Annotated in this window: 97 protein-coding genes and 2 pseudogenes (1 of these 99 running past the window's edge); 39 read left to right on the forward strand and 60 right to left on the reverse strand. The window is 71.7% G+C overall.

Annotation, left to right across the window (positions count from 1 at the left end; all coding sequences use genetic code 11):
* Window positions 1–357: 357 nt before the first annotated feature.
* From ACFYO5_RS09525 to ACFYO5_RS09540, 4 genes are all read right to left on the reverse strand, one after another.
* The gene (locus tag ACFYO5_RS09525; protein ID WP_388706171.1) at window positions 358–573 is read right to left on the reverse strand and encodes a hypothetical protein; all 216 of its coding nucleotides are present in this window, start codon (window positions 571–573) and stop codon (window positions 358–360) included.
* A 61-nt stretch (window positions 574–634) separates the two neighbouring features.
* Complete coding sequence (locus tag ACFYO5_RS09530; RefSeq protein WP_388707174.1) at window positions 635–1750, reverse strand: PP2C family protein-serine/threonine phosphatase; 1116 nt, start codon at window positions 1748–1750, stop codon at window positions 635–637.
* A 573-nt stretch (window positions 1751–2323) separates the two neighbouring features.
* Window positions 2324–2716 carry a gas vesicle structural protein GvpA gene (locus ACFYO5_RS09535; protein ID WP_356564890.1) on the reverse strand — a complete coding sequence of 131 codons (393 nt, stop codon included), beginning with the start codon at window positions 2714–2716 and terminating at the stop codon, window positions 2324–2326.
* 168 nt (window positions 2717–2884) lie between these two features.
* Window positions 2885–3256, reverse strand: a complete 372-nt coding sequence (locus ACFYO5_RS09540) for an STAS domain-containing protein (RefSeq protein WP_388706175.1) — start codon at window positions 3254–3256, stop codon at window positions 2885–2887.
* 169 nt (window positions 3257–3425) lie between these two features.
* Here ACFYO5_RS09540 and ACFYO5_RS09545 point away from each other — a divergent pair, with 169 nt between their 5' ends.
* Window positions 3426–3911: an ATP-binding protein gene (locus ACFYO5_RS09545; protein WP_388706177.1), complete on the forward strand. Its 486-nt coding sequence runs from the start codon at window positions 3426–3428 to the stop codon at window positions 3909–3911.
* Window positions 3912–4036: 125 nt separating this feature from the next.
* On the opposite strand, the gene ACFYO5_RS09550 is transcribed toward ACFYO5_RS09545, so the two are convergent.
* Window positions 4037–4207 (reverse strand): hydrophobic protein, encoded by a 171-nt coding sequence (locus ACFYO5_RS09550; protein WP_356564896.1) that lies wholly within the window; start codon window positions 4205–4207, stop codon window positions 4037–4039.
* Window positions 4208–4415: 208 nt separating this feature from the next.
* On the opposite strand from ACFYO5_RS09550, the gene ACFYO5_RS09555 reads away from it, so the two are divergent.
* Window positions 4416–5480: a DUF3533 domain-containing protein gene (locus ACFYO5_RS09555; protein WP_388706180.1), complete on the forward strand. Its 1065-nt coding sequence runs from the start codon at window positions 4416–4418 to the stop codon at window positions 5478–5480.
* Window positions 5481–5594: 114 nt separating this feature from the next.
* On the opposite strand, the gene ACFYO5_RS09560 is transcribed toward ACFYO5_RS09555, so the two are convergent.
* From ACFYO5_RS09560 to ACFYO5_RS09570, 3 genes are all read right to left on the reverse strand, one after another.
* Window positions 5595–6983 (reverse strand): glycoside hydrolase family 43 protein, encoded by a 1389-nt coding sequence (locus ACFYO5_RS09560; RefSeq protein ID WP_388706183.1) that lies wholly within the window; start codon window positions 6981–6983, stop codon window positions 5595–5597.
* A gap of 594 nt (window positions 6984–7577) precedes the next feature.
* Complete coding sequence (locus tag ACFYO5_RS09565; protein ID WP_388706186.1) at window positions 7578–8444, reverse strand: class I SAM-dependent methyltransferase; 867 nt, start codon at window positions 8442–8444, stop codon at window positions 7578–7580.
* Window positions 8445–8535: 91 nt separating this feature from the next.
* Window positions 8536–9129, reverse strand: a complete 594-nt coding sequence (locus tag ACFYO5_RS09570) for a helix-turn-helix domain-containing protein (RefSeq protein WP_388706188.1) — start codon at window positions 9127–9129, stop codon at window positions 8536–8538.
* 368 nt (window positions 9130–9497) lie between these two features.
* Here ACFYO5_RS09570 and ACFYO5_RS09575 point away from each other — a divergent pair, with 368 nt between their 5' ends.
* Window positions 9498–10211: a thioesterase II family protein gene (locus ACFYO5_RS09575; RefSeq protein ID WP_388706190.1), complete on the forward strand. Its 714-nt coding sequence runs from the start codon at window positions 9498–9500 to the stop codon at window positions 10209–10211.
* A 124-nt stretch (window positions 10212–10335) separates the two neighbouring features.
* Here the strand turns inward: ACFYO5_RS09575 and ACFYO5_RS09580 are convergent, their stop codons facing one another.
* On the reverse strand, window positions 10336–10782 hold the full coding sequence (locus ACFYO5_RS09580) for a hypothetical protein (protein ID WP_388706191.1): 447 nt from the start codon (window positions 10780–10782) through the stop codon (window positions 10336–10338).
* Between the two features lie 341 nt (window positions 10783–11123).
* On the reverse strand, window positions 11124–13118 hold the full coding sequence (locus ACFYO5_RS09585) for a hypothetical protein (RefSeq protein ID WP_388706192.1): 1995 nt from the start codon (window positions 13116–13118) through the stop codon (window positions 11124–11126).
* Between the two features lie 252 nt (window positions 13119–13370).
* Between ACFYO5_RS09585 and ACFYO5_RS09590 the strand changes: the two genes are divergently transcribed.
* On the forward strand, window positions 13371–13502 hold the full coding sequence (locus ACFYO5_RS09590) for a hypothetical protein (protein WP_388706193.1): 132 nt from the start codon (window positions 13371–13373) through the stop codon (window positions 13500–13502).
* A 189-nt stretch (window positions 13503–13691) separates the two neighbouring features.
* Complete coding sequence (locus tag ACFYO5_RS09595) at window positions 13692–14531, forward strand: RNA polymerase sigma factor SigF (protein WP_388706196.1); 840 nt, start codon at window positions 13692–13694, stop codon at window positions 14529–14531.
* Between the two features lie 551 nt (window positions 14532–15082).
* On the opposite strand, the gene ACFYO5_RS09600 is transcribed toward ACFYO5_RS09595, so the two are convergent.
* Complete coding sequence (locus ACFYO5_RS09600; RefSeq protein ID WP_388706199.1) at window positions 15083–16096, reverse strand: LacI family DNA-binding transcriptional regulator; 1014 nt, start codon at window positions 16094–16096, stop codon at window positions 15083–15085.
* Between the two features lie 330 nt (window positions 16097–16426).
* On the opposite strand from ACFYO5_RS09600, the gene ACFYO5_RS09605 reads away from it, so the two are divergent.
* The 3 genes and pseudogenes from ACFYO5_RS09605 to ACFYO5_RS09615 all read left to right on the forward strand — a co-directional run bounded on the left by ACFYO5_RS09605 (window position 16427) and on the right by ACFYO5_RS09615 (window position 18360).
* Window positions 16427–16600 carry a hypothetical protein gene (locus tag ACFYO5_RS09605; protein WP_388706202.1) on the forward strand — a complete coding sequence of 58 codons (174 nt, stop codon included), beginning with the start codon at window positions 16427–16429 and terminating at the stop codon, window positions 16598–16600.
* Window positions 16582–16700 (forward strand): annotated as a pseudogene (locus ACFYO5_RS09610) (carbohydrate ABC transporter permease); the annotation flags it as partial. The gene ACFYO5_RS09605 and the pseudogene ACFYO5_RS09610, both read left to right, overlap by 19 nt.
* 220 nt (window positions 16701–16920) lie before the next feature.
* On the forward strand, window positions 16921–18360 hold the full coding sequence (locus ACFYO5_RS09615) for a GH1 family beta-glucosidase (protein ID WP_388706205.1): 1440 nt from the start codon (window positions 16921–16923) through the stop codon (window positions 18358–18360).
* 107 nt (window positions 18361–18467) lie between these two features.
* Here ACFYO5_RS09615 and ACFYO5_RS09620 read toward each other — a convergent pair whose 3' ends face one another.
* The gene (locus tag ACFYO5_RS09620; protein WP_388706207.1) at window positions 18468–19457 is read right to left on the reverse strand and encodes a Gfo/Idh/MocA family protein; all 990 of its coding nucleotides are present in this window, start codon (window positions 19455–19457) and stop codon (window positions 18468–18470) included.
* 360 nt (window positions 19458–19817) lie between these two features.
* On the opposite strand from ACFYO5_RS09620, the gene ACFYO5_RS09625 reads away from it, so the two are divergent.
* Window positions 19818–21452 carry an alpha/beta hydrolase gene (locus ACFYO5_RS09625; RefSeq protein WP_388706210.1) on the forward strand — a complete coding sequence of 545 codons (1635 nt, stop codon included), beginning with the start codon at window positions 19818–19820 and terminating at the stop codon, window positions 21450–21452.
* Window positions 21453–21658: 206 nt separating this feature from the next.
* Window positions 21659–22495, forward strand: coding sequence for an endonuclease/exonuclease/phosphatase family protein (locus ACFYO5_RS09630; RefSeq protein ID WP_388706212.1), 837 nt, complete (start codon window positions 21659–21661; stop codon window positions 22493–22495).
* Between the two features lie 13 nt (window positions 22496–22508).
* On the opposite strand, the gene ACFYO5_RS09635 is transcribed toward ACFYO5_RS09630, so the two are convergent.
* From ACFYO5_RS09635 to ACFYO5_RS09645, 3 genes are all read right to left on the reverse strand, one after another.
* Window positions 22509–23156, reverse strand: coding sequence for a dihydrofolate reductase family protein (locus ACFYO5_RS09635; protein WP_388706215.1), 648 nt, complete (start codon window positions 23154–23156; stop codon window positions 22509–22511).
* 20 nt (window positions 23157–23176) lie between these two features.
* The gene (locus tag ACFYO5_RS09640) at window positions 23177–24289 is read right to left on the reverse strand and encodes a PP2C family protein-serine/threonine phosphatase (RefSeq protein ID WP_388707177.1); all 1113 of its coding nucleotides are present in this window, start codon (window positions 24287–24289) and stop codon (window positions 23177–23179) included.
* Window positions 24290–24879: 590 nt separating this feature from the next.
* Window positions 24880–25083, reverse strand: a complete 204-nt coding sequence (locus ACFYO5_RS09645; RefSeq protein ID WP_356568314.1) for a cold-shock protein — start codon at window positions 25081–25083, stop codon at window positions 24880–24882.
* A gap of 399 nt (window positions 25084–25482) precedes the next feature.
* Here ACFYO5_RS09645 and ACFYO5_RS09650 point away from each other — a divergent pair, with 399 nt between their 5' ends.
* A complete protein-coding gene (locus ACFYO5_RS09650; protein ID WP_388706219.1) occupies window positions 25483–25722 on the forward strand; it encodes a hypothetical protein in 240 nt (79 codons plus the stop codon).
* The gene (locus ACFYO5_RS09655; RefSeq protein WP_356568318.1) at window positions 25722–26099 is read left to right on the forward strand and encodes a fic family toxin-antitoxin system, toxin component; all 378 of its coding nucleotides are present in this window, start codon (window positions 25722–25724) and stop codon (window positions 26097–26099) included. Before ACFYO5_RS09650 ends, ACFYO5_RS09655 begins: the two co-directional genes overlap by 1 nt.
* Before the next feature lie 154 nt (window positions 26100–26253).
* On the opposite strand, the gene ACFYO5_RS09660 is transcribed toward ACFYO5_RS09655, so the two are convergent.
* Complete coding sequence (locus tag ACFYO5_RS09660; RefSeq protein WP_388706221.1) at window positions 26254–27108, reverse strand: family 16 glycosylhydrolase; 855 nt, start codon at window positions 27106–27108, stop codon at window positions 26254–26256.
* Between the two features lie 338 nt (window positions 27109–27446).
* On the opposite strand from ACFYO5_RS09660, the gene ACFYO5_RS09665 reads away from it, so the two are divergent.
* The 4 genes from ACFYO5_RS09665 to ACFYO5_RS09680 all read left to right on the forward strand — a co-directional run bounded on the left by ACFYO5_RS09665 (window position 27447) and on the right by ACFYO5_RS09680 (window position 34468).
* Window positions 27447–27944 carry a hypothetical protein gene (locus tag ACFYO5_RS09665; protein ID WP_388706223.1) on the forward strand — a complete coding sequence of 166 codons (498 nt, stop codon included), beginning with the start codon at window positions 27447–27449 and terminating at the stop codon, window positions 27942–27944.
* 77 nt (window positions 27945–28021) lie between these two features.
* Window positions 28022–28531, forward strand: coding sequence for a hypothetical protein (locus ACFYO5_RS09670; protein WP_388706225.1), 510 nt, complete (start codon window positions 28022–28024; stop codon window positions 28529–28531).
* Window positions 28532–28713: 182 nt separating this feature from the next.
* Window positions 28714–30231 carry an NlpC/P60 family protein gene (locus ACFYO5_RS09675; RefSeq protein ID WP_388706228.1) on the forward strand — a complete coding sequence of 506 codons (1518 nt, stop codon included), beginning with the start codon at window positions 28714–28716 and terminating at the stop codon, window positions 30229–30231.
* Between the two features lie 265 nt (window positions 30232–30496).
* Window positions 30497–34468, forward strand: a complete 3972-nt coding sequence (locus ACFYO5_RS09680; protein ID WP_388706231.1) for a helix-turn-helix domain-containing protein — start codon at window positions 30497–30499, stop codon at window positions 34466–34468.
* A gap of 108 nt (window positions 34469–34576) precedes the next feature.
* On the opposite strand, the gene ACFYO5_RS09685 is transcribed toward ACFYO5_RS09680, so the two are convergent.
* The 10 genes from ACFYO5_RS09685 to ACFYO5_RS09730 form a co-directional block, all read right to left on the reverse strand.
* On the reverse strand, window positions 34577–35191 hold the full coding sequence (locus tag ACFYO5_RS09685; RefSeq protein WP_388706233.1) for a dihydrofolate reductase family protein: 615 nt from the start codon (window positions 35189–35191) through the stop codon (window positions 34577–34579).
* 256 nt (window positions 35192–35447) lie between these two features.
* On the reverse strand, window positions 35448–36233 hold the full coding sequence (locus tag ACFYO5_RS09690) for a sulfite exporter TauE/SafE family protein (protein ID WP_388706236.1): 786 nt from the start codon (window positions 36231–36233) through the stop codon (window positions 35448–35450).
* 411 nt (window positions 36234–36644) lie between these two features.
* Window positions 36645–38633: a DUF2264 domain-containing protein gene (locus ACFYO5_RS09695; RefSeq protein WP_388706238.1), complete on the reverse strand. Its 1989-nt coding sequence runs from the start codon at window positions 38631–38633 to the stop codon at window positions 36645–36647.
* A complete protein-coding gene (locus ACFYO5_RS09700; RefSeq protein WP_388706241.1) occupies window positions 38630–39187 on the reverse strand; it encodes an NAD(P)-dependent oxidoreductase in 558 nt (185 codons plus the stop codon). Before ACFYO5_RS09700 ends, ACFYO5_RS09695 begins: the two co-directional genes overlap by 4 nt.
* A gap of 161 nt (window positions 39188–39348) precedes the next feature.
* Window positions 39349–40539 (reverse strand): substrate-binding domain-containing protein, encoded by a 1191-nt coding sequence (locus tag ACFYO5_RS09705; protein ID WP_388706243.1) that lies wholly within the window; start codon window positions 40537–40539, stop codon window positions 39349–39351.
* Between the two features lie 56 nt (window positions 40540–40595).
* The gene (locus ACFYO5_RS09710; protein ID WP_388706246.1) at window positions 40596–41321 is read right to left on the reverse strand and encodes a hypothetical protein; all 726 of its coding nucleotides are present in this window, start codon (window positions 41319–41321) and stop codon (window positions 40596–40598) included.
* A gap of 14 nt (window positions 41322–41335) precedes the next feature.
* On the reverse strand, window positions 41336–42247 hold the full coding sequence (locus ACFYO5_RS09715; RefSeq protein ID WP_388706249.1) for a carbohydrate ABC transporter permease: 912 nt from the start codon (window positions 42245–42247) through the stop codon (window positions 41336–41338).
* Window positions 42244–43173 (reverse strand): carbohydrate ABC transporter permease, encoded by a 930-nt coding sequence (locus ACFYO5_RS09720; RefSeq protein WP_388706252.1) that lies wholly within the window; start codon window positions 43171–43173, stop codon window positions 42244–42246. Before ACFYO5_RS09720 ends, ACFYO5_RS09715 begins: the two co-directional genes overlap by 4 nt.
* Complete coding sequence (locus ACFYO5_RS09725; protein ID WP_388706255.1) at window positions 43170–44432, reverse strand: ABC transporter substrate-binding protein; 1263 nt, start codon at window positions 44430–44432, stop codon at window positions 43170–43172. The genes ACFYO5_RS09720 and ACFYO5_RS09725 overlap by 4 nt, the downstream gene beginning before the upstream one ends.
* A 62-nt stretch (window positions 44433–44494) precedes the next feature.
* Window positions 44495–45514, reverse strand: coding sequence for a hydroxyacid dehydrogenase (locus tag ACFYO5_RS09730; protein WP_388706257.1), 1020 nt, complete (start codon window positions 45512–45514; stop codon window positions 44495–44497).
* A gap of 674 nt (window positions 45515–46188) precedes the next feature.
* Here ACFYO5_RS09730 and ACFYO5_RS09735 point away from each other — a divergent pair.
* Window positions 46189–46992, forward strand: coding sequence for a maleylpyruvate isomerase family mycothiol-dependent enzyme (locus tag ACFYO5_RS09735; RefSeq protein WP_388706260.1), 804 nt, complete (start codon window positions 46189–46191; stop codon window positions 46990–46992).
* 361 nt (window positions 46993–47353) lie between these two features.
* Here the strand turns inward: ACFYO5_RS09735 and ACFYO5_RS09740 are convergent, their stop codons facing one another.
* The 8 genes from ACFYO5_RS09740 to ACFYO5_RS09775 all read right to left on the reverse strand — a co-directional run bounded on the left by ACFYO5_RS09740 (window position 47354) and on the right by ACFYO5_RS09775 (window position 55677).
* On the reverse strand, window positions 47354–48274 hold the full coding sequence (locus ACFYO5_RS09740; protein ID WP_388706262.1) for an alpha/beta fold hydrolase: 921 nt from the start codon (window positions 48272–48274) through the stop codon (window positions 47354–47356).
* 207 nt (window positions 48275–48481) lie between these two features.
* On the reverse strand, window positions 48482–49132 hold the full coding sequence (gene leuE / locus ACFYO5_RS09745; RefSeq protein WP_388706265.1) for a leucine efflux protein LeuE: 651 nt from the start codon (window positions 49130–49132) through the stop codon (window positions 48482–48484).
* A 77-nt stretch (window positions 49133–49209) separates the two neighbouring features.
* Entirely contained in the window at window positions 49210–50109 is a 900-nt protein-coding gene (locus ACFYO5_RS09750) for an NAD-dependent protein deacetylase (RefSeq protein WP_388706268.1), read from the reverse strand.
* A 133-nt stretch (window positions 50110–50242) separates the two neighbouring features.
* Window positions 50243–51130 (reverse strand): TauD/TfdA dioxygenase family protein, encoded by an 888-nt coding sequence (locus tag ACFYO5_RS09755; RefSeq protein WP_388706270.1) that lies wholly within the window; start codon window positions 51128–51130, stop codon window positions 50243–50245.
* A gap of 57 nt (window positions 51131–51187) precedes the next feature.
* Entirely contained in the window at window positions 51188–52003 is an 816-nt protein-coding gene (locus ACFYO5_RS09760; RefSeq protein WP_388706273.1) for an ABC transporter ATP-binding protein, read from the reverse strand.
* Entirely contained in the window at window positions 51990–53042 is a 1053-nt protein-coding gene (locus ACFYO5_RS09765) for an ABC transporter substrate-binding protein (RefSeq protein WP_388706275.1), read from the reverse strand. The genes ACFYO5_RS09760 and ACFYO5_RS09765 overlap by 14 nt, the downstream gene beginning before the upstream one ends.
* A gap of 41 nt (window positions 53043–53083) precedes the next feature.
* Entirely contained in the window at window positions 53084–53860 is a 777-nt protein-coding gene (locus ACFYO5_RS09770) for an ABC transporter permease (RefSeq protein ID WP_388706278.1), read from the reverse strand.
* Window positions 53861–54486: 626 nt separating this feature from the next.
* Window positions 54487–55677 carry an amidohydrolase gene (locus ACFYO5_RS09775; protein WP_388706280.1) on the reverse strand — a complete coding sequence of 397 codons (1191 nt, stop codon included), beginning with the start codon at window positions 55675–55677 and terminating at the stop codon, window positions 54487–54489.
* A 480-nt stretch (window positions 55678–56157) separates the two neighbouring features.
* On the opposite strand from ACFYO5_RS09775, the gene ACFYO5_RS09780 reads away from it, so the two are divergent.
* From ACFYO5_RS09780 to ACFYO5_RS09800, 5 genes are all read left to right on the forward strand, one after another.
* Entirely contained in the window at window positions 56158–57108 is a 951-nt protein-coding gene (locus ACFYO5_RS09780; protein ID WP_388706283.1) for an NmrA family NAD(P)-binding protein, read from the forward strand.
* Between the two features lie 103 nt (window positions 57109–57211).
* Window positions 57212–57679 (forward strand): MarR family winged helix-turn-helix transcriptional regulator, encoded by a 468-nt coding sequence (locus ACFYO5_RS09785; protein WP_388706286.1) that lies wholly within the window; start codon window positions 57212–57214, stop codon window positions 57677–57679.
* 572 nt (window positions 57680–58251) lie between these two features.
* The gene (locus tag ACFYO5_RS09790) at window positions 58252–59241 is read left to right on the forward strand and encodes a pirin family protein (RefSeq protein WP_388706289.1); all 990 of its coding nucleotides are present in this window, start codon (window positions 58252–58254) and stop codon (window positions 59239–59241) included.
* Window positions 59242–59385: 144 nt separating this feature from the next.
* Window positions 59386–60492, forward strand: a complete 1107-nt coding sequence (locus ACFYO5_RS09795; protein ID WP_388706292.1) for an LLM class flavin-dependent oxidoreductase — start codon at window positions 59386–59388, stop codon at window positions 60490–60492.
* A gap of 56 nt (window positions 60493–60548) precedes the next feature.
* The gene (locus ACFYO5_RS09800; RefSeq protein WP_388706294.1) at window positions 60549–60983 is read left to right on the forward strand and encodes a tetratricopeptide repeat protein; all 435 of its coding nucleotides are present in this window, start codon (window positions 60549–60551) and stop codon (window positions 60981–60983) included.
* 118 nt (window positions 60984–61101) lie between these two features.
* Here ACFYO5_RS09800 and ACFYO5_RS09805 read toward each other — a convergent pair whose 3' ends face one another.
* The 3 genes from ACFYO5_RS09805 to ACFYO5_RS09815 all read right to left on the reverse strand — a co-directional run bounded on the left by ACFYO5_RS09805 (window position 61102) and on the right by ACFYO5_RS09815 (window position 64669).
* Window positions 61102–62760, reverse strand: a complete 1659-nt coding sequence (locus ACFYO5_RS09805; RefSeq protein ID WP_388706297.1) for an NAD-dependent malic enzyme — start codon at window positions 62758–62760, stop codon at window positions 61102–61104.
* A 363-nt stretch (window positions 62761–63123) separates the two neighbouring features.
* Complete coding sequence (locus tag ACFYO5_RS09810; RefSeq protein WP_356568369.1) at window positions 63124–63294, reverse strand: hydrophobic protein; 171 nt, start codon at window positions 63292–63294, stop codon at window positions 63124–63126.
* 151 nt (window positions 63295–63445) lie between these two features.
* Window positions 63446–64669, reverse strand: a complete 1224-nt coding sequence (locus tag ACFYO5_RS09815; RefSeq protein ID WP_388706299.1) for a phosphatidylserine/phosphatidylglycerophosphate/cardiolipin synthase family protein — start codon at window positions 64667–64669, stop codon at window positions 63446–63448.
* 364 nt (window positions 64670–65033) lie between these two features.
* Here ACFYO5_RS09815 and ACFYO5_RS09820 point away from each other — a divergent pair, with 364 nt between their 5' ends.
* From ACFYO5_RS09820 to ACFYO5_RS09850, 7 genes are all read left to right on the forward strand, one after another.
* Entirely contained in the window at window positions 65034–65891 is an 858-nt protein-coding gene (locus tag ACFYO5_RS09820; RefSeq protein ID WP_388707180.1) for an RNA polymerase sigma factor SigF, read from the forward strand.
* Between the two features lie 336 nt (window positions 65892–66227).
* On the forward strand, window positions 66228–66896 hold the full coding sequence (locus ACFYO5_RS09825) for a hypothetical protein (RefSeq protein WP_388706301.1): 669 nt from the start codon (window positions 66228–66230) through the stop codon (window positions 66894–66896).
* Window positions 66893–68155 carry a PP2C family protein-serine/threonine phosphatase gene (locus ACFYO5_RS09830; protein WP_388706303.1) on the forward strand — a complete coding sequence of 421 codons (1263 nt, stop codon included), beginning with the start codon at window positions 66893–66895 and terminating at the stop codon, window positions 68153–68155. Before ACFYO5_RS09825 ends, ACFYO5_RS09830 begins: the two co-directional genes overlap by 4 nt.
* 188 nt (window positions 68156–68343) lie before the next feature.
* Window positions 68344–69147: an alpha/beta fold hydrolase gene (locus tag ACFYO5_RS09835; protein ID WP_388706306.1), complete on the forward strand. Its 804-nt coding sequence runs from the start codon at window positions 68344–68346 to the stop codon at window positions 69145–69147.
* On the forward strand, window positions 69147–70430 hold the full coding sequence (locus ACFYO5_RS09840; RefSeq protein WP_388706308.1) for a PP2C family protein-serine/threonine phosphatase: 1284 nt from the start codon (window positions 69147–69149) through the stop codon (window positions 70428–70430). The genes ACFYO5_RS09835 and ACFYO5_RS09840 overlap by 1 nt, the downstream gene beginning before the upstream one ends.
* On the forward strand, window positions 70427–70765 hold the full coding sequence (locus tag ACFYO5_RS09845) for an STAS domain-containing protein (RefSeq protein WP_388706311.1): 339 nt from the start codon (window positions 70427–70429) through the stop codon (window positions 70763–70765). Before ACFYO5_RS09840 ends, ACFYO5_RS09845 begins: the two co-directional genes overlap by 4 nt.
* A 122-nt stretch (window positions 70766–70887) precedes the next feature.
* Window positions 70888–71373 (forward strand): ATP-binding protein, encoded by a 486-nt coding sequence (locus tag ACFYO5_RS09850; protein ID WP_388706313.1) that lies wholly within the window; start codon window positions 70888–70890, stop codon window positions 71371–71373.
* A gap of 112 nt (window positions 71374–71485) precedes the next feature.
* Here ACFYO5_RS09850 and ACFYO5_RS09855 read toward each other — a convergent pair whose 3' ends face one another.
* Window positions 71486–73180 (reverse strand): purine-cytosine permease family protein, encoded by a 1695-nt coding sequence (locus ACFYO5_RS09855; protein ID WP_388706317.1) that lies wholly within the window; start codon window positions 73178–73180, stop codon window positions 71486–71488.
* Window positions 73181–73882: 702 nt separating this feature from the next.
* On the opposite strand from ACFYO5_RS09855, the gene ACFYO5_RS09860 reads away from it, so the two are divergent.
* The gene (locus ACFYO5_RS09860) at window positions 73883–74644 is read left to right on the forward strand and encodes an alpha/beta fold hydrolase (RefSeq protein WP_388706320.1); all 762 of its coding nucleotides are present in this window, start codon (window positions 73883–73885) and stop codon (window positions 74642–74644) included.
* A gap of 411 nt (window positions 74645–75055) precedes the next feature.
* Here the strand turns inward: ACFYO5_RS09860 and ACFYO5_RS09865 are convergent, their stop codons facing one another.
* From ACFYO5_RS09865 to ACFYO5_RS09880, 4 genes are all read right to left on the reverse strand, one after another.
* Window positions 75056–77377: an FdhF/YdeP family oxidoreductase gene (locus tag ACFYO5_RS09865; protein WP_388706323.1), complete on the reverse strand. Its 2322-nt coding sequence runs from the start codon at window positions 77375–77377 to the stop codon at window positions 75056–75058.
* Between the two features lie 38 nt (window positions 77378–77415).
* Window positions 77416–77934: an SRPBCC family protein gene (locus ACFYO5_RS09870; RefSeq protein ID WP_388706326.1), complete on the reverse strand. Its 519-nt coding sequence runs from the start codon at window positions 77932–77934 to the stop codon at window positions 77416–77418.
* Between the two features lie 700 nt (window positions 77935–78634).
* Complete coding sequence (locus tag ACFYO5_RS09875; protein ID WP_388706329.1) at window positions 78635–80527, reverse strand: NAD-binding protein; 1893 nt, start codon at window positions 80525–80527, stop codon at window positions 78635–78637.
* Window positions 80528–81163: 636 nt separating this feature from the next.
* The gene (locus ACFYO5_RS09880; RefSeq protein ID WP_388706332.1) at window positions 81164–83068 is read right to left on the reverse strand and encodes a rhamnogalacturonan lyase; all 1905 of its coding nucleotides are present in this window, start codon (window positions 83066–83068) and stop codon (window positions 81164–81166) included.
* A gap of 764 nt (window positions 83069–83832) precedes the next feature.
* On the opposite strand from ACFYO5_RS09880, the gene ACFYO5_RS09885 reads away from it, so the two are divergent.
* The 4 genes from ACFYO5_RS09885 (at window position 83833) to ACFYO5_RS09900 (ending at window position 88432) form a co-directional block, all read left to right on the forward strand.
* Window positions 83833–85080: a cellulose binding domain-containing protein gene (locus ACFYO5_RS09885; protein ID WP_388706335.1), complete on the forward strand. Its 1248-nt coding sequence runs from the start codon at window positions 83833–83835 to the stop codon at window positions 85078–85080.
* 79 nt (window positions 85081–85159) lie between these two features.
* Complete coding sequence (locus ACFYO5_RS09890; protein ID WP_388706338.1) at window positions 85160–86215, forward strand: glycosyl hydrolase 53 family protein; 1056 nt, start codon at window positions 85160–85162, stop codon at window positions 86213–86215.
* A 143-nt stretch (window positions 86216–86358) separates the two neighbouring features.
* Window positions 86359–87438, forward strand: a complete 1080-nt coding sequence (locus ACFYO5_RS09895; RefSeq protein WP_388706341.1) for a rhamnogalacturonan acetylesterase — start codon at window positions 86359–86361, stop codon at window positions 87436–87438.
* A 37-nt stretch (window positions 87439–87475) separates the two neighbouring features.
* The gene (locus ACFYO5_RS09900; RefSeq protein WP_388706344.1) at window positions 87476–88432 is read left to right on the forward strand and encodes a GDSL-type esterase/lipase family protein; all 957 of its coding nucleotides are present in this window, start codon (window positions 87476–87478) and stop codon (window positions 88430–88432) included.
* A gap of 224 nt (window positions 88433–88656) precedes the next feature.
* On the opposite strand, the gene ACFYO5_RS09905 is transcribed toward ACFYO5_RS09900, so the two are convergent.
* The 5 genes from ACFYO5_RS09905 to ACFYO5_RS09925 form a co-directional block, all read right to left on the reverse strand.
* Complete coding sequence (locus ACFYO5_RS09905) at window positions 88657–91383, reverse strand: molybdopterin-dependent oxidoreductase (protein ID WP_388706347.1); 2727 nt, start codon at window positions 91381–91383, stop codon at window positions 88657–88659.
* Between the two features lie 2 nt (window positions 91384–91385).
* Window positions 91386–92210, reverse strand: coding sequence for an FAD binding domain-containing protein (locus ACFYO5_RS09910; RefSeq protein ID WP_388706350.1), 825 nt, complete (start codon window positions 92208–92210; stop codon window positions 91386–91388).
* A 33-nt stretch (window positions 92211–92243) separates the two neighbouring features.
* Complete coding sequence (locus ACFYO5_RS09915) at window positions 92244–93446, reverse strand: ABC transporter substrate-binding protein (RefSeq protein WP_388706352.1); 1203 nt, start codon at window positions 93444–93446, stop codon at window positions 92244–92246.
* A gap of 329 nt (window positions 93447–93775) precedes the next feature.
* Window positions 93776–94324: a GNAT family N-acetyltransferase gene (locus ACFYO5_RS09920; protein WP_388706355.1), complete on the reverse strand. Its 549-nt coding sequence runs from the start codon at window positions 94322–94324 to the stop codon at window positions 93776–93778.
* 48 nt (window positions 94325–94372) lie between these two features.
* Entirely contained in the window at window positions 94373–94969 is a 597-nt protein-coding gene (locus tag ACFYO5_RS09925; RefSeq protein WP_388706358.1) for an ALF repeat-containing protein, read from the reverse strand.
* A gap of 167 nt (window positions 94970–95136) precedes the next feature.
* Between ACFYO5_RS09925 and ACFYO5_RS09930 the strand changes: the two genes are divergently transcribed.
* Window positions 95137–95349 (forward strand): transposase, encoded by a 213-nt coding sequence (locus tag ACFYO5_RS09930; RefSeq protein WP_388706360.1) that lies wholly within the window; start codon window positions 95137–95139, stop codon window positions 95347–95349.
* A gap of 1143 nt (window positions 95350–96492) precedes the next feature.
* Here the strand turns inward: ACFYO5_RS09930 and ACFYO5_RS09935 are convergent.
* The gene (locus ACFYO5_RS09935; protein ID WP_388706362.1) at window positions 96493–97359 is read right to left on the reverse strand and encodes a GyrI-like domain-containing protein; all 867 of its coding nucleotides are present in this window, start codon (window positions 97357–97359) and stop codon (window positions 96493–96495) included.
* A 390-nt stretch (window positions 97360–97749) separates the two neighbouring features.
* Here ACFYO5_RS09935 and ACFYO5_RS09940 point away from each other — a divergent pair, with 390 nt between their 5' ends.
* Window positions 97750–98226: an ATP-binding protein gene (locus tag ACFYO5_RS09940; protein ID WP_388706365.1), complete on the forward strand. Its 477-nt coding sequence runs from the start codon at window positions 97750–97752 to the stop codon at window positions 98224–98226.
* A 124-nt stretch (window positions 98227–98350) separates the two neighbouring features.
* Here the strand turns inward: ACFYO5_RS09940 and ACFYO5_RS09945 are convergent, their stop codons facing one another.
* Window positions 98351–98698 carry a hypothetical protein gene (locus tag ACFYO5_RS09945; protein ID WP_388706368.1) on the reverse strand — a complete coding sequence of 116 codons (348 nt, stop codon included), beginning with the start codon at window positions 98696–98698 and terminating at the stop codon, window positions 98351–98353.
* Window positions 98699–98994: 296 nt separating this feature from the next.
* On the opposite strand from ACFYO5_RS09945, the gene ACFYO5_RS09950 reads away from it, so the two are divergent.
* On the forward strand, window positions 98995–99336 hold the full coding sequence (locus ACFYO5_RS09950) for a DUF5713 family protein (protein WP_388706371.1): 342 nt from the start codon (window positions 98995–98997) through the stop codon (window positions 99334–99336).
* 276 nt (window positions 99337–99612) lie between these two features.
* Here the strand turns inward: ACFYO5_RS09950 and ACFYO5_RS09955 are convergent, their stop codons facing one another.
* The 4 genes and pseudogenes from ACFYO5_RS09955 to ACFYO5_RS09970 all read right to left on the reverse strand — a co-directional run.
* Window positions 99613–99903, reverse strand: a complete 291-nt coding sequence (locus ACFYO5_RS09955) for a hypothetical protein (RefSeq protein ID WP_388706374.1) — start codon at window positions 99901–99903, stop codon at window positions 99613–99615.
* Between the two features lie 585 nt (window positions 99904–100488).
* Entirely contained in the window at window positions 100489–101052 is a 564-nt protein-coding gene (locus tag ACFYO5_RS09960; protein WP_388706377.1) for a cysteine hydrolase family protein, read from the reverse strand.
* Between the two features lie 349 nt (window positions 101053–101401).
* Window positions 101402–103420, reverse strand: coding sequence for a non-reducing end alpha-L-arabinofuranosidase family hydrolase (locus ACFYO5_RS09965; RefSeq protein ID WP_388706379.1), 2019 nt, complete (start codon window positions 103418–103420; stop codon window positions 101402–101404).
* 75 nt (window positions 103421–103495) lie between these two features.
* Window positions 103496–103865: pseudogene (locus ACFYO5_RS09970) on the reverse strand (xylosidase); the annotation flags it as partial.
* Between the two features lie 615 nt (window positions 103866–104480).
* Between ACFYO5_RS09970 and ACFYO5_RS09975 the strand changes: the two are divergent.
* The gene (locus ACFYO5_RS09975) at window positions 104481–106127 is read left to right on the forward strand and encodes a glycoside hydrolase family 27 protein (RefSeq protein ID WP_388706382.1); all 1647 of its coding nucleotides are present in this window, start codon (window positions 104481–104483) and stop codon (window positions 106125–106127) included.
* Window positions 106128–107223: 1096 nt separating this feature from the next.
* Window positions 107224–107943 (forward strand): phosphatase PAP2 family protein, encoded by a 720-nt coding sequence (locus tag ACFYO5_RS09980; RefSeq protein WP_388706385.1) that lies wholly within the window; start codon window positions 107224–107226, stop codon window positions 107941–107943.
* Window positions 107944–107950: 7 nt separating this feature from the next.
* Here ACFYO5_RS09980 and ACFYO5_RS09985 read toward each other — a convergent pair whose 3' ends face one another.
* The 7 genes in view from ACFYO5_RS09985 to ACFYO5_RS10015 are tightly spaced (at most 7 nt apart) and all read right to left on the reverse strand, a layout consistent with a single transcriptional unit that may run on beyond the window.
* On the reverse strand, window positions 107951–109291 hold the full coding sequence (locus ACFYO5_RS09985; RefSeq protein WP_388706388.1) for a glutamate-1-semialdehyde 2,1-aminomutase: 1341 nt from the start codon (window positions 109289–109291) through the stop codon (window positions 107951–107953).
* 7 nt (window positions 109292–109298) lie between these two features.
* The gene (gene rfbC, locus ACFYO5_RS09990) at window positions 109299–109850 is read right to left on the reverse strand and encodes a dTDP-4-dehydrorhamnose 3,5-epimerase (protein ID WP_356568432.1); all 552 of its coding nucleotides are present in this window, start codon (window positions 109848–109850) and stop codon (window positions 109299–109301) included.
* Complete coding sequence (locus tag ACFYO5_RS09995; protein WP_388706390.1) at window positions 109847–111085, reverse strand: polysaccharide pyruvyl transferase family protein; 1239 nt, start codon at window positions 111083–111085, stop codon at window positions 109847–109849. Before ACFYO5_RS09995 ends, rfbC begins: the two co-directional genes overlap by 4 nt.
* Window positions 111082–112029 (reverse strand): glycosyltransferase family 2 protein, encoded by a 948-nt coding sequence (locus ACFYO5_RS10000; RefSeq protein ID WP_388706394.1) that lies wholly within the window; start codon window positions 112027–112029, stop codon window positions 111082–111084. Before ACFYO5_RS10000 ends, ACFYO5_RS09995 begins: the two co-directional genes overlap by 4 nt.
* Window positions 112026–113324, reverse strand: a complete 1299-nt coding sequence (locus tag ACFYO5_RS10005) for a hypothetical protein (RefSeq protein ID WP_388706397.1) — start codon at window positions 113322–113324, stop codon at window positions 112026–112028. The genes ACFYO5_RS10000 and ACFYO5_RS10005 overlap by 4 nt, the downstream gene beginning before the upstream one ends.
* Complete coding sequence (locus ACFYO5_RS10010; protein ID WP_388706399.1) at window positions 113321–114604, reverse strand: DUF4910 domain-containing protein; 1284 nt, start codon at window positions 114602–114604, stop codon at window positions 113321–113323. Before ACFYO5_RS10010 ends, ACFYO5_RS10005 begins: the two co-directional genes overlap by 4 nt.
* Window positions 114592–115343, reverse strand: the 3' portion of a protein-coding gene (locus ACFYO5_RS10015) for an NAD-dependent epimerase/dehydratase family protein (protein WP_388706402.1). The gene runs 274 nt beyond the window's last position; the window shows 752 of its 1026 coding nt (coding positions 275–1026); its start codon lies off the right edge, out of view; it ends in the stop codon at window positions 114592–114594. The genes ACFYO5_RS10010 and ACFYO5_RS10015 overlap by 13 nt, the downstream gene beginning before the upstream one ends.

The following is a 115343-nucleotide window of genomic DNA, read 5'->3' on the forward strand; positions in this document are numbered from 1 at the left end:
GGCCGGGGGGGGGCCATTGCGGGGGGTGCCTCCCCTTCCCAGTACCGAAACCGGGGGGCGGGGCGCGCCGCGCGGGGGGGGGCCCCGGGGGGGGCCCCCCCCCCCCCCCCGGGGGCCCCGCCCGGAGCCGTTTCGTGAGGCCGGTCCGCGTGGCCGCGGCCGAAGGTCCCGGTGTGCCCCGCGGCACGGGCACCACGCAGAGCGAGGGCCTCCGGCCCCCCGGAGGAGCAGTCGTCGGCCATGGCCTCTCCCCACCCGTGACCGGGCGCCCTTCGGTCCGGCGTGCGGCGCGTCCACGCGGCCCGCCCGGACCGGAGCCGGCCGGAGCGAGGGTCGACTGCCGACTGCGCCGGTTCGTCAGTGCGTCCACGCCTCCGGGCCGCCTCCGCGCCACTCGACCAGCCCCGACTGCCGCACCCATACGTCGTCCACGTCATCCAGGCCGGCGAGACGCAGGAACTCGACGACGTCCAGCATTCCGTACGCCAGCCCGACGAACCGCTCGTTGACCCGGACACGTCTGCCGCCGTCTTCGGCGGGCGGGTAGATCACGATGGGCTGCTTGCCGTCCATACGGCCAGCCTGCCGTCGAAGCGTGTCGGGCGCACGGTGTGATGCGCCGGCCGCGTGCGCGTCAGGGAGCGCCGGTGTCGCCGTACCAGTCCAGGCAGATGACGCTGGCGTCGTCCTGGGGACGGCCGTGGCACGCCTCCTTCACCGCCTCGGTCAGCGTTTGGACCGTCTGTCTGGGATGGAGATGGCGGGTTCTGCGAAGCAGTGCCGGCAGGTCGACCGCGGCCGCCTCCCGGTCCTGCATGCCGTCGGTGATCAGAAGGAGTCGGTCGCCGGGGCGCAGGTCGAATTCCTGGACGCGGTAGGGGATGGGGGAGGGGACCCCGAAGGGCAGGTTGATGGAGAGGGGGACCTCCTCCACGTCGCCGTCGCGCAGGCGCAGGGGCCAGGGATGGCCGGCGTTGATCAGTTCGACGCGCGCCCGCGGGAGGTCGACGCAGAGCAGTAGTCCGGTCGCCATGGTGCCGCGGCCGTGCGACAGAAGCGCCTGGTGGGCCTGATGTGCTTGGGCGTCGACGTTGCACCCCGCGCGACGGGCGCCGCGCAGGGCGCCGAGCAGGAGAGTGGCCAACAGGGCGGAGTTGACGTCGTGCCCCATGGCGTCGGTCAGAGACAGGTGCAGGGTGTCGCGGTCCAGGCTGTAGTCGTAGGTGTCCCCGCCGATGTCGTCCGCGGGCACGAGCGCGCAGGCGATGGTGAACTGGGGCGCTTCGCAGCAGGAGGCGGAGGGGAGCAGCTGATGCTGGATCTCCGCGGCGAGGGTCAGGGGCGCGGTGCGCTGTCCCCACTGGTAGGCGTCCGTGAAGCGCCGGTCGGTGACGATGATGTACGCGAGGGCGTGGGCCGCCTCCGCGACGTGGCGGAGCACCTCGGCGTCGGTGTGGGGGAGCGTCATCTCCAGGACACCGATGCAGTCGCCACGGTTGGTGACCGGTGCGATGACCCGCTGCCGGCCCTCGGCGTCCCGCTCCTGGTGCAGCCGCTGGTCCTGGAGGACCGCCTGATAGACACTGCCTTGCAGGGGGATGCGCACCTGGCTGGTACCGCCGGCTTCGGCGTCGTCGGCGGCGGTGAGCCGCACGAGTTGCTGACCGACGAAATCCAGGAACAGGAAGGAGACGGAGACGGCTCCGAAACGCTTCTGCACGTTGCGTGCGACGACATCCACGGAGTCCATGGGCGCGGCGTCCTCAGCAGCCGCCAGGACCTCTCCCAACGCGAACTCATGGGCCACGACATCCTCCTGACTGTTCGCCCATACGTCTTTCCGCAACCGGTCGAAGCATCCCTGCCCGTTCTGTGGCATCGCCCGCACGAGTGATCCACAGGTGACGGGGCAGCTCTCGGGGCCCGCTGTCACCGACGTGGTGCGGGCCCGGGTCGGGTGCGGGTTCAGGTCGGGTGCGGGCTCTGGGGTGGCCGCGGCGCCCTTGCCGCCGTCACCGAGCCGGTCGGCCACCCGGTTGACCGGTTCCTGGCCGGCGTAGGAGGCGCTGAGGCCGGGCGTGGGCCGGCGTGGATGCCTTGGCCCCCGGCAGGAATCGACCTGAGTGCGGGTGCCGTCGGCGGCTCACCGACTCCTCTTGCCGGCCAGGAGGACCGGCACGGGTGCGGGTCGGCTCCAGGCCGGCCCTGTCGGGGCCGGGCTCAGCGCCAGGGCGGCGGCCGCGGACGGCGTGTCGGCCGTGCGGCGCTTCCCGTCACGGGCTGAGGGGGCGCAAGACGGCCTCCTCGGGCCGGTGCCGACGCCTCAGTCGCTGCTCCGCCGCACACCGGACCGTTGGTCCTGGCCCTGGCCACGGGCCTGCTGGAAGGCTTCGGCGACCGTCTCCGCGGCACCGGACAGAACCCCCTTGGTCTTGCCCCGGGCACCGGACTCCATCATCTTTCCGGGCAGCTCGGTGAGACCCGCCGGCTTGCGCGGACCGGACTCGAGATCGAGACGGTTGCAGGCCTCGGCGAAGCGCAGGTAGGTGTCGACGCTGGCGACCACGATCCGTATGTCGATCTTGAGTATCTCGATGCCCACCAGGGAGACCCGTATGAACGCGTCGATCACCAACCCGCGGTCGAGGATCAGCTCCAGGACGTCGTAGAGCCCACTGGAACCTCCGCCGCCGCCTTGCCGCTGCGCTACCGTCATCACCCATCCCCTTGCCGGACACGCGGGTACCGCCTCCTCTCCCGCTGTCCGCCGGAAGACGCGCACACGAAAGCGGCGAGGCGATTCGTACGTGTACGAGTTGCCCCGCCGATCGTGATCAAACGTCTGTGCGAGCGAGGGTCGGCCCCACGGTGCCGAGGAGAGGGGTCAGGGGCTGCTCAGGGCCTGCTCGAGGGTGGCGTGGCAGGAGATGACCTCGTCGATCCCGACGATGCGCAGAACATGCAGGACGGAATCCTGCGCGCCCGCGATGCGCAGCCACCCCTCGGTGTCACTGACGGCCCGGTGAGCGCCGACGAGGACGTTGATGCCACTGGAGTCCATGAAGGTGACGCCGCTGAGATCCACCACGATCCGGGACGGTGACACCGCACCGCTCGGCGGCAGGAGGGCCTCGGTGAGCACGTTCTTGACGTCATGGTCGATCTCGCCGACCACGGTCACGACACGAACGCCGTCGACCACACTCTGCTCGATGGACAGCTGGTCCGGCCGGTTCGGTTGGGGGTTGTCGCTCACTGTCTCCTCGACTGCGCTTAAGGTAGCCCCGGGTCAGGACCATGCGTGGGCGATTCTGCCTCACCGTTTGGGCCGCGTGCACCCGATCGGCCGTTCCGGACGGTACATCCGGGGCATACGTAGTCACCTGGTGGGATATCTGCGCTCACGGGAACGGGGAAATGAGGCGATGCTCGTGGGATCCGAGGTCGACGGTGGGGACTGTAGGACGCCCGGCGACCCCTCGTTGCACGCCGGCTTCGCGCTGGGCGGGGACGACGGCTGCATCGCCGAGGCCCGCCACCACGCCGTCGCGTTCCTCGAGCAGGCTCGCGGCGGCCATCACCTGGAGGTGTCCGCCCGCGCGATGGATCTGACGCAGTTGGTGGTCAGCGAGCTGGTCACCAACGCCCGCAAGTACGCCCCCGGCCCCGTGCTGATGGAACTGCGCGTCGTCGACGCCAGCGTGGAGGTGGTCGTGTGGGACAGCGATCCCACGGTTCCCGCCGCACGCGCCGCCGACCCCGGCAGGATCGGCCAGCACGGCCTGGAGATCGTCAAGGCCGTCGCCGAGGACCTCACCGTCCGGCAGGAGGGGGTCGGCAAGCGCATCACCGCCCGCATCGCTCTGTCGGACGCGCCCGGCGGAGATGGCGCCGCCCGCGGCCCGAAGTAGCGGCCGATCCCGTTCGGGAAGACCGGTGCCGTCCTCCGTCCGGAGGGAGCAGGTGCCTCAGGAGGAATGCCCGTGGGCCCCGGGAATTCCCGGGGCCCACGGGGCTACTGCCGTTCCTCAGCGGGTCACCATCGATACCAGCGGCCCTTGCGGCCGCCCGCGTCCACGGAGCGCACCACGAAGCCCAGCAGCCAGACGACCAGCACGATGACGGCGATCCACCACAGTGCCTTCAGCGCGAAACCCGCGCCGAAGAGGATCAGGGCCAGGAGCAGAACAAGAAGCAGGGGAACCATAGTTATCAACCTCCGTGGCTCCTCGTGCCCGTGGAACGGCGGAACATACGGCTGATTTCCCTGGTTTCTTCGTCACTCTTCCGGGCAGCCGTGCGCGTGATGATCAAGCCGGTCACGGGTCGGTGAGCGGCCGGGACGCGGCGGCGTCCACAGCCGTTCGGACGTGTCCCGCCTGCGGGAACGCCGGCCGCCACGGACCGTTGGACCCATGACACAGAGCACCCTGTCCGAGGTGAAGGACGCCGTGACCGCACGGGCCACGCTGCTGGTGATCGGCGTACTCGCCCTTCAGCTGCTGTTCATCGCCTCCTACGTGGGGGCGCTGCACGATCCCAGGCTCAAGGACGTGCCCTTCGGGGTCGTCGGCCCGCGGGCCGCGGCCGAGCAGGCGGTCGCCCGCCTCGACGGGCTGCCGGGCTCGCCGCTGGACCCGCGTCCGATGTCCGACGAGGCGACGGCCCGGAAGAAGATCATGAACCGGGACATCGACGGTGCTCTCGTGGTGGAGCCGGCCGGACACACGGACGTCCTGCTGGTCGCCTCCGGCGGGGGCAGGACCCTCGCCGCCGCGCTGGAGACGCTCGCCACCACCGTGGAGAAGTCGCAGGGACGGACCGTGCGCACGGTCGACGTCGTTCCGGTCTCCTCCCGCGACTTCAACGGACTGTCCTCGTTCTACCTGGTCATCGGCTGGTGCGTCGGCGGCTACCTGTGCGCCTCCATCCTGGCCATCAGCACCGGCGCCCGCCCGGCCGATCCGACCCGCGCCGCGATCAGACTGGGCACGATGGCACTGGTCTCGATCGTCGGCGGGCTCGGTGGCGCGGTCATCGTCGGGCCGGTCCTGGGCGCCCTGCCCGGCAGTGTGGTGGCGCTGTGGTGGCTCGGCGCGCTGATCACCTTCGCGGTGGGGGCGGCGACGCTCGCCCTCCAGGGACTCTTCGGCGTCATCGGGATCGGCCTGGCGATCCTGCTTGTCGTCATCCTGGGCAACCCGAGCGCGGGCGGCGCCTTCCCGCTGCCGATGCTGCCGCCGTTCTGGCAGGCGATCGGTCCGGCCCTGCCCCCGGGTGCGGGCACCTCGTCCGCACGGTCGATCGCCTACTTCGGCGGGAACGACATGACCGCCTCGCTGCTGGTGCTGTCGGGCTGGGCGCTCGCCGGCACGGTGATCACCCTGCTCGCGGCCGCCCTGCGACAGCGCCGCGCCGACCGGCCGGACCTCACCGGGACGGGAACGGAGGACGCTGCGGCCCGGACGAGCGGGGTGTAGGCCGCCCACGCCGCAGGTGGCGCCGTACCACCTGCGGCGAATCTCCCACCGCACCACCCACCTGGGCCCGCGGGTACCTGGGACGGGCGCCGCGGCTGCGAGCGTGCTCCGCGGTCAGTATCCGACTCGGAAGGTCGCGTCCTGTCGGTCCGTGGTCGTGGAGATCGGGTCGATGCGCAGCACGTAGTTCGAGTGGCGGATGTAGCGGGTCGGGTAGTTGTACGACCGGAACGACGCCCAACTCGCGTCCGCCAGGCCCGCCGTGCGGGAGAACGTCGCGTCCGCCGCGAACGTCGACGTGCCGTCGTCGGCGTCCAGTTGGAGCTGGTAGTTGTAGTGGCGCAGGTAGCGGGTCGGGTAGTTGACCGACTGGAAGGAGACTCCTGTGCCGTCGGCGAGACCCGGGACCAGTTTCCACTGGGAGTCGGTGGGCGGGTCGATCGGATACTCGTCGATGCGGCCCACGTAGTTGGCGTGCCGGACATAACGGGCCGGGTGGCTGTACGACTTGAGGCGGTTCCAGGTGGGGGCGCCCCACTTGGCGACGAGGTTGTCGTACTGGGCGCTCGTGATCGTGGTGATCCCGCAGTGCTTGGAGTTGAGCGGCTGGGTGTAGGTCCTCTGGTCGAGCGCCGTCCAGGTGCCCGCCGCGAGGTCGGTGGACTGCCAGGCGTAGAAGACGCCGTTGGGCGTGTAGGTGTCGCCCCAGAGGTACCAGTTCGCCGACGTCAGGGACTTGACGAGGGTCGGGGCCTCGGTGCCGCCGTGGGCGACGCCGGTGGTGAACTCCGTGAAGCTGCCCGGGGCGAGGGAGGTGGACCTGGCGCCGACGAGCGTCTGGTTCTTCTTGAAGTACAGGTAGTTGACGCCGTTCACGCCGACGGCCATGTCACCGTCGATCACGTCGTAGCCGGGGTCGAAGAAGACCTGGGGGGCGGAGGCGGTGACGAAGTCGGTCGTGTAGTTGACCATGATGACGTTGTGGCCGCTGGCGTTGACGGCGGAGTAGATGATCGCGTACTGGCCGCGGCCCGCGTCCCAGAACGCCTCGGGCGCCCAGCTGTGGGTGTTCATGTCGTGCAGCTTCAGCCGGTGGTAACCGGTGAAGGTGCGCAGGTCGGTGGAGTACCAGACGTGGATGTACTGGCTGACGTAGTTCCAGTTCGTGCCCTTGAGGTCGGTGGCGAGGACCACGAAGGTGCCGTCCTGCCTGCGCAGGACGAAGGGATCGCGCAGGCCGAGGGCGCCCTCGGTGGGGGCGACCACCGGGTTGTTCTGGTTGAGCGGCATCCAGTTCAGCGAGTCCGTGCTGACGGCGAGGTGGAGGCCGTAGTCGGTTCCCTCGCCGAGGCTGGTCGACTCGGTGAAATAGCACATCACGTACGCCGAGTCGGCGGCGTGCGCGGTGCCGGCGCCGAGCGTCAGGGCGCCGGTCATGGCCAGGGGTGTCGCGGCGGCCATGCCGAGAACGAGACGGCGGGAGGGGAGGGGACGGGGTGTCATGCGTTCTCCAAGGGGTGTGCGCGGCCCTCAGGACGACGTCAAGGGGGGAGGAGGGAACGGAAGACTGGTCGACATTTCGAACGCGGTTCGGGAAGTCGGTCAGAAGGTAGGACGTGGTCCCGTGCGCGTCAATCACCTCGGTCATCTTTGGTGATTTCTGTGCGCAGGAGCCACAGCCGTCAAGCTTCTCGGAGACGACCACACGGGTGAGGGGCCTTGGCGAACGAGGAGATGGACGACGCCACCGACCCCGACCCGACGGCCTCGCAGACGGCCGGTGGCAAGCCGGCGCTCTCGCGCGGACCGGGCGACCGGCGCAACCGGCGGCCGATGCCTTGGCGCATCGCAAGGCCGTGCGGAAGACGGTGAGCGGCGCGGTGACGACCAGCGACATCACCCGGTGCTCCTGCATCCGGGCGCCGCGCCCACTGCGCAGGTCGGCGGCCGGGGGCTCCGATGCGCCCGTCGCGGCTCCCGGACCGGGACGGGGCCACGACGCCGGGCGTCCTCACACGGAACGAGACCGCCCGCGCGGCGGTCATCACCCGCGCGAGGGATGACGCATCGTGCTCCGGGTGACCCGAACACCCCGGGTCAGGTGCGTCGCGCCGCCCACACGGTGCGCTCGGTGCGCACCGTCAGGTCGCCGCGGCGCAGGACGCTGTGCGGGCTGTCGTCGTCCAGCAGTCGGTCGAGGGCGGTCAGGTCCTCGGCCGCCAGGACGGAGGCGATGCCGTCGCGCATGCGCCGCAGACCGCTCAGCGCGTAGCGGCCTGCCACGTCGGAGCGGAGCGTGCCGGTGTCGACGGTGATGGTGCGTTCGCCCACGACGGTGAAGCCGGCGTCCGTCAGCTTGGGACCCCAGTCGGCCCCCCGGTGGGAGACGTGATCGGCATGGCGGCGGTCGAGCGCGGCGTGGCAGCGCTCCTCGAGACCGGGAGCACCTTCCGGGGCGTCCGCGGGCAGGAACCGGGGGAAGCCGGCCAACTCGACGACGGCGAGCAGCCCGCCCGGTGCCAGCAGGTCGTGGACCTGGCGCAGGGTCCGGTCGGGATCGGCCATGTGATGCAGGGAGGCGGACGCCCACACCAGCTCAGGCCTCCCGAGGTCCGGCCACGTCGCGGCGTCCAGGTCGGCCTGGACGACGCGTACGCGCTCGGCCGCTCCGGCGGCGGCCGCCTTCTCCCGCAGACGCCGCAGATGCGCGGTCGAGGAGTCGACGGCTGTCAGCTCGGCCCCCGGAAAGCGCTGGAGCAGAGCGAAAGTGCCGGCTCCGGTCCCGCAGCCCAGGTCGACGATGTGGCGGGGGCCGGTCTCGATCGGCAGCCAGTCGGTGAGGGACGCGGTGTGTTCGGCGAGTACTTCCGCGTCCAGGTCGAGGATCTCCGTCTGGTCGGCCGCGTCGTGCGGGTGGGTGTGGCGTGCGCCGAGGTGCGCGGTGTCCGGGGTGGGCTGGTTCATGCGGCCACGCTAGGCGGCCGGTCCACCGATGCCCCGGTGCGTTGCGGAGTACGCAAGGAGATGGCCCGCCGACGGGCGGGAGACGCAAACGTCATGGTGAGGAGCGGTTCCCTCGGTCGGCTTCCTCGGCGCGCTGATGGCCGCGGCGGGCGTCGCGGTCGAAGAGGCCGAGGACCTCGCAGGGTCCGCCCTCGGCGCCGATGGCGTGCGGGAGCATCGTGGGGAACTCCGCCGCCTGGTTGGTCTCGATCCGAAGGCGCCGGTTGCCCAGGAGCAGGATCGCGGTGCCGGACAGGACGACGAGCCATTCGCGGCCGGGGTGGGCCCGCATCCGCGCGGGATTGTCGGGCGGCGGGCCGGTCATCCGCTGGCGTACGACGGTCATGCCCGGCTCGGCCTTGAGGAGCCAGCGCATCGTCCCGTGAGCCGCGTCGATCATCGGGTGGGAGATGACGTCGTCGGCGGCGGTCTCCACCAGCTGGTCGAGCGAGGTGTCCAGGGCGCGGGCGAGGGTGACGAGCTGGTCCAGGGCCAGGCGGCGCCGGCCGTTCTCGATGCGGGACAGCGTGGACTGGCTGATGTTGGCGCGCGTGGCCAGTTCCTCCAGGGACCAGCCCTGAGCCACGCGCAGCGCACGGATCCGTCTGCGTACCAGGCTGTCCAGCTCACCGTTGTCATGCGTCATGAGCAACACCGTATGCCTGGTGAGCAAGGCGCGTGCGGCAGAACGGCGGCACCGTACAGCCGCCCGCCAGTACGCACCCGTCATCGACCGTGTCCGCCGGCGCACGAGGACGCGCCCCCACCCCTCCAGGGTAGACACCGGCGAGAAGGCACTGGCGCCCGCGCCGCTAGGCACCACGGCGCTATGACGTGGATCGCATGGACTGCGGCATTGTGATCCAGATCGGTGAGGGAGCTCCTCGCGCGGGGCGCGGCGGCAGTGACAGTGTGGGGGCGAGGGCGCCGAACGAACGAGGGGGAGATTGAATGACGGGTCGGGACCGTTGGATTCGTGTGTTGCGCCGGGTCGGACAGCCCACCGCCCACGTGGTGTTCTGTCCGCATGCCGGCGGTGCCGCCTCCTTCTTCGCGCCGTTCGTACGGCATTTCCCAGCCGGATTCGACCTCTCCGCAGTCCAGTACCCCGGACGGCAGGAGCGCCTGGACGAGCCCCTCGTGCCCACCGTCGAGAGCCTCGCCGACCACCTGCTGCCGATTCTGCGGCAGTTCGCGACCGCCCCGGTGCCTCTCGTGATCTTCGGCCACAGCATGGGAGCGAGCGTGGCCTTCGAGACGGCGCTGCGACTGGCCGCCGAGGAGCCCGTGGCACCCTGCCGGCTGGTCGTCTCCGGGCGGAGCGCCCCCTCGGTGCCCCGCGTCCACGCGTACGCCACCACGGACCGCGAGATCCTCGACGACCTCGCCCGACTCGGTGGCACCCAGGCGCAGTTCGTGAACGACCCGGAGATCATGGAGGTGTTCCTGCCGTCGCTCCGCAACGACTACGGCGCGGTCGCACGGTACCGCCCCAGCGGTGAAGCGGTCCTGGACGCACCCCTGTTGTGCCTCACCGGCGAGCAGGACCCGCGGGTGTCACCGGAAGAGGCCGCCGCCTGGAAAACCCACACCTCGGCGGAGTTCCGGCTGGAATCCTTCCCGGGCGGCCATTTCTTCCTGTCGGATCACCGGGAGGCTGTCGCACGAACGGTCGCGGACTGGGCCGGATCCTCGCACGGCGACCCGTCCACGGCCGCGGGCGCGTGACACCGGGCGGCGCGAACAGGGGTCGGACATCCCCACGGAACAGGGCACGGAGAAGAAGGGGCGTCCACGCCCGCTCATGGCCGACCCCGTCCGCCGAGGCCTGCCCGGAACACCGCGGGAGAAGTCAGCAGGCGTCGTACTTCCAACCGCCGTCCTCCAGCGTCCACGGCTGCGCCCGCTGGTCGAACTCGGGCAGTCCCCGCACCTTGTAACTGACGCGCCCGAGCTTGCCGGACACCTCGGCCCGCACGTCGGTCGCCGGGTGGTCCGGCCCGTAGTCGGTCTTCGCCTGCTCGACGACGGCGGCGTAGGCCTCCGCTCCCGTCTTCTCCCGGCAGCGTGCGGAGAGCATGCCGTACGCGGTGTCGGTGTCGGCCGCGAAGTAGGCCGAGGTGTAGACGGCCGCGGCTGCCTCCAGGTCGTCGCCCTCGTGCGCCTCCGGGACGGCGACGGTCTGCTCGGCGTCGGCCGGCCCTGAGTCGCTCGCCGCCGGGGCGCCGTCTTCGCCGGAGGAGCAGGCGGTGAGCGTGAGAAGCGTCGCGGCGATGATGATCGAGGCGCGAGTGCGCATATCGTCCCCCAAACGGTGTGGCTGAGGGGGAATCGTGCCACAGGGGCCCTGCGAGGGGATCCGTCGGTCCGGTGCGCAGGTCGCCGGTCTGGACGCTGTCGAGGACGTGGAGCCGCGCTGCCCGGTGCGCGCCGCGCGGCGGAGCACCGAGCGAGGGCCGCGCGGCGGAGGACCGAGCGAGGGCCGCGCGGCGGAGGACCGAGCGAGGACGGATGCTCCGGACAGCTCCGCCGCCCGGGCAGTTCCGCCGCCCCCTCACCGCCCGCGCCTGACGGTTCCGCCCCCTTGGCCGCAGTCGCTCCCGCCGCCACCGCAGTGGCCAGCGCCCCAGTGACCGGCGGCTACCCGCTCTCCAGCCCGAGTTCCTCGGCGACCCACCGCGCGGTACGGTCCCCGGCGTCGAGGTGGGGTCGCAGCGCGCCGTACGCCTCACCGGTGTGCCCCTGTCGTGCCAGTCGCGCCACCAACCACCACAGGTGGAACGGCAGATCGAGCCCCGGCCCGGCTCGCCGGTAGTAGGCCGCCGCCTCGGAAAGCCGTTCCTCATGGAGGAGTTGCCGGGCGCCCGCTTCCGCGTAACGCGGCCCGGAGGGGTGGCCCGAGGCGAGGGCGTCGTCGATCCACTCCAGCGCCTGGTCCAGCCGACCGCTGACACGTGCCGTGCCGAGTGTGTCGAGCAGGGCGTCCGGTTCGTGGTCCGCTTCGGCCAGTACCTCCGCCCAGCACAGCGCCTCCCAGAAGGAGGCGGCCTTCTTCAACTCCGTACAGATCATGATCGACCAGAGCCGCCCGTTCGTACGACCGAGCCGCGCGGTGAGCCAGGAGACCGCCTTGCCCGTCTGTCGGCCCTCACGGTGCAGACGGGCGAAGTACGCGGCCTGGCCGGGCGTCGAGCGGGACAGGACGGCCAACTCCGCGTCGGTGGCCCGGCCCAGCAGCGCTCGGGCGAAGGCGGCGGGGCCGTCCGCGAACGGCGCACGAAGATCGGCGGCCGTCTGCCACAGATAGTCCGCCAGCCGGTAGTGGGTCTCGGAGAGCGGGGTCTGACCCGGGCGGGGACGCACGGGCACGAGCGGCCCCGGAACACCGCGTGCCGGGCGGGTGAGGTGGGCGAGGAATCCGTCCGGCCAGCCGGCCGCTCCCTCCTGGTGCGCCTCGTCCCACTGCGCCGCGCTCAGGTAGGCGGGTGCGGTGGCCGTGAGCAACCGCTCGGGAAGATCGGGGCCCAGACCGAGCGTGCGCAGTTCGACGGCGGCCAGGACGAGGGCCCGCGCCGGAGCCGGCGCCGTACGGACCCGCTCCATCAACACCGGGACCCCGGCCAGGTACTGGGTGATCCGCCGCTCCGAGGCGTTGTGCAGGGCCTGGGCGAGACGGGAGTCCTCCCGAGCCGCCGCGGCGAGCGCGGGCATCTCCTCCTCGGTGAACGCGTCGGGCACCTCGATGCCGCGGCCGGTGAGCAACCGACGCGCCTCGGCGTGCGGATCGGGCCGTCCAGGCACCGCCGCAGCGCACAGTGACTGCCAGTGCTCGGGCCAGATCGTGCCCAGAACCAGGACAGGGGCCAGGGCGGGGTCGTGGAGCATTCCGCGCAGCGCCCCGGCGACGCGCTCACCGGCCTCCTCGGGAAGCAGGTACAGCTCGGTCTCGTCGAGCCACACCACCGTCCGCGGCCCGATCCGTCCGGCGTCCCGCAGGAAGGACGCGGGGCGCGGATGATCCGCGGGATGCCACGACCGCCAGTCGGCGGGCAACGCCCGCACGGCTTCCCAGCAGGCGCGCGTCTTGCCCGTCGAGGACCCGGCGACCAGCACCGCCAGCGTGCTGCGCCCGCCGACGGCGCGAGCGACGGCCTCGGCCAGCCGGGCGTCGTGCGCCCGTCCGACGTACGTCGGCAGCAGCGGCAGGTCCTCGGTCGGTGCGCCGGTGCCCGTGTCGGTCGGCGCTCCGACGTCCGCGTCGGTCGGTGCGCCGGTGCCCGTGTCGATCGAGGCGTGCACCTCGAAGGCGAAGGGGTCACTCAGGTCACCGACCGGGGTCCCCAGTGGTCGGGCCGTCCCGGCCCGTACCCACAGGGTGCGCGCCCGCGCCACCGTGTCCGCCGGGTCCCAGCGGGCCTCGCGCGCCAGCACGGTGGCGACGGCGACCACGTCCGCCTGTGACGGCGGTAACGCGGGCGCCGACAGGATCCGGTGCACCGAGTCCCGCGCGGGGGCTCCCGGAGCGTCGTCGTCGGCGGCGATGAGAGCGGTGACGACGTCCAGGCTCGGAGCGCCGGCCGCGAGATACACCTCGTACAGAAGGTCCTTCAGCTCGCGCAGTGGCCCCGGCGGCACCCTCGGGCGCCCGACAGGGCGCGGCCTGCGAACCGGCCCACCGGGTTGCCCGTCGCCACTCATCGCCCCCATCATTCCCCACCCCCGAAGAGGGCACCCCGTGAACCGCGACGCGCGGCGGACCGGGACGGCGGCTCATCGCCACTCGGCTGTGGCTACGGCCGTTGAGGAACGCTCGTCCCAACGGCGGGGCGCGCACCGACCGGTCTCCGCGACCGCCGCCCGTCCCATCCCGTGCCGAAAGGACAGCCGATGTCCCGTACCTCTCCGCGTCGCCTCACCCGTACCGAACACGTCCGCCTGGTCACCGCCGCGCTTGCCGGTGCCCTGTCGGGAGCAGCCCGAGCCGCCATGGCCTGGTTCCTCGATCACGCCCGGCCATGACCGTCCCCCACCGGGACGCGTCCGCCTGCCGTGGCGGGCGGACGAGACGAGCCCGCACCCCCGCCACGGCACGCGGTGAAAAAAAATCACTGAGGATTCGAGGAATGCTCGTCGGTTGCCGGGGTAGCCGCGAGCTTGCGGAACTAGGGACCGGCGAAGACAGCGCCGGCCGACTGGGAGGGGCAGATCATGGCGACGACCGTGCAGACCACCGGGCAGACGGTGGGCGTTCCGGCGATCGAGGACCCTTCCAAGGTCGCGCCGAGGGACGCGCGGGAGTTGTCGAAGCTGTTCTTCGACCAGTTGGCGCTGCTGGAGGAGGGCACCCCCGAGTACCAGTACGCGCGCAACACGCTGATCGAGATGAACATGTCCCTGGTCCGCTACGCGGCCGGCCGGTTCCGCAGCCGCGGGCCGGAGCAGATGGAGGACATCGTCCAGGTCGGCATGATCGGCCTCATCAAGGCGATCGACCGGTTCGAGCTGACCCGCGAAGTCGAGTTCACCTCCTTCGCCGTCCCCTACATCGTCGGTGAGATCAAGCGGTTCTTCCGCGACACCTCCTGGGCCGTGCACGTCCCGCGCCGACTTCAGGAAGCCCGTGTCCAGCTCGCCCGCGCCAACGAGGAGCTGCGCAGCCGACTGGGCCGTACGCCTACGACCAAGGAACTCGCCGAGCTGATGAGCCTGCCGGAGGACGAGGTCGTGGAGGCCCAGCTGGCCTCCAACGGCTACACCTCGGCCTCCCTGGACGCGGCGATCAACGGCAGCGAGGACGGCGAGGCCGCGCTCGCGGACTTCATCGGCGACGAGGACGCCTCCCTCGGCCTGATCGAGGACTTCCAGGCCCTGGCGCCGATGATCGCCGCGCTCGACGAGCGGGACCGCAAGATCATCCACTGGCGGTTCGTGGAGGAGCTGACCCAGGCGCAGATCGGCGAACGCCTCGGCGTCTCCCAGATGCACGTCTCGCGGCTGATCTCGCGTCTCCTGGCCCACCTGCGCGAAGGCATGCTCAGCACCACCTGACGGCCGTGAACCCGCACCGTGCCGCCGGCAGCGCTGCCGGCGGCACGGTGCGGGGCCGTCGGCAGGTCCGCGGCCGACGGCGCCTCCGGAGGGAGCACCGACGCCGTCGCTCCGGCCCGCCCGGCAGCCGGCTCCGGCCACCCGGCAGCGCGTCCGGAGGAGGCCCGAGTCCTTCGGGATGACCCCGTACCTGGCCGGGCTCGCCCTCGTGGCGAGCCCGGCCGAGTTCTTCGCTCGGCCCACCCGGCAGCCGGCGGCGCGTCCGGAGGGACCACCGAGTCCTCCGGCCCGGCCCCGCACCTGGTCGGCCTGTCATCGGAGCGCCATGGAAGGACGCCAGCCCGGTCCAACCGAAGGACGCCAGCCTGAGTCCAACGCAAGGACACCAGCCCGAGGAGCGCGTCGCGCAGCCGCCGCCCCTCCGTGAGCCGCCCGCGACCGGACATTCCCGTCCGTGGAGGGCCCGCCTGCCGCGGAGGAGGGCGTGTGGCTCCGTTGTCCTGGAAGAGGGGTGCCGACCAAGACGTCCTTGGGTCGCGGTACGACGGACGTCACGACGACTCGCGGACCACCAGTTCGGTCGGCAGCGTCAACTGCTGACGGCCCGCACCGCGTCGCGTGATGTCGGTCAGGATCCGGACCATCGTCCGGCCCAGTTCCTCGACGGGTTGACGCACCGTGGTCAGCGGGGGGTCGGTGTGGCGGGCGAGGACGGAGTCCTCGAACCCGACGACGGCGACATCGCCCGGTACCTGCCGCTGGTGGCGGCGCAGTTCTGCGAGGGCGCCGACGGCCATGAGGTCCGAGGCGGCGAACACGGCGTCCAGATCCGGCACTCGTTCAAGTAGCGAACGCATGGCTCGACGGCCGCCCTCCTCGGTGAAGTCCCCTCCCTCGACCAGGCGTTCGTCGGCCCGCACCCCCGCCTCGTGGTGGGCGTCGCGCCAGCCGGCGAGCCGGCTGCGGCCGACGTCCATGTCGAGCGCCCCGGTGATGGTGGCGACGCGACGGCGCCCTCTGTCCAGCAGATGCCCGACGGCCGCGGCGGCGCCCCCGGCGTTGTCGGAGTCGACGTAGCTGAGTCGCTCCCGTTCTTCCCGACGGCCGGCCAGCACGGTGGGCAGCCCCATCTCCTCCAGGATGTCGGGCAACCGGTCGTTCGCGTGGACCGAGACCAGCAGCACCCCGTCGACCCGCCGGGTCGCCACCGAGGCGGTCAGCTGGTCCCGTTCGAGCTGGTCGCGGACGAGTGTCAACTGCAACTGGGTGCCGGTTTCGGCGAGCGCCGCGCTCACCCCGCGGATCAGGGCGGCGAAGAACGGCTCCGAGCCGAGTCGGCTCTCGGACTCCGGGATGACCAGGGCCACCGAGTCGGTACGGCTGGTCACCAGGCCTCGGGCCACCGAGTTGGGGATGTAGTTCAGCTCCTTGATCGCCGCCAGCACCCGCTCGCGGGCCTCCGCGCTGACGAGGTCGGAGCCGTTGATGACGCGGGACACCGTGGTCCGCCCTACCCCGGCGCGGGCGGCGACCGTTTTGATCGTGGGCTGGCGGTTCCCTGGCATGTGCTCCTCCGAGCGGCTCCCGCGGCGCCGGCGCCGCGGACGTGACCAGCGGCAATTGTGGCAGACGCCGCCTCGGCGGCAGCACCCTCGAGAGGTCACGAAGCGAAGGACAGGCGCCCGGTTCGGCAACGAATCGTTTCGAGGTCATTGACATGAGCGTTCGCTGCTACGAGTCTTCCATCCGTCGGGTGGGCACGTTCCCATTCGCGAGTGGGCACGTTCCCACTCTCTGATGGGAACGTGCCCACCCATGGTCCCGCCGCACCCCGCGCCCCTCACCGCATCGCCACTCCGGTGTGTGTGTCAGCGCCGTCGCTTGAAGGAGGAAACATGAACACGGTCCCCAGGTCCGCGCGCACCAGAGCGGACGCGGTCGTCGCGGCCGCCGGTGCCCTCGCGCCCGTCGTAACCTGCGGAGGCAGCGACGACTCGGCGCCGGGCGGCGGGAAGACCGGGCGGCGGGAAGACGGACTGGACTGCAAGGCGTCCGGGACCAGTCCTTGATCATGGCGGGCGTCTCCTCGGTACGCTGCCGCCGCCGGCCAGGTTCGTCGCGTTCGGCCGCCAGACCGTCAGCGACATCACGGCGGATGCCGTCAGAGGCCGACCCGCCGCACCGGCCCGCGGGCTGACCCGCGACTCCGGCCCCGGGACGACCGCTGACCCGCGACTCCGGCCCCGAGACGACCGCTGACCCGCGACTCCCGCCCCCCGGACGACCACCGGCCTTTGTCCGCGACCGACCGCCGTCCTTCGGCTGCCGCACCCCGCCGCCGCACCCCGCCGCCGTCCACCCCCGAACACCCCACCTCGAAAGGACTCCCGTGGTCACCGCAGCACAGCAGACCGCCTCCGCCCCGGATGCCCCCCGCACCTTTCCGGAGGGCTTCCTCTGGGGCTCCGCGACCGCCTCCTACCAGATCGAGGGGGCCGCCGCGGAAGACGGTCGTGCGCCGTCCATCTGGGACACCTATGCCCGCACCCCCGGCCGGGTCCGCAACGGCGACACCGGTGACATCGCCACCGACCACTACCACCGCTGGCGCGAGGACGTCGCCCTCATGGCCGACCTCGGCATCGGCGCCTACCGCTTCTCCCTCGCCTGGCCGCGGATCCAGCCCACCGGCCGCGGCCCCGCGGTGCGGAAGGGGCTCGACTTCTACCGGCGTCTCGTGGACGAACTGCTGGAGAAGGGCATCCAGCCCGTCGCCACCCTCTACCACTGGGACCTCCCGCAGGAACTGGAGGACGCCGGCGGCTGGCCCGAGCGCGCCACCGCCGAACGGTTCGCCGAGTACACCGCCCTGGCCGCCGACGCCCTGGGCGACCGGGTCAAGACCTGGACCACGCTCAACGAGCCCTGGTGCAGCGCCTTCCTCGGCTACGGCTCCGGCGTGCACGCCCCCGGCCGCACCGACCCCGTCGCGGCCCTGCGCGCCGCCCACCACCTCAACCTCGCGCACGGCCTGGCCGTCCAGGTACTGCGCGACCGCGTCCCCGCGCTCACCCAGTGCTCGGTCACGCTCAACATCCACCATGTCCGACCGCTCACCGGCGCCGACGCCGACGCCGACGCGGTCCGCCGCATCGACGCGCTGGCCAACCGGGTCTTCACCGGACCGATGCTGCGGGGCGCGTATCCGGAGGACCTGTTGAAGGACACCGCGGCGCTGACCGACTGGTCCTTCGTCCGCGACGGCGACCTCCGCCAGATCCGTCAGCCGCTGGACTTCCTCGGCGTCAACTACTACACGCCCACCGTCGTCTCCCGTGCCGACGGCAGCGGCACCCACACCTCGGACGGGCACGGCGGGAGCGTCCACAGCCCGTGGCCGGCCGCCGACGAGGTCGCCTTCCACCAGCCCCCCGGCTCCACCACGGCGATGGGCTGGGCCGTGGACCCCAGCGGCCTGTACGACCTCCTGCGCCGCCTGGCGTCCGACTTCCCCGAACTGCCCCTGGTCATCACCGAGAACGGTGCCGCCTTCGACGACTACGCCGACCCCGCCGGCAACGTCAACGACCCCGCCCGCATCGCCTACCTGCGCGGCCACCTGGCCGCCGTCCACCAGGCCATCGCCGACGGCACGGACGTGCGCGGCTACTTCCTGTGGTCGCTGCTGGACAACTTCGAGTGGGCGCACGGCTACAGCAAGCGCTTCGGCGCCGTGTACGTCGACTATCCGACCGGAACCCGCATCCCCAAGGCCAGCGCCCGCTGGTACTCGGAGGTCGCCCGCACCGGCACCCTGCCCGGCGCCTGACCGAGACCCGGTACGGCACCTCATCGCCGCCCCGCACGGTGCCGTACCACCGGCCCGCCTCCGTCCCGGTCAGCCGGGCGCGGAGGCGGGCTCGTCGGTGTCGCGGCTCACTCGCCGGGGTAGCGCACGCCGATCCGCGCGCGGACCGCGTCCAGGGTGTCCATGATCGCCAGGGTGCCGGCCAGCGGCACCAGCGGCGACTCGGTCAGCCCCGAGCGCAGGCACCGCATCACCTCCCGGGCCTGGTGGCCGTAGCCGTTGCCCCGCTGCGGGGGCGCGGCGAACGTCTGCGGCTCGTGGCCGTCGCGGTGCAGCACGAAGGCGGACGGGTTGTAGAAGTCGGCCGGTATCTCGACGCGTCCCGCCGTGCCGTACACCGCCGCCCGCCGCTCGTCGCCGGCGAGCAGGGAGCACGACAGTACGGCCATCGCCCCGCCGGCGTGTCCGAGCACGATGCCGGTCTGCTCGTCGACGCCCTGCGGCGACAGCCGTGCGTGCGCCGTCACGGTCTCCGGGGCGCCGAGGAGCAGGTGCGCGAAGGAGACCGGATACGTGCCGAGATCCAGCAGGGCGCCGCCGCCGGCGGCGGGGTCCCAGAGCCGGTGCTCCGGCGGGGCCGTCACCCGCCCCCCGAAGTGGGCGTGCAGCGCGCGGATCTCGCCGATGGCGCCGTCGGCCACCAGTTCCGCGACGCGGCGTATCAGGGGATTGACGTACGTCCACATCGCTTCCATGAGGAACAGGTCCCGCTCTGCGGCGAGTTCGGCCATGACGCGGGCCTGGCGGCCGCTCAGCGCGAACGGCTTCTCGCACAGCACCGGCTTGCCCGCCTCCAGACAGGCGGTCGTGGCCGTCACGTGGTGGGCGTGCGGCGTGGCGACGTAGACGACGTCGACCTCCGGGTCCTCCGCCAGGTCCTGCCAGCTGCCGTGCGCGCGGGGTATGCCGAACCGCTGCGCGAACCGCCTCGCGCCGGCCTCCGACCGCGACCCGACGGCGGTCACCCGGGCCCCCGGCTCACTCAGCAGGTCCTCGGTGAAGGCGGCGGCCATGCCGCCGGTGGCCAGGATTCCCCAGCGGATGGTCTGCTCGCTCACGTACGACTCCTGTTCGGCACGACGAAGGGCTGCCCCGCACTCTATGGGTACGTTCCCATGTGCGGGGGAGGAGTCCGCCCAGCGGTCGGCGGGTCGACCCGGCGCCGTCTCCGGCGGCGGAGACGGCGCGGGGGAGTGGGCCGGCGGACGACTCCGGCGGCGCGACGGCGCGGGGAGTGGCCCGGCGGACGCGGTACGCGGGCCCGTCCGACAGTCGGGCCCGCCCCGGATCGAGATTCGGTCGATGGAAAGTCGGCGGCGGTGGCACCGCTCGCGCTCTTTTTCCCTCTGTTGGGTTAACCGAACTCACTTCGCACAGTGGGCGATCGGCCGAACATCGACCCAGGGGGAAGAGGGAGCATGACCACTCCACATCGCATACCGAGACGCTTCGGACGGTTCACGGCCGCCGGAGCCGCGCTGACGGCGCTTCTGGCCGGCGTGACGGGGACGGCGAGCCAGGCGGCGGCCTCGCCGAAGCCGTCCGGGAAGCCGCCCGTGCCGTCGCTCGCCTGGACCGACTGCCAGGGCGGCTTCGAGTGCGCGAACGCGGACGTCCCGCTCGACTACCGCAAGCCGCAGGGGAAGACCATCACTCTCGCCGTGGTCCGCAAGAAGGCCGCGGACCAGACGAAGCGCAAGGGCACGCTCTTCATGCAGCCGGGCGGGCCCGGCAACTCCGGTGTGGACTTCGTGCGGAACAACTACGCGGACCTGCCGGCCGCACTGCGCGACTCGTTCGACGTCTTCGGCTACGACGTCCGCGGCGTGGGCCGTAGTTCGCCGCTGACCTGCTTCGACGACGCCCGGTACACCCGGGCCGTCACGGAGGCGAAGGGCGTGCCCGGCCCGGACGCCTTCGAACCGGCGCTGCGGGAGGCCGCCGAGTTCGACCAGGCCTGCGTCGACAACGCGGGGGACCTGCTGCCCTACATCGGCACCGAATACGTCGCCCGGGACATCGACCTGCTGCGGGAGGCGCTCGGGGAAAGCCAACTCACGTACTACGGGCGGTCGTTCGGGTCGTACATCGGCACCGTGTACGCCGCCATGTTCCCCAAGCGGGTGCGGGCCCTGACCCTCGACGGCGCGTACGACCCGGTGCACTACGCCAACCGCCCCTACGCCTACGACCGGCCGCAGTACCTGGCGCTGGACGGCGCCATGAGCCGCTTCCTGGACTGGTGCGCCGCCGATCAGGCCACCTGCGGGTTCGGCGACGGCGACCCCCGCGCGGCGTTCGAGAAGCTGAAGGCCGACCTGGACGCCAACCCCGTCACGACGGCGAACGGCGGCCAGGCCAACGGCTACACGCTGGTCTACCGGCTGATGTTCAACATCAACGAGGGCAAGGTCATCTGGCCCTCCTTCGGTGCGGCGCTGCGCAAGGCCCAGCTGCGGGACAACACGTCCTTCCTGCTGCGGCCGCCGTCCCCGGCCAGCTTCGACTTCCTGGGGCCGAACGTGGCTGTCGAGTGCGTCGACCGGGACTACCCGCGCGACCTGCGCCTGCTGAAGCGGAACGTCACGGCCAACGCGCAGGCGGCGCCGCTGCTCGGTCCCGCGATGGCGTACGGCCCTCCGACGTACGACCACCAGCACGCCACCGCCTGCGTCCAGTGGCCCGGCGAGCGCGTCAGCCGCTACGACGGTTCCTACCGGGCGAAGGGCTCGGCCCCGATCCTCGTCCTCGGCACCACCGGCGACCCGGACACCCCGTACCAGGACGCCGTGGCGCTGTCCCGACGGCTGGACAACGCCTCGCTCCTCACCTTCCAGGCCGAGGGGCACACCGCGTTCGGCCGCAGCGCCTGCGCGACGGACGCGGTCATCGGCTACCTGGTGGACCTCGAGGTCCCGGCCTCGGGTACCACCTGCGCGGACGAGACGCAGCCGCCTTCCTCCACACCGAAGACGGCCCCGCCCGGCACGACGCTCAGCGAACTGCGTAACGGCGTCGACGAGCGCGTCGAGCGCGTGGGTGCCGTGAGCTGACGCTCCCGTACCCCTCGGGGCGTCGGCCTTCCACGGTCGGCGCCCCGGGTTTCGCGGAGGGCGCGGGCGGGGTTGGACCGGAGCCTCTCGGCCTCAGGGCGACGGACTCCCGTCGTCACGGACCTCCGCCCTCTCCCTGACGACCCGGTCACGTAACCTCGTGCGTGGAGACGTCGGTTGTCAGATGTCCGAGTGAGGAGGCGGCGGTGTTCGCAAGAGGCACGCCGTTGCTCGTGGGCGCCGTGGCCGTGGCCTGCGTGGTGCTCCTCGGCCCCAGCGTGCCGGGGGACGGCCCCTCGAGCAGGCCGCAGCCGGGCGAATCCGTCGGGCATGTCGTCCCGAACCGGGTCATGACGTGGAACATCTGCAACCCCTGCGAGCAGAGCGACGTCGACCGGGCGGCCGCGATCGCCGAGTACGCGCCCCAGGTCATCGGCCTGCAGGAAGCGTGCGTGCGTGACGTCGAGAGGATCCGGGATCGTCTGGAGAGCCGCTACGGGCTGGTGTACCACGTCGAGTACGGGACGGTTCTGCGGAACTGGGGCCGTTGCGGGGGAGCGCCGTGGAGTCCGGGGGCCTACGGCCAGGCACTGCTCTCGGCGGCACCGATGACCGACCGCGTCAGCGTGGAATATCCCGACGGCGGATCCGAGGACCGCGGCTACCTTGCGGTCACCACCATGGTGGGTGGCCGGTCCGTCCGGGTCTTCAACACCCATCTCGCCGAACGACGTCAGGAAGCGGTCCGAGCGGAGCAGACCCGGGTGCTCGCGGCCGAGGTGGCCCGGCACGACCGTGCGATCGTTCTCGGCGACTTCAACGCGGTGCCGGACGCTCCCGAACTGACCCGTATGTGGGCACTGGCCGCGGACGCGGACCCGCGGTGTCGGCCCGCGCCCGCACCGACCTGCGAGCCGACCACCGATTGGCACAGCAAGTTCGACTACGTGTTCTTGCGGGGCGTCACCGCGCGCGAGCACCACGTGCGGCCCACCCCGTACTCGGACCACCATCTGGTGCACACCGACCTGGACCCGGCGTGACGCGCGGGACGGCTCACCGTGCCGTACGGCTGAACGTCACATGGGTGACACCGCTGGGTGAGGATGCGGCTTCGATCTCGTAGTCCTTCTCCAGGTTCTCCAGCCCGTCCCAGAGGCGTACGCCTCGGCCGAGGAGGACGGGGACCACCACGACGTGCATGTGGTCGATGAGTCCGGCGGCCAGGAAGTCGCGGACAGTACTGGGTCCCCCGCCGATGCGCACGTCCAGGCCGCCGGCGGCCTCGCGGGCTGTCTCGAGCGCCTGCGCGGGTGAGGCGTCGAGGAAGTGGAACGTCGTGCCTCCCTCCATCCCGATCGAGGGACGCGGGTGATGGGTGAGCACGAACGCCGGTGTGTGGAAGGGCGGGTTGGGTCCCCACCATCCCTTCCACTCCGGGTCCTCGTGCCATCCGGGGTATCCGAACTTGCCTGCGCCCATGATCTCGGCGCCGATTCCGGGCGTGAACCGCCGTACGAGGGCGTCGTCGAGGCCGCTGGTCCCACCGGGCCGGGCGGAGGTCTCGTGCCACCACCGGGTGGCGAACATCCACTCGTGCAGCCGCTCCCCGGCGTGGCCGAACGGCGCGTCACGGCTCAGACCCTCACCGGTGGCGAAACCGTCGAGTGAGACGGAGAAGTTGTGCACGCGGGCGAGTGACATGGCGGGCGGTTCCCTTCCTTCTAGTGCTCCTGGACCGAGTCGTCCAGGCAGCGTACGGCGAGCGCCGCGACGTCGTCGTCCAGCCTTCCGCCGCTGTAGCGGAGCAGGTCCGTGTGGAGCTGGTCCAGCAGCTCACGGGGTGGGGCCGTGTCGTGACGACGGGTCCAGTCCGGCAGGGGGAAGAACGCGCCGGTACGGTCGCGGGTCTCCGAGACGCCGTCGGTGTAGAGCAGCATGCGGTCGCCGGGGGAGAAGTGGACGGTGTCGACGTGATAGTGGTCCCCGAGGAGTGCCGCGAGGTTGAGGGGGGTGGAGGCGTGGCTCGGTTCGAGCACGTCGATCCGCCCGCCCCGCACCAACACCGGTGGCGGATGGCCGCAGTTGAGGATCCTGACGAGTCCGCTGCCGCGCGGGATCTCGGCGATCAGCGCGGTGGCGAAGTGCTCCGGTTGATCGTCGGCGGGGATCGCGCCGCTGTAGCGGGTCATGGTGGTCTGCAGACGGCGGACCAGTCCCTTCAGGTCCGGCTGGTCGTATGCGTTCTCCCGGAAGCAGTTGGTCACCGCCGCGGCGGCCCCCACCGCCGACAGCCCCTTGCCGCGTACGTCGCCGATGAGGAGGCGGACTCCGTACGGCGTGTCGGCCGCCTCGTAGAAGTCGCCTCCGATGCGGGCCTGTTCCTGGGCCGCACGATAGAGCGACGCGACCTCGACGTCCTGGATACGGCGCGGCAGCGGGCGCAGCAGCACCTTCTGGGCCGCGTCGGCGACGAGCCGGACCTGGAAGAGGGTCTCCTCTCGCTGGAGCCGGAGATGGCTCGCATACGCGGCGGCGAGGGTGACCGCGGCGATCGCGGCAGCCGTGTACGGCGTGCCCAGGTCCGTGTGGACGAGGCTGATGCCGAGCATGACCAGAAGGCAGGTCACCCCCAGGAGGACCGTCGGAATGACGGGCCACATCGCTGCCGCGAGGGCCGGCGCCGCGGGGAGGAGACGGCTGAAGGCGATCTCCCTCGGAGTGGCGATCGCCAGACCGGCGACGAGGACGGTCACGAGCACCGGTGACAGCAGCATGGCCTGCCGCCGGCCGCCGCGGCGCCGGTGGTGGCGGCTCCGGTGCCCTCCTGACCTCATCACAAAAGGGATCTTATCGGGATGAAGTGTCTGACGAAGGGGTGCGCCACTCCCCGGCCGCGGTCGTCGGTGCCGGCGGGCATGGTCGCTGCGCGTCACCAGCGAGCCCGCCCGGCAGGGGCGCCCGGGGCGAAGGCGGCCGCCGATCGCGATCGGCGGCCCGGACGGGACGGTGGCGTCCCGGCGGGCGTCGCGGGCGTCACGACCAGGGCTGCGGCGGCTTCGCGGGACGCCAGGTCCTCGTCGCACGACGGTGCATGACCACACATCGGTGATCACAGGCCGCCGTGCACCGGTCCACCAGCACCGGGTGCTCGCGGGGACGGGTTCGGGCGTCTCGGGCGATGCGACCTCGTGCCGACCGCCGACCGCCGACCGCCGACCACCGGCCGCCGACCACCGACCACCGGCCGCCGACCACCGGCCGTCGACCGCCGACCACCGGCCGTCGACCGCCGACCACCGGCCGTCGACCGCTGACCACCGGCCGTCGACCGCGCGGTTCTGCCGCGGGAGTTGGTCGACCCGCACGCCGAATGCCCGTCTCCCCGCGCCGTAGCGGGGGAGACGGGCATTCGGTGTTTCGAGCGTCAGGCCGGGGTGATGTTCTCGGCCTGGGGGCCCTTCTGGCCCTGGGTGACGTTGAACGTCACCTTCTGGCCCTCCTGAAGCTCACGGAATCCGTGGCCCTCGATGTTGGAGTAGTGGGCGAAGACGTCCGGGCCTCCACCGTCCTGCTCGATGAAGCCGAAGCCCTTTTCGGCGTTGAACCACTTCACGGTTCCACTGGCCATGTTGTCCTCCACGGGGACTCGAAGGGGGCTCCCGCGCGACGCGGGAGCCGGAGGTGATCGACGGGTCCTCAGCGGCGCTACACAGCAAAACCCGCCCGTGCGATCGCTCACGAGCGGAAGGTACTTCGGAACCACGACAGCTGACGCCGACGCTACACGCCCGGCGCGCCAACCACCAGGAGAACTACTCCGTGCGGCCGATCCGAAGGCCGCTCGGTCTCCGGCAAGCCCCGCGGGCAGCCCGGGTCTTGCGGCTCCGGCGCCCGTCGGCCCCCACCGGGACCGGGTCGTCCTGCCGGCCGTCGAGCCGTGCTCGCCGAGTTCCGCACCGAGGCCGGAGCCCGCCACTCCTGCCGCTGCCGCCTCCCCCTGCCTGGTAACGGGTGTTACCATCCTGGTATGCCGAAGACACAGCTGGGCGCGCGGGTGGACGAGGACGTCGCGGAACTCGCGAAGAAGCGCGCCGCCGACCTGGGGCTGAGCGTCGGGGACTACCTCGCCAGGCTCGTGCAGGAGGACGCCAGCGGCCTGCGGGCCCGCGCGGTGGACGCGGCCGCCCGCTTCCTGGCCGAACACCAGACGGTCTTCGACGAGGCCGAGGACGGTCGGCGGACATCTCGGGGAGCGCGCGCGGCCTGATGGAACCGCACATCGACGTCCCCTGGATCCTCCAGGTCGCCGAGGCCGCCGGGGCGAACGATCCGGCCCCCGACGACTACGGCGTTCCCGTCTCGGCGGTCGCCCGCCACCGCGCCGAACTGTTCGAGCGCCCCGTCTACGACGGCCCCCACGCCAAGGCCGCCGCCCTGGTGCACACGCTGGGCCGGTGCCGCTGGCTGGAGCGCTCCAACATGGCCGTCGCCGCCGCCACCGGCGTCATGTACCTGGAAGCCGCGGGGATTCCCGTGAAGCCCGCCCGCGAGGACGCCGTCGCCCTCAGGGACCTGCTCCTCGACCCCGCCTGCACGGTCGCGGAGATCGCCGCTCTCCTGCGTACCTGGCCCACCGCGACCTGACGCGGCAGGGAGCCGTCGCAGGCGGTCCGCCCACGTCGGACTCGGGGACGCGAGCTGCCCGCGGGCCGCCACGACGGCGACGGTCCTCGTGGCACAGCCCGCCCGTACGCCCGGAGCGGCGCGCTCGTCGCCCCCTACTCGGACGGGAACGGGTTCACCGCCGGCCCTCGCCGTAGAACCGCACGTAGTCGACGGTCATCGTCGCGGGGGACGGCGTCGAGGCGTCCGGAGGACCGGGCCAGTCGCCTCCGACGGCGACGTTGAGCAGCAGGTGCATGTCCTGTTCGAAGACCCAGTCGCGTGCGGCGGGCAGTTTCGACGGGGTCAGGGTGAAGTACGGCTCTCCGTCGACGGACCAAGTGATGCGTCGCGGCTGCTTGTCGACGGCGTACGTGTGGAACGCCCGCGAGGCGTCGGCCCCGAGGGTGGTGGAGCCGCCGAGCCCCTTCTCGTTGAAGTAGGTCGGCCCGTGCGCGGTGCCGTACACCGTTCGCGGTTCGCCGCCGACCACCTCGCAGATGTCGATCTCCCCCTGTCCGGGCCACTCGACGCCGTTGTCGCCCAGCATCCAGATCGCCGGCAGCAGTCCCGTGCCGGTGGGGAGCTTCGCGCGGATCTCCGCGCGCCCGTAGGTGAGCGCGACCTTGCCCTCGGTGGTCAGACGGGCCGAGGTCCAGGGGCAGAACTCCTGTGTGTGGCACGGCAACGCGGAGCCGGCGGGAGCCGGTCGCGCGGAGATCAGGAGGTGACCCGCGCCGTCGAGGCGGGAGTTGGCCGCGTCGTCCGTGTAGTACTGCAACTCGTTGTTGCCCCACCCCTCGGCGTCCCGGTTCCCGGTCTCGGTGTTCCAGGACCTCTCGGACGGTCGGGACGACGCGACCCCCTCGAACTCCGCCTGCCAGAAAGGTTCCTCCCGGGGCGGCGAGGAGCGGGTGTCCGGAGCGGAGCCGCATCCGCACAGCAGCCCGCTCAACGCCAGCACGAGGGTCAAGCGGGTACGTCGGTTCATCACGCTGCTCCTGGAAGGCCCTGCGGTCACGGTGAGCGCGGGTCGTCCCCCCCGTGCGCCCGCGTGCAGTGAACCAAGCCCGGAGTGCCGACCGCGAACCGGTCCGGCCGGTGCGGCGGCGGAGGACGGGGTCGCCCGACCGTGCGGCCCAGGGACGGCGGTCGGCCGACGGCGGAGTCGCCACCGCTGTTTCCCACCTGTGCGGGCAACGGGAAAACCCAGGGAAACGCCTGGTCGTCCCAGGCCGCCGACGACAACGTGGGGACCGTCGATCCCGATGGATCGCCGTCGCACCGTGCGTCGGTCCCCGGGCAGAACTCACGTGAGGATCTGAGCCAGTGATCAGTTGGAAACGTGCCTCGTCCGTCGCCCGGCGCTCCGTCCGGGGCAGGACCGCGTCCGCGGTGACGGCCGCGGTGCTGCTCGCCGGCGGCATGACGCTCCTCGGCCCCACCGGCACCGCGCAGGCCGCCGCATCGGACTGCGAGGGCGGCCGCAACGGGTTCATCGACATCTCCGACGACGCCTACGACACCGCGGCCCGCCAGGTGACGCTGTGGAGCGAGGGCATCAACATCAGCGTCCAGTACGGCAACATCCGCGGTGTACAGCGCGGCTGGGCCCTCATCGCCGGTGACGTGCAGCCGGGCAACCAGGTGTGGCTGGACTGGACCCGGGACGGGGGCCGGACCTGGATCCAGTGCGGGCCGTTCACCTCCCAGGGCGGCGAGAACAAGACGAGCGCGGCCCAGCGCACCAGTTCGGACGCCAACTGGAAGTTCCGCGCCTGCGGTTCGACCCGGTCCGGCATCCACTGCACGGACCCCTGGTGGTAGGCCGAGCACGGACCCGCCCGCCGTCCGGCTCCGCGCCACTCCCGACCGACATCCGTGACACACCCTTGGAGATCCGAGTGAACACACCGCGCACCGCCCTCGCGCTCGCCTCGGCCGCCTGCCTGCTGGCCGTGGGCAGTCCCGCGCTCGCCGCGTCGGGCACCGCCGGCGGCACGTCCGCCGAGCCCACCCACTGCGTCCTCGTCCTCGACGAGGTGAAGGCCGGCGAAACCGCCTCCGACGTCGACGCGTACACCTGCTTCAGCGGTCCCGACGCCTCCACCCGGGCCGCGGCGGCCGTACCGGCGGCGGCGCAGACGGAGCTGATGACCTGGGCCGAGCACGCGAGCTACGGCGGCACGTACACCAAGGTCTACGGCAGCGCCGGGCCGTGCGACGCGGCGGGCTACAGCTTCAGCCCGAACAACTACTGGTCCGCGAACCTGTCGTCGTTCCTCATCGACGGCGGATGCAACAAGTCCTTCCTCCGCGGCCCGCGGGGCAACGCCTCCTTCACCGGTGACGTGCCCTACGTCGGCGACACGCTCAACGACGCGGTGACGTACGTCAAGATCTGGCGCGGCTGAACCACTCCTGGCAGGGGTTTCCCGCCCCTCGTGCCAAGAGGCAACGGGAAACCCCTGGTTCTCGCCGTCCGCTGCGGCCACGGTGAGGCCTGTTCCGCCACTGAGCCACACGGGGGCGTTGTCGAACGCGGTCGGACTGTCGGCGCCACGCACACGTGGCACGGCCGCGAGAGGAGAACCGGATGAGAATACTGCGCCGAGGAGCCGGGCTGGTCGCCATGATGGTGACGGCCCTCCTCCTGGCCCTGCTCCCGACGACGACCGCCCAGGCGGCCGGCACGGGCGAGCAGAACTGGTGCGGCGTGCAGGGCATCGCCTCGCCCGAGGCGCGCCGTGCCGTGGACGCGGCCTGCGCGGAATGGCGTGCGCGCACGGTGTACACGTGGGGCGGCGGTCACGGACCGGCTCCGGGCCAGAGCTACGGCTCCGTGGACTGGTCGAGCCTGGAAGGCATCAGGGAGACCCGGCTCGACCCCCAGACCCGTGGGTTCGACTGCTCGGGCTTCGCGCGGTGGGCCTGGTACAAGGCGGTCGGGTACGACATCCTCGGCGGCAGCACGGCCGAGGACATGTACCGTGCCGCGGGACGAACGTACAAGCAGGTCAACGGAGTCGGCGGCGGCAAGCCGGCCGTGTCCGACATGGAGCCCGGCGACCTGGTGTTCACCGGCGTCGGCGGCACGGTGGACAGCATCACCCATGTGATGCTCTACCTGGGGGACGGCTATGTCGTCGAGGCCCACCAGTCGCAGTTGCCGATCCGCGTGATCGACATCGCCCAGCGCATCAGCAACAACCGTCTCGTCGGGGTGACACGGATGCCGCAGGGCAGCCCGTTCACGGAACCCACGGGCTACGACGGCACGCTCCAGGTGACCTGGGGCACGGACGTCGCCGTACGCCAGCACCCCAACCGTTCGGCCGCCCTGGTGACCCGGCTGTCCGGACCGGACATCGTGTACGCCAAGTGCCAGCAGCGCGGGGAGCGCATCAGCGCGGAGGGCTACACCAACGACGCCTGGACGTACCTGTCCAACCGTGGCGGCTGGATCAGCAACATCTTCCTGAGGGGCCCGGCCTGGCTGCCGGAGGTGCCGACCTGCTCCGGCGCCGACTACGACGCGCAGATCGGTTCCGGCGGCGGCGGCAACGCCACCCAGGGCGGCGCCTACAGCACCTGGGGCACGGACGTGGCGATCCGCTCCCAGCCCTCCACCACCAGCGGGACCACGGTCGCGCGGCTGGCCGGTGCGACCTCGGTCGCGGTGAGCTGCCAGATGCACGCCCAGACGGTGACGTCCGAGGGATACACCAACGACGCCTGGTCCTACCTCCCGCAGTACGGCGGCTGGATCACCAACATCTACCTCCAGGGCGACGCCTGGCTCGCCGGTGTCCCCGCCTGCGACGGCAGGGGCACCGCCACCCCGGTCGGCGCGCACGCCCACAGCACCTGGGGCACCGGCGTGACGATCCGGAGTTCCCCCTCCACCGGCTCGGGCGTCGTGACCCGGCTGTCCGGCCCGACCGGTGTGGCGGTCTCCTGCCAGAAGCACGCGGAGACGGTCACGGCCGAGGGATACACCAACGACGCCTGGTCGTACCTGCCCGAGTACCAGGGCTGGGTCAGCAACATCTACATGCAGGGGGACGCCTGGCTGATCGGCGTCCCGAACTGCGTGAACCCGCGCGTGGTCTGACCGGTTCCGCCGGTCGACCCCTCGCGTCCACCGCTCCGGCACCGCGGGCTCAAGAGCCCGCGGTGCCGGAGCGGCGTCACGAACGGCTCTCGCGCCTCGCGCACCGGATGTTCGACCGGCCATGTGACCCTCGTCACTTCCCGCTCTCCCGGCATGCCCCGTTCCGGCCCCGTGCTTACCATCCCTCAGACGCACGGTCGCCGATCTGACCCATCGGCGTCAGAAGACGGCGCTTCGCGCGCCGTGCCTCGGGGGCACACCACTCATGGACCAGAGGGACGACGGGTCGGCGCGCCCGCCGGGCGACGCCCGACGACGGCCGCAGCACCCGTCCTTCGGCCCGGCGCTGCGCGAACTCCGCCTGGCGCGGGGGCTGTCGCTGGCCGACATGGCACGGATCACCCATTACAGCAAAGGCTATCTGAGCAAGATCGAGACGGGTAGGAAGCCGGTCAACGGTGATGTCGCGCGTCTGTGCGACGACGCTCTGGAGGCCGACGGAGCCCTGCTCGCCCTGCTCCCGCCGACCGCGGGGGAGGGGCCGTCGGCGCGGGGCGACGACGCGGACTGCCCCTATCCCGGTCTGTCCGCTTTCGGTCCTCATGACGCCGGGCGGTTCTTCGGCCGGGAGCGGGCGGTCGTCACACTCGTCAAGCGGCTCGCCCAGCGGACGGGCAAGGGGCCGGTGGCCGTCGTAGCCCTCTCCGGGGCGGGTAAGTCCTCGCTGCTGGGCGCAGGCCTCGTGCCCGCTCTGTCCGACGGCGTCCTCGCCGCCGACGCGGACGGCACGCACCCCGCCCGCCCCGACAGCGCGCTCACCGCCGGCCCCGCCGTCACCATCGCCACGTGCACCCCCACGGCCAGGCCGCTGTCCGCCCTGCGGCAGGCGCTGCGCACCGCACTGCCCGCAGGCCTGCTGGACCACCTGCACGACGACGGCCCGCCGGACGAACGCGCGCGACAACTGGTGGCGGTCCTGCGCTCCTGGGCCGCCACCGGCGATGCCGCGCTCCGCGGCGCCGCCGTCCCCACGGATCCCTCCGCGCCGCCGAGCCCCGGCCGCGTCCTCATCGTCGACCAGTTCGAGGAGGTCTTCACCCTCTGCGACGACGAGGCGGAACGCCGGTCCTACATCGAGGCGCTCACCACCCTGGCCGGCGGCGACGGCGGCGACGGCGGTGGCGGCGACGACGGACCGGAGCCGGCGCGGCAAGCCTTCGCCGTGGTGCTGGGAGTGCGCGCCGACGTCACAGGACGCTGCCTGGAGTACCCGCCCCTGGTGCCGGTCGTCAGCGACGGGCTGTTCGCCCTGGGCGCGATGACCACGGACGAGCTGCGGGAGTGCATAGTCCGTCCGGCCATGGAGACGGGGACCGCCCTGGAGCCGGGGCTGGTCGAGTTGCTGCTGCGCGACCTGGGAGCGGCCGACACCCCCGCCTCCGCCGGGAGCGGCCCCGACACAGCCGTCCCGGGCGGCCGGCCCGGGGTGCTTCCGCTCCTCGGACACGCCCTGCGGGAGACCTGGCAGCGGCGCGCCGACTCCACCATGACCGTGGCGGGTTACCTGGCGACGGGCGGGATCCACGGCTCCGTCGCCACCGCGGCCGAGAACCTGTTCGCCGTGCTGTCGCCCACCCGGCAGGACACCGCCCGCAGACTGCTGCTGCGACTGGTGCGCGTCGGCGAGGACAACGAGGCCTCCCGGCGTCCGCGCACCACCTCCGAACTGCTCGACGGACTGCCGGATCAGGCGGCCGCCCGCGCCACCCTCGACGCACTGGTGACCGCCCGTCTGCTGACGGTGGATTCCGACCGCGTCGAGATCGTCCACGAGGCGCTGCTGCGGGCATGGCCCCGACTGCGCACCTGGATCCGGACGACCCGCGCCGATCTGCTCCTGCACCAGCAACTGGGCGCCGCCGCCCGGGAGTGGGACCGCGAGAACCGCGACCCGAGCCTGCTCTACCGAGGGGCCAGGCTGACGGCGGTCCGGGAATGGGTGGCCGGTCCCAGCGGCCGGGACAGCGCGCCCGCGCCCGTGGAGGCCGACTTCCTGCGCGCCTCCGAGCGCGAGGAGGACCTGCGCCGGCGCCTCGCCCGACGTCGGGTGCGCCAGCAGCGGACGGGAGTCGTGGTCCTCACCGTGCTGCTCGCCCTGGCGCTCCTCGCCGGCGGGACCATCCTCCACCAGCGCAACTCCGCCGACGAACAGCGCAGGACGGCGCTGTCACAGGCCATGGCGGCCCGCTCCGCCCACCTCGCGTTCGGCCGACCGGAGGCCTCGATGCTGCTGGCGGAGTCCGCCTACCGCACCGCGCCCACCATCGAGGCGCGCGGCGCGTTGCTCAGCACGCAGGCCAACGCCTTCGCCGGCCGGCTCACCGGCCACCGCGGACCGGTGAACGGCGTGGTCCTCGGCCCCGGCCGGCGGCTGCTGGCCTCGGCGAGTTCCGACGGCACCGTCCGGCTGTGGGACCTCACCACCCGCCGTGGCGCCGGTGAACTCGCCGGTCACCGAGGGCCGGTGCGGTCCGTGGCCTTCTCACCGGACGGGCGCACCCTCGCCTCGGCCAGCACGGACGCCACGATCCGGCTGTGGTCGGTGTCGGAACGACGTCAGACCGCCGTTCTGGCGGGCCATCAGGGACCGGTCCGCGCGGTGGCCTTCTCGCCCGACGGACGGACCCTGGCCTCCGCCGGCCGGGACGGAACCGTACGCCTGTGGGACACCCGGACCCGGCGTCAGACAGCACAGCTGAAGGGCCACTCCGGCGACGTCCTCGCGCTGGCGTACGCGCCCGACGGCTCCCGGCTGGCCAGCGCGGGCGTCGACCGCACCGTACGGCTGTGGAATCCGCGGACCCACCGGACCACCGCCGTCCTGGACGGCCACAGCGGCGATGTCCTCGCCGTGGCGTACAGCCCCGACGGCCGAGTGCTCGCCACCGGCGGCGCGGACCGCACCGTACGGCTGTGGGACCCTGCGGCCCGCCGCCAGACCGCCGTTCTCGCGGGCCACGACGACGACGTGAACGGGCTCGCCTTCGGACCCGGCGGCCACACGGTGGTCTCGGCGGGCGGCGACGGCACGATCGTGCGCTGGGACGTCCGCACCCGCCGCGCGGTGGACTCCCTCTCCGGTCACACCGACTACGTGATGGCCGTCGCCGTCGCGGCCGACGGCGACCTGCTCGCCACCGCGGGCTTCGACGGGACCGTGGCCCTGTGGGACCTCACCGGCCACACGCTCAGCGCCTACCCGGTCAGCGAACTGTGGAAGGCCGCCTTCAGCCCGGACGGGCGGTTGCTCGCCTCCGCGGCGACGGACGGCGCCGTCCAGCTCTGGAACGTGGCGCGCCGCACCCGAGTCCGCTCCCTGACGGGTCACAGCGGTGCCGCCTACGCCGTGGCGTTCAGTCCGGACGGCCGGTGGCTCGCCTCGGCCGGCGCCGACCGCACGGTACGGCTGTGGCCCGTCGCGGCAGGGGAGGGCGCACCCGTCGTGCTCACCGGTCACACCGGTGCCGTCTTCGCCGTGGCGTTCAGTCCGGACGGCCGGTGGCTCGCCTCGGCCGGCGCCGACAGCACCGTACGACTGTGGAGGGTGTCGTCCACCGGCCGTCCGGCACCGACGCCCGCCAAGGTGCTCACCGGCCACACCGACTTCGTGAACTGCCTGGCCTTCAGCGCCGACAGCACCACCGTCGTCAGCGGCAGCGACGACCTCACCCTCCGGCTGTGGAACGTCCCGCCCGGCCGCCCCGCCGCCGTCCTCACCGCGAGAGGCGGCTCGGTACGCGCGGTGGCCTTCGCCCCCGACGGCCACACCCTCGCCAGTTCCGGCAACGACGGCGTCATCCGGATGTGGGACGTGGCCCGGGCCCGGATGACGGGATCGCTCGGCCAGCACGCCGGGTCGGTGCGCGGTCTCGCCTTCAGCCCCGACGGCCGCTCCCTCGCGAGCAGCGGCAACGACCGCACCGTACGGCTGTGGGATCCCCTGCGGCGACGGCTCGTCGCCACCCTGACCGGGCACACCCGTGCGGTGTGGAGTGTCACCTACGCCCCGGACGGCGGGACGATCGCCAGCGCCGGCAACGACGGCACCGTCCGACTGTGGGATCTCGCCATCCCCGACCGGGTCGCCGCACTGTGCCGCGTGGTGGGCCCCGTCGACCGCGAACGGTGGCAACGGCTGCTGCCCGGATACGACTACACGAGGACGTGCGCGGCCTGACCGAGGAAGCCCCGCCGGTCGCCGCCGGACCCACCCCCGGCGCCGCACGCCAGAAACGCCCATCGGGGCGCTGTGGACCGCTCGCCGCCAAGTCGCGCCACGCCGTCGTCAGAGGACGTCGTAGGTGAGGTGAGTGGCGGTCGATGTCGAGGTCACGCTCCGCTGGACGAGGGTACGGGGCGGTCCGCCGGTGAACAGGGGCGTCCCGGCGCCCAGCACGAGGGGGGCCAGGTGCAGCGTCAGCACCTCGACCAGCCCGGCGGCGAGCGCGGAGCCGACCGTGGCGCCGCCGCCCATGAGGATGACGTCGAGGTTCTCGCCGCGGCGCGACGACGCCGCCTCGGCGCGGTCACGCGCGGCGGCGACGGCGTCGGGCAGACCCGTGGTGACGAACGTCCAGTCGAGGTCGGTGAGCCGCACCGACCTCGGCGGCGCACTCGTCACGACGACGAAGGCGGGCTTACCGACCTCGCCGGCTCCGTAGCCGGTCCTGTCGTCCCAGCCGTTCGGCCCGTCGACCACGTCGAAGAGGTGGCGGCCGAGGACGACGGCACCCGAGCGGGCGGTCCCCTCGCGCAAGTACCGGCGGTCGCCCGCGTCGTCGGAGAACGCCCACGTGTGCAGGGCCTCGCCGCCGGTGCCCAGACCGTTGTCCGGGCCGGGATCGGGCCCGGTGACGAAGCCGTCGAGAGAGACCGAGATGTCCGCGACGATGCGAGTCATGCCAGGGCAGACCCGATCCACCGCCGGAACTCATCGCTCACCCCCGGAACGTGCGCATGCCGTTCGCCGAGTCGACCGCCGATACCCACGGAATGCCCGGCGGCGCGGGATCGAGAACGACACCGAGTCGGCGAACAGCGGCAACAAGCGTGGCACAGTCCGCGCCGGTGACTCTGCTGTCATGTGTGCCGACGTCACCGGCCCGGTTACGGGCTCACCGCCCGTTCCGGGCGTGGCCCCCGACGTGAGGCGGAGGTCAGCTGAGCGCGTCGACCGCGTACAGAGCGCCGAGCGTGGCGGCAAGGGTGCCCAGCAGGAGACGGAGGAGTGTCTCGGGCAGACGGGGCTGGAGACGGGCCCCGAGGTAGCTGCCGATGAGTCCGCCGAGACCGCAGGCCAGGCCCAGGGACCAGTCGGGGGAGATGCTGCCGCTTCGGACCAGGGACAGAATCGCGTAGGCGGAGGCCCCGACGACGGAGGTGGCGAAGGTGCAGGCGAGCGCGGCCGGGGCGACCCTGGCGACAGGGACGCCCCGGCCGGCGAGGACGGGGCCGAGGATGGAGCCGCCACCGATGCCGTAGATCCCGCCGATGACCCCGACGGCGAGCGCGAGACCGGTGACCGTCCGGGGCGCGGGCTCGGGACGCGGCCTCTCCACATGCGCCGGGCGCAGTGTCCGGGCGATCAGCCAGATGCCGAGCGGCAGCATCAGGGCGGCGATCAGCAGCCGGAAGACGTGCGGGCCCGGCAGGGCGAAGACCCGGATGACCGCGCCGAGGACGACGCCCGGGAGAGTGCCCATGACCAGTCGGCGGACCAGGGGTCCTCGCAGGCTGCCGTCGCGCCGGTGGCGCAGGAGCGCACCGGGGCCGGCGACGACGTTGTAGAGGAGGTTCGTGGGTGTGACGGCCGGGCTGGGAACGCCGAACACGCTCAGTTGCACCGGCAGGAGGAACACGGCTCCGGACACTCCGACCGGCGCGGTCACCACCGCGATCAGCAACCCGACCGCGACACCGGCCGCACCCAGTCCCCACTCCACCCGATTCCCCTTGCGCGCGTACCGGCCGATGGGACCTCGACGGGCGCCCCTCGCCGAGAGCCTAGACGCACCGTTCCGCACGTCGGTGACCCGCGGGCCGGGTGCTCGAACAGGCGAGCCCGGCCGGGACGAGTCGGCGGCGCGTGCCGGACAGGAGCCGGAACCTTCTCGGCGGACGCCGTCACCTCGGAGTGTGCGCACCGGCGACGCTCGGCCGTGTCAGCGCCGTCACCGTCCGGGTGGCTGATGCGCCGCGGAGGAACCCTCTTCCCCCTCCTCTCCTTCCGGTTCCGCCGTGCCTTCGCGGGTACGCCGAGGGCATCGGCGCGGCCGTCCCTCCGTCTGCCTCGTCGTGCCGGGCGGAACCTGTTCCCGTGACGGCCGGCAGGTGGTCCGGTAGGTGATCGCCCGTCACTCCGGCCCGGGGATCGACACGTTCGTCGTGGCGCCGTCGGCCCATCTGATCCGCGCCACGTGCCCGCCGTCGCCGTCAGGACCGACGGTCAGGGCGGGGGAGCCGGGCGGGGTGCTGTCCCGGCCGAGCGTCACGACGGCGCCCAGCACGGTGGGGACCGGGGGTGTGCGGGTGATGAGCCAGGGGATGGCGGTCCAGGAGCCCAGGGGACTCGTGTCCTGTTCCACGAGGACACCCGCGGACTCATAACCCGTCAGACCGCGCAGCCCGGAGGTCAGTTGGTCCGTCGCCGCGACCGCGTACGGCTCGCCCAGGGGCCGCCCCTCGCCGGACGTCTCACTGGCAGGCCTGGTCGCCGCCGCCAGCGGCCAGCCGCCGAGGCGGAGTCGGATCCCGGGCCCCGGTGGACCGTCCACCCGGACCAGTCGGACTTCGAGACCGTCACGCACCACCGACGCGACGGTCACCTCGGGGCCGGGCGTGACGGCGCCGGTACGGCCCGAGCCGTGGTCCGCCGCGGCGTCGCCGGAGGCGTCCACCCAGTGCACCCGGCCCGACGACACCGCGGCCAGGACGCCATGGGGCAGCTCCTCGGCGTAGCGGGTGCGGAACCCCGTGCGGTGGGACGCCCTGCCGTCCCGGTCCAGCAGGGCGACCGTGTTGTCCACCGGGTCGTGCACCGTCGGTCCGGTCAAGGGCGGCACGGTCGCCGTGGAGTAGCCGAGCCGTGCGTACAAGGGCGCGTCGGTGCGCGGCTCGCCGGGGCGCGCGTGGTCGGTGCCGTGGTTGAGGACGGTGACGATGCCGTCCCTGCGGCGCGCCGACACCAGCCAGCCCGGCGCCGTGACCACTCTCGCCTCGTCGTTCCGCTCGACGGGCAGTGGTTCCTCGGTCGCCGTCCACACCGGGTGGTCGGCGGGCAGCATCAGTCCCAGCATGCCTTTGGCCGCCCAGTAGGGGGAACCGGGGCCGGAGTACGCCTGGCGCATGCCGGGCCACGGATGGTGCCAGCCGAGCGTCAGCAGCCCCTCGGCGTCGGGCACGCCGTGCCGGGCGAAGTGGTCCACCATGCCGCTCGCGGCGCGTCGGGTGAGCCCCGGCGGCAGAGGCGAGTCACCGCTGATCGCCCCGGTCCACAAGGGTGCGGCGGACGCGAACCGGTAGATCAGACTGCGGCCCTGCATCAGGGGTGCCCCGTCCGCGCCCACGAGGTGCACGGCGTCGTCGAGGTATCGCGCCAGGTCGGCGCCCCAGGTGGAGCGCAGGGGTTCCGGGCAGAGCGAACCGGTGACGTCGAACAACTCGGTCCACAGCAGGGGGTACGTGTGCAGGGCCCATCCCGTGTAGTGGTCGTAGGCGCGTTCCTGCCCGTCGGAGAGCCACCCGTCGGCGCGCCGCAGCGAGGCGTGCACGGCGAGGTCCTGCTCGATGTCGGTGGCGGACCAGGGGCCGCCCGCCTCGCGCAGGAACGATTCCACGACGATGCGGAACCAGACCCAGTTGATGGGCGGATAGGACTGGCCGACGACCGAGGACAGCCATGCGACGGTGGTCTGCCTGACCCGGTCGTCGAGGCGGTCCCACAGCCACGGCTTGGTCAGTTGGAGGATCAGGGCGATCGACGCGGCCTCGACCTTGGCCTGGTCGAGGTGGTCGGGGCGGGGCCAGGCCTCGGGATGCCGCGGGTCGGTTCCGGCGGCGAGGCCCGCGGCGTAGCGCTCCAGGAGCCCGGTGGGATCGGCGCCGCGTTCACCGGCGATGCGGAAGCCGGCGAGCAGGAATGAGCGGGCGTAGCCCTCCAGACCGTCCGATTCGGGGCCGTAGGAGCTGTTCGGGCCGGGCAGCAGGATACGGGCGCCACCTGGCGACCGGTGGGCGTCGAGCGCACCGAGCAGACGGTCGGCGAGGGCCGTCCAGTGCCGGCGTTCCCATCCGGTGTACGGGGAGAGGCCGTCCGGGCGTCCGGGGCCGGGCGGAAAGCTCATGCCGGCACCGCCAGATGGCGCCGGGCGACCGGGGAGAGCGCGGGCAGGCCGGCCGCGTGGCGTTCCGGTTCGGGCAGCGCCATGGCGTTCGGCCGGCTGGCCTGGGAGCCGGGCGAACCCGCGACGTGCGGGGTGGGCGCAGCGTTCGGGAGCGTGCCCGAGGGTGAGTCGGCGGTGGTCATAGGTTCCGGTTCCGTGACGTCGGGGATGGCGCGTGGACCTGCGGCGCAGGCAGTCCCCAGCGCGACGGTGTCGACCGGGGTGCCCCGGGCCGTGTCGACGAGGACGGCTACTCGAGGCGGAACGGCGAGTTCCGCGGCGGGGACCATGCGCCCGCATGCGGGCGGCACGGGCGTGTGCTGGCTGAGCACGTCGGCCGTGGGCGGGGCGCCGGCCGCAGTGGCGGGGACGCGGCGCGGCGCGCGAGGTTCGTGCACCGGGACCGGGTCGCCGAGGGGCGCGGCCGTACGGGGCCGGCGGCCGATCTCCGCCGGGCCGAACCGCATGCCGAGCGCACGGTCGCGCAGGACCGGCAGGGGCTCCGGTGGCCTCACTCGGTGCTTCGGACGGTGGGTCCGGCGCGCCGCCACGGCAGGGCCAGGACGAAGGGGGCGACGGAGGGGATCACCGTCGGCGGGGGCCTGCGAGCGGAGCCCGCCTCCGCGTCGGCCTATTCTGGGCTGTACCACGGCTCTCTCCTGTGGGACTGACTCGGTCACTTCGGCGTCCGCCGAGAGCCTGCTCGCAGGGTCTGCCCCGCCTCGGCAAGCAGGTCCGGCGCCATCGACGGTTGCAGCGCTTCCGGCCTCGGGGCCGTACCGCAGGACTCCCGGACCACCACGTTGGGCCAGAGTTCGATGCGGTGCACGGGCCATTCCCCGCTGATGTCGGCGAGCTTGGCCAACGCCAGTTGGGCAGCGGTCACGCCAAGACGGTGCTTCTGGGGACGCAGAGCGGTCAGCGGCGGATCCGAGGCCGCCCCGATCTCGTCGTCGTAGGTCACCACGGCCAGGTCGCCGGGCACGCTGATCCCCAGGTCCCGGCCCCGCTCGATCAGCCCGATGGCCTCACGGTCCGAGTGCACCAGCAACGCCCGGACGCCCAGTTCGCGGCTCCGCTCCATGACGCCGGTGTACGCCCCGGCCCAGCCCGGAGCACCGTAGGAAGGCACCTCGATGTCGAGGCCCACGTGCGGGGGAAGGCCCAGGGTGTCCACCGCCTCCTGCCATCCTGTGCGAAGGGCCCTGCTCGTGGGGCTCTGACGCGTGGTGATCAGCGCGACCCGGTCGTGCCCCAGAGTGACCAGATGACGGACGGCCAGACCGGCACCGAGGGCGTGGGCGGTCCTGGCGGTGTCCAGGGCGAGGGTGAGCAGTTCCCTGGGTGGACGGCGCTCGACGAGGATCACGGGGACCGTCAGCGAACCGAGCCAGCGCAGTACTTCCATCGCCGTGTCGCCGGTCGTGGCGGGGGCGACCAGCAACGCCTGCACTCCGCGCTCGAGGAGGGCGTTCACCTGCCGACGGTCCTCGGCCGGGTCCTCCCAGCGGGAGGCACGCATGACGAGCCTGCCCTCGGCCGCGGCCACGGCCGTGTGGGCCCCCTGGATCACCTGGGGCCAGTAGTACTCCACCGAGGGCACCACCATGCCCACCAGGGCACGCGCGGCCATCGGTCCGTAGGGGCCGGGCACGCCCTCCCTCATCGGCTGAGTCTGTGAGCGGTGAGCGAGCGCGACACCGCCATGCACGCGCTGCACCAGACCGCGGTCGGCCAGCAGCGTGACGTCCCTGCGCACCGTCACGGCGGTGACGCCCAGTTGTGCCACCAGATCCGACAGGCGCACCATGCCGTGCTTGCGTACCGCGGCGAGGATCATTTCCTGACGCTCCGCTGCCAACGGCATCGACGGTGACCTTTCTGACTCCGACGCCTCTCCTCGAGGCCGACAGTGACCGGACACTATCCCGTGCGATCGGATGACCGGCACCGCTCGGATCCGGGGATCGGTGTGAAGCGGCAGTTGTGCCAGAGCACGAAGAGGACGCAACCAGGGAGCACCGCCAGTCCCATGAGGGGCGCCTGGTTGATGAGGAGGAGCCCCGCGGTGACCAGCGCGAGGTTCATCAGGGCGAGCGGCCAGTGCCGGAGAACCGCGTACGGCACGAGGATGAAGGCCTTGCGGCCGGCGCGCCGGGTGGCGTCCGGGTGGGCCAGGGCGACGATCCCGGACAGGGCGGCCAGGACGGCCGTGATCGCGGCCATGGGCAGCAGGGCGGCCCCGGCCGGGGACGTACGCAGGACGACGGCGTCGACCACGGCCGCGATCACCAACAGCAGCACCGGACCGGAGATGCGCAGTGCGGGGCGGAACAGCCGCGCGTAGGCCCGCGCGAACGCCCGGACGGACGCTTCGCCGTCCTCCCCCGCCTGGTCGAGGTAGGCGAAGGCGGCGGCGACGGAGGGGCCTGTCAGAAGGAGGAGCGGGGCGAAGAACAGCGGGTGGCGCCAGGGTTGGTGGGACACCTGCAAGGCGGCCAGCAGCGGCAGGTTGGCCGTCGCCATTCCGAGGTTGACGACCAGGACGCGGTGGACGTGGGCCCAGACGAGTTCCCAGGAGCTGTGCGAAACGTTGAGGCGCAGTCGCGGGCCGGCGGGACGGGGCGCGGTGGAGTGTCTGCCGGTCATGGCACCTTCCCTGGTCATCCCTTGACGCCGGTGGTGGCGATGCCGCGCACGAAGTAGCGCTGGCCGAGAAGGAACACCACCAGGATCGGCAGGACGGACAGCACCGAGCCCGTCATGATCATCGCGTACTGGGCGTCGTACTGGCCGATGAAGGAGCGCAGGCCCAACTGCACCGTCCACAACCTGTTGTCCGTCAGGTAGATGAACGGGCCCATGTAGTCGTTCCAGGTCTGCACGAAGGTCAGCAGGGCGAGGCCGGCGAGGGCGGGCTTGGAGAGCGGCAGGATGATGCGGGCCCAGATCCCGTACTCGGTGAGCCCGTCCAGGCGGGCGGCCTCGCTGATCTCGTCCGGAATCGTCAGGTAGAACTGCCGCATCAGGAAGACGCCGAACGCGCCGAACGCCTGGAGCAGGATCAGGGAGAGGTGGGTGTTCACCAGATCGAGCTTCTGCATGATGATGTACTGCGGGATCATGTAGGCCTGCCAGGGCACGGCGATGGTGGCGATGTAGCCGGTGAAGAGCAGGTCCCGGCCCGGGAAGCGCATCTTCGCGAAGCCGTAGGCGGCGAAGCTTCCGGTGAGCACCTGCAGGAAGGTGATCACCACGCTGAGGAACAGGGAGTTGCCCAGGTAGGCGGCCAGCGGGATGTCCGTCCAGATCCGGCGGTAGTTGTCCCAGTGGAACTCCCTGGGGATCCACTCGACGGGCACGGTGAAGACGTCCCGGTCCGCCTTGACCGACGAGACCAGCGTCCAGACGAACGGCAGCAGGACTGCCAGTGCCACCGCGGCGAGCGCCGCGTAGAGGAGCACGCGGCCGACTGCCCGCAGCGCTCGCCGCCGGTGTACCGCCTTGCGGGACACGGGAGGGGGAGACGGCTCCGAGACCTGGGTGCTGTCCTTCCGCAGCACGGTGGTGCTCATCGTTCGCTCCTTCGCTGGAAGTAGAACTGGACGACGGTGATCACCAGGCAGATGACGAACAGCGCGAGGGAGACCGCGGAGGAGTATCCGAAGCGCCCCTGGGTGATGCCCTCCCGGAAGATCAGCTGGGAGAGGACCAGGGTGGAGCGGCCGGGACCACCCTCGGTCATGACCTGCACCAGGTCGAACACCTTGAAACTGGAGATGGTGAGCATCACCGTCACGAAGAAGGTGGTGGGGCGCAGACACGGCAGGGTGACGTGCCAGAACCGCTTCCACGCGCCGGCGCCGTCCACGCGTGCCGCTTCGTGGAGTTCGGCGGGAACGGTCTGCAGGCCGGCGAGGAAGAGGATCATGTAGTAGCCCATGTCCCGCCAGACGCTGGCGACGATGAGGGCGGGCATGGCCCAGTCCGAGGAGGTGGTCCAGCCCGGCGGGTTGTCGACGCCGAGCGACCGCAGGAACTGGTTGACGGGTCCGACCTCGGGGCTCAGCAGCAAGTTCCACACCACTGCGACGGCCACCAGTGAGGTGACGTAGGGGAAGAAGAAGGCCGTCCGCAGCACCTTGACGCCGCGCAGTCTCTGGTTGAGCAGGACGGCGAGTCCCAGCGACACCACCAGCGTGAGCGGGATGTGTCCGAACGCGTAGTAGCAGGTGTTCTGCACCGCGGTCCAGAAGTTGTCGTCGTTCCACATCCGGCGGAAGTTGTCGAGGCCGGCCCACTCGGGTGTGCTGTAGGAGTCCCAGTGGGTGAACGAGAGGGCCAGGGCGCCGACGACGGGCACGAGGGTGAGGGCGGCGAATCCCAGGAAGTTGGGGAGGATGAAGCTCCACCCGATCAGGGTGACGCGCCGGCGGCGGCGCCTCGCCGCGGCAGCGTGTGCCGCGGAAGCGGGCCGGACCGGTGGGGGGACGGTGGTCACTTGACTTCGTTCCTCACCCGGTCGTTCATCTCCTTGATGCCCTCAGCGGCGGACTTCTCGCCGCTCATCACCAGTTCGTGCTCCTCGGTGAGGATCTGGTCGATGTCGGACGACTTGTCGCTGATCGGCATCTCCAGCCGGACCGTGGACGGTTCCATGGCCTTCCGCGAGATCGCGTCGCCGGGCATGCCGTCCACCCCGAAGAAGGTGTCCATGACCTTGTCGTCGGTGTAGGCGGGAACGACTCCCACCTTCGCGATGGCGGCGGCCCCTTCCGCGCCGGACGCCCAGGTGACGAACTCCTGCGCCGCTTCGGCGTTACGGGCCTTCTTGTTGACGGCGAACGCGGTCGGCGAGCCGAAGGTGACCGTCTTGCCGTCGGCCGTGATCTGCGGCATCGGCGCCATCCCCCAGTCGACGGGGTTCTTGCCCTGGGCCTTCTCCGCCAGCAGGGCCGCCGCCCACCAGGTTCCCATCGGCACCATGGCGGCCTTGCCCGTGGTGAACTGCGAGTCATAGGTGACGCTCTGGCTGGAGGCCGTGGAGAACGGCAGCGTGGCCTTGGCCTTCTGCAGGTCCAGGGCCATCGTGTACTGGTTCTTCATGAAGTCGTAGTCGCCGCCCAGCAGATCCCCGCCGGTCTGCGCCGCGGCGGTCGCCTGTATCACGGAGCGCCAGGTGTGCAGGTAGGTGCCGTACACCTTGGAGGAGCCGGAGCCCTTCGTGGTCTTCTCGGCCAGGTCCGCGAACCGGGACCACGTCAGGTGGGAGAGGTCGGCGTCGCCGACCAGCGCCTTGTCGTAGTAGAGCACCCAGAAGTCCTGCCGGTACGGGATCGCGTAGTACTGGCCCTTGAGGTCGAAGTCCTTGAGCCCGGAGTAGGACTTCTGGGGGAGCTTCTTCACCTGGTCGGTGAGCGGCTTCAACTGGCCACGCGTGGCGTAGCGGGCGTAGTCGGTGACGTTCTTCATGGTCAGGACGTCGGTGGTGTCACCGCCGGCCAACATGGTGGTGACCTTGTCGGAGTAGTCGTCGGCGAGGATGTCGACCGGCTGGACGTCGATGTCGGGGTGCCCGGCCTCGAAGCCGTCGATCAGCGCCTTCCACTCCGGCGTGGTCTTGTAGTTCCACAGACTGACCTTGACGACGGTCCGGCCGTCGGACGCGGTGTTCGAACCGCTGGCGTCGCAGCCGCCGGCGATCAGGCTCGCGGCCACCACCAACGGGGCGACGGTGGTGAGGGTCTTCTTCAACTTCATGTCGGCGGCTCTCCCTTGAGCGTTTCGGATCTGACGGGGACGGCTCGCTGCGGTGGCGAGGTTCAGGCGCTGAGGCCGATCGCCCAGTTCTCCTCGGTGATCTCCGCCAGCAGGGGCCGGCGAGAGGCCCAGCGTTCCAGCTCATCGAGCACGTGATCGGTAAGCCTGCCGATCTCCGTGCCCAGTGATCCGGCGATGTGAGGGGTGATCATCACGTGCGCCACCTGCCGCAGCGGTGAGTCTTCGGGGAGCGGCTCGGGGTCGGTGACGTCGAGGATCGCGAACAACCGCCCCGAGGCGCACTCGGCGGCCAGGGCCTCGGAGTCGATGAGACTGCCGCGGGCCGTGTTGATGACCGTCGCGAAGTCGGGCAGCCGGCGCAGCTGGGCGGGACCGACGAGGTGCCGGGTCTCGGCCAGCTCCGGGGCGTGCACGGACAGGACGTGGACCTGGGGCAGCAGGTCGTCGAGGTCCACCAGCCGGGCGCCGGCGCGTGCCACCTCCTCGGGGTCCGCGTACGGGTCGGCGACCAGGACGGTGGTGCCGCGCAGCACCCGCAGCAGTTCGGCCACCCGTCGGCCGATGCGCGAGAACCCGACCAGGCCCACGGTGCGTTCGAAGTTGGACAGGTCGCCGTAGCCCGTGACCGAACCCCAGCCGCCGTACGCCTGCCGTTCGTCGGCGGCGAGGAACGGCGCCTTCTTCCCGGCGAAGATGATCGCCGCCAGGGTGTACTCCGCCACCGGCACGGCATTGGCGTCCGCGGCGCTCGTCACCCGGATACCGCGGCTCCAGACCTCCTGGTTCACCAGGCCGCGTACGCTGCCGGCGCAGTGCAGCACCGCCTTCAACCGGGGCGCGGCGGCAAGACGTGCCCGCGTCAGCGCGGGCGCCCCCCAGGACGTGATCAGCACTTCGGCGTGCGCGAGCCGGGAGTGCGCCTCCGGGGTATCCAGTTCGTCCGTCCAGCAGGGGTCGTCCAGGGACACCAGTTCGGTGAGCCGTCGGAGCCGGGACTGGTCGAAGTGCGCCTCGAAGCTCGACCTGTTCATCACGAGCAGAGCATGGGGCTTGGTCCGCATCGGAAACGGGCTCCTCTTCTCAGGGCGAGCGCCAGACATGTCCCGGCGAGACCGCGCCGGACGGCGCTGGGAAAGGAATAGTCGCCCGGTCCGCACAACCGCCAGAGTTGACCCAAAAGCGAAGCGAATCGATCAGGAACGAACATTGGTCTGGGGTATTTGCACCTGTATGGCGCGGTGGCGCGAACCGTGGAGAAAGACCGGAGCCGCAGGCCGGAGCCGGTTTCCGACGGGCCGGACGGTCCTGTGCTCGCGTCGGCCGGGGTACGGCACGCTGGGGGCGCGGGGGCCGTTCCAGGGAGCGGGTCGGCTGCTCCAGGCGCGGCCGGCCGCGGTGTCCGCCTCGGGCGGGATGCGGGTGCGGCGCCCGGGTCCGTGTCGCCCGGGTGCGGGCGTCGTCGTGGACCGGCACGGCCGACGTCGCGTCCGGGTGGGTGGCACCATTCCTGCCCCCCGCTCCGCCCGCTCCTCCTGCCGGGATGCGGTGCTGCCCGAGCGGCGTTCGCAGGATGTCCGCGTCCGGCGGGGTCGCGGCCCCGACGGGGAGTCGCCCCGGCCCGATCCGCCCGAGGCCGTCGAGCCGTCCGCCACGGCTGTCGGTGTCCCTGGCGCATGCGCGTGCCGCCGGTGTGGGCGCCTTGTAGCCTTGGCCGAGGGGGGCGAGGAGGTGCGGTATGACTACGCCCGCTGTCTCCGCCGGAGACATTTCCCGGACTTCCGCGGCGCGGGCGTCCACGGTCAACGAGGCGGAGATTCGAGCCTCGCTCGCGGTGATGGGCTCGTTGGACGCCGAAGCGTGGTCGAAGCCGACCGCGTGCACCGGGTGGACCGTCCGGGACATGGTCGCCCACGAGGTCGGGCAGTTCGAGGAGCTGGCCAAGCCCTGGCTCATGATCGCGCGGGTGCGACGGGCCCGCCGCACGCATCCCGAGTTGGGCGCGCTCGACGGTCACAACGAGAGTCAGGTCGAGGACCGTGGAGAAGCCACAGCGGAGCGGCTGGTCTCGGACTTCGCTCGCATCGCCCCGAAGGGAGCGAGCTCGCTGGCCCGCATGCCGGCTCCGGTAAGGCGCCGGATCCGCACGAGCATGGTCTTCCCGGAGGCGAAGGCCCTGCCCGAGGACTCCATGGACTACATGAACAGCGTCCTCATCGCCCGCGACACCTGGATGCACCGCATCGACATCAGTGACGCCACCGGCACCGAGTTCGTCCTGGACGAGCACGACGGCGAGATCATGCGTCAGGTACTGCTGGACCTGGCGCTCGGCTGGACCGGCCCCTCCTGTCTGCTGGAACTCTCGGGGCCGGCCGGCGGCCGCTACCGACTCGGCAGCGGTCCGCCCCTGGTCACGTTGCGAGCCGACGCACTGGATCTCGCCCGCCACCTCTCCGGCCGACCGTCGCCGGCCGGGCTGGCGTTCGAGGGCGACGCGGAGGCCGCGGCGGCTCTCACCGCGGCCCGGGTCCTCTTCTGAGCGGATCGTTCCCGGTCCGTGCCCGACGCCGGAGCCTCACCTTTCCCAAGCCCTGACGCCGACGGCAGCCTGGGGCCCGCCCCGCCCGGCGGCCTCCGGCTCGCCCCCACGCCGCCGGCCGCTGACCGCCGGCCCTGGCCGCTGGCGAAGCGAGAGTGCGAACGGCCGCGGACGGGACGCCTCGGCCACACGCGGTCGACATCCGGAGTACGGTCCGCCGACGCCGACGCCGACGCCGACGCCGACGCCGACGCCGACGCCGACGCCGACGCCGACGCCGACGCCGACGCGTCGCTTCGGCACCCCTTCACCGGTCCTGACCACCGGCCGCGGTGCCGGCCGCACGTCCTCGGGGCCTCGGTCACGTCACCGGCCCATGGCCTCCGACCGCGCCGGGGGACCGGACGTCGTCGTCGAGGCTCTGCCAGAAGCCGCGGAGAGCGGTGACGAGTTCCCCGGGCGCCTCCTCGGCGATGTGGTGTCCGGAGGCGATCGGGCCTCCGTCGAGCCGGTCGCCCGCCCAGTCGCGCCAGACGCTCAGCACGTCGCCGTAGAGGTCGGCCATGTCGTCACGGGTGGCCCACAGCACCTGGAGCGGGCAGCCGATGCGTCGGCCGTCCCGTCGGTCGGCGTCGTCGTGCTCACGGTCGATGCCGAGGCCGGCCCGGTAGTCCTCGCACATCGCGTGCACGGTGGCCGGGTCGTGGATCGCGCGCCGGTAGTCCTCGTACGCGTCGGCGCCCATCTGTTCGGGGGTGGCCCTGTACCAGGCGTCCGGGTCGGCGTTGATGACGCGTTCGGCGGGCTTGTCGGTCTGCCCCAGGAAGAACCAGTGCCACCAGCTCGCGGCGAACGTCGCGTCACAGCGACGCAGTGCCTCCCCGATGGGGACGGCGTCCAGCACGCTCACGGCGGTCACCGCTTCCGGGTGGTCCAGCGCGAGCCGCGTGGCCACGTACGCGCCCCGGTCGTGCCCGACCACGGCGAACCGTTCGTGCCCGAGACGGCGCATGACCGCCAGGACGTCACCGGCCATGGCGCGCTTGGCGTACGGACGGTGCCGGTCGTCGGTCGGGGGCTTGTCGGACTCGCCGTAGCCCCGCAGGTCGGGGCAGACCACCGTGTGACCGGCCGCGGCCAGCAGCGGGGCGACGCGGTGCCAGGTCGCGTGCGTGCGCGGATGGCCGTGCAGCAGAAGCACCGCGGGACCGCTGCCACCGTGACGCACCCGCAGCCGCGCCCCGTCTCCCTCGCACCGCGTCAGCTCGAAGCCGTCGAACACCTAGCCTCCCGAACGTCGGACAACGTGCGGGTCCCCTGCCCTGGATCTCCTCGGGCATGCGGGAACCCGGTCCGTGCGAGAGTCGGGCGATGCCCCTGTACGCCTTTGTGCGGCCTTCGCCGGCTCGACGAGTGGCCCGCGAGCGCCCCGTCACCCAGAGCGGCCACGACCGAGCCCGTCGCCGCGGCGGGGCTGACGCGCCTCGGCTCAGGCGCCGGCCAGCGACAGTTTGAGGGCGAATCCGAGGAAGAGCGCTCCCGCGGCCGACGTCGCACCGGCCGCCAGCCGCTTGCGGCGCCGGAACGCTGCCGCCAGCCGTGTCCCGCCGAAGATCAGCGCGCTGAGGTACAGGACACTCGCCAGCTGCGCGAACGTTCCCAGGATGACGAACGACAGCGCCGGGTAGGCGTAGCCGGGGTCGACGAACTGCACGAAGAAGGCGACGAAGAACAGGATCGCCTTGGGGTTGAAGAGGCTGATGACCAAGGCCCGCCGGAAGGGCCGCTCGTCGGCGACGGCGGCGGACCGGAGGCTGGGCGTGACCCGGTCGCGCCGGCCGCGCCACATCCCCCAGGCGGCCCGGAGCATCCCGACGGCCAACCAGGTCAGGTAGCCGGCGCCCGCGTACTTCACGATGCCGAAGAGCACGGCGTTGCCCTGGAGCAGAGAGGCGACACCGGCGGCGGAGAGTGTCATCAGCGCGGCGTCGCCGCACCACACGCCGGCTGCGGCGGTGTAACCGGCCCGCACCCCGCGCCGGGCGGCCACGGAGAGGACGTAGAGCGAGTTGGGGCCGGGCAGCAGGACGATCAGGACGAGGCCCGCCAGGTAGGTGGGGAGGTCGTGGACGCCGAACATGACAGGAAGTGTCGCACGCCGCCACGGTGTCTCCGGAATCGTTTTCCGCCGCCCTTCCGCCGGGCCCCGGACCTCGCTCAGGTGGTCTCCGTCGCGTCCACGGGGATGCCCAGTCGGGCGGTCGCGGTGCTGAGAGCCGTTCCCAGCGGGAGCGCGATGCGGGTCACGGCGTGCCGGTCGCCCCGCGTCGGGGAGAGGTTGACGATGAGGACGGGCTTGCCGGCCTGCGCCGCATGGCGGACGAACCGGAGCCCGGACATCACCGTCAGTGAGGATCCCAGGACCAGCAGCGAGGCCGCCTCATGGACCAGTTCGCGGCAGTGCTCGACGCGCGGCGGCGGCACGGACTCGCCGAAGAACACCACGTCCGGTTTGAGGATGCCGCCGCACTGCGTGCAGGGCAGCACGTGGAAGTCCGCGACCTGTTCGTCGGTGAGGTCGGCGTCGCCGTCCGGGTTGATTCCGGCGGCCACCAGCTCGTAGCCCGCGTTGGCCTGTTCCAGCCGTCGGGCGAGTTCGCGGCGCGGGCTGAGGGCGCCGCAGGACAGGCAGACGACCCGCGCCAGGCTGCCGTGGAGTTCCACGACGCCGCTGCTGCCGGCGGCCTGGTGCAGCCCGTCGACGTTCTGGGTGATCACGCCCGAGAGCAGGCCGTGGCGGCCGAGCGCGGCCACGGCCCGGTGCCCCGCGTTGGGGCGGGCTCGGCCGAAGGTGCGCCAGCCGAGGTGGCTGCGCGCCCAGTAGCGGCGCCGGGCCCGGGCACCGGCGGTGAAGTCCTGGTAGGTCATCGGGGTGTGCCGGTCGAGGCTCCCGCCCTCCCCCCGGTAGTCGGGGATGCCCGACTCCGTGGAGATGCCCGCCCCGCTGAGAACCAGGACACCGCCGGTGCTCAGGGCATCGACGACCGGCCGCAGATCCGTGGTGCCCGGTGGCAGGTCCTCAGTGGGGGTCCAGCTCAGAGTGGGACGCATGCGCATGCGGCCAGGGTACGGAACCGGCGCCCGTCACCCCGCTTCCTCCCCTGTCCGTCGGCTGCCCGGACGGGGGATCCGGCGGTCCGGATCTCCCGCCGAGGTCGGCACCGGCGCTCGGGCGCATGGTCGCGGGCCTTCAGGGCGTGCGCGCGCCGGCCGGGCCCACGGGAGCGTCGCCGCGCAGGGTGATGCGGTGCATGACACGGTGCTGGTCACCGTAGTCACGGTTGGCGTAGTGCGCCGTGCTGCGGTTGTCCCACAGGGCGACGTCCCCCGGCCGCCAGCGATGGCGTACGACGTGTTCGGGCTTGGTCAGGTGGGCGTAGAGGATGTCGAGGATGCCCCGGCTCTCGTACTCCGAGACACCCACGATGTGCGAGGTGAAGCCGGGGTTCACGAACAGGCCTCTGCGGCCGCTTTCCGGGTGGACCCGCACCACCGGGTGCTCCACCGGTGTCAGGTCGGCGAACACCTCGCCCTCCCACAGGTTGCCGCGCCCCATCCTGCGCTGAGCCAGGTAGTAGCCGAACTCGCGGGTGCCGTCGTGGACGGCCGTGAGGGTGTCGGCCAGGGCCCGCAGGCCGGGCGACAGGGACGCGTAGGCGAGCTGGCTGTCGGCCCAGTTCGTGTCGCCCCCGCTGGGGGGCAGCACCACCGCGCGCAGGACGGAGATCGCGGGCGGGCGTCGTACGAAGGTGACGTCGGTGTGCCACACGTCGGCGAACCCGTTGTCCTGGCTGTCGAGGGAGTACACCTCGGGGGCCACGTCACCGGAGTCGTGGACCGGATGCCCGACGGTGACCTCGCCCAGCCGCCTGCCGAACTCGATCTGAGCGGCGTCGTCGAGCCCGTGCTGGCCACGGACGAAGAGCACCTTGTACCGCACGAGGGCCTCACGCAGCGCGAGGATCTGGTCGTCGTCGAGGCGGCCGAGGTCGATGCCGCGGATCTCGGCACCGAAGTGGGGGCCGAGTTCCGTGACCGGCAGCCGGGTCGGTGCCGGCCGTTCGCTGAGAACGCTCACCTGTTGTTTCCTTTCCTGGTACGACTTCTCGGTTCGGATGTGCCGTGGGTGCCGCGGTCAGGCCGCGGCGGCCTTCACGGCGTGCGAGACCCGCAGGCGCAGCTCGTTGAACTCGGCGGACTCGCGCAGCTGTTCGGCGTCGACGTCTCCGCGGGGCAGACTGATCGGCAGGTCGAGGGCGACGGTGCCGGGGCTCTTGGTCAGCACGACGATGCGCGTGCCCAGGAACACCGCCTCGTCCGCCGAGTGCGTCACGAACACCGTGGTCCGCCCGGTCTGCGCGGTGACGCGGCGCACGTCCTCCTGCAACCGCTCCCGGGTCAGCGCGTCCAGCGCCGCGAACGGCTCGTCCAGCAGGAGGAGCGGATTCCGCGCGGCGAGCGCGCGGGCGATGGCGACACGCTGCTGCTGACCGCCCGAAATCTCCCAGACACGTCGCCGCTCCGTGCCTTCGAGACCGACCCGGGTCAACAACTCGGCGCGCTTCTCCGGCCATTGGGCGCGAGGCACGTCCGCGTAGCGCAGGGCCAGGTCGATGTTTCCGCGCACGGTGCGCCACGGGAACAGCCGTGGCGTCTGGAAGACCACGCCCGCGCTCCTTCCGGGTCGTGGTGCGGCGCCCAGGACCCGCACCGAACCGTGGGTGGGCTGCTCGAATCCGGCGATCAGCCGCAGGAGGGTGCTCTTCCCGCACCCGGACGCGCCCACCAGGACGAGGAACTCGCCGGCGGGCACGGTCAGGTCGACGGGCCCCACCGCCGTGACGGTCTCGCCGCCCCGGCCGTACTGGTGCGTGACCTGGTCGAGTCGTACGGACCCGGTGCCCGGCGTGTCCGCGACGACGGCGGGTGCGACGGTCTCACTTGAGGACATCGGGCAGCCCCTTGAGATAGAAGGCCTTGCGGACGACGTCCTCGGACGGCGGGGTGTCGATCTGCTTCTGTCCGGCCAGGAACCCGGCCGTGTCGGTGACGTACGTCAGCAGCCTGCCCGGATCGCCGTCGGTGCCCAGCCAGTCCGCGGAGGTGACCTGTTCGGGGGTGAGGAACACCCCTTGCGACAGCTGCGCCTCGGCGTCCGTCTCACTGATGCCCAGTTCCGCCGCGACGGCCTTGACCGAGCCGCCGGGGTCGGACTTCAGCAACCGCAGCGCCTCGGCCTCCGCCTTCCGCCAGGCGTCGATCGCCCGCGGGTCCCTGGCGATCAGTTCGTCCGATACGACGGCCAGGTCCAGGGTCGGCTTGCCCGCGGCGCCGATCTCCTTGCTGCTGGCGAGTTGGGTGCCGGTTTCGCGCAGCTCGTCCAGGGTCGGCAGCCAGACGTAGGCGGCGTCGATGTCACCGCGCTGCCAGGCGGCGAGGATCGGCTGCGGCTGCAGATCGATGAGCTTGACGTCGTAGGTCTTCAGACCGGCCGCCTCCAACGCTGCCAGCAGACTGTAGTGCGAGGTGGACGCGAAGGGCGTGGCGACGGTCTTTCCCTTGAGGCCGGCGACGTCCGAGATGCCGGTCGCCTTGCGCGCCACGAGCGCCTCGTTCTCGCCCGCGACGTCGAGGATCCAGGCGACCTTGTAGGGGATCGGCGAGGAGCCGGAGATCCCGCGGGCGAACGGACTCGAACCCAGTGCCGCGATGTCGAGGGACTTGCCGAGGAACGCCTGGTTGACGCTGGCCCCGGAGTCGAACTTGATCCACGTGATCTCGTGGTCGGGCAGCGCCTTCTCCAGCAGCTTTCTGTTCTTCACTATCAAGTCGCCGCTGGGGAAGGCGAAGTAGCCGATGCGAAGCCGTCGGGCGCCGCCGGACCCCGACGCCGCACTGTCCGAGGAGCAGCCGGTGACGGCCGCGGAGGCGGCGGCGAGGGCGCCGGCCAGCAGGAGTCGGCGGGACGGACCTTGAGGGACACGGGACATGAGGGGGCCGTTTCTGTGCGGGGTACTGGGTGTGGGACCGGTTACGCGCGACCGCGCCAGGGCACGACGGCACGCTCGAGCCGTAGCAGCAGCGTGTCGATGACCAGGCCGGAGACACCGATGGCGATGATGCCGACGAGGACCACCGGGGTGTTGTTGTAGTTCGCGGCGTCCTTGACCATGCCGCCGATCCCGGGCAGTCCGTTGACCAGCTCGGCGGCGACGAGGGAGGAGTAGGCCACGCCGACCGCCAGCCGGACGCCGGTGAGCGTCTCCGGCAGGGCGGAGGGTGCGACCACGTCCCTGACGACGTCCCACCGTGAAGCGCCCAGGGCCCGAGCCGCCTCGATCAGACTCTTCGGTACGGCCGCAACGGCCGTGGTCGTGGACACCGCCACCGGCGGGAAGGCGGCGACGGCGAGCAGGGTGACCTTCGGTTCCTCGTTGATGCCCAGCCAGATGATCAGCAGCGAGAAGTACGCCAGGGGCGGCAGCGTCCGCAGAAAGGTGATCCAGGGCTCGAACAGGGAACGCAACCAGCCGACGGTGCCCATGAGCAACCCGAGCACGACACCGGCCGCGATGCCGATACCGGCGCCGAACGCGATGCGCCGCAAGCTGATACCGAGGTGCTCGACGAGGGTGGTTCCGTTGTAGCCCCGTACGCCGTCGTGGGTCGTGGACACGTCGATGAACGCGTCCCACACCTTGGCGGGCGGTGGCACGAGCGTCTCGCTCCAGGTCCCGCTCGCGGCCAGCGACTGCCACAGGAGGAGGAACAGCAGGAGCGAGCCGAGAGGCAGCAGGGCACGGGTCACGCGCGCCGGGACCGGCGGCCGCCGCGAGCGCGGTGCCTTGCCGGTTTCGACAGCGGGAACGTCTGCTGACACAGGCGGTGTCGGGGACACGGGGCGGCCTCCAAGGGGCGCCGGAACACGAGCGGTTGACGTCAGCCGCCTCGCGCGGGCGGACGAGCCCGTGCGGCGGCGGTGAGGGAAGCAGGGGTACGGGAGACGTGCCGCCGCCTACGCGCGGAACGGCGGGATGTCTCACACGCCGGGACGCCCCGGAGGCCGGGACGTTCGAGAGGCCCGGAATGCCGGGATGTCCCAGTGGCGGAAGGAAGACGCGTCAGCGACGCGAGGTCAGCGACAACACGCGGCCGGGCGTCGGCACAGGTCGATGACCAGGCGTCGCACCAAGGGCTCGTGAATCATGGGGCCATTTCTACAACAGCCGTCGGATCCCACCAACAGCCGTCCACGTTCTGGAACACCGGGCTCGGTCAGCGCGTTCGCCGCTCGCCGTGTCCTCGTGCGAGGACCTCGACCGGCGCGGGGCCGCGGGCCGGGGGCGTCCGCCCGACACGATGGCGAGGGCCGTGGGTGGAGGTCCGGACGAGGACGGACGGAACGACGGCGACGCGGTCGTGCCGCGGCACGGGTCAGGGACCCGTCTGCGGGTGGCGTGCCCAGGCCTCCGCGCGCAGGTCGGCGTGCGACAACACGTCCGCGGCCGTGCAGGCCAGCGCCTCGGTCACGGCGACGAGCACGTCACGGGCGCGCGGGGAGGCGGCGGCCGCGGCGAACTCGGGGGTGTGGTCGGACCCGTCGTCCATGATGGCGACGAACGGGTGGATGGCGGGCACGCGGGCGCTGACGTTGCCGATGTCCGACGAGCCGAGGTGGACGCCCGGCACGGGCGGCGTCAGCGCGATCCCCGCCCGGGAGAGGTGCCCGGCGAACCGTTCGGAGAGTACGCCGCTGTCACGGAAGTGCTCGTAGAGGAGCGTGGCGCGTTCCACCTCGGCCCTGGTGCCCGTGGCCAGGGCAACGCCCTCGGCACAGGTGTGGAGTTGACCGGTCAGGTCCTCCAACGCCCTCGTCGTGGCGGCGCGGAGTCCGAACAGTCCCTCCGCGTACTCCGGCACGATGTTGGTGGCCGTGCCGCCGGCGGTGACGATGCCCTGGATGTGGGAGGCCTCCGGCAGGCGTCGGCCCACGAGGTTCAGCACGTTGAACAGTTCGATCAGCGCCGCGAGCGCGTCGACGCCTTCCGTCGGACTGCCCGTCGGGTGGGCGGCACGGCCGTGGAAGGCCACCCGGTACTGCACCTGAGCGGTCAGCGGTGCCCGCGCCCAGTCGTACACCCCCGGGTGGAACATCAGCGCGGCGTCGACGCCGTCGAAGACTCCCGCCTCCACCTCTAGGACCTTCCCGCCGCCGCCCTCCTCGGCCGGGGTGCCCACCGCCACCACGCGACCGGCCGAGTCCCCCAGGACCGAGTTGAGCGCGAGCGCCGCTCCGAGGCCGGCCGCTGCGATGAGGTTGTGCCCGCAGGCATGGCCCAGGCCGGGCAGCGCGTCGTACTCGAGCAGCAGTGCCACGGCGGGGCGGCCCCGACCGGAAATCGCCGTGAACGCGGTGGGCATCCCGGCCACCCCGCGCTCGACCGCGAAGCCGGCCTCCTCCAACTCGCCGGTCAGCAGGGCGGCCGCTCGGTGCTCGGCGAAGGCGTACTCCGGGTCGGCGTGGAGCCGGAGGGCGACTTCCCACAGCGCGCCGGCCCGATCGGCGATCTCGGCGCGGAGCCTGTCGTGGACATCGGCGGCGAGGCCTTCGGACGTACGGGCCACAGGGTCTCCTCGGGACGAGGTCGTCGTTCGTCGTGCCGTACGGCCACGGGTGCCTCGCGGAAGGGGATCGACACGTGGATCGAGACCTGGCGTCGGCGCGGCACGTCGGGCGAGTGGCCGCAGGGCCTTCCGGAGCGGCCGCTCCCCGGGTCGGAGACGCGGGTGCGCGCCTGCCGACTCAGGACGCGCTGCCGGCGCGGAGCCGGCCCGACGCCGTGTCCTGACGTCGCTCGGACCGGCTGCCCGGTCGTCTCCCGGCCCTACGGGGTCGCGTGCGCGACGTGGTTCTCCTAGCGTGGGGTGCGCGGTGGGAACGGGGCGCCGGCTGCGGGCTCCGGTCCTGTGCGGGCCTCTTGTCGGAGCCGTTCCGCGCGGTCGGCCGATTGGATCCCCACTTTCGGTTGATGTGTCAACCGTGGAGGGGTAGCGTCAGTTGACGCATCAACTGGACCGGGTTGTCTCGTCGAAGGGGTAGCGGACATGAGCGACAAGAAGGTCATCGCGGTCACCGGAGCAACCGGCGCACAGGGCGGAGGCGCCGCGCGGGCGCTTCTCGCCGACCCCGACGCGGGCTTCGCGGTACGCGCGCTGACCCGCAACCCCGACTCTCCCGCCGCCAGGGAACTCGCCGACCTCGGGGCCGAGGTCGTACGGGCGGACTTCCATGACGAGCCGACCGTGCACAAGGCGTTCGAGGGCGCCTACGGTGCCTTCCTCGTCACCAACTTCTGGGCGCACGGCTCGGCGGCCAAGGAGACCGAGGAGGTCGCCGTCCTGGTCCGGGCCGCCGAGGCCATGAATCTGCGCCATGTGGTCTGGTCGACGCTGGAGGACACCCGCGAACTGCTGCCGCTGGAGGACGACCGGATGCCCGTCCTCCAGGACAGGTACAACGTGCCGCACTTCGACGCCAAGGGGGAGGCCGACCAGCTCTTCACGCGGGCCGGGGTGCCGACGACCTTCCTGAAGACCACGTTCTTCTTCCAGGGCTTCCTCCAGGGCATGGGCCCCAAGCGCGCCGAGGACGGCGTACTGACCCTGACGCTGCCGTTCGAGGAGGGCAAGCTTCTTGCCGGGGTGGACGTGGCGGACATCGGCCGGACCGCTCACGCCATCCTCAAGGGCGGTGAGCGGTTCATCGGCAGCACCGTCCACCTGGCGGGCGACCATCTGACCGGCGCCCAGTACGCCGAGAAGCTGGGCGCCGCGCTCGGCGAGCCGGTGCGTTTCCAGTCCGTGCCCTACGACGTGTTCCGCGCCCTCGACATCCCGGCGGCCGATGAGATCGGCAACATGTTCCAGTACTACGGCGACTTCGACCAGGAGTTCACCGGCGCGCGTGACCTCGACCGCTTGCGGGAGATCAACCCGGCGCTCAGAAGCTTCGACGACTGGCTGGCCGAGAACGTCTCGAAGATCGCGGTTGACTGAACAGGGGCGCGAGCGGAACGGCGGCCACGGAGGGGGATGGTGGCCGTGCCGCCCTACGCCGTGGCCATGTCGATGAGACGTCAACTACGTTTACACTTTCTCCATGGACGAGACGGTGCGGTGGTTGACGCCGGAGGAGCAGCACGCCTGGCGGGGCTTCGTCCGGTTGCACGAACGACTCGGGGGCCGGCTGGCGCGCATGCTCCAGGCGGAGTCGAACGTGTCGGCGGCGGACTTCGCGGTCCTGGTCCATCTGACGGATGTGCCGGAGGGGCGACAGCGCTTCCTGGACCTCTCCCAGGCGCTGGAGTGGGAGAAGAGCCGGATGTCCCATCACATCGCCCGGATGGCCAAGCGCGGGCTGGTGACGCGGCAGGAGTGCCCCGAGGACGGACGTGGGGCGTTCGTGGTGATCACGGAAGCGGGGCGCGAGGCGATCGAGGCCGCCGCACCGCGCCACGTCGAGGCGGTACGCGCCCTGTTCCTCGACCACGTCACGCCGGCGGAACTGCGTGTGCTGGCAGAGATCTCCGATCGCGTCGTCAGCAGAATGGACGAGGAGCCGGCCTGAGCGGATCGCCGGCCTGAGCGGGTCGGCCCAGGCGTAGCGGATCGGCCGGGCGGAGCGGCAAGGCGGATAGGTCGGGCGGAGCGGCAGGGCGGGTAGGCAGGGCGGATCCGCCGTGAGCGGTGATCCGGGATGCGCGGCCAACGCGAGCAGAACGGCGGTGACCCGGAGGCCGGGATGGGCTCGCCCGCCCGGCCATCGCCGCCCCGTGCCCCGCGCCGACGCGGTCGCCGGCCTGATCCGGGTGACCCACGGCACCGGTCATCGTCGGAAGTCGAAGTCGCCCGGCGGCCGCGCTGCCTCGGCTGTCGGCGTCGGCCGCGACGCCCGGCCTTCGGCGTCCGCCGCGACGCCCGGCTGTCGGCCTCCGCCGCGACACCTGCCCGTAGGCGCCGCCCGCGGCACTTGGCCGTCGGCGTCGGTTGTCATTCCTGAGCGGCACGGTCCCACCCTCTGGACCCACGGCCTGAAGGCCGCCGTTCCCACTCCGCGCACCAGGCAGCCGCTGTGGCCATCGGGCCGCTCTCGTGACATGATTGTTGATATAACAACTAGAGCGTCTGAGGGTGGTCCCGGTGAGCAACGTGGAAACGGAACCCGCGGCACTGCGGTGCGGAGCGCCGGGTGACACAGCCCGGCCGGCCGAAGCGCCCCGCGTGGATGTGCTGTCCGCGCGAGAGGTACCCCTGGGAGGGCCGCGGGCGATGCTCGTCCGGCGGACGCTGCCCCAGCGGGCCCGGACCCTGATCGGGGCCTGGTGCTTCGCCGACCACTACGGTCCCTCCGACGCCACCGCCACCGGCGGCATGCACGTCGCCCCGCATCCGCACACCGGGCTCCAGACGGTGAGCTGGCTGTTCAGCGGGGAGATCGAGCACGAGGACACTCTCGGCACCCGTGCCCTGATCAGGCCCGGCGAGATGAACCTCATGACCGGCGGCCACGGCATCGCCCACTCGGAGATCTCCACCCGGGACACCACGGTTCTCCATGGCGTCCAGTTGTGGGTGGCGCTGCCCGAGGAGCACCGGAACACCGAACGGGACTTCCAGCACCACGTGCCCGACGCCGTGCGGGTCGACGGGGCCGAGATCAAGGTCTTCCTGGGCGCACTCGCCGGAAGCGTCTCTCCGGTGCGCACCTTCACTCCCTTGGTCGGCGCCGAGATCGTCCTCGAACCGCGCGCGACGGTCACCCTCGCGGTGGACCCCGCCTTCGAGCACGGCCTTCTCGTGGACAGCGGCGACGTCCGCCTCGTCGACACCCGGCTCCGCCCGGCCGAACTCGGCTACGTGCCCTGCGGCGTCGACGCCCTGACGCTGGCGAACGAGTCGGACCGGGCGGCGCGGGTCATCCTGCTCGGGGGCCCTCCGTTCGAGGAGGAGATCGTCATGTGGTGGAACTTCATCGGCCGCAGCCACGAGGACATCGTGCGGGCTCGACAGGACTGGGAGGCGTCCTCCGATCGCTTCGGCGTCGTCGAGGGCTACCCAGGACATCGCCTCCCCGCACCGGCTCTGCCGAACGCCGTCATCATGCCGCGCCGAAACCCCCCGCGCGGCTGACCTTCGCACGCCGCCCCTCCTCTTCGCCGCCCGGGGAACGGAGAAGAGGAGGCGCGCCCATGGTGGCGTCGGCGGAATAGGACGGATCCGGGGCGCGTTGTGAGCGCATAGTTGACATATCAACGGAGAGAGGGGTTGAAGGCGATGCAGTTCGGTATCTTCACCGTGGGCGACGTGGCCACCGACCCGACCACGGGGCGTACCCCGACCGAGCACGAGCGGATCAAGGCGATGGTCGCCATCGCGCAGAAGGCCGAGCAGGTCGGGCTCGACGTCTTCGCGACGGGTGAGCACCACAACCGGCCGTTCGTGCCGTCGTCACCGACCACGATGCTGGGCTGGATCGCCGCGCGCACCGAGCGGATCGTCCTGTCCACCTCGACCACGCTGATCACGACCAACGACCCGGTCAAGATCGCCGAGGACTACGCGATGCTCCAGCACCTGGCCGACGGCCGGGTGGACCTGATGATGGGCCGCGGCAACACCGGCCCGGTCTACCCCTGGTTCGGCAAGGACATCCGCGAGGGCATCAACCTCGCCGTCGAGAACTACGCCCTGCTGCACCGGCTGTGGCGTGAGGACGTCGTGGACTGGGAGGGGAAGTTCCGCACCCCGCTCCAGGGCTTCACCTCGACGCCGCGGCCGTTGGACGGCGTACCGCCGTTCGTCTGGCACGGCTCGATCCGCTCCCCGGAGATCGCCGAGCAGGCCGCCTACTACGGCGACGGCTTCTTCCACAACAACATCTTCTGGCCCAAGGAGCACACCCGGCGGATGATCGACCTGTACCGGGAGCGGTACGCGCACTACGGACACGGCACCCCCGAGCAGGCCGTCGTCGGACTCGGCGGCCATGTGTACATGCGCCGCAACTCCCAGGACGCCATCCGCGAGTTCCGCCCCCACTTCGACAACTCGCCGGTGATGGGCGGCGGGGTGTCCATGGAGGAGTACATGGAGCAGACCCCGCTGACCGTCGGCACGCCCGGTCAGGTCATCGAGAAGACGCTCACCTTCCGCGAGTACGCCGGTGACTATCAGCGCCAGCTGTTCATCGTGGACGGCGGCGGAGTCCCGTTGGAGACCGCGCTGGAGCAGATCGAGATGCTCGGCCAGGAGGTCGTGCCGGTACTGCGCGAGGAGTTCGCCAGGAACCGGCCGGCCGACGTGCCCGACGCACCCACCCACGCCTCCCTGCTCGCCGCGCGGGACACGGAGCGAGCGGCGACCGCCGAACCGGCGGCCTGACACCACACGACATCCTGACGGCCCGGCCCACGCCCACAGCGGTGGGGAGGAGAGCGATGACGACCGAGAACCTCAACGAGTACCTGGCCGACGACGGAGTGGCGCCCGACCGTTGGGCAAGCGCCCTGCACCTGTTCGACAACGGTGCCGGCGTGCCGCACGAGGAGAGCACAGCCGAACGCTGGGAGCGGGCCCGGCTGCTGTTCGACGCCAAGGACTACATCGGCGCCGCCCGGCTCCTCGACGCGGTCGTCGAGGAGGCCCCGGAACAGACCGGCCCGCGGCTGCTGTTGGCTCGCGCCTACTACCACTCCGCCCAACTGACGCGAGCCGAGGGGCAGTTGCGCGAGATCGTCGAGCGCGATCCGGTGGAGCACTACGCCCACCTGATGCTGGGCCGGACCCTGCAACGGCAGGGGCGCCGGGAGGAGGCGGAGTCCTGGTTGCGCATGGCCGCCGCGTTCGCGGGTGACCTTCCGGTCGACGACTGAAGGTCACGGTGGGAGCGTTCGTGGGCGGTGGGCACCGGTCGACGGTGCCCACCGCCCCCTGCGTCACCGTGGAGAAGCCGCTCCCCGGCCACTGACGTCGCCGGCTCGGGCCCGGCGATCAGTCCGGGTAGCGGGGCGTCCACTGCGCCGACGTGATCGCGGCGCGCAGCTCGGCCTCCGAGGCCTCGGGCGCGACGCCGTCCTCGACCGCGACCTTCGCCGCGGCCAGCGCGATCTCGCGGGCCGCGTCCCGCATGCCCGCCAGCGGGGGCAGCAGCGGGGTCACCCCGTCGGAACCCGCCCGCGCGGCGCACTCCCCGACGGCCCGCGCCGCCGCGACCATCATCCGGTCGGTCACCCGCGAGGCCCGGCAGGCGGCCACGGCCAGCCCGACGGCGGGGAAGACGTAGACGTTGTTCGCCTGCGCGACCGGCACCTCGCGCCCGTCCACCTTCACCGGCGGGAAGGGGGAACCGGTGGCGATCAGCGCCCTGCCGTCCGTCCAGCGGGCGAGGTCGGCGGGGTCGGCCTCGGAGTGCGAGGTGGGGTTGGACAGCGGAAGGATCACCGGCCGGTCGCAGGCGTCGGCCATCGTCCGCACGATCTCCTCGGTGAACGCGCCGTGCGCCGTGGACAACCCGATCAGCACCGTCGGCTTCACCTCGCCGACGACCCGGCCCAGATCCGGCGCACCCGCGCCCCACTCCCGTACCTCCGCGTCGTCGCGCGCGTACGTCCGCTGCTCAGGTGTGAGGTCCGTGCGGGAGCGCACCAGCAGGCCGTCGATGTCGACGAACCAGAAGCGGTCGGCCGCCTGCTGCTCGGAGAGGCCTTCCTCGACGAGAGCGGTGCGGATCATGTCGGCGACCCCGATCGCGGCCGATCCCGCGCCGAGAACCACGATGCGGTGGTCGGTCAGCCGCGATCCGGCGACCTTCGTCGCGGTGCTCAGCGCGCCGAGCGCCACGGCCGCGGTGCCCTGGATGTCGTCGTTAAAGGTCAGCAGCCGGTCCTGGTAGCGGCTGAGGATCGGCCGGGCGTGGGCGGTCGCGAAGTCCTCCCACTGCAACAGGGTCCCGGGCAGTTCGGCCTCCACGGCGGAGACGAACGCCTCCACCATGTCGTCGTACTCGGAACCGGTGACGCGGTGCTGCCTGCGGCCGAGGTAGTGCTTGCTGGCCAGCAGGTCCTCGTTGTCGGTGCCGACGTCGAGCAGGATCGGCAGGGTGCGTGCCGGGTGGATGCCGCCGATGGCGGTGTAGAGGCTGAGCTTGCCGATCGGGATGCCCATGCCGCCGACGCCCTGGTCGCCCAGGCCGAGGATGCGCTGGCCGTCGGTGACGACGATGACGTCGACCTCGCGGCCCGGCCGGTTGCGCAGGATCTCGCGGAAGCGGTGCCGGTCCTCGTACGTCAGGAAGAGGCCGCGCGGCCTGCGGTAGATCGCGCTGAAGCGGCGGCAGGCGTCCCCGACCGTCGGGGTGTAGACGATGGGCAGCATCTCCTCCAGGTGCCGGGTGAGCAGATGGTAGAAGAGGACCTCGTTGGTGTCCTGGAGCTGCCGCAGGTAGATGTGCCGGTTGAGCGGCTTGTCGTACGCGAGGAAGGCCTCGTACGCACGGTCCGTCTGGTCCTCGAGCGTCTCCGTCGCCGGCGGCAGCAACCCGTCCAGGCCGAGTTCGGCGCGTTCCCGCGGACTGAAGGCGGTTCCCTTGTTGAGCAGCGGGTCGGCGAGCAGGGCGGTTCCGTGGACATGGGCCGGGTTGGACGATGTCATGACGTTCCTCGGGTGGGCGGGGTGAACGGGTACGACGGACGGGTATCAGGGGCGCGGGGTTCTACGCGGGTCTGACCGTGCCGGATCGAGCATGTTGCCGACGCCTTCGTGGAGTACGGCTCGACCCGCCGCGAGGAGGAAGCCCTTCACCTGGCCGGCCGAGATGTCCGGCGCAGTCGACGCCTGAAGGGCGGCGCCCGGCGTGGTCGAGCGGGCGCCCGGAGCCACGGTCCGGCCGTACGCGAGCGAGCCTTCCGGGACGGAGGCCGGGGCCGGGATGCCCGACCTCCCCGCTGCGGCCGGCGGTACAGGCCGAAGGCCCCGCCGACGGAGGTCGGCGGGGCCCGTGGAGGTGTGGGCCGTCTACCAGCGGTACCAACGGCCCCTGCGGCCTCCGTGTCCGGCGGGCCGGACGACGAAGCCCAGCAGCCAGGCCACCAGGACGATGACGGCGATCCACCATAGGGCCTTGAGCGCGAAACCGGCACCGAAGAGGACCAGCGCGAGAAGCAGTACGAGAAGCAGGGGAACCATGATTATCGACCTCCGGACCCTCATGTGCCCCGCCCGATCCCTTTCACGCCGAGGGAGTTCGCGCGCCGCCCCCCGTCCCCGCGGCGGTTGCCTCGACTGGGACGGCAGCCCTACGACAGGGCGCCGCAGCCGGCGCATCCTGTCCGCGCAGTCACAGGAAGCGACGGATGGGGACGACCGCGGCCTCTCGGGCGCGCTGCAGCGCGGAACGCCGCCTCCAGCGCCCTTCCCGCACCAGCTTCCCGGCACGGACGTCCTCGTCGAAGTGGCCGTCGAGGGTGGCCGTGAAACGCTGGTCGAGCACGGCGAGCATGATCTCCTCGTCATGGTCCAGCGAGCGGCGGTTGAAGTTGGTCGAGCCGACCAGAGCCGCGATCCCGTCGACGGTGATGACCTTCGCGTGCATCATCGTCGGCTGGTACTCGTAGATGCGGATGCCGCAGGCGGTGAGGGCCTCGTAGTAGTGCTGGCCCGCCAACTGGCAGACCCGCTTGTCGGTGTGCGGGCCGGGCAGCAGGATCTCCACCTCCACGCCCCGGCGGGCGGTCGCGCAGAGCAGCTCGATGAAGTAGACGTCGGGGGAGAAGTAGGCGGTGGCCAGCCGGAAGCGCTTCTCGGCCGACTCCAGCATCACCCGGATCAGGGTCTGCATGTCCTGCCAGCCGAAGCTGGCCGAGCCGCGCACCACCTGAACGACGGCATCGCCCTGCGGCTCGTGTGCGACGAACCGGTCCCGCTCGTCGAAGAGTTCGGCGTGGCATTCGGCCCAGTTCTGTGCGAACGCGGCGGCGATGCCGTCCACGGCGGGTCCTCGGACCTCGACGTGGGTGTCGCGCCATTCGCGCTCGTTGCGCGCGTCGCCGCACCACTCCTCGGCGATGCCCACGCCGCCGGTGAAGGCCGTCTGCTCGTCGACGACCAGCACCTTGCGGTGGCATCGGTGGTTCTGCTTGAACGGAGAGAGCGCCAGCGGTCTGCGGAACCAGGCCACCTGAACGCCCGCCCGCCCCATCTCCTCCAGAAGGTCCTTCTCGATCAGCCGGCTGCCGAACCCGTCCAGCAGCAGTCGCACGCGTACCCCTGCGCGGGCCCGCTCGGCCAGGGCCTGCGCGAACTCGCGGGCGATGTCCCCCTTCCAGTAGACGAACGTCATCATGTCCACGGTGTGCTCCGCGGCCCGGATGCGTGCCAGCATCGCCGGGAAGATCTCGTCGCCGTTGCGCAGAGCCGTGAGCGTGTTGCCCTCGGTCGCCGCGATGCCGATCAGCCGCTCCAGCCGGCGGCGTATCCGCGCGGCGCCGTCCTGACCCGTCCCTGATGTCGATATGTCGATACCAGGGGAGGTCGGCTTGGGCTGGTCGTGCGTACGGGTCATGGCGTCACCTGCCGGCACCACGGGGACTACGGAGCCGCGCATCCCGGTCCGGCGCGGGACGCGGCGAGCAGACTGTACTCCCGCCCCGACACCCGCGAGCGCGCTCACCACCCTCGGGCCGGCGAGCACGGCCACCGCTTCGAAGTGCGGGGAGGCGGTCACCGCGCCGCCGAAGCCCGGACGGCCGGTCACCGCCAAGGGCCCGTGGAGTACCGTCACTTCGCGCACGGGGGGACCGCCCTGCCGTACCGGTCGTTTTCGGACCGAGGTCGTTCCGCTCCGCCCACGTGGACATGACTGCGGCCCCAGGGGGCAGGAGACACTCACTCCTCTTTCCAGTTAAGGCGGCACCGTGACCCCCTCCGTGATCACCCACGAAGCATCTGCTTCCAGCACGGGAACTCCGGAGGTCACGGACGACCTGCCGTGGATCGAGGACGGGTCCAAGGTCGCCCCCAAGGACGCACGCGTGCTGTCCAGGGTGTTCCTGAACCGGCTCCAGGACCTGGAGGAGGGCACCAGTGAGTACCAGTACGTCCGCAACACGCTGATCGAGATGAATCTGTCCCTGGTGGCGTTCGCGGCCCGCCGGTTCCGCAACCGGGGCAGCGGCGAGATGGAGGACGTCATCCAGGTCGGCACGATCGGTCTGATCAAGGCCATCGACCGGTTCGACCTGTCGCGCGAGGTCGAGTTCACCTCCTTCGCGATCCCCTACATCGTCGGTGAGATCAAACGCTTCTTCCGCGACACCACCTGGGCCGTGCACGTACCCAGGCGTTTGCAGGAACTGCGCGTCGAACTGGCCAGGAGCAAGGAGGTCCTCGGCGCCGCCCTGGACCGCCCGCCCACGGTGGCGGAACTCTCCGCCCACCTCGGCCTGACCGAGGACGAGGTCATCGAGGGCCTCGTCGCCGCGAACGGCTACGTCGCCGGTTCCCTCGACGTTCCGGGCAGCGCCGAGGACTCCGCCGACGGGCCGACGTACGCGGACACCCTGGGCGACGTCGACCCGGCGCTGGACCTGTTCGAGGACCTGCACGCACTCGGCCCGATGCTGCAGAAGCTCGACGAGCGCGAGCGGACCATCATCGAGATGCGCTTCGGGCAGGAGATGACCCAGGCGGAGATCGGCCGCGAACTGAACCTGTCCCAGATGCACATATCCCGCCTTCTCACCCGCACCCTCGGCAAGCTCCGCGTCGGGCTCCTTCCGGCATGACCCTCGCGTCGCCGGCCATGCCGTCGCTCCTTTCCTCCTTCACCGGCCCTTCGTTCACGTGCACCGGAACGAGGGGCACCCGGCGTAGGCGCCGTCCCTCCGCGTGAGGCCGACGGCGTGGTCGGAACAGGTGCGCCCGCCGAGACGCCTCCACGGCTCGGTCGGCTCACGCCCGGACGGTGCCGAGGGGCCGGGCGCTCCGAGCGGCCGGTGCGCCGGCAACGCGTCGGCGCTCCGGCGGCGGACTCGGCCGGGGGTCCGTCGGCCGTCTGCCGTGACCTGGGGCTGGGGCCGACGACGTGCGCTGGGCACTCGGTGAGCATGATGATGGGTGTCATGGTGGCAGAGCGGGGGCCGGAGGCGTTCGCCGATCCGGTGCCGCTCGGGCCCGCGTCGTGGTCCGCCGCCGCTCCGGCCGACGGCGGGAACGGCGGGCGTGGCCTGCGGAGGGCGGCGACGGGGCCGGGGCGCGTGCGGCGCGGCCCCTCGGCCGGACTCCGTGGGCTGCTGCCGGGCGACGTTCACCAGCGTCGGTCCGGCGCCGTGGCCTCGGCCGTGGCCATGGACCTGGAGATCATGCCGGCTTCCGAGCGACCGGGAGGGTGCGTGGCGGGGACCAGCGCCCTCCCGCACGCTCTTGCGCACATCACGCCGGCACTCCGCCGGCTGGGACCGCCGTCCGGCGACGGTCTCCGGGGCGTCCTTGCGTACATCGCCCCGGTACTGCGCCGGCTGGGACCGCCGTCCGGCGACCATGAGGCACACGCGCAGGCCGTCGTGATCCGCTGGGTCGGGCTGTGGCCCGGTGACCTGGCCGTCGTGGTGCGCTCGGTCGCGCTGCCGCCCGGTGACCTGGCCGCGGCGCCGGAGGCGGGTACCTTCCCGCGGTCGCCCGTTGCCGGCGGTCGGCCGACCCGGCCCGACCCGGCCGGACACCGCCTCCCGCTCGTCGCACCGCGAGAACCGGCTGCGGTGATCACCGAGTGCGTCGGAGCGATGCGATGACGGCTCGGAGCGGCGACGGCGACACCCCGGGCTCCGAGGAACAGCCCGTCGACGAGCAGGCGGAGTTCTCGGCCCTGCTGGAGGACAGTGCCGAGGATCTGTACGAGCACGCGCCGTGCGGTTACCTGTCGACGCTGCTGGACGGAACGATCGCGAAGATCAACACGACCCTGCTCGACTGGCTCGGCTACGACAGCACCGACCTGGTGGGCCGCAAGACCTTCTCCGACCTGCTCACCGTGGGGGGACGGCTCTACCACGAGACCCACTTCGCGCCGATGCTGCGCCTGGGCGGCGAGATCAGCGGGATCGCCCTGGAGCTGAGGACCGCCGACGGCAGCCGATTGCCGGTCCTGGTGACCGCAGCCGTGAAGACCGGCGGTGACGGGCAGCCGCTGCTGATCCGCGCCACCGTCTTCGACGCACGCCACCGCCGCGCCTACGAGACCGAACTGCTGCGCGCCCGACAGCAGGCGGAACGCGAACGCGAGGAACTCAGGAGCCTCAACGCCACACTCCAACGGACCCTGCTGCCGCCGAAGCTGATCAGCGTGCCGGGGCTGGACGTGGCCGCGCACTACCACATCGCCTCCACCGACAAGGTGGGCGGCGACTTCTACGACCTCTTTCCCCTCGCCGCCGGTGCCTGGGGACTGTTCCTGGGAGACGTGTGCGGCAAGGGCGCCGCTGCCGCGGCCGTCAGCTCGCTGGCCCGCTACACCCTGCGGGCCGCGGCCGTCTACGACCCCGATCCGGTCGTGGTCCTGGGCAACCTCAACACGGTGCTCTCCCACGAATACAGCGGCGACGATCCGAGGTTCTGCACCGTCGTCTTCGGGCTGCTCCACCCCGACACCGCTCGGGGCGGCTTCACCATCACCCTGGCCAGCGGCGGCCACCCCCCGGCCCTGCTCATGCGCGCCGACGGAAGCGCCGACTACCTGCCCACCCCGGGCGGACAGCTCATCGGCGTCCTGCCCGACGCCCAGATCGCCACCACCACCATCCGCCTCGAACACGGCGACACCCTGCTGCTTCACACCGATGGCCTGACCGAGGCCCACACCGGACGCGACAGCGAGGACCGCTACGGAGACGACGCCCTGCTCGACTTCACCCGGGCACTGGCACCCACGACCGCGACCGGCGCCGTCGCGGCGATCCGAGAGCTGCTCGACGCCTTCGGCGCGGGCGTCGACGACGACACCGCCGTCCTCGCCATCAGCGTGCAGCCACCTGCCGGTGAGGACCGGGACTGACCCGGCCGCCACCGTCCGCGGCCCGGGGCCGGCCCGTGCCGGAGAAGCGGCGGTCCGGTGGCGGGATCCCGGTCAGCCGGCCTGCGGGTCGGTGGCCGTCGCGCGGGACCGTGCCGCGGCCCGGCGGGCCTGCTCGTCTCCCGGAGCCGTGTCAGGGCCGTCGCCCGCAGCCTGTGATACTGGCGGGTATGGATATCATCCGGAGGAACAACGTCACACTCACCGGCAACCCGCAGGGACCGACGGTGGTGCTGGCCCACGGGTTCGGGTGTGATCAGAACATGTGGCGGCTGACGGTACCCGCTCTGGCCGAGGACTACCGGGTGGTGCTGTTCGACTACGTCGGTTCCGGCCGCTCGGATCTCTCCTCCTTCTCGGAGGACCGTTACGCCTCACTCGACGGCTATGCCCGGGACGTGGTCGAGGTGTGCGAAGCGCTCGACCTGCGCGACGCCGTCTTCGTGGGGCACTCGGTCAGCGCGATGACCGGGGTGCTGGCCGCCGCCATGGCTCCGGAGCGCATCGGGGCACTGGTGATGGTCGCCCCCTCTCCGCGGTACATCGACGAGGACGGCTACCGGGGCGGATTCAGCGCGCAGGACATCGACGAGCTGCTGGAGTCCCTGGACTCCAACTATCTGGGCTGGTCGGCGGCGATGGCGCCGGTGATCATGGGCAACCCGGATCAGCCCGAGCTGGGCGAGGAACTGAAGAACAGCTTCTGTGCCACCGATCCCGACATGGCGCGCGTTTTTGCCCGCGCCACGTTCCTGTCGGACTCGCGGGACGACCTGAAGAAGGTGAGCGTGCCGACGCTCGTCCTGGAGTGCACCCAGGACGTCATCGCCCCCCGCGAGGTCGGAGCGTTCGTCCATCAGACGATCCCCGGGTCGACGATCGTCACCCTCGACGCGACCGGGCACTGCCCGCACATGTCCGCGCCCGATGCCACCAACGAGGCGATCAAGTCCTTCCTGGCGGGCCTTCGGTGATGTCCCGTACCGGTCAGCAGCCCGACCCGCAGGACGCCGACGACGACAAGACATCGTTCGCGACGTTCGCCGCGCTGCTGGAGGACAGCGCCGAGGAGCTCTACGAGAGCGCTCCGTGCGGCTACCTGTCCACGTTGATGGACGGCACCATCGCGAAGATCAACGGCACACTGCTGGGCTGGCTCGGCCTGGAGCGGGACGCGGTGGTGGGCCGGATGCGCTTCACCGACCTGCTGACCGTCGGCGGCAGGCTGTACCACGAGACGCACTTCGCGCCGCTGCTGCGGATGCAGGGCGAGATCAGCGGCATAGCCCTGGAACTCAGGCACGCCGGCGGTCGGATGCCGGTGCTGGTCTCCGCCGCCGTCAAGTACGGCAGCACGGGGGAGCCGCTCCTGATCCGTGCCACCGTCTTCGACGCCCGCGACCGACGAGCCTACGAAGAGGAACTCCTGCGGGCCCGTAAAGCGGCCGAAGAGGCGCGCAAGGAGGCGGAGGCCGACCGCACCCGCCTCCAGGACGCCCTGGCCGTGCTCCAGCAGTCACTGCTTCCGGCCACCCTTCCGACGGTGCCCGGGCTGGAGGCGGCGGCGCACTACCGCACCGCCTCTCCCGACCGGCTGGGCGGTGACTTCTACGACCTGTTCCCCATCGACGGCAAGCGCTTCGCCTTCTTCCTCGGCGACGTGTGCGGCAAGGGACCCCAAGCCGCCGCGGTCACTTCACTGACCCGCTACACCCTGCGCGCCGCCGCCCTGCACGATCCCGATCCCGTCTCCGCCCTGTCGACCCTCAACAAGGTGCTGCACGAGCGCTACACCGGCGGTGACCCGCGTTACTGCACGGCCATCTTCGGCACCCTCGAAACCGATCCCGCGACCGGGCGGACCGCCGTCCGGCTCGCCTCGGGCGGCCACCCCCCGGCCCTCGTTCTGCGTGCCGACGGCACGGCCGACTTCCTGCCCACCCCCGGTGGCCTCCTCGTCGGCGTCCTGCCCGACGCCCGCTTCGTCACCGCCGCCACCGACCTCGCCCCCGGCGACACGCTCCTGCTGTACACCGACGGGCTCACCGAGGCCCGCATCGGCGACGACCGCACCGCCCTGTACGGGGAGGAGGCCCTGCGGGCCTTCGCCGCCTGCCACGCCGGCCAGCCCGCGCAAGCCGTCGTCCAGGCCCTGACCGGCTTGCTGGACGACCTCGGCGACGGCCTCGACGACGACACCGCGCTGCTCGCCCTCGGCGTCCCCGCCCACCACCCCACGACCAAGAGCACCGAATGAACCCGCTGAAGATCGTCACCCGAGCTGCCCCGACCGGTCCCGTCCTGCGGATCGACGGCGCACTCGACTACGGCAACGCCACCGCACTGCGTGACATGCTCCCCACGCTCACCCTCCAGCCCGGTCAGCGCCTCGTGCTGGATCTGGCCGGCATGGAGTTCTGCGACTCCAGCGGCATCACCGCCCTGATCGCCGCCCGCAACCACGCCCAGGCGGCCCAGGCCGACATCGCCCTGGCCGCCGTCCCCCCCAACACGCTGCGCATACTGCGCATCGTCGGCCTCGATCAGATCTTCTCCTTCCATCCGGACAGCGACGCCGCCACCCGGCCCTGATCCCGGAGACCCGTACCCGCGGGGCGGCGTCGGGAGGCGTCTTCGGTGTGCGTGGTCGGCTCGCGGGTAGGCGAGAGGACGTAAAAGGACCGAAAACGGCGAACACCACGAAAGGGTCCTCCATGGTCATCCCGCTTCGGCACCAGGCGGCAGTTGAGCAGGGCACGGACGCGTACGCCACGCTGCGATACGACGCGATCTGGGACGGTGGCGCGGCCCGTGCCGCGGACGCGCGCCGCGCGGTGCGGGCCTTCCTCGCCCGTGCCCCACGAACCGGCGGCAAAGCGGTACCGACCGGCCTGGCCCTGGATGCCGAGATCGCCGCCACCGAACTCGTCACCAACGCCCTCCGGCACGCCCCCGGCCCTCACGGCATGACGCTGCGACTGTCCGGTGACGGACTGACGGTCACGGTGCGGGACAGCTCTCCCGAGAAGCCGGTGGCGGAGAAGGCGGATCCGCGCCGCGTCGGCGGGCACGGACTGCGCATGGTCGACGCGGTCAGCGACCGGGTCGTCGTCGCGCCCCTGGCCACGGGGAAGCAGATCACCGCACATCTGCCCCTGAAGCCGAACCTGAACGCCGGTACCCGCGCCGCGAGCGTCTGAGCACCGGGACACCACCCGGCCGGCCCTGAAACGCCCCCGAGCCTCTTCGGCGTCGGCCCTGAAACGCCCCCCCAAGCCTCTTCGGCCTCCTGCCGCGCGCTCGGCAGCTCCCTCACCGAGGCGCCCGCGGGCGGAGCCACGCGACGGCGGGCGCGGCCGGCAGCACATGGTCGCCGGCGCTGTCGGTGCTCAGGCAGAGAGAGCAGACCACGGCGTCGTGGGCCTGGCAGGCGGCCACGTCCGGGCGCTCGAAGTCCTGCCGGCACACGTGGCACTCGTACGTCACGGCGCTGGGGTTACCGTCCGCCCCCAGGATCGGCTCGGCGATGCCGTCGTCGGTGCGGCGCAGGTAGTACCTGCCCTTGGTGACCACTGCTGTCAGCGGAGTCAGAACGAAGGCGATGACGGCGGCGGCCACGGGGGAGTACGGCTGGAGGGTGGCGCCGAGGGCGTGGAAGTACAGGGCGATGGACAACCCCGAGGCGGCGACGAACGCCACGACGCCGACCGGGTTGACCGCGTAGAGCATGCCGCGGCGGAACTCGGGGACCCGCGGGGACAGCTTCAGCAGGTACTTGTTGACGCCGATGTCGGTCGCGACGGTGACGACCCAGGCGATCGCGCAGTTCGAGTAGAAGCCCAGGATGTTGTTGAGGAAGCTGAACATGTCGGCCTCCATGAGCACGAGCGCGAAGCCGAGATTGACCAGGACGAAGACCAGCCGGCCGGGGTAGTGGCGGGTGACGCGGGTGAAGGCGTTCGTCCACGCCAGCGAACCGGAGTACGCGTTCGTCACGTTGATCTTGATCTGGCTGATCACGACCAGGGCCACAGCCAGCGGGAGCACCATCCAGGACGGCATCATCGCGTCGAAGGCCCCCTTGAACTGCTGGATCGGCTCGGTCGCGGTGGCCGGTCCCACCTCGGCCAGGATGTACACGGCGAGGAAGACACCGATGGCCTGCTTCAGCGCGCCCAGCACCACCCATCCCGGGCCGGCCATGACGACCGCGGTCCACCAGGTGCGCTTGTTCGCCTCGGTCTTCGGCGGCATGAAGGGCAGGTAGTCGATCTGCTCACCGATCTGCGCGATCAACGACAGACACACGCCCGCGCCCAGCAGCACCGACGCGGTGTTCACGCCGCCGTCGCCGTCCGTCCCGGCATGGCCGAGGAAGCGGTCGACGGTGCCGGGATCGGTGGCGACGAGGTAGACCAGCGGGGCGATCATCAGCAGCAGCCAGACGGGTGTGGTCCATACCTGGAGCTTGCTCAGGGCCTTCATGCCGTAGATCACCAGGGGGATCACCATGAGGGTGGAGACCAGGTAGCCCAGCCACAGCGGCAGTCCCAGGCCGAGTTCGAGGCCCTGCGCCATGATCGAGCCCTCCAGGGCGAAGAAGATGAAGGTGAAGCTGGCGAAGATGACGCCGGTGAGCACCGAGCCGTAGTACCCGAAGCCGGAGCCGCGGGTGATCAGGTCGAGGTCGATGTTGTAGCGGGCGCCGTAGTAGGCGAGGGGGAAGCCGGTGACGAAGATGACGACCGCGGCGACGGCGATGGCGACCAGTGCGTTGCCGGTGCCGTGGGCCAGGCCGATGCCGGCGCCTATGGAGAAGTCGGCCATGTAGGCGATGCCGCCGAGGGCGGTCGTCGCCACCACCATCGGTGTCCAGCGGCGGTAACTGCGTGGCGCGAAGCGCAGGGTGTAGTCCTCCAGGGTCTCCCTCGCGGCCTGGTCGGTACGTGGCGCCGTCTCCTCGGGTCCCGGCTCGGCCACCTCTGCCAGTTGCGGCTCGATGCTCATGTCACGTCTCCTTGCTGCGGGTCGGGGTCGGCCGGGGAGGCGTTGCGCCTCGGGGCGGGCCGGAGGGCCCTTGTCTCTCGCGACGGCGTCGGGTGAGCGGGTTGGGGGGCGGGGCGGGTGAGGAGGGGAGCGGGGGAGAAGGTCGGACGTGCTTCAGGCGAAGGTGGCGGGCCACGGCGGGGTCATGGCGGGTCATCTGCGGCGGCGTACGCCGGGCACGCTGCTGCGCCAGGTCCGCGGAGGCTGCCACACGACGGTGGAGGCCGCGACGGTCCCTGGCGAGCTGTTCACCGTCGGCTCCATGACGGGGGACGGTAGGAGGGAGTCGTTGCCTGCGCGTGCTCCCCGGATGAAGGGAGGGTTTCGGAAGGCTCTCTAAGGGTTCCGGGAGGCTCTCGAAGGGCGACCGCGTCTTCCGCGGTCGGGCTCCCGGGCAGGCGCGAGCGGCGAGTAGGACGGACGGTGGCGAGGCAGCACACAGGCTTTTTTGTCGACATGTTGACGGCTGTGTCGCCGAGCGGACCGTGGCACCGTCCTCGTCGAGGCCGGCCGTGGAGTCACGATGTCCCGTCGCTCCACCCGTCCGGCCACGCGGCGGCGACCTTGCCGTCGGCGATCGGCAGTTGAGACAGCTGGGGGCGCCCCGGCACGGCGGATCACCGCGGAGTCCTTGGACCCGGCGCGAACGGGTACCTGCTGAGGATGCCGTTCCTCGAAGGCCCGTCCGTCGGTGTCCGCTACGACCGCGTCGGGGCGAGGATGGTCCGCAGTCTGGGAACGGAGGGACTGGACGAGCGAGGCGGCCGCCCGCTGGTGCTGGTGCCCGGCCTGGGTGCGCCGGGATACCTGTTGCGCTCACTGGAACACTGCGCGCGGCGAGGCCCGGTACGCCTGCTGGACGTCCCAGGATTCGGCGACCCGTCCGGCCCGGCGTGCCGCGAGACCCTCGAAGCGCTCGCCGACACCGTGGCGCGGTGGCTCGCCGCCGTGCCCCGGGAACCGGTGGTGCTCGCCGGCCACTCCACAGGCGCTCAGGTGGCGTTGCACGCGAGCGTGCGAGTGCCTGAGCGGGTGCGGGCCCTCGTCCTGCTGGGCCCGACGTTCCCACCGGACCTGCGACGCGTACGTCCCCTGGTGTCCGCGTTCGTCCGCACCGCCGTACGGGAGTCACCCTCCGTGGTGCCGACGGTGCTGCCCTCCTACCTCAAGGCGGGGCCGCGACGACTCGCCAACTGCGTCCGCTCGGCCCAGGCGGATGCGCCGGAGGACGTCCTGCCCGCGGTGACCTGCCCGGTGACGCTCGTGGCCGGGCACGACGACGCGCTCTGCCCGGGGGAGTGGGTCCGCCTTCTGGCATGTCGGACAGGGCGGGGCCGAGCCCTGGTCGTGCCGGGCGCGCACGCGTTTCCGCACCGGCACCCGGCCGTGACGGCGGAACTGCTGGCCGAGGCGCGGGACGCGTGAAACGCGAGTCCTCGGGAGCGCCGGGTCCGCTGGATCCTCGGCCGTGTGGTGCGGGTGGGAGCGCCGGGTCCGCTGGATCCTCGGCGGCCCGGCGCGGGCGGGAACGCCGGGTCCCCCGTTGCCTCGCTCGTTCGGGGCGGGCGCGCCGCCGCAGCTCACCGCCGTGGACCGCAATTCACCGCCGCTCGCCGCTCGGCCCGGTCGCGGATCGATGGCACGCGGTCGCGAATCGGCTTCCCGCCCGGCACGCGCGCGAACGTCCGCCCGGCGACGGCTCCACCCGAGTTCGCCCGCGCCCGGTCGCTCCGCCGCCGGCCGCAGTCGCGGACCGTGACGACGGACCGTATCGGACAGGACACGGCAGGACGTGCGCGGCCTCCGTCCTGCTGAGGTCGAGGCGGTGGCCGGAGTTCAGTCCTGTCCCTGTCCCGCCTCCGGTGGAGGCGCGGCAGGCTCCAGCCGGACCACGATCCCCTTCGACGTCGGTTGGTTGCTCTTGTCGGCCACGCTCCCCAGCGGCACCAGGACGTTGGTCTCGGGGTAGTACGCGGCGGCACAGCCCCGCGTGGTCGGGTACGGGACCACGCGGAAGCCCTCGGCGCGACGCTCGGCGTCGTCCTCCCACACGCTGACCAGGTCGACGCACTGCCCCTCGGCCAGCCCGAGCCCGCTGATGTCCTGCGGGTTGACGAGCACCACCCGGCGACTTCCGTGAATGCCCCGGTAGCGGTCGTTCGATGTGTAGGGGACGGTGTTCCACTGGTCGTGCGAGCGCAGCGTCTGGAGCAGCAGGTGACCTTCGGGAGCGTGCAGCATCTCCCAGGCGTTGCGGGTGAACAGCGCCTTGCCGACGTCGTTGTGGTAGACGCCCTCGTTGACCGGGTTGGGCAGTTGGATGCCGCCGGGACGTGTCACACGCCGGTTGAAGTCGTGCAGTCCCGGGACGACCCGGGAGATGCTGTCGCGGATGGCGCCGTAGTCCTCCTCGAACCGCTTCCAGGGGATGTCGGCGGTGCCCTCGCCGAGGGTGCGGCGGGCGAGCCGGCAGAGAATGGCGACCTCGCTGAGCAGCAGGGGAGAAGCCGGCTGGAGGCGGCCGCGGGAGGTGTGCACCTCGCTCATCGAGTTCTCGACGGTGACGAACTGCTCTCCGTCGGCCTGGATGTCCCGTTCGGTGCGACCGAGGGTCGGCAGGATGAGCGCGGTCTCGCCGCACACGGTGTGGGACCGGTTGAGCTTGGTGGAGATGTGGACGGTCGTACGACAGCTGCGCATGGCCTCCTCGGTGACCTCGCTGTCCGGCGCGGCGCGGACGAAGTTGCCGGCCAGTCCGAGGAAGAACGTGACACGGCCTTCGCGCATCGCCTTGATCGAGTTGACGGAGTCCAGTCCGTGGGCGCGTGGCGGATCGAAGCCGAACTCCTGCTGGAGCGCGTCGAGGAAGTCGTCCGGCATCTGTTCCCAGATGCCCATCGTGCGGTCGCCCTGCACGTTGCTGTGCCCGCGTACCGGGCAGGCACCGGTGCCGGCCCGCCCGACGTTCCCGCGCAGCAGCAGGAAGTTCACGATCTCGCGGACGGTGGGGACGGCGTGCTTGTGCTGCGTGATCCCCATCGCCCAGCAGACGATGACACGGTCGCTGCGCAGCACCTCGTCCCGGACCTGCTCGATCTCCTCGCGCGTGAGGCCGGTCGCCGCGAGGATGTCCCTCCAGGCGATGGTGCGCGCGTGCTCGGCGAACTCCTCGAAGCCCTGGGTGTCGGACTCGATGAAGTCGCGGGCGAGCACCTCGCCCGGCCGGGCGTCCTCGGCCTCCAGGAGGAGCCGGTTGATCCCCTGGAACAGCGCGAGGTCACCGCCGTTGCGGATGTGGAGGAACCGGTCGGCGATCTGAACGCCCTGTCCGATCACTCCGCGGGGCTTCTGCGGGTTCTTGAACCTCAGCAGGCCGGCTTCCGGCAGGGGGTTCACCGCGATGACACGGGCGCCGTTGAGCTTGGCCTGCTCCAGTGCGGACAGCTGCCGCGGATGGTTGCTTCCCGGATTCTGCCCCACCACGAAGATCAGGTCGGCGTGGTGCAGGTCGTCGAGGCTGACCGTTCCCTTGCCCGTGCCCAGCGTCTCGTGCAGGGCGTAGCCGCTGGACTCGTGACACAGGTTGCTGCAGTCGGGCAGGTTGTTGGTGCCCAACGCCCTGGCGAACAGCTGCAGGACGAACGCGGCCTCGTTGCTGGCCCGGCCGGAGGTGTAGAACACGGCCTCGTCGGGGGAGTCGAGCGCCGTCAGCTCCGAGGCGAGCAGATCGAGGGCGTCGTTCCAGCTGATGGGCTGGTAGTGGTCGGACCCCGGCCGCTTGACCATGGGTTCGGTGAGCCGCCCCTGCTGGTTCAGCCACGCGTCGGAGCGCCGGCCCAGCTCGGCGACCGAGTGGGTGCGGAAGAAGTCGGCGGTGACGCGCCGCGTCGTCGCCTCGTCGTTGATGTGCTTGGCGCCGTTCTCGCAGTACTCGTTGCGGTGCCGGTGGCCCGGCGTGGGGTCGGCCCAGGCGCAGCCGGGACAGTCGACGCCGCCCACCTGGTTCATGGTCAGCAGCGTGTGCCCGGCGTTACGGGGGGAGGTCTCCCGCAGGGAGTACTCCATCGCGTGGACCACCGCCGGCACGCCCGCGGCCCACTTCTTGGGCGGGGTCACGGTCAGAGCCTCGTTCGGCTCGTCGCCGGGTGCCTTCGTCATCAGGTTGCCTCTCCCTCACGCTGCTGCCGCTCGCGGAATCAGCCGACGGGCCAGCGGGCCACCCGGCTCCGGTGCGGCTTGGGTTCCTCGGGCCGTACGCGTCCGTCGCGGATGGTGCCTCGCCAGGCCCCGGTCGCTTCTCCCAGGCCCTCGATGTACTCCTTGAAATGCCGCAGCTCGTCCCGTACGACGCGGCCGGCGATCCCGGCGACGCCGGAGAGCACCCGGGCCGGGCCGCGCGGCGCGATGTGGATCCGCACGGTGACCTCCGTGCGGTCCGCCGCCATGGCCCGGAACGTCACGTCTCCCCGGTGAGCGGGGGACCCCCCGAGACTTCGCCAGGCCACACGCGCGTCGGGCTCCTGGTCCACGATCTCCGCCTGGAACTCGCGGCGCACCGGGCCGATCGCCATCGTCCAGGTGGTGAAGGCGGGCCTGACGTGGTCGACCTTCTTCACCACGGTCATGAAACGAGGGAAGGTCTTGAACTGCGTCCACTGGTTGTACGCGGTGCTCACCGGAACCGCGACCTCGATCGTTTCCTCAACGGTATGCATGGCCCACCCATCGTCAGCCGCCGCTTGCCCCAGTCTCACCTCACGACCGGCCGGTCGCCACACGTCGCTGCGCACACCCGACGGCCGGTGCAGGCGCCCGAAGGGGGTGCCGCCGACGGTGACCGCTCCCGGTCGTCCCTGGAAAGAGGCCGGCGCAAGGTGTCCCGGCCGCATGCCTCCTCTCGATGCGCGTGACCCACACCGCCGTGCGCGAGGAGATGCGAACGCGTGCCTTCCCCTCCGCCCTGTCCTCGCCAGGCGTCCGACTACCCCTCACACGAAGCCCGTAACGTCCGGCGCGTCGTGAACGGACGACGCGAGCGCGAACGCGGTGCCCGATCCGCGACCCGCGACCTCCGCGACCGGGATGCGATGGCTGGGTACGTGCCGACGGTGCCGGATCATCGTGGCTCCGGCGCCACCCGGACGCTGGTGGCGGGCCTTCCATCAGCCCGGTGGCCGGCGCCCCGACGCCCTCGGACGGCGTCCGCGGAGCCGCGCTGCCACTTCGTCGCTTCCGGGGACCCGGGCGACCCGGGCGACCCGGGCGACCCGGGCGACCCGGGCGACCCGGGCGACCCGGGCGACCCGGGCGACCCGGGCGACCCGGGCGACCCGGGCGACTTGGGTGCCACCGGCTGCCGTTCCCACCGCTTCCCGCGGCTTCCCTCTGACGGTCACCCGCCGCGCTTCGGAGGCGTCAGTCGTGCGCGATCACGATCACCTCGTCCTGATCGGCCCAGCGCCGCCGCTCGCTCTTGTCCGGGTTGATACGCACGCCGTGGTCGGGAGCGGCCGTGGCCCGGTCGTGCCGGCGGTAGCCGATGGCGCATTCGCCGCGCTGCCGCGCCGCCGCGACGACCGTGGCGAAGGACGCCTCACATCCGGGCAGGATGTACGACGCCGCCGGTCGCAGGCGGACCTGACCACCGGTGGGGGAGAAGAGTTCCTCGAACACGGCGGCCAGATGCCAGTTCTGGGAGATCTGGGCCATGAGCAGGCCGATGAGTTTCCCGCTGATGATGACGTCGGCTCCGGGGCTGATGGGCGCGAGCGTCCGGTTGCGGTCGTCGGTCATCTCGGTGACCACCGGCAGCTCGCGTCCGCTCTCCTGTTCCAGCAGGTGGAGAACGAGGAGCGTGACGAGGGTCCGGTTGTCCGTCTCGTCCGGCTTCTGCCCGGCGACGGGATCCGGGCCCAGTACGACGACGCTGTCGTACGAGTCGATGTCCAGGCCCCGCAGTGTCTCGGGCCGGGTGACGTCTCCCGTGCGAAACGTGATGGTCAACCGGGTCGCGAAGTCTCTGCCCGCTTCCCGGACCTGCTCGGCCGTGACCTCCTGCCGGTCGGCCACCACGGCGATCACCGAACCGTGCACGGCGTACCGGCCCAACTGGTCGACGATCAGGGAGGCCCGCCGGTTCCAGCCGAGGATCAGCACGCGTTCGGCTCGGGCGCTGACCGGCTGCCAGGGCGTCATCACCGACTCGTCGACCAGACCGGAGCAGTCGCTCAGCCGCGCGGTGTCGTCGTCCCGCGTGACGACGATCAGCCGGTCGCCGACGGCGATGAGGGTGTGCGGCGGCGGGTTCAGCAAGGCCCTGCCGTCGCGCAGCACACCGACCACGCTGGAGGTGGCGTAGGCCAGCAGCGTGTCGCAGAACGAACGGCCGGTCAGAGCCGGGTCGGAGGTGAGATAGAACTCGTCTCCGGCGAAGTCCAGGAGGTCGCGGTAGACCAGGGAGAGCCCGGGACGCCGGGCGGACTGGACGATCAGCCGGGCCGTGATCGCGTCGCTCTCCAGGACGGTGCCGCGCCTTCCCGCGGCGAGGGAGGCCGCCAGCCGGTACCGGTCGTCTCTGACGGCGGCGACGACGGGCGGACCCTCCGCCCCGCCGAGCGCGGAGCGCAGCGCCAGCAGGGTCTTGACCACTTCCGGGTCCGCTGACGGATCGTCGTGGGGCAGCACCAGCACGGCGCTGGCCGCGCCGGGCTGGGTCAGGGCGAGCCGGGCGGGATCGGTGGGGGAACCGCTGCGGCAGATCAGCCGGGTGCGGCCGGTGTTCCCCACTTTCCCGCTGAGGGCCTCCTCCATGGTGGTCTTGTTCCGGTCCGCCAGTACGGCCACCGCGCCGTACCGCTGGTTGGCGTTGGCGGCCACCAACTCGCTCACCACCGTGAACACCTGTTCGGACCAACCGAGCACGACCGAGTGCCCCTGCTCGATGACGACCGAGCGACCCCGCCGCAGCGCGGTGAGCCGCTCGGTCAGTCCGGTGGTGATGATACCGACGAGGGTGGAGACGTACACCAGGGCGACCAGGGCGAGCAGTACCGATAGCAGCACGCGCAGGAGCGGGCCCGTCGCCCCGCCGAGTCGTAGCGTCTCGCCGGTGAGACGCCAGACCGCCGCCAGCCTTCCCGTGCGGGACGTGGGCGCCTGCGGGTCCGTCCAGACCAGCACGGCGCTCGCCGGCAGCACGACGACGAGGCAGCCCAGGGCCAGCCAGCCGACGAGCGCGGAGGTGCCACGGGTCAAGGTGGTGTCGAACCAGTAGCGTGCCCGGCCCTTGAGTGAAGCCCTTCGTCCCACGCCTGCCCCCGTTCCGTCGGGGTTCCGGTCCCGGCAGATGCCGCTCCGGTTCGCCCCGCCCGCCCCCACCGATCCCGCACGGCACGGTCGACGGGACCGACCGCGCACCGCCACGCGGCCACCTGGCAGTGTGCCGAGAGGATGGCCCTGACACGCGGATCACCAGCCGTCTTTCATCCCTTCGGGGACGTTGCCGAGAGAGCCGCTTCGCGCCCGACCTCCGACCGGCCGCCACCGGTCCGACCTGGGCATCGCCCGTTCGGGGCAACCCCGCGGCGCAGGCTGCGGGTGGGGGCTGCCGACTGGTAGGGGCACGTTGTCATCGGGGGTCGGGAGGCATGCGACGCAGAAGCCGGACCGGATCGCGGAAGCTGCTAGGTCGGCGATTTCGGGACCGGGGCGGAATCTGCCGGCCGTCTCACCGTCGCCGACCGGGTGTTCTCGGTCGGCGACGGCTGGATCGGCTTCGTCGGATACGTCGGAGTCGAGGTAGGAGATGGCTCTGTCGGGTACGCCGTGATCGCGTGGGCTGTCTCCGGCGTCGGGGTGTCGGCGGTGCTCAGCACGGCGGCGGGCCGGGGGCGGAACCCGCGGTGGCCGGATCACCACCTGCCGTACGCGAGCGGTTGCCGTGGTTCAGGGGGTGTAGACGGTGGGGCGGGGTGGGGTGGGCATGTTGGCGCCGATGAAGAAGCTGGGGTGCGGGGGCTGGTTGTAGGCGGTGTTCTGCCAGGCGAGCGCGGTGCGGTACTGGGTGTCGTGGAGCAGCGTGGTGATGCGGGTGTTGGTCTGGTACGGCGTGCTGTAGACGCGCAGGGCACGGTTGTCGGTGGTGGGCCAGACGACCTCCTCCCGCCAGTCGCCGAGGATGTCCCCGGACAGTGAGGGGGTGGACTTGGTGCCGTTGTTGGAGTGGACCCCGGAGGCGGTCAGCAGGCGGGTGTCGCCGGAGGTGCCGTACTTGTCGATGCGGGTGCCGTCGAGGAGTTCGCGGACGGGGTCGCCGTCCCACCAGGACAGGAAGTTCATGCTGGACGGCTCGCGGCCGAGGGAGGCGCCGGTCGCCGAGCGCAGGGTGGTGTCGGAGGCGGACCAGGCCTCGGCGCCCGCGCTGCCGGCGTAGACGTCCGCGGCGACGCCGCGGCCGTTGTCCGCGCCGGACGCCGTCTGCCACAGGATCTGGCCGGTGCGCGCGTCCGCCATCCAGGAGCCCGGCTTGCCGGTGTCCTCGGAGACCTTGAAGTACTCCAGGCCGGCCCGGGACGGGTTGAGGTCCCCGAGGTGGGCCGCGTCGCCGTGGCCGAGCCTGGTCGTCCACAGGCCGCCGCCGTTGTCGTCGACGGTCATCGCGCCGTAGACGATCTCGTCCTTGCCGTCGGCGTCGACGTCGGCGACGGACAGGCTGTGGTTGCCCTGACCGTCGTAACCCTTGCCGGAGTTGGTGGAGGAGCTGGTGTCGAAGGTCCAGCGGCGGGCGAAGGCGCCGTTGCGCCAGTCCCAGGCCGCGATCACGGTACGGGTGTAGTAGCCGCGCGCCATGACGAGCGAGGGGCGGGCGCCGTCCAGGTACGCGGTCCCGGCGAGGAAGCGGTCGACGCGGTTGCCGTAGGAGTCGCCCCAGGAGGAGACGGTGCCACGGCCCGGTACGTAGTCGACGGTGCCCATCGCCTTGCCGGTCCGGCCGTTGAACATGGTGAGGAACTCGGGGCCGGACAGGACGTAGCCGCTGGAGTTGCGGTGGTCGGCGGACGAGCTGCCGATGACCGCGCCGGTGCCGTCCCTGGTGCCGTCGGCGGTCTTCATGGCGACCTCGGCCTTGCCGTCGCCGTCGTAGTCGTACACCTGGAACTGGGTGTAGTGGGCGCCGGAGCGGATGTTGCGGCCCAGGTCGACGCGCCACAGGCGGGTGCCGTCCAGCTTGACGGCGTCGATGACGGTGTTGCCGGTGTAGCCGGACTGCGAGTTGTCCTTGGCGTTCGTCGGGTACCACTTGAGGACGAACTCCAGGGCGCCGTCACCGTCGAGGTCGCCGACGGAGACGTCGTTGGCCTCGTAGGTGTAGGCCACGCCGTCGGGGGTCGTACCGCCGGCCGGCGGCGAGATCGGCACGTCCAGGTACCCGGACCGGAACTGGAGCGCGCGCTCGGAAGAGGCCTGCTCGGTGCCGTTCACCACGGGGCGCACCGTGTATTCGGCGGAGGCCTGGGCGCCGGTGTCGAAGTAGCCGGTCGAAGCCGTGACGGGCGAGGAGTTGAGCTTGGTGCCGGCCCGGTAGACGTTGAACGCCACGTCGTTCGGGTCGGTGGCCAGCCACCGCCACGAGACGAGGTTTCCGCTGCTGGTGTGGGTGCTGGTCAGTCCTCGGTCGAGGCGCTCCACCTGCCGGGCGGTCGCGGCCTGCGCGGTCCCCGGCAGTCCGATGAGCGTGGAGAGAGCCAGTGCGACGGCGCCGGTGGCGCAGCCGATCACCCGGCCGGGCAACCGGCGGTGGATGCGCGAACGAGGCGGTGCTGTACGTGGACGTCGGTGTGTGTCGGCCACGATGACCTCCGGTCTGTGTGGGGGGACCGAGTGAGCGCGGTGTCCGGGGGAGGCGCGAGGAGGCGGTCACCCAGAAGCTGTGGGAACGCTCCCATGCGGTGTGAGCGTAGAAACGCCCTGACATGTCGTCAAGGATTTTGTCGGAACCGCTGTTCGACACTGTTGGGATCCGATGGGACCGAGATTTTCCGGCTCGGCGGACCTCCGGTGACCGAGTTCCTTTGCCGACACGTGTGACCTGCACCGACTCCCTGGAAGCGCGGGCATGGCATCGTGTTCCGGGGGTCGCCTCGCCGACTCCGCGACGCAACGGACCTCTCACAGCTGGTTGACAGGTCCGCGTCCGGTCGGGAAGCTGCGTGGTGCACCTCACGCTCATGCGGAAGCGCTGACAGGGGGCCGCCCAGCGCATCCAAGCACTGGCGTAGGTCGACCCAGCAGGGCATATTCGCGATTTCAGCCATTCCCGTGAACGTTCACAACGCCTGCGCGGCGAGGTGCGGTCCACAGCGTGCCGGTGCGGTGTCGAGCAGGTCTGCGCCATGAGCCGGTCGAGCGTGGCCTGCGTCGAGGACGCGGTGCGCAGGCGTCACGGCCGGATCTCCGCACGGGGGTCACCCTTTCGGAGCCCGCCTGGGTCCCTCCTCGCGTACATGTCCCGCACAAGGCACTCCCGCGTCTGTCGCCCACACAGAAGGAGGTTCACCGCCATGCCGGTTCGACACAGCCGATCTCGGGCGCCGGGAGATTCCAGGACCGATCACGTGAACAGGTATCAGCCGGGTGGGCCGGTGCGGCAGTTCCTCGTCGCGCTGGCGGTCGTCCTCGGGCTGCTCGCGGCCGTCGTGGCGATGGTCCCGGCGTCGGCGGCCGGCAACCCGTACCAGCGGGGTCCGGACCCGACCCTGGCCGGCGTCGCGGCCACCCGGGGAACGTTCGCCACCGCGCAGATGAGTGTTCCGCCGGGGAACGGCTTCAACGGCGGGACGATGTACTACCCCACCGACACCAGCCTGGGGACATGGGGCGCGGTCGCGATCGTGCCCGGCTACACCGCGCGGTTCGCCGACGAGGAGGCGTGGATGGGGCCGTGGCTGGCCTCGTTCGGGTTCGTCGTGATCGGCGTCGAGACCAACAGCCGCACCGACTACGACACCGCCCGGGGAGCACAACTGCTGGCCGCGCTGGACTACCTCACGCAGAAGAGCCCGATCCGTGACCGGGTCGACCCCACCCGGTTGGCCGTGGTGGGCCATTCCATGGGCGGCGGCGGGGCTCTGGTCGCGGCCGAGCGGCGATCGTCGTTGAAGACCGCCGTCGGCCTCGCACCGTTCAAGCCCTCCGGGAATCCGGCCGCCGTCCGAGTACCGACCATGATCATGGGAGGCGCCCGGGACACCACGGTCACTCCGTCCTACCTCGACAGTCTGTACGCCACCCTGCCCACCACGACACAGAGCGCGTACCTCCAGCTCAGCGGGGCCAACCATCTCTTCCCCACCAAGCCCAACACCCTTGAGACGCGGATCCTCATCCCCTGGCTGAAGACGTTCGTGGACAGCGACACCCGGTACACCAAGTTCTTGTGCCCGGCTCCGGCCGACCCCACCGGCATCGCGAAGTACCGCAGCACGTGTCCGCTCGTACCGTCGGGCGGGCCCACCCCGTCACCGACCACCGATCCGTCCTCTCCTGTCCCCTCGACGCCACCGCCCGGCGGCGCGTGCGAGGCGACCTACCGCACCGTCAACGCCTGGTCCGGCGGCTACCAGGGCGAGGTCACGGTCCGAGCCGGCAACGGGGCGATCAACGGGTGGACCGTCGGGTTGACCCTGCCCAACGGCCATACCGTCAGCCAGGTATGGAACGGCACCCTGAGCACGAGCGGCTCGGCGGTGACGGTGCGGAACGCCTCCCACAACGGCTCACTGCGGGCGTCCGCCTCGACGACCTTCGGCTTCACCGCCGACGGGACACCGCCCACCGCTCCACCCACCTGCACAAGCCCCTAGGCGACGCTCACCCCCCCCACGACCACTGTCCGTCGGCCGCGACGTCCCACGTGCGGCCGGCGGACGGAGAGGAGCGACCATGTCCCCGATCCAGGCATCCGGTTCCGGCCGGATCAGCCGCCGCACCCTGCTCAGAGCCGGCGGCGCGACCGCCGGGGCCATCGCCGCAGCAGCCGCACTCGGCGAACTCGCCCCCTCGGCCCGGGCTGCCGCGGGCTTCGTCAAGGGCGTCGACATCAGCTGGGTGCCGCAGATGGAGGCGCGCGGCTACTCCTGGAAGAACCAGAGCGGACAGACCCAGGACCTGCTGACCATCCTCAAGGGGTACGGCATCACCGCCGTGCGCCTGCGCACCTTCGTCAATCCGTCCGGCGACCCTGCCAACGGGCACTGCGGCATCGACGAGGTCGCCGCCTTCGCCAAGCGGGTGAAGGCCGCCGGCATGTCGATCATGCTCGACTACATGTTCGGCGACACCTGGAACTCCGTCGGCGTGCAGAACCCGCCCGCCGCCTGGAAGGCCATGGGCTACAGCCAGATGGTCACCGCCATGGGCTCGTACGTGAACCAGACGATGACCGTCATGAAGAACAACGGCGTACTGCCCACCTGGGTGCAGATCGGCAACGAGATCAACAGCGGGATCTGCCGCCCCGTCGGCAGCGTCTCCAACCCGGCGCAGATGACCGGCCTGCTCAACGCCGCCTACACCCAGGTCAAAGCCGTGTCGCCGAACTCGACGGTGTGCATCCACCTGGCCCAGCCGCAGAAGTACGACGTGATGACGACGTTCTTCAGCCGGTTCGCCGCCAACGGCGGCAAGTGGGACATGTCGGTGTTCTCCTCCTACGGCAGCGCCGACCTCGCCCCCGGCATCGTGGCGAACATGAAGAAGATCTCCACGCAGTACGGAAAACCGTTCCTGCAGAGCGAGTTCGGCGGCCGGGTGGACAGGGCCTCCGCCACGCAGGCCTCCCTCGTCGCCTACACCAAGGCGCTGAAGGCCAACGGAGGACAGGGCATCTTCTACTGGGAACCGGAGTGCATGTCCCCGTTCACCGGCTACAACATGGGCGCCTGGGACTCCGCCACCCAGCAGCCCACCGTCATCATGAACGGCTTCTCCCAGGCCTGAGCGACGGGCCGTCCACCCGGACCGCACGTCTTCCTGAGCGACGGGCCGTCCAACCTGGACCGCACGTCTTCCTGAGCGACGGGCCGTCCAACCTGGACCGCACGTCTTCCTGACCGAGGAAGGGATCAATGATGGATATGGGCATGCCATTAGCGCGCCATGGCAGGCACGGGGCCCGGTTGGGGGCGGCCGGCCTCCTGACCCTTGCGGCGCTGGCGGGTACAGGTGCGGCGCATGCCGATGCCGCCGCGCCGCGGGCGCTGCCGGCCGGCTGTTCCGGCACCTCGCCGATCACCTGTCACTACGGGGTCTCGCCCGGCAACTACGACGTGACGGTCTCCGTCGGCGGCGCCGCATCCGCCGGACAGACCGAGATGTGGGTGGAGGCCCGGAGGCTGATGCTTCCGGCGACGAGGACGGCGGCCGGAGCGGTCGCCACGTACGCGTTCACCGTCAACGTGCGGCAGCCGGAGGGGCAGCCGACCGGCCAGGGCGGTACGGGCAATCCCGGCCTGGACATCCGGTTCACGGGCTCCAACCCTCAGGTATCGGCCGTCTCGGTGAAAACGGCGGCCCAGCCGCTGGTGGCCTACCTGGCCGGTGACTCGACCGTGTGCGACGCGTTGACCGGCCCGTACACCGGCTGGGGCCAGATGATCACGCCTGCGGTGCGCCCAGGCGCGGTCGTCGCCAACTACGCCGACTCGGGGGAGAGTTCGGGCAGCTTCCTGAACAACTCGGCACTCTTCCCGGCGCTGCTGTCGAAGGTCAGGGCGAACGACCCCGTCTTCATCCAGTTCGGCCACAACGACAAGCAGACCAGCGCGTCCTCGTACCGCGGCAACCTCATCTCCATGATCACGAAGGTCCGCGCCAAGGGCGGCGTCCCGGTCCTGGTGACGCCACCGGTCCGCCGGCTCTTCGACGGCAACCGGCTCACGGCGACGGCGCTCCACGTCAACGGCGTCGGCGTGAACCTGCCCGCCGAGATGCGCGCGGTCGGAACGGCGCAGCGGGTGCCGGTGATCGACCTGACCGCCACGAGCAGGGCGCTGGTGGAGTCCCTCGGCCCCTCCGCCTCCGCGCAGATCTTCCTCCGCTCCGCCGTCGACGGCGTGACGGACAACACCCACTTCTCGCAGTACGGCGCGACACGGATCGGCGGGCTGGTACTCCAGAGCATCCGGGAACAGAACCTGCCCCTGACCGCGTACCTGCGCTGACGAAGGCGCGACGGCGCCCGTTCCTGGGAGGGACCGCATGAAGAAGTTAAGGACACTCGTCACCACCGCACTGCTGATCTCGTTGTCGGGTCTCGGCGCCGGCACCGCCTCGGCGACCGACAGCGGAGCGGTCGACAGCAGGGCGGTCGACAGCAGGATGGCCGACAGCGGGGCGACCGACAGCAGGACCACCGCCATCAGGACGACCGACAGCAGGACGGCGACCTGCGCCGGCGTCACACGTGCCGCGTCCCCCGACGTACGAGCGGCGGCCGCTCCCGTCACCGTGTGGCTGGCCGGTGACTCCACCATGGCCAACCCGGGTGCCGGCCGCTGTCCGGTCGGCTGGGGCAGCCAGTTCGGCGCCCTGTTCACCAGCGAGGTGACGGTGAGGAACCAGGCGGTGGCAGGGCGCAGCATCCAGACCTGGCTGTACGAGTCGAACGTGAGCGGCGTCAAGCAACCCGACGGCGAGTGCCGCCTCACGTCCCCCACGTACGCGGCTCGCTGGCAGGCGATGCTCGACGCGAGCACCGGGATGAAGGCCGGCGACTACCTCTTCCTCCAGTTCGGCATCAACGACTCCTCCTCCACCTGCCCACGGCACGTCGGACCGGCCCGGTACCAGCAGCTGCTGACCATGATGGCGCGGGCCGCCCTGGCCCGGGGCGCGCACCCGGTGCTGCTCACCCCGGTGGCCGCCATCACCTGCTCCGGCAGCACGGCCACCAAGAACCGCGGCTTCGTCAGCCAGACCCTGGGCGCCGGAGCCGCCACCGGAGCACCGGTCGTCGACCTCCAGACGCTGAGCGTCGCGCTCTACAACAGCCTGCGCTTCTGCCCCCACGACGGCGACTACGGATCAGGTCCCGTGGGCGCCTTCTTCTGCAACGACCACACCCACTTCGAAACCTATGGCGCGCGGCGGATCGCCGGACTGGTCGCCGGTGACGTACGCCGCCAGAACCTCCCGCTGGCCGCATATCTCAAGTAGCACGCGGGACCGTCCGCCCAAGACCGCACGCCGCGGCCGCTGTCGTGCCGCGGCGTGCGGCCCTCACCGCCGTGGTGCGGTCCGCCACTCCCGTGGTGCGGTCCGCCACCGCCGTGGTGCGGCCCGGCGGAACCGCCGGCTCGACGAGCGCGGTCCGATCCCGGAGGCCGCGGCGGGCATCCCGGCCCGCGCCGCACGGCAACGTCCGGACGCGGCCGGGGCGGTCACCGCTGTGCCGTGCCGTCACCTCGCCCACCGGCTGAAGTCGCCGCCCAGACGGTGTCGGGGCGCAGGGGCAGGGACGTGAATCGGATGCCGGTGGCGTCGCGTACGGCGTTGGCCAGCGCCGGGGCCACGGAGTTGTAGGGCAGTTCGCTCATGGGTTTCGGGTTGACGGCCCGGTCGTCGTCCGAGTGCTCGACGAAGTGCACCTCGGTCGGTGGCACGTCGCCGAAGCGGGGGATGGAGTAGGTGCGCAGGCCGGTGGTGGTGACGTGCCCCTCGGAGTCGGTGGCCAGGTCCTCCCAGAGTGTGGTCCCGATGCCCTGGACGACGGCTCCCTCGACCTGTCCGCGGCACCGGGTGGTGTCCATCACCGTGCCGGCGTCCGCGACATGCACGCTGTCCAGGACGCGTACCAGTCCGGTCGCGGTGTCGACCTCGACGCGGAACCACTGGGCACTGAACCCCAGGGCCGGGACGACGTCCCGGGCGGACACGGAGGCGACGGCGCGCAGAGGACGCCCGGTCGTCCCCGAGCGGGAGTGCACCGCGGTGAGCGGCAGGGGCAGGCCGTCGCAGTCGACGGCGGCCACGCCCGGTCGACAGCTGTCGGCGGCGACCCCGGTGCGGACCGCGGCCACCTCCCTGATCCGTTCGGCGAGGGTGCGGCAGGCAGCGGCGACGGCCCGCCCGGTCAGGACGAGGCCGGTCGAGGCGAAGCCGCCGCTGTGGTGGTCGAGCAGGTCGGTGTCCGCGTCGCCCAGGTGGACGCGGTCGGGACTGGTGGAGAGGGCCCGGGCGGCGATGCGGCACAGCACCTCGCCGGTACCGGTGCCGAATTCGGGGACCGCGGTGGCCAGGTCGTAGTGGCCGTCGGAGCGCAGGGCGACGGCCGCCTGCGCGATGTGCCCGTCGGCAGGCACGGTGTGCAAGGTGGCGACCGCCAGGCCCTCACCCACCGAGCGGTGCTGTCCGCCCGGTGCGGGGCGGGTCCGCAGGCGCTGAGCGCGGACCTGTCCGAGAAGCCGCAGACAGTGGAGCAGACCGGTGTCCATGACCGGGTACCGCTCACCGGCGCCGGGGAAGGGGGCCCGTTGGCCGGGGCGGAGGTAGACGCGTTCGCGGAGGGCGAGGGGGTCGAGGCGGAGACGGTGGGCGAGGTCGTCGAGGGCGGATTCGACGGCGAAGGCGAGCTGCCCGGCGCCGTATCCGCGGAAGGCACCGGCGGGCACGTTGTGGGTGCGCACGCAGGTGCCGTCGACGGCCAGGTTCGGGCAGTGGTAGAGGGCCAGGGCTTCGGTGCAGGCGACGTCGAGGACGGAGGGCCCGTGATTGCCGTAGGCGCCGGTGTCGGCGATGACGCGCAGCTTGAGGGCCGTGAGCGTGCCGTCGCGGCGCGCGCCCAGGGTCACCCGGACGTGGAAGGGGTGGCGGGTGGTGGTGGCGGTGAGTTCGTCGGTGCGGGTGTTCTCCAGTTGTACGGGGCGCCCGGTGCGCAGAGCGGCGAGCAGGGCGATGTCCTCCGTCTGCAGGTCCTGGCCGCGGCCGAAGGACCCCCCGAGACGGCCGGTGGTGACGCGGAGACGGTCCCGGTCGAGGCCGAAGACCTCGCACAGGCGTCGGCGTACCAGGTGCGGGGTCTGGGTGGCGGCACGCACGTGAAGGCGTCCGTCCGCGTCGGTCCAGACCCGGCTTGCGTGGCACTCCAGGGGGGTGTGCTGCACGCGTTGCGTGTGGAAGACGCCTTCGTGGACGACGTCCGCCTCGGCCAGCCCCCGTTCGACGTCTCCGACGCCTCTGCGGAACACGGCGGCGACGTTGCCGTCCTCGTGCACCTGGACCGCTCCCGGTCCGATCGCCTGCTCGGGGTCGGTCACGGCCGGCAGGACCTCGTAGGTGACGCGCACCAGTCGGCACGCCTGCGCCGCGGTGGCCGGGCTGTCGGCGACGACGGCGGCGACCCGTTGCCCGACGTGCCGGACGACGTCGTCGAGGACCCGGGTGTCGGCGGGGTCGTCGTCGGTGTTCTCGTGCAGGGCCGTGGAGAAGCGGGTGGGGGGAGCGTCGTGATGGGTCAGAACGGCGTGCACGCCCGGTACGGCCGAGGCGGCGGAGGCGTCGATGTCCAGGATCCGGGCGTGCCGGTGGGGGGAGCGGACCAGCGCGATGTGCAGCATGCCGGCCGGCGCGGAGTCGTCCAGCGTGAAGCGTGCGCCGCCGGTGACGACACCCCGGGCGACCGCGTCCCCACCCTCGGGGACGGGGCAGGGGGGCCGCGCCTCCTCTCCGCGCCGGGGGTGGGCGCCCCGTACGGCCTCGTCGATGGGACGGTATCCGGTGCATCGGCACAGGTTGCCCTTCAGGGCCTGCGGCAGGTCGGCGAGCTGCTCCGGGGTGAGGGCGGTCGCGGTCATGACGAATCCCGGTGTGCAGTAACCGCACTGGAAGGCCCGCGAGCGTGCGAAGGCCTCCTGCACGTGGTGCAGCTGTCCGCCCTCGGCCAGCCCCTGGACGGTGGTGACGACACGTCCGTCGGCACGGTGAGCCGGATACAGGCAGCTGTGCACCGCCAGTCCGTCGACATGAACGGTGCACGCCCCGCAGTCACCCGTGTCGCAGCCCTTCTTCACCCCCGTACGGCCCCGCTCTCGCAGATAGGTGCGCAGGCACTGTCCCGGGCGCGGCACCTCATGGCTGTCCCGGTCGTCGATCCGTACGGAGAACCCCATGCCTACCGCGCCTCCGCCAGCTCACACCGGACCTCTTCCGCCAGGTGACCGGCCAGATGCCGCCGCCATTCCGCCCGCCCGTGCACATCGGCCGGCAGGAGATCCGGTGCGAGAGCCCGCGACAGGCTCGACTCCAGCTCGCCGGCGGACGGCACACCGGGGAAGGACAGGACCACCGGACGGACCGTGGCAGCGGTGACCGCCACGTGGGAGCGCCCGGACAGCGGATCATGCGTGCCGGTGACCAGGGCGGCCGATCTGCCCCAGGGACGGGTGGCCACCCTGCGCACCGTGCTGCGCTCCGCCAGCGCGGCGGCGGGCAGCACGACCGAACGCAGCACCTCACCGGGGAGCAGGACCGTGGCCTCCGGCCCGGTGACGAACTCCCCGGCGGACACCGTGCGTTCCCGGCCGTCCAGGTCCAGGATCCGGCACGTCCCGCGCAGTGACACGGTCAGCGCGATCATGGGACCGGCGGGCAGGGCCGTACACAGGTTCCCGCCGACCGTGGCGGTGTTCCAGACCTTGAAGGAGGACGAGAACGCCCGGCAGCAATGGGCCATGAGGGCCCGCCCCGCGGGCCACGGCCCGTCGGGCGCCTCGGCGAACGACAGCAGTTCGGCGATGGTGCAGGTGGCCGCCACTTCGACGCCGGTCCCCGTCACCGTGACGGGCCGCCATCCGCACACGCCCAGATCGCGCAGGCGCCGGAGTGCGGGCCGGGGCTCGCCGAACAGGGCCGTGCCACCCGCCAGCCACGCGTCTCCCGGCAGCCACGGCAGGCGGCTCCGCCCGTCCACCACCTCACGCACCGCTGTCAGATCCATACACCCCTCCGCCTCGTCGGCCGAACCCTCAGGTCAGGTGGTGACCAGGTCACCGTCGACGGCGAGCCCGTCGACCTGTCCACCGGTGACGACGGCGAGTTCGTAGTCGTGTCGGGTGCCTCGCTGCCACTGTCCGCCGGCCAGCGCGACGGTGGCGATGTTGGGCACCGGGCCCGCGGTCCAGTCGAGCGGGCCGGCGATGGTGTCCAGGCGGGTACGGCCCAGAGCGTCGGCGACGCAGCGGCGCTCGGAGGGGTCGTCGGCGGTCGTCAGGGCGTGGATGACGACTTCGAACAAGGCGTACGCCAGGCCGAGCGGCTGGAGCCACTGGCGTCCCGTTCCCTGTTCATAGGCCTCGGCCAGCCCCGCCGCGGTCATTCCGTCGAGCGACGAGCGATACGGGTGGGCGGGCGTCCAGTAGACCAGCGTCGCCACGTCGGCGTGGGCCGGCCGCCCTCCCGCGCCGGTGACCGACGGCGGATAGGCCAGCCAACGTGAGCAGGTGATCAGACGGGGCTGCCAGCCGGCCTCGGCGGCCTGGGAGCGGAAGCGTCCCAGATCGCGGCCGGTGGCCGCGCTGGTGACGATGCCGACGCCGGCCTCGCGGAACGCGCTGATGTGCCCCTTCAGGTCGGCGCCCGGTTCCCGGTACGGCGCGGGGTCCACCAAGTGGTGTCCGCGCGCCCGGGCCGCTGGTGCGAACCCGTGCTCGGGGTGTCGTGACCAGGTGCCCTGCGGGCCGTCGTTCCACAGACAGCCGACCGCCTCGCGCCCTCCGCCGTCGGCGCGTTCCCACAGGTCGGCGAAGGTGGCGGCGATGTCCTCCAGGCCCCAGCAGAAGTGGTACGTCCAGGTGAAGGGGTGCGCGGCGTCCGCGCCGCGCCCGTAGTAGTAGACCTGCCAGGGGAAGGTGCTCGACAGGCAAGGGACGCCGATCGCTTCGCAGGCGTCGGCGACGGCCGGCAGGACCTGCGTACCCGCGAGCGTCACGATGATCTTCGCGTCCTCGTCCCGGGTGAGTTCCTCGACGGCCTGCCGAGCACCTTCGGCGGACGAGCGGGTGTCCCGGGCGGCGAGCCGGATCCGGTATCCGGTGGGGCCGAGTCCGGCCAGTCGCGGTCGTAGCAGCGTCGTCACGAAGTCCAGGGGGTCGCCCAGGTTCGCCAGCCGGCCGGAGCGCGCCACCGCCACTCCCACCGTGAGAATCCGTTCGCGTCCGTCGCTGCTCTCGCCCATCGTGCTCCCTCATGCCCTCGACCCGATCAAGGCGACGACCGTCCGCGGCTGTCCGACGGGAATCGGTCACTCGCACAGTGAGGCTCCCCTGCGGGCGGGAGGGGCAAGGGCGCCGATCGGGTGATGCCGATGCCGATGCCTTTGGCCTTGGCAACCACCCGACTCCCGAGGCCGCAACCACTACAACCTCCTGAGCCGCAACAACTACGGCTCCTGAGCGCCGTCGGCGCAGTGGGCGGGCGCGCACCTCCTCCTGACCGCGTAGCCCGGACTCCACGCCGCCGCGATCCTCGTCCGGTCAGGGAGACGATCCACAAGGAACACTCGGCTCAACCGGGCGGCGTGACCGAGGACCACACGCCGAACCACTGCTCGGCGCCGTACTCCTCGAACCGTTCCACCTTCGTGAAACCCAGCCTCGCGGCGAGGCGCATGGCCCGGTCGTTGGCGGTCTGGGTGCAGAGCACGACCGGCTCGCCGGGCAGCGCGTCGGTGAACCAGCCGAGTGCCACCGCGCACGCCTCGGCGGCGTATCCGCATCCCCAGGCCTCCCGCAGGAACAGGTAACCGAGTTCGGCCTCTCCGGCTTCCGGGCGGACGTGACCCCGACGCCCGGCGTCGCGCCGATCGAACGTGACCATGCCGATCATCGCTCCGTCGAGATCGACCACGAAAACACCGGGGCGCCGTCCGGGCACCTCGGGGACCGAGCGTTCCAACTCGTCACGGGGGCGAGAGCCACCGAGGTAGGTGCCCACCGCCGACGATGCGAACAACTCGACGAACGCCGCACGGTCCCCGGCCTCGGACTCGCGGAGCACGAGCCGGTCGGTCCTCATGGGGGCGGGTGGCCAGGCGACAGGCCCGAATTCAGCCATGGCGGGCCACCTGCCGCACACCCGTGGGAACGATCCGGCCGGGAAGGCTCAGGCGTCGACCTCGTACTGGCCGACCTCGAGGAAGTAGCGCAGCGCTTCCGGCGTGTTGTCGTCCAGCGCCGCGCCGGCCGCCGCGCGCAGGGCGTCGCTGATGTTGAGGTTGGCCAACATGCGTGCGATGGCGACACGGTCGTCCTCGGCCCGGGCGAGACGGAGACCGGTTTCGAGGAACGCGCGCACGGCTTCCGGGCTGTTGTCGTCGAGGGCCGTGTTGGCCGCACGGATGACGGCCCTGCCGCTGTCGGGGCGGGCGAGCAGCTTGCCGATGGCGACGCGGTCGTCCTCGGCCTGAGCGAGGCGGTAACCGGTGGCCAGCCAGGCGCGCATCTCCTCGACGGTGCCGTCGTCGAGAAGTTCGTTGGCCTCCCGTGTCACGCGCCTGCCGCTGTCGGGATCGGCGAGGATCCTGCCGACGGCGACGCGCAGGTCGTCGGCGTCCATCTGGTCGTAGGGGGAGCCCGCGTCCGAGACCACCGCGGCGGCGGCCGACGGCGTCGTGGCGGCGGCGAAGGACGCGACGGAGAGAAGCAGGGCCGGTGCCAGGGCGCCGGCGGCTAAGCGGAGGGTCACGCGGGTCAGTCTCATGGGGTCAACCACCTCGTGTCGTCGTCGCGGAGGGTGCGGCCGGGACATCGTCCCAAGGGGACGCGGGCCGGGTCACTGCCTGGATCAGGCAACATAACGGCCTGTCGACTGCCGACGCGCGCGGATAACCTGCCGCCGGCACCAAGCGCGTCTCCACGACCGCGCTGATGTGCACCAGACCCGGCCACCGCCCCCGGCTGATCCACCGGACCGGCCTCGAGCACGGCCCCGCCAAGGGCCGGCGCAAGGGCTACACCGAGAACGGCCACGCCCGCCTGCTCGACGCCGCACACCAGCAACACGGCGCTCCGATCGTCCTGGTCCGGGACGAGCGGAACACGCACATCAGCCGCACCTTGCGGAGGCCGATCGACGCCTGACGTGGCTGACGGTCTCCCGACCACCACTGTCAGCGCCGGGGTCCAGTCCGGTCGAGGCCGTTCGGTCGCACCTGAAACGGTCCCTGACCGCCAACCCCACCAGACACGGCATCGACCGGGCCACCGCGCCAGCGCAGCCCCGACTCGGACGGATGCGGCACCGACCGGGCCTCATCGACGGCCTCACCGCCGCGATCTCAGCCACGGAGAACCTCTAGAACGGGATCGTCAGCAGCTCCACCAGCCAGAAAACCGCCGGGATGCCAAGGCAACGCCCCGGAAGCCGGTCAGCATGAACGCGGCCAGCGCGACCCCCAGCCAGGCCACGCGGGTCGGCGCGAGCACGCGTGAGGGGTCGCGGGGGTCGTATCGAATCTCGTCGCGGCTCCCTCGCAGTGCCGGACGTGCCGTGACGTTCCGGCCGTCGAGCGTGCGACATCGGACGACATGGTCGCCGGTGCTCTCGCTGCTCGGGTCCACCTCGAACCTCGCACGCACGGTGATGCCCCGCCGCCCATCACCCACCGCGTGTCCGACTCGGCCATGCCCACCCACATGCGCAGCAGGACAACGCCGAGCGGCAACGACAGCCAGGCGGCGAACCCCGGGAAAGCGGGTTCCACCGGCAGCCATACGGCCAGGGGGAAACCCAGGACCACTACCAGAGGGCACGCCGCCACCACGGGCCGCCATGCAGCACCCGATCACGCAGACCGGCCAGCATCGCAACGGCCACACCCGCACCGACAGCCGTTGGAGTGGCCGCCGCTTCCCCGACGGGCCGGCGTCGCTCATGATCGCTTCGATCTCGGCGCCGAGCGCCGCGATCACCCGCCCGTCACGGTGGCGGACCGTCATCGCCGCGTCGGCCCGCGCGTCCCCGAAGAGGAGCACAGCCAGCGACTGCCCAGCGGCCTCGACCTGGCGGATCTGCGCCCCGGGTACGACGACAGTCGTACGCCCCCGCCTCCAGTGCAGCGCGCTCTGCTCCACCCACACCCGGGTACGGCCGTCGACCAGGACAACACCTGCCGCACGTCCAGCGCTTGATCTCCCTACAGAAGCGGATCGTAGACGTGCCGAGCGGCGGATGTGTCTGCCCGGGCGGGACTATGTCGCACCAGTGATCCACTGCCGCGGTGTTCATCCCCGCTCGGGCTCCACGGGGAGCCACAGCTCGGCGTCGGCCTCGGTCCCCGCCGGCGACAGGCGCATGCGCAGGATCTCGGGACCGGTGCGGCTGCGGTACGGGTTCGACGGGAACCATTCGGTGAAGACGGACCGCCACAGCTCCTGGACGGCCTGCGGCGCCGGTCCGGAGGCCGTGAAGACCGCCCAGGTGCCGGCCGGGACGGCCAACGCGGTCGTGCCCTCGGGAGCGGCCAGGGAGGTGATCACGCCGTGGTGGTAGTCGAGTTCGGTGCCCTCGGCGCGACTCGGGTCCAGGTCGTCGCAGACCGAGACGATGCCGTGCGGCTCCTGGTCCGACAACTGCTCCAGGCGCTCCAGGATCTGCGGGTCGATCCCGCGGACGAAGTCGATGATCGCGTGGTTGGGCCCCGCATGCACCAGCGGTACCCGGGCCCTGAGTCCGACGACGCTGAAGTCCGCCTTGTCCACAACGCGGTATCGCATACTGCCACTTCCTTCGATGGTGAGGCGGAAGGCCATCCGGGACTGGGAGTTGAGCACGGCGCCGGTACGCCGGGCCTCGCCCGGTCCGATGCCGTGCATGGCGCGGAACGCCCGCGCGAACGCCTCGCCGGAGCCATAGCCGTAGCGCACCGCGATCTGCAGCAACGTCTCACGCCCCGCGAGCACTTCGGCGCCCGCCAGGGTGAGCCGACGGCGCCGGACGTACTCCGACAGCGGCATGCCCGCGAGCGCGGAGAACATCCGACGCAGGTGGTACTCCGAGGTGGCCGCGACGCGTGCCAGCTCCGCCACCTCGATGTCCTGGTCGAGATGGTGCTCGATGTGCTCCATAGCCTGGTTCAGCCGCTCCAGCACGCCCGGTCTCCTTCCTTTTGACGATCACCACGCTAGGCGGCGCCCGCTTCGCCGGACCCGACATCCTGTGCCCGATCGAGTCGGGTGCTGAGGGAGGCGGACGCCGCCGATGAACGGATGCTCCGGTCGCCGCACGCTTCGTGGGCCTGTGGGCCTGTGGCCATCGGGGGCGGAGGCGAGGGCGCGGGGCCCTGATCTGACGGCGGCAGCACGGCAGACTCTGCGGCCTGCCCCGGGCCTGTCATGATCGGGCGGCTGTTCGAATGAGCGTTGCCTGGTCGTACGGGGCGCTCGGGTGCCCGTCCGGGTGGACGGATGTGTGTGGACTGTGCTGATGTTTGAGGGGTAGATGCGCGGGTAGCGGCGGCGCTTCGGACGTGAGGCGGATGTATGGACCTGGCGGGACAGGACGAGGGCCAGGAGCCGCTCGTGGACCGTCCGATAGCGGTTTCTGCCGCGTTCGAGGGCAGCGCGGAGATCGGTGAGGCCCGCGACCTGGCGGGGGAATTTCTGGGATCCGTGCAGGCTGTGCACGGCTTGCCGGTGTCGCAGCGGGCGATGGGCATGGTGCAGCTGGTGGTGAGCGAGCTGGTGACCAATGCCCGCAAGTACGCGCCCGGCCCCTGCCTGCTGACACTGGAGATCATCGACGGTGCCGTACAGGTGGATGTGTGGGACAGCAGTACGACGCTGCCCTCGGTGCGGGGAGCCGACCCGGACCGGGTCGGTCAGCACGGCCTGGAGATCGTGCTCGCGGTGAGCCAGAGCTTCGCTGTTCACCGGGAACCGGTGGGCAAGCGGATCACCGCGACAGTCGTCCTCGCGGACGATCCCGGCGGGGCCGCGGCCGGTCGCCAGGTCATGTGACGGGCCGCTCGCCGGAGGGCGGCGGCGCCGCTCGGACGGCCCGGGAGTCATGCTCTCGTCAGCCCAGGGGGTGCTGTCTCCCGCAGACACGTGCTTCACGGGGCTGGGACGCTGCCGGCTCGGATCACGGAACGGCGGGAACAGCGCGGGCCAGGGGTTCGAGGTCGCCGTACAGAGCCGCGTGCAATGCGGCAGCGAGGTCCCGGGCACGGGCTTCGTCCCGCACCCCGTGCAGGACGAAGTAGACCGGACCCGCGTACGCGTCCGAGCGGACCTCCCCGTCCTGGACCAGGCGATCGATCGCGGATCGGGCGGCGTCGCCCACGCCCGCGTCGACGACGTGTCCGGGACCGGCGGTCAGTGTGTCGGCTTTGACCGTCCACCGCTGGCCCTGGCTCTCGATGGCGATGAACACGACGCGCCGCGCCTGGGCCTGCCGGTACACGTCGTGGAAAGCACTACCACCCGTCACGTCAGGAATCAGACGGGCGGGGCAGGGGGTGGGCAGCGGCTCCATAAGAGCATTGTCCCAGGTTGCGGACAGGACGCCCTGTTGCCACAACGTCAGGGACCGAGCCCGCGTCCGGGGCGGCTCAGCACGTCGTCTCCTCGTCTCCTCGCCCTGACTCCCTCCGGCCACTCCGCGACCCACCACCGGTCGCCCTGGTCCCAAGGTGCGCGATGATCGCGCAACGGTCGGAGGCGCCGCGTTGTCAGTGGTCTGGTGCATGATCGGCGAGTCAGTTCTTCCGCGGGGTTGGGGGCGCTATGCCGATCATGAACGAGCAGGTAGCGGGGCGTACGTTTCTGCGGCCGCTGTACGCGGACAGGTACTTCCCCGACCACGTCCTCGACAAGGGCAAGGCGATCCTGCTCCGGCTCTGTGAGCGGATCGAGGCTGAGCGGCCGTCGGATCTGGCGGCCCTGTATGTGCTCTCACAGGCCGCGACGGAGGAGTTCAACCTGCTCCAGGCGGAGTTCGAGGAGGCCGGCAGTGAGATCGAGACGGTGGCGCGCGAGGAGATCGCCGAGGATTTCTGGTTCGTCGCGTCGGCCTACGGTTTCGCGGACGCGGATCCGGAGGAGCTGATCGCCACCCGGGATTGGTGAGCGACGACCCGACCGCCGGGGGCACATCCACTCGTAGAGCATCGCGACCAGCGAAGTGGCCACCGCCGGCGGGACGGCAGCCGTTCTCGATGGAGCCGTCGTAGAAGCCTTCCAGGTTGCACGGTGCCAGCGCGAGGTCATCCCTCGCCCCCACCCTCCTCACATGCTTCAGAGAGCGAGCACGTGTGGCGAGGGCTGGCCCGGCGTCGTCAGAGATCCCCGTCAGCGTCAGTCAACGGCACGTCCGACGACGATCAGACGATCGGGAGGCTGCGGCTATGCGCCGTCGGTGGGCTCGACCTTGCCGACGGCGGTCCACCAGGCAATCACTCGGGCGGCCATCGTTTCGGGTCGCAGGAGGAGAGGATCGAGTCCGAAGTGATCTACCAGCTCACGCCGTAGGAACTCAGCGACCATCTTCTGGTCGGCGCCGCCACGGAGCTGTCGCAGCAGGGGGGCGAGCATGCAGTCGTACTCGTCCTGGACGTCATCGGCGACGCCGATCGGATCCCACTCATTGAGCAGATGCCGCAGGCTGTTCTCGACGGAAGGGGTCCATGACTGCATCGCCCCAGCCTGCCACGAGGAGACGGACGCCGGACACCCGCCCGCCCACCACCCCGACATCCTGGCCACCCAACGGCGCGAACGCGCCCGCGTCCGCAGTGAGGGGCACTCGGTGGGGCGGTCGACCACTGGCCGTGGCTGCCTGAGGATCCCCGCCACGGCGGTCTACTCGGCCACCTCCTCAGGAGAACGATGGGTGATCTTCCTACCCGCTTCTGTCTCCACCAGGATCACCGCACCGATCCAGTCACCATCGCGTGAGCCGAGTCGTGGGCCGATTGCTCGCCGTGGTCGTGGCTGGGCCGCCCGACAGTTTCAGACGCTGTGCATGGAGGCCGAGCCGGATTCGTTTCTCCTACACCAGAACGCCGGCGAGGACCGGGTAGTCGGCGTCGACTGCCAGTTGCCGTGCCTGACGTGGTGATGGCGGTCAGGCCAACCGTGACCCGCGCAGGGCGAGACTCGCGTTGGTGGTGAGGACCGTGCCGGACCGGTGCAAGGCAATCCGGCACATCGGCTTCTCGGCAGAGCCCGTGCCAGTTCGGCCAGTGGCCCGGAGGCTATGGGCACGTCAGGAAGTCGCCGCTATTGGGGTGCGACGGCTTTGATCCAGTCATCGACGGTGAGCACGTCCGCCCACTGCGGGAACAGCTTGTCGATGAGCATGCGGTGGACCTCGGGGTCGGTGTCGAGGCAGGCATCGGCCAGGACCGTGAGGCCGAAGTCCAAGTCGATGGCGCGCCACAGGGTGGACAGCACCACGGCGCTGGTGGCGATGCCGGCGAGAACGAGCCTGTCGATGTCGCGGGCCCTGAGCACCAGGTCGAGGTCGCTGCCCGAGAACGCGCTCCCACGCCTCTTGGTGACCACGACGTCGCCGGGTCGGGGCGCGACGTCGGGATGGATCTCGGTGCCGGGAGCACCCTCGGCGAACAGGCCGGCGCGCACGGCGTTCGTCATCACCTTGTTGCGTGGACTGACTTCGGGATCGCCCGGCCGTAACCCGAGCACCACGTAGATCACGGGGATGCGGGCGGCGCGGGCACCGTCGATCGCCCTGCGCAAGCGCGGCAGATATCCGGAACCGTCGTCGGCGATGGCCACGACGTCCCGTTGGACGTCCATCACCAGGAGCGCGCTGTTCGTCATGCTCGCCGTCCCTTCTCCGTGGGGAAACAAGAGCGAGTCTGGTGGATCGACCGAGCCGCGGCGGTCGTTTCGCGGATCCCTGCCCGCTGCACGACACTCACCGGACCGTTGAACCACCGTGGTCGGGCCACGGAGGCACATCGCCGAGGTCCGGCCCGAGCCGGGCCGGACCTCGCCGTGTCCGCGACGTGCCGCTCAACTGTCGGAGAACGCCCCGCTTCGGCACGTGGACGCCGACGCGGAGCAGCGTTACGTCCCCCCGGCCACACCGTCACCGTGGTGGAGGTGATGCACGGGTCCTCGGTCGGCAGCGGGCGTGGGCCCCGCACGGGTGGCGGGGCCCACGTGGTCAGCAGGTCGAGTTGGTCTGGGTGAGGAGACCCAGCCGCCACGGCAGGTTGTTGTAGTCACCGCCGGCGTTGGGGTCCTTGCCCTGGTACAGGTACTGCAGCCGGCAGGCCGGGATCGTGAGCGTCTGGTCGTTGCCCGCGCGGATCATCTCGCCGTGACTGATGTCCCGGGTCCAGGTACCCGCGGGGAACGCCACGTTGTTCGACTTGGCGAATGGGTTGCCCTCGGACGCGGCCAGGGGCGACCACGAGCCGGCGAGGCTGCTCGCGGTCCACGAGCGGAAGTAGCGCCGGCCGTCCGAGGCGACGGCCTCGACGAGGAGCAGGTACTGGTTACTGCCCTGCACCTTGTAGACGTTGCTCGCCTCGAAGAGGGCGAACTTGGAGTCCTGCGCCGCGATGACGGTGTTGGTGAAGCCGTTCGGGAACTGACCGACGGTCGTCTGGGAGCGGTACAGGTGGCCGTTGTCGTCGGAGGAGAACAGGTAGCAGTTGGCGCTGTCGCAGATCACCCACATGTCGACCCAGAAGCCGTTGCCGATGTTCTGCCTGATGATGTCGGGCATGGACGAGTAGAAGTTGCGCGGGGCGCTCCACCCGTTGGGGTTGCTGATGTCGGGGTTGGTCGAGTACGAGGCGTTGCCGGTCTGGTAGACCAGGTACCACAGGCGCTGCGGCGCGTTGTAGAACACCTGCGGCGCGGCCCGGTACCCGGTACCGATGGCGGTGCGGTCCAGGTAGTGGTGCGTGGCCGACCCGGCCTGCGACCAGTCGCTGAAGCTCAGGTAGACCAGGTTGTACCCGGAGGAGCTGGCGGTGCTGGCGAACACGTGGTACTTGCCGTTGTGGTAGACGACCGACGGGTCCTTGATGCCGGCGATCCTGTGGGTCGAGTCCGGTTTGGGGGAGATCAGCGGTCCGCTCGAGTTCCAGCGGTACGAGGTGGGGAGCGCGGCGGCGGACCGAGTCGCGGGGGTGTTCGTCGGCTGTGCCGCGGCGGTGCCGCCCATCGTGGTGAGCGCCGACCGGTAGGCGGGCTTCTTGTTGCCGCTGCGGTCGAACAGCAGCGGGTTCTCCCCGCTGCGCCAGGAGTCGCTGTCGCGGATGCCCCAGACGGTGATGCCGTTGCAGCGTGCCACGTTCAGGCAGGCCCTCACCGTGTTGGCGTACGCGTTCGACGGCGCCTGGGCGATGTCCAGCTCGGTGATCTGGACGTCCACGCCGAGGGCGGCGAAGTTCGACAGCGTGGTCTGCAGGTTCGACGGCGGGCCGCCGGTGCCGAAGTGGGACTGGAAGCCGACGCAGTCGATGGGCACGCCGCGCGCCTTGAAGTCGCGGACCATGCGGTAGACGCCCTGGGTCTTGGCGGCGTTCCAGTCCTCGATGCTGTAGTCGTTGTAGCAGAGCTTGGCCGCCGGGTCGGCCGACCGTGCCGTGCGGAAGGCCTGCTCGATGAAGCCGGTGCCCAGGACGTCCCGGAAGACGGAGCTGCGCAGCTGGCCGCTGCCACCGTCGGCGAAGGCCTCGTTGACCACGTCCCAGGAGTGGATCCGGCCCTTGTAGCGGTTGGCCACCGTCGTGATGTGGTTGTTCATCACGCCGCGCAGCGTGTTCGCGTCCCTGATGGCGCTGACCCAGCCCGGGAGTTGGGAGTGCCACACCAGGGTGTGGCCCCGCACGCGCTGGCCGCGGGCCGTCGCGCGGTTGACGATCTGGTCGGCGGCGCCGAAGGTGAACGAGCCGCGGGAGCGCTCGGTGGCGTCCCACTTCATCTCGTTCTCGGGGGTGACCGAGTTGAACTCGCGGTCCAGGATCGAGGTGTACGTGCCGTCGCCGAGCCTTCCGGCGGCCACCGCGGTCCCGAAGTACCGCCCGGACTGGGCGGCTTGGGCGCCGAGAGTGGAGGCCCGGACGCCGTCGGGCGCGGCGCTCGCGGCCTCCGGCGTCACCAGGGCGGCGACGGCCAGCAGGGCCAGCACCGAGGCTCGGCGACGGCCGAGCCGTTTCAGCGGGTTCATGGTCTCTCCTCGTACGGTTGCGGGGGGTTGGGTGGTGCGGTCGGTGGGACGGGATCAGGGCGTCGACAGCTCGAATCACGGGACATGGACCGAGCCGCCGAGCGCCTGCGTGGCGTGGTGGAAGAGGGCGAACCGGTAGCCCAAGAAGGAGCGCCGGTCGTTCGCCCAGGGAGAAGGGGCCGAGGCGGGTGAAGTTGAAGCCGTCGGTGCTCTAGAAACAGGTGTCGGGGCGGATGCCCGCGCTCGTGCGCAGCCGGACGCGGCCGCCGGGGACGATGGCGCTCGCGACTTCCGTGCCGGTACCGGTGGTGTTCCGGTTGCCGTCCATGGTCAGCCCGTCGGCCAGGGCCAGCCGTGTCGCGCCGCTGTCGCGTCCGGCGCCGGTCCAGGCGAAGGAGTCACGCAGCAGCCGGAGTCCGGCCCGGTCGCCGTTCCGCATGGTCGACGTACGCCGGGGCGGTCGCGAGGGGCGACTCCCGGGCGGGAGCGGCCGCAGCGGCTCGGGAGGCACCGGTCAGGGAGAGGAAGACGCCGGTGACCAGACCGGTGCCGACGGCCGGCGTCCGGCGCGGGGCGGCGCCTCAGGGGGTGATGAGAGCATGACATTTTCAATGTCGTTCCCTCTTGGGGATGATTGCGTTTCGATAGGGGGTCCCGCGATGCGCGATGGTTCGGCACTTCGAACGACGATCGGTTGGGTGGGCATCCCGAGTGTTAGGTGGTCGAAAGCTCCCGTCAATACGTCTCGCATGATTCGTCTTTGAGCCCGAAATGTTTCGCTTTTCGAAGCGACACCGCAGGGAGCGTCAAGCGGAATTCGCATGGTCGAGACGGTTGACAAGTGCGGCAACCTCCCTAGTATCCGTGACGGCAGCGATCGAAAACGGACCGAAATTTCGAACGCGAAAGAATGTCATGCACTTGGCATGTGTAGGCGGGGGGCCATCCAGTCATCCCCTGTCTCGCGTGGCCGCCGACAACCACCTCACCCGCCTGCCAAGCCCTCTCGCCGGCGCCGTAGGGGTCCCGCCCCCGGTGCCCGCCCCGAAAGGAGCCCACGGTGCCCAGACGATCGGGCAGACGACTGCTTCGTCTTTTCGCGGCCGCCGCACTGACGGTCACCGCGTCCTTCACGGCCGCAGTCCACTCCACCGCCACCGCGGCGCCCGGCAGCCCGGCGCTCACCCCGCCGTTGGGCTGGAACAGCTGGAACAGCTTCGGGTGCGGGGTCACCGAGGCGCAGGTCCGTCAGGCGGCCGACGCGATGGTCTCCTCGGGCATGCGGGAGGTCGGCTACCGGTACGTGGTGGTGGACGACTGCTGGTTCGACCCACAGCGCGACGCGGCGGGCACCCTACGGGCCAACCCGACCAAGTTCCCCGGCGGGATGAAGGCGCTCGGCGACTACATCCACAGCAAGGGCCTGAAGTTCGGCATCTACCAGGTGCCGGGCGAACGCACCTGCGCGCAGACCAGCGGCGCCTATCCCGGATCGACGGGCAGCAGAGGGCACGAGACCCAGGACGCCGCCACCTTCGCCTCGTGGGGCGTCGACTACCTCAAGTACGACTGGTGCTCCTCCAGCGGCACCCGTGACGAGCAGGTCGCGCGCTTCACGGTCATGCGCGACGCCCTGCGCGCCACCGGGCGGCCGATCGTCTACAGCATCAACCCCAACAGCTTCCACGCCATCACCGGCGCCACGTACAACTGGGGCCAGGTCGCGGACCTGTGGCGGACGACCGAGGACCTGCTGGACGTCTGGCAGAACGGCAACACCAACAGCTACCCGATGGGCGTCGGCAACGTCCTGGACGTCACCGCGCCGCTGGCCGCGCAGTCGGGGCCCGGACACTGGAACGACCCCGACATGCTGGTCGTCGGCCGCCCCGGCCTGTCAGTGACCGAGTCCCGCTCCCACTTCGCCCTCTGGGCGCTGCTGAGCGCACCGCTCATGGCCGGCAACGACATCCGCACCATGTCCGCGGACGTGAGCGCGGTCCTGCGCAACCCCCGTCTGCTGGCCGTCGACCAGGACCCGCTGGGCGCGGGCGGCCGCAGGGTGCGCGACGACGGCGCCACCGAGGTGTTCGCCAAGCCGCTGTCGGACGGCTCGGTGGCGGTGGGCCTGTTCAACCGGGGAGGCGGCACGGCGACGGTCACGACCACCGCCGCGCAAGTCGGCCTGTCCGGTGGGCCGTTCACCCTCACCGACCTGTGGACCGGCGGTACGGCGAGCACGTCCGGGCAGATCTCGGCGAGTGTTCCGGCGCACGGCGTGGCCGTGTACCGGGTGAGTGGGGGCAGCCCGCTCGCCGCCACCACCTCACGGCTGCGCGGCAACGCGTCGGGCCGCTGCCTCGACGTGGACAACGCCTCCACCGCGGCCGGGGCCACGGCACTGATCTGGGACTGCCACACGGCCGCCAACCAGCTGTGGACCACGTGGGCCGGCGGTGAGATCCGCGTCTTCGGCGACAAGTGCCTGGACGCCTACGACCGGGGCACCGCCAACGGCACCCGGGTCATCACCTGGACCTGCAACGGCCAGGACAACCAGAAGTGGACCGTCGGCTCCGATGGATCGATACGCAACGCCCACGCGGGGCTGTGCCTCGACGTCAACGGGGCCGGCACCACCAACGGAACCCCGCTCGTCCTGTGGAGCTGCAACGGCCAGGCCGCCCAGAAGTGGACCCGCGCGTGAAGCACGTAGCGCCCGGCCGGCGGCTCAGCCGTCAGCCGTCAGCCGGCGCCTGGCGGTTCACCGGCGGCAACGGCTGCCTGCTCGACCGGAACCGGTGGCAGTTCACAACGGGTACCACCGTGACCGCGGAAGGGTGATGCGGCCCCCTGCCCACAACGCCGCGGTCCGTGGTGACTTCGGTGGAGGCGCCGCCCCGCCGGTGGAGCCCGAGGAGCGGCCGGTAGGCGCGGACGCCGGGTGGCGCGATCGCTCCTCGTAGTGCGGCGCCACCCGGCGTCCGCGAGGCACGATCGCCCCTCGTGGTGCGGCGCCACCCGGCCGCCGAGACCGTGGACCGGCGGTGTGGCGCTGCGGCAGCGGGACGGACGCGTCCGGTCAGGACGACGCGAACCTCTGGATCCCCGCCGGCACCGGCCAACGCACGCGGGGACAGCGCCGACTCGACGGCCCCTCAGCTGGATCAGGCCGGGGGAGAGGCGCGAGGCTTCTACGATGAACCGGTGACCGAGACGCTGCCCCCGGCGGGCATTGACCTCTCCGACATCGAACGGCTCCGGCTCGTCGAGGCCGAGGGCCCGCCACCGTCACCCGTGGACGGGACGGCACGAGACCGCGTACGGGACGACGAGACACCCCGGGCTGACCCGGTTCTCCTCGGCGGTCCCGCGGTGGCCTGCGGAGGACTGGAGCGGACGGACCCGCGGGCCGTGCGTCTCCCCGGTGTGCGGCTCGCTGCCCGGCGCGACCCTACGCGCCGCGTTTCCGGCGCCACGGCGCTTCCCCCGTGGTCCGTGAACCTCGCCCGGTGGACCGATGACCGTCGCGCGCCGGCGGCCAGGAAGCCGCTCTCCACGGCTGCCCCGAGTCCTCGGTCGCTGCCGGGCGGACCTGTGCGGCCGCCCGCGGACAGCGACGTGCCGGACGAGTCGGCACTGGCCGGCCGGGCGGGGCGGGAGCCGGTCGAGGAGTCGTGGACCGGCGTCAGGACGCGGAAGGCCATCCACCGGTCACAGCAGGACACACAGCAGGACACACGGCAGGACACACGGCAGGACACACGGCAGAACACCGCGGGCCGACCGGACGCGGTGGGCGCGTGACCGGCCGGTCGGCGCCCGCGGTGCTGCCGCCGTCGCTGCGCCTGTGGCTCGGGGCCACCGCGGCCCTGGCCGCACTGGTGGTCGTCGTACTCGGGGTCCTGTACGCCGACGCGAGCACGCCGGGCACGGTGGACGCGCGGATCTTCGCGGCGGTGTACGGAGTGGGGCCGCGATGGCGGCACCTCGCTCTGGCCACGGACTTCCTGGGGGAGCCCGTGGGAGCGGCGGCGCTGGTCGTGGCCGCCGTGACCGGCTGCCTGCTGCTTCGGCGTCCTCGCGCGGCGGTGCTCGTCGTCGCCGGCGCCGGCGCCACCGTGGGGACGACGACACTGCTCAAATTCCTGGTGGGACGCACGATCTACGACGGGAACCTGTCCTACCCGAGCGGGCACACCGCCTTCCTCAGCGCGCTCGCCCTCGTGATGGCGCTCCTCGTGACCGGCCGGCTCGACCTCGGCAGGGCGGCCGGCACGTCACTCGTCCTCGTCGCGGCGCTGGCCGCCGGCGCCGCCATGGGGTGGGCGCAGGTCGCCCTGGGCGCGCACTACCCGACCGACGTCCTCGGCGGCTGGTGCACCGCGCTGGCGGTGACACCGGCGACCGCGTGGCTGGTCGACCGGCTGGCCGACCGACTGGTCAGCCAACCGGTGGTCGATTCAACGGCCGACCGTCCGACCGATCCAACGGCAGGCGCGGGCCGGCCGGAACCGCGCTGACGTCACGTCACGCCAGGCGCCGGAACACGGGCTTCACCGGCCGCCCGGCCATCCAGGGGGTGGGGTCGGCGGCGTCCAAGGCCTTCCGGTACACCGCACACGCCTGGGCCACCACGTCGACGGTGTGATCGATGTCGGCGTCGTCCAGCGCGCTGCTCACCACGAACGACGGGGCCAGCACCCCGCCCGCGAGAAGTCGGCGCAGGAACAGGGTGCGGTACTCCTGCGACGGCCGTCCGTTCTCGTCGAGGGTGGCGAAGACGAGGTTGCTGGCCCGGCCGCGGACGACGACGTGGTCGCCCACGCCCATGGCGGCCGCGGCGTCGCGGACACCGGCGGCCAGCCGCTCACCGAGGGTGTGCAGCCGCGCGGTGACGCCCTCTTCGACGTAGGTGGCCTGCACGGCCATCGCCGCCGCCAGGGAGTGCGTCTCCGCCCCGTGCGTGGTGGACAGCAGGAACACCCGTTCGCCGGAGTGACGCAGCCCGCCCCGCTCCATCAGATCGCGGCGCCCGGCCAGCGCGGAGACGGCGAGCCCGTTGCCCAGCGCCTTGCCGAAGGTGGAGAGGTCGGGGACGACGCCGTACAGGCCCTGGGCGCCCGCCTCGGACCAGCGGAAACCGGTGATCATCTCATCGAAGACGAGGACGCAGCCGTGCCGGTCGGCCAGCGCGCGCAGGCCGGCGAGGTAGCCGGGCGGCGGCTCGGTGTGGCCGGCGGGTTCCAGGATCAGGCAGGCGACCTCGTCCCGGTACCGGGTGAGCAGCTCCTCCGTGGCGGCCAGGTCGCCGTAGGGGAACGACACGGTGAGTTCGGTCGTCGCCGCCGGAATGCCGGCGGACATCGGCGTGGTGCCGATGAACCAGTCGTCGACGGAGAAGAACGGGTGGTCGCCGCAGACGGCCACGCGCGGGCGGCCGGTGGCGGCGCGGGCGAGGCGCACCGCGGCGGTGGTGGCGTCGGAGCCGTTCTTCGCGAACTTCACCATGTCGGCGGTCGGCACCGTGGCCAGGAAGCGTTCCGCGGCCTCGACCTCGACGATGGACGGCCGCACGAAGTTGCTGCCGCGGTCGAGTTCCCGTCGCACCGCCTCGACCACGCGCGGGTGGGCGTGGCCGAGGCTGACCGACCGCAGGCCGGAGCCGTACTCGATGTAGCGGTTGCCGTCGACGTCCCACACATGGGCACCGCGGCCGTGGCTGATGACCGGAGCCAGGTTCTCGGGGTACTGGTCGTCGCCCTTGGCGTAGGTGTGCGCGCCCCCGGGGATCATGGCGTGCAGCCGCTCGTTCGCCGTCCGTGACCTCGGCAACCGGAACTCTTCGCTGTCTGTGTCTTCGGTGGTCACGCCGGCCTCAACTCTCCTTCGGCTTCAGGACCTCGGCGAGGCTCGGCGCCTCCCGGTCCCGCTGGGACATCGACGCGACCGGCAGCGGCCAGGGAATGGCGAGTTCCGGGTCGTCGAAGGCGATCGTCACGTCCTCGGCCGGATCGTGCGGGCGGTCGATCCGGTAGGAGGTGTCGGCGGTCGCGGTCAGCGCCTGGAAGCCGTGCGCGCACCCCGCCGGGATGTACAGCGTCGCCTGCGTCTCGTCGGACAGCTCGAAGAACGCCCGGTTGCGGTAGGTCGGCGAGTCCGTCCGCAGGTCCACGACGACGTCGAAGATCCTCCCGTACGAACACCGCACCAGCTTGGCCTCGCCGGCGCCGGAGCGCAGGTGCAGGCCGCGCAGCACGCCCCGGACCGAGCGGGACAGGCTGTCCTGGACGAAGGCGTGCGGGTCGAGACCCACCGAGCGGACCACGTCGGCGTCGAAGGTGCGGCTGAAGAAGCCGCGCTCGTCGGCGTACGGCGTCGGCTCGAACAGGTACGCGCCGTCGATCTCCGGGACCTCGGTCGCTTTCATGGAGCCTCCTGCCGGGCGCGGGACCGCGCGTGGTCGGTCGACGGGAACAGGGCCGCTGTCAGGGCGGTGAACTGGTCCTCGAGCTGCCGCGCGGCGACCAGGTTCCGCTCGGCCAGGGTCCGCCGCAGTTCCGCCGAGTTCCGCTCCAGCGCCCGGAACTGTTCCAGCAGCCGGTCGGCGTCGACCTCGCGAGCCGGGTGGCGGTACGCGTCCAGCCCCATGCGAGCCATCAGCGCGTCACTCTTGGCCGCATAGCTGAGTGCGAGCGTCGGCGTCGCGACCTTCAGCGCGCAGACCAGGTTGTGGTAGCGGGTTGCCACGACGGCGTCGGCAGCGGCCATCTCCTTCATCAGGCCGGCCAGCGAGGCCGCCTCGGCAGCGGTGACCAGCGGCGAGTCCACCGCGTCGAGGATCGCGGCGACCACCGGCGCGTCGCAGTCGTCGCCGGTGAGCAGCCGGACCGGTCGGCCGTCCTCGACCAGCGCGCGGACGAAACGGATCGTCCCGTCGAGGTAGCGCCGGTGGATCTCCTCGGCCCGCGAGCGGTCGTCGTTGCCGCCGTGGAAGGCCATGACGCCGACGCAGACCCGCCCCGGTGGGCCCGAGGGCGCCCTCGGGGGCGGCGCCGGCAGGGCGAACGCGAGGTCGGGGTAGACCTCGTCGCGCGCGGTGTCCACGCCCATCGCCCGCATGGCGTCGCGCGACAGGGTGTCCCGGTACGACCGGTAGGCGGCAAGTCGCGCCGACCGGCGCACCAGGGCCCGGGTCGGCCGGTCGGCGATCGCGTCCGCGCCGACGCCGACCAGCGCGACCCGGGTGCCGAACAGCCGGCCGCTCGCGCACAGCAGGAACAGCGCGTACGGGAAGCCCCACGGCCGCAACGGCAGCGTGGCCTCCAGGACGCCCATGCCCGGCACGATCACCACGTCGTGCCGGCGCACCCAGGCGGCGGTGCGTACCGCGTCGACGAGTTTGCCCAGCCCTTTGGCCGCGATCGCGCCCGCACGCGACGCGGTCCGGTACTCCCCGCGGTACCAGTGCAGCCGTGTCGCGGGGATCCCGTACCGGGCCGTGACGGCCTCGGGTCCGCCGCACAGCGCGTCCACGACCGCCTCCGGGTGCTGGGCGCGGAGGTATCCGAGCACGGCCTCGAGCGACCCGTCGTTGCCGAGGTTGCCGGAGCCGAGCAGGCCGAACACCCCGACGCGCACCGCAGACTCGTCCGCGGACGTCACGCCTGCCTGCCTTCCCGGCCGGCGACGAGGGCGTCCACGGAGACGGTGAGCCCGCGCGGGTCGACCGGGGCGCGGTCCTCGACCCGCTCGCCCGCTCCCGGCCGGACCCGGCTGGTCATCCACGCGCCCAGGTGGCGGTAGCACGCACGCCGGTCGGCCGGGGACAGCGGCGCCCGCCGGATCGCCGTCACGAAGCCCCAGACGTACTCGGCGAGCAGCCGGGGCGTCGGGTGCAGCGGGCCCGCCCGGCGCGGGTCCAGGTTGACGCAGCGGGAGCGCTTGCCCGGGTTCGCCCGCTCGGCGCGGGTGGGATGGTCGCGGCGGAAGTACAGCAGCTCCGGCACCTGGTGGAAGGGCCCGTGCAGGGTGATCTCGGCGACGAACGTGCGGTCCGCGTGGTGGTAGCTGTCGTGCGGCTTCACCCGGCGCAGCACGTCGGCCCGCATCACCCCGTAGAAGTCGTCGCCGCCGGGCTCGAACAGCAGACTGCGGAAGCGTTCCGGCGCGTGCGGCGAGTCGGTGGCGAGCCCGTACTCGTACGGGACCTTCACCTGGCCGTCGCCGTCGATGACCGCCTGGCCGCTGTGCGCGAGGATCACGTCCGGCCGCTCGTCCAGCGCCTGGACGCAGCGCCGCAGCAGGTCACGGGCGTACAGGTCGTCGTGCGAGGCCCACTTGAACAGCTCGCCGCGGCACTCGGTGAAGACGTGGTTGTGGTTCGGCGCGGCGCCGATGTTCCGGGTCAGCCGCAGATACCGGATGCGCGAGTCCCGCGCGGCGTACCGGCGGCAGATGTCCTGGGTCCCGTCGGTCGAGGCGTTGTCGGAGACGACCAGCTCGAAGTCCTCGTAGGTCTGGCCGAGCAGGGCGTCGAGGGACTCGGCGAGGTACTCCTCGCCGTTGTACACGGGCAGGCCGATGCTCAGCCTGGGTTGCGCGGTCATGAGGTCCTCACTTCGGGGATGGGGTTGCGGTGGCGCTCGCGCAGGGCGGACCGCAGGTGCAGCCACCACACGGCCGAGCTGCAGACGGTGGCGGCGGCGACGCCCCAGGCCGAGCCGACCGTGCCGGCCGCGGCCGCCCCGCCGAGCCCGCCGCCGACGTAGCAGGCGGAGGCGAACAACTGGCTGCGCAGGCTGCGCCGGGCCGCGCCGAGTGCGCGCAGTCCGGCCGCCGCGCCGGTGCCGAGTCCGGCGCCCGCGACGCCGAGCGTGGCCGGCACGACGAGTTCCGAGGCGGAGCCCCAGACGCCGCCGAGCACCAACTCGCCGAGCCGGTCCGGGACCAGCAGCAGCGCCGCGCCCCAGAGCAGCGCGGCGACGGCCTGCCCGGCGCCGAGCAGGAGGCAGAACCGGGCCAGCCGGTGCGGGGCCCGCCGCACCACCCGGGCCGCCTCCGCGACGGTGACCAGGGAAAGGCCCATCAGCACGGCGAGGAACGGGCCGAGCAGCAGCTCGGCGCCCCGGACCGCGCCCACCGCGCCGACCCCGACGATCACGCCGAGCCCGTACGCCCGCAGCTGACTCGCGCCGCTGACGCCGACGTTCTCGACCAGGTACCGGTAGCTGAGGTCGCGCTGCTCGCGCAGCCACCCGCGCGCCTCGGTCATCCGGGGCCGGATGCCGCACTGGCGGCAGCCGTACACCGCGGCCACCGCGGCGGACCCGCCCCAGGCGAGGACGAAAGCGGCCACACTGCCGACGCGGGCCGCCACCACCATGGCCGGGACGAGCGCGACGCCCCACACCAGGTCGTTGACGAACGCCTTCCGCCCGGCGCCGGCCGCGAAGAACGAGTAGCGCCAGGCGTCCTGGAGCAGCAGCCCCGGCAGCATGACGCCGAGGCAGGCGAACGCGTGCCCCACGCCGCCGCCGAGAGCCAGGCCCACCACCAGACAGGCCGCGCCGATGGCCGCGCCGACGCCGAGCGCGGTACCCGACGACCGGGCCACCGCGCCGCGCCAGGACGCCTCCGGCACGCCGCTGAAACGCACCACGAGCGGATCGGTGGCCAGTCCGCGGGAGACGCTGAGCACCACGCCGTAGGTCACCCAGGCCAGGCCGAACACGCCGAACGCGGTCACGCCCAGCGAGCGGGCCACGTAGATCCCCACCGCGAAGTTGGTCATGCTGGAGGCGGCCTGGTCGGCCAGGCCCCAGGACAGCCGGCCGACGACGGCCCGCCGGGTGGACCCCGCCGGTGCCGCCGTCCCCGCCCCCTCGGTGGTCATCGGCGTCATGCCTTGATCAGCCCGGCGCCGTGCAGGGCGTCGGCCGCGGTGGCGACGGCGCTGAACGGCAGCCCGGACCGCTCGGCGACGTCCAGCAGATCGTGCTCCCCGTCGGAGAGGCTGAGCACCCAGAGCATGGCCAGCTGCGCCTGCTGGGTGTCGCTGCGGCCGCCCAGCGCGTCGTACAACCCCCGCCGGCCCAACTGCGGCTCGCCGTAGGGACTGAGGTTGACGTACCGCCGGTTGCGGTCGAGGACGGCGAACGCCTCGCGGCAGACGGAGAGGGTGTCGGCCATCGCCTCCGGGGAGACGAGGGCCAGGTCGTCCGCCGAGGTGTGGTACTCCGGATAACCGGCGTACGGGGTCCGGCTGAGCGAGCCCACCCCGAGGTCGAACCCGGGGGAGCAGTACTGCCGCTCGTCGTAGCCGTAGGGAGTGAACTCGGTGATGTGGTGCGGTCGTTGGGAGGCGGTGAGCACGTGCCGCAGCACCCGGTCGATCTCCGCGTCGCCGCGTCTGCTCTGCTTGTACGTCAGCCGGCCCGGATCACCGGCGCAGGCCAGCACCAGGCCGTGCTTGACCCGGTCGATCCGCTCCCTGTTGCGGGCCAGCCAGGTGATCGCCCCGATGGTGCCGGGCGCGAAGACGAACCGGTAGGTGTAGTAGGGCGTCCGCTCCGCCAGCGCCCGCGCCAGGTACGTCGCCACGGCTATGCCGGCCAGGTTGTCGTTGGCCAGCGACGGGTGGCAGACGTGGCTGGAGACGATCACCTCGTCGGGGACCTGGCCGGGGACCACGTGCTCGGCGTAGGTGAGGTGGCCGTCGGCGAGTGTGGAGTCGACGCGCACCTCGTACTCGCCGTCCGGCATCGCGTCCAAGACCTCCTGGGCCAGGCAGAACCCCCAGCGCGGCTCGTAGTAGCTGGTGCGGTACGGCACCCAGGCCGGGTGCTCCGGCAGGGTGTGCAGGTGCGGGCGCAGCTCGGACAGCGGCATGGTCGCCGACACCGGCACGCTGTAGCCGAGGACGTGCAGGCTGGACGCGGCGAAGTCGACGACCCGGCGGCCGGCGGAGTCGGCGATGTACGCGTCCCGGATGTTCCACTCCTGCGGCACCGTCCAGTCGAGCACCTGAGTCCCGGTCGGCACCTCGTGCACCCGCAGCGGGACGTACTCGCCGACGATGTCCAGGGTGGCGCGCACACCGTCGCCGGTGATGCTCCGGCACAACGGGTACAGCCGCTCCACCAGCGCGTACATCTCCTCGCCGGCCGTGGTCACCGGCGCCACCGCAGGGTGTCGTCGACGCTGCCGGCGTCGGACGCCGCGCGCAGCACGGCCAGCCGGGTGAAGCGTCGCTCGAAGGCCTCCCGGGTCAGCCCGTGGTCCCGGTAGGCGTCGGCGAGTTCGAGCGCCCCCCGCTTCACCGTCCACTCGCAGTCGAAGCCGGGCACCGCGGCGCGGAACCGGGAGAAGTCCACCCGGTACGACCGCGGATCGGCGCCGTTCTCCCCGGTGATCACCACCTTCGAGCCGGCCACCGCCTCGGCGACCTGCCCGGCGATCTCGGCGACCGTGACGTTGTTGATCTCGCTGCCGATGTTGAAGGCGCGGTCGTGCACCGCTTCCCGCGGGGCGGTGAGCGCGGCCGTGAAGGCCCGTGCGATGTCGGCGGCGTGCACCAGCGGGCGCCAGGGGGTGCCGTCGGAGAGCACGAGCACCTCGCCGGACAGGAGCGCGTGGCCCACCAGGTTGTTCAGCACGATGTCGGCGCGCAGCCGGGGCGAGAAGCCGAAGGCGGTGGCGTTGCGCAGGAACACCGGGCTGAAGTCGCCGTCGGCCAGCGCGTGCAGGTTGTCCTCCACCCGCACCTTCGACTCCGCGTACGGCGTCACCGGGCGCAGCGGGGCGTCCTCGGCCACCAGGTCGTCACCGCCGGCGGCGCCGTACACCGAGCAGGTCGACGCGTACAGGAAGCGCCGCACCCCGGCGTCGCGGGCCAGCCGGGCCAGCCGTACGGACGCGTGGT

This window comes from Streptomyces sp. NPDC006259 (assembly GCF_042870975.1).
Classification (GTDB): Bacteria; Actinomycetota; Actinomycetes; order Streptomycetales; family Streptomycetaceae; genus Streptomyces.

Bases quoted from the DNA above. Each gene is read 5' to 3' on its own strand.
- ACFYO5_RS09580 (WP_388706191.1), bottom strand. From the start codon at position 10,782: ATGCGCACTCGCGCCTCGATCATCATCGCCGCGACGCTTCTCACGCTC.
- ACFYO5_RS09895 (WP_388706341.1), top strand. From the start codon at position 86,359: ATGCCATTAGCGCGCCATGGCAGGCACGGGGCCCGGTTGGGGGCGGCC.
- ACFYO5_RS09705 (WP_388706243.1), bottom strand. From the start codon at position 40,539: ATGCCGTTGGCAGCGGAGCGTCAGGAAATGATCCTCGCCGCGGTACGC.
- leuE (WP_388706265.1), bottom strand. From the start codon at position 49,132: ATGTTCGGCGTCCACGACCTCCCCACCTACCTGGCGGGCCTCGTCCTG.
- ACFYO5_RS09570 (WP_388706188.1), bottom strand. From the start codon at position 9,129: ATGACGCATGACAACGGTGAGCTGGACAGCCTGGTACGCAGACGGATC.
- ACFYO5_RS09900 (WP_388706344.1), top strand. From the start codon at position 87,476: ATGAAGAAGTTAAGGACACTCGTCACCACCGCACTGCTGATCTCGTTG.
- ACFYO5_RS09955 (WP_388706374.1), bottom strand. From the start codon at position 99,903: ATGCAGTCATGGACCCCTTCCGTCGAGAACAGCCTGCGGCATCTGCTC.
- ACFYO5_RS09730 (WP_388706257.1), bottom strand. From the start codon at position 45,514: ATGCGGACCAAGCCCCATGCTCTGCTCGTGATGAACAGGTCGAGCTTC.
- ACFYO5_RS09815 (WP_388706299.1), bottom strand. From the start codon at position 64,669: ATGACCCGTACGCACGACCAGCCCAAGCCGACCTCCCCTGGTATCGAC.
- ACFYO5_RS09765 (WP_388706275.1), bottom strand. From the start codon at position 53,042: ATGTCCCGTGTCCCTCAAGGTCCGTCCCGCCGACTCCTGCTGGCCGGC.
- ACFYO5_RS09530 (WP_388707174.1), bottom strand. From the start codon at position 1,750: ATGGACTCCGTGGATGTCGTCGCACGCAACGTGCAGAAGCGTTTCGGA.
- ACFYO5_RS09675 (WP_388706228.1), top strand. From the start codon at position 28,714: ATGAGAATACTGCGCCGAGGAGCCGGGCTGGTCGCCATGATGGTGACG.
- ACFYO5_RS09605 (WP_388706202.1), top strand. From the start codon at position 16,427: ATGAACACGGTCCCCAGGTCCGCGCGCACCAGAGCGGACGCGGTCGTC.
- ACFYO5_RS09930 (WP_388706360.1), top strand. From the start codon at position 95,137: ATGTGCACCAGACCCGGCCACCGCCCCCGGCTGATCCACCGGACCGGC.
- ACFYO5_RS09800 (WP_388706294.1), top strand. From the start codon at position 60,549: ATGACGACCGAGAACCTCAACGAGTACCTGGCCGACGACGGAGTGGCG.
- ACFYO5_RS09890 (WP_388706338.1), top strand. From the start codon at position 85,160: ATGTCCCCGATCCAGGCATCCGGTTCCGGCCGGATCAGCCGCCGCACC.
- ACFYO5_RS09870 (WP_388706326.1), bottom strand. From the start codon at position 77,934: ATGCATACCGTTGAGGAAACGATCGAGGTCGCGGTTCCGGTGAGCACC.
- ACFYO5_RS09655 (WP_356568318.1), top strand. From the start codon at position 25,722: ATGGAACCGCACATCGACGTCCCCTGGATCCTCCAGGTCGCCGAGGCC.
- ACFYO5_RS09555 (WP_388706180.1), top strand. From the start codon at position 4,416: ATGACACAGAGCACCCTGTCCGAGGTGAAGGACGCCGTGACCGCACGG.
- ACFYO5_RS09560 (WP_388706183.1), bottom strand. From the start codon at position 6,983: ATGACACCCCGTCCCCTCCCCTCCCGCCGTCTCGTTCTCGGCATGGCC.
- ACFYO5_RS09785 (WP_388706286.1), top strand. From the start codon at position 57,212: ATGGACGAGACGGTGCGGTGGTTGACGCCGGAGGAGCAGCACGCCTGG.
- ACFYO5_RS09965 (WP_388706379.1), bottom strand. From the start codon at position 103,420: ATGAACCCGCTGAAACGGCTCGGCCGTCGCCGAGCCTCGGTGCTGGCC.
- ACFYO5_RS09750 (WP_388706268.1), bottom strand. From the start codon at position 50,109: ATGCGCATGCGTCCCACTCTGAGCTGGACCCCCACTGAGGACCTGCCA.
- ACFYO5_RS09635 (WP_388706215.1), bottom strand. From the start codon at position 23,156: ATGTCACTCGCCCGCGTGCACAACTTCTCCGTCTCACTCGACGGTTTC.
- ACFYO5_RS09760 (WP_388706273.1), bottom strand. From the start codon at position 52,003: ATGTCCTCAAGTGAGACCGTCGCACCCGCCGTCGTCGCGGACACGCCG.
- ACFYO5_RS09950 (WP_388706371.1), top strand. From the start codon at position 98,995: ATGCCGATCATGAACGAGCAGGTAGCGGGGCGTACGTTTCTGCGGCCG.
- ACFYO5_RS09545 (WP_388706177.1), top strand. From the start codon at position 3,426: ATGCTCGTGGGATCCGAGGTCGACGGTGGGGACTGTAGGACGCCCGGC.
- ACFYO5_RS09810 (WP_356568369.1), bottom strand. From the start codon at position 63,294: ATGGTTCCCCTGCTTCTCGTACTGCTTCTCGCGCTGGTCCTCTTCGGT.
- ACFYO5_RS09595 (WP_388706196.1), top strand. From the start codon at position 13,692: ATGGCGACGACCGTGCAGACCACCGGGCAGACGGTGGGCGTTCCGGCG.
- ACFYO5_RS09940 (WP_388706365.1), top strand. From the start codon at position 97,750: ATGGACCTGGCGGGACAGGACGAGGGCCAGGAGCCGCTCGTGGACCGT.
- ACFYO5_RS09590 (WP_388706193.1), top strand. From the start codon at position 13,371: ATGTCCCGTACCTCTCCGCGTCGCCTCACCCGTACCGAACACGTCCGC.
- ACFYO5_RS09715 (WP_388706249.1), bottom strand. From the start codon at position 42,247: ATGAGCACCACCGTGCTGCGGAAGGACAGCACCCAGGTCTCGGAGCCG.
- ACFYO5_RS09650 (WP_388706219.1), top strand. From the start codon at position 25,483: ATGCCGAAGACACAGCTGGGCGCGCGGGTGGACGAGGACGTCGCGGAA.
- ACFYO5_RS09920 (WP_388706355.1), bottom strand. From the start codon at position 94,324: ATGGCTGAATTCGGGCCTGTCGCCTGGCCACCCGCCCCCATGAGGACC.
- ACFYO5_RS10005 (WP_388706397.1), bottom strand. From the start codon at position 113,324: ATGACGCCGATGACCACCGAGGGGGCGGGGACGGCGGCACCGGCGGGG.
- ACFYO5_RS09680 (WP_388706231.1), top strand. From the start codon at position 30,497: ATGGACCAGAGGGACGACGGGTCGGCGCGCCCGCCGGGCGACGCCCGA.
- ACFYO5_RS09850 (WP_388706313.1), top strand. From the start codon at position 70,888: ATGGTCATCCCGCTTCGGCACCAGGCGGCAGTTGAGCAGGGCACGGAC.
- ACFYO5_RS09525 (WP_388706171.1), bottom strand. From the start codon at position 573: ATGGACGGCAAGCAGCCCATCGTGATCTACCCGCCCGCCGAAGACGGC.
- ACFYO5_RS09710 (WP_388706246.1), bottom strand. From the start codon at position 41,321: ATGACCGGCAGACACTCCACCGCGCCCCGTCCCGCCGGCCCGCGACTG.
- ACFYO5_RS09865 (WP_388706323.1), bottom strand. From the start codon at position 77,377: ATGACGAAGGCACCCGGCGACGAGCCGAACGAGGCTCTGACCGTGACC.
- ACFYO5_RS09795 (WP_388706292.1), top strand. From the start codon at position 59,386: ATGCAGTTCGGTATCTTCACCGTGGGCGACGTGGCCACCGACCCGACC.
- ACFYO5_RS09855 (WP_388706317.1), bottom strand. From the start codon at position 73,180: ATGAGCATCGAGCCGCAACTGGCAGAGGTGGCCGAGCCGGGACCCGAG.
- ACFYO5_RS09915 (WP_388706352.1), bottom strand. From the start codon at position 93,446: ATGGGCGAGAGCAGCGACGGACGCGAACGGATTCTCACGGTGGGAGTG.
- ACFYO5_RS09725 (WP_388706255.1), bottom strand. From the start codon at position 44,432: ATGAAGTTGAAGAAGACCCTCACCACCGTCGCCCCGTTGGTGGTGGCC.
- ACFYO5_RS09960 (WP_388706377.1), bottom strand. From the start codon at position 101,052: ATGACGAACAGCGCGCTCCTGGTGATGGACGTCCAACGGGACGTCGTG.
- ACFYO5_RS09910 (WP_388706350.1), bottom strand. From the start codon at position 92,210: ATGGATCTGACAGCGGTGCGTGAGGTGGTGGACGGGCGGAGCCGCCTG.
- ACFYO5_RS09825 (WP_388706301.1), top strand. From the start codon at position 66,228: ATGGTGGCAGAGCGGGGGCCGGAGGCGTTCGCCGATCCGGTGCCGCTC.
- ACFYO5_RS09860 (WP_388706320.1), top strand. From the start codon at position 73,883: ATGCCGTTCCTCGAAGGCCCGTCCGTCGGTGTCCGCTACGACCGCGTC.
- ACFYO5_RS09925 (WP_388706358.1), bottom strand. From the start codon at position 94,969: ATGAGACTGACCCGCGTGACCCTCCGCTTAGCCGCCGGCGCCCTGGCA.
- ACFYO5_RS09845 (WP_388706311.1), top strand. From the start codon at position 70,427: ATGAACCCGCTGAAGATCGTCACCCGAGCTGCCCCGACCGGTCCCGTC.
- ACFYO5_RS09735 (WP_388706260.1), top strand. From the start codon at position 46,189: ATGACTACGCCCGCTGTCTCCGCCGGAGACATTTCCCGGACTTCCGCG.
- ACFYO5_RS09600 (WP_388706199.1), bottom strand. From the start codon at position 16,096: ATGCCAGGGAACCGCCAGCCCACGATCAAAACGGTCGCCGCCCGCGCC.
- ACFYO5_RS09830 (WP_388706303.1), top strand. From the start codon at position 66,893: ATGACGGCTCGGAGCGGCGACGGCGACACCCCGGGCTCCGAGGAACAG.
- ACFYO5_RS09645 (WP_356568314.1), bottom strand. From the start codon at position 25,083: ATGGCCAGTGGAACCGTGAAGTGGTTCAACGCCGAAAAGGGCTTCGGC.
- ACFYO5_RS09535 (WP_356564890.1), bottom strand. From the start codon at position 2,716: ATGACGGTAGCGCAGCGGCAAGGCGGCGGCGGAGGTTCCAGTGGGCTC.
- ACFYO5_RS10000 (WP_388706394.1), bottom strand. From the start codon at position 112,029: ATGACCGCGCAACCCAGGCTGAGCATCGGCCTGCCCGTGTACAACGGC.
- ACFYO5_RS09660 (WP_388706221.1), bottom strand. From the start codon at position 27,108: ATGAACCGACGTACCCGCTTGACCCTCGTGCTGGCGTTGAGCGGGCTG.
- ACFYO5_RS09550 (WP_356564896.1), bottom strand. From the start codon at position 4,207: ATGGTTCCCCTGCTTCTTGTTCTGCTCCTGGCCCTGATCCTCTTCGGC.
- rfbC (WP_356568432.1), bottom strand. From the start codon at position 109,850: ATGAAAGCGACCGAGGTCCCGGAGATCGACGGCGCGTACCTGTTCGAG.
- ACFYO5_RS09685 (WP_388706233.1), bottom strand. From the start codon at position 35,191: ATGACTCGCATCGTCGCGGACATCTCGGTCTCTCTCGACGGCTTCGTC.
- ACFYO5_RS09640 (WP_388707177.1), bottom strand. From the start codon at position 24,289: ATGAGGTCAGGAGGGCACCGGAGCCGCCACCACCGGCGCCGCGGCGGC.
- ACFYO5_RS09905 (WP_388706347.1), bottom strand. From the start codon at position 91,383: ATGGGGTTCTCCGTACGGATCGACGACCGGGACAGCCATGAGGTGCCG.
- ACFYO5_RS09695 (WP_388706238.1), bottom strand. From the start codon at position 38,633: ATGAGCTTTCCGCCCGGCCCCGGACGCCCGGACGGCCTCTCCCCGTAC.
- ACFYO5_RS09835 (WP_388706306.1), top strand. From the start codon at position 68,344: ATGGATATCATCCGGAGGAACAACGTCACACTCACCGGCAACCCGCAG.
- ACFYO5_RS09565 (WP_388706186.1), bottom strand. From the start codon at position 8,444: ATGAACCAGCCCACCCCGGACACCGCGCACCTCGGCGCACGCCACACC.
- ACFYO5_RS09780 (WP_388706283.1), top strand. From the start codon at position 56,158: ATGAGCGACAAGAAGGTCATCGCGGTCACCGGAGCAACCGGCGCACAG.
- ACFYO5_RS09625 (WP_388706210.1), top strand. From the start codon at position 19,818: ATGACCACTCCACATCGCATACCGAGACGCTTCGGACGGTTCACGGCC.
- ACFYO5_RS09840 (WP_388706308.1), top strand. From the start codon at position 69,147: ATGTCCCGTACCGGTCAGCAGCCCGACCCGCAGGACGCCGACGACGAC.
- ACFYO5_RS09805 (WP_388706297.1), bottom strand. From the start codon at position 62,760: ATGACATCGTCCAACCCGGCCCATGTCCACGGAACCGCCCTGCTCGCC.